The sequence below is a fragment of the Rhodanobacter sp. Root561 genome (assembly GCF_001427365.1).
Taxonomy (GTDB): domain Bacteria; phylum Pseudomonadota; class Gammaproteobacteria; order Xanthomonadales; family Rhodanobacteraceae; genus Rhodanobacter.
Genome location: NZ_LMGH01000001.1, coordinates 1,252,530 through 1,366,743 on the forward strand (window position 1 = coordinate 1,252,530; position 114,214 = coordinate 1,366,743).

102 protein-coding genes and 3 tRNA genes (2 of these 105 only partly in view) are annotated in these 114,214 nt (G+C 66.6%); 59 read left to right on the plus strand and 46 right to left on the minus strand.

Going from position 1 to position 114,214, the window contains the following annotated elements; all coding sequences use genetic code 11:
- On the plus strand, positions 1-462 hold the 3' portion of the coding sequence (locus ASD55_RS05445; RefSeq protein WP_056764205.1) for a c-type cytochrome. 288 nt of this gene lie to the left of the window's left edge; the window shows 462 of its 750 coding nt (coding positions 289-750); the start codon falls outside the window, past its left edge; its stop codon occupies positions 460-462.
- Positions 459-1,748, plus strand: coding sequence for a cytochrome c (locus ASD55_RS05450; RefSeq protein WP_056764207.1), 1,290 nt, complete (start codon positions 459-461; stop codon positions 1,746-1,748). The genes ASD55_RS05445 and ASD55_RS05450 overlap by 4 nt, the downstream gene beginning before the upstream one ends.
- Positions 1,749-1,757: 9 nt before the next feature.
- Here ASD55_RS05450 and ASD55_RS05455 read toward each other — a convergent pair whose 3' ends face one another.
- Together ASD55_RS05455 and ASD55_RS05460 are read right to left on the minus strand one after the other, a co-directional pair.
- The gene (locus ASD55_RS05455; protein WP_056764208.1) at positions 1,758-2,276 is read right to left on the minus strand and encodes a mismatch-specific DNA-glycosylase; all 519 of its coding nucleotides are present in this window, start codon (positions 2,274-2,276) and stop codon (positions 1,758-1,760) included.
- Positions 2,260-2,952 carry an ATP-binding protein gene (locus ASD55_RS05460; RefSeq protein ID WP_007808165.1) on the minus strand — a complete coding sequence of 231 codons (693 nt, stop codon included), beginning with the start codon at positions 2,950-2,952 and terminating at the stop codon, positions 2,260-2,262. Before ASD55_RS05460 ends, ASD55_RS05455 begins: the two co-directional genes overlap by 17 nt.
- Before the next feature lie 131 nt (positions 2,953-3,083).
- Between ASD55_RS05460 and rng the strand changes: the two genes are divergently transcribed.
- Both rng and ASD55_RS05470 read left to right on the plus strand, forming a co-directional pair.
- Positions 3,084-4,556, plus strand: a complete 1,473-nt coding sequence (gene rng, locus ASD55_RS05465; protein ID WP_056714912.1) for a ribonuclease G — start codon at positions 3,084-3,086, stop codon at positions 4,554-4,556.
- A 36-nt stretch (positions 4,557-4,592) separates the two neighbouring features.
- Positions 4,593-8,597: a YhdP family protein gene (locus ASD55_RS05470; RefSeq protein ID WP_056764210.1), complete on the plus strand. Its 4,005-nt coding sequence runs from the start codon at positions 4,593-4,595 to the stop codon at positions 8,595-8,597.
- 15 nt (positions 8,598-8,612) lie between these two features.
- Here ASD55_RS05470 and ASD55_RS05475 read toward each other — a convergent pair whose 3' ends face one another.
- Positions 8,613-9,815 (minus strand): sterol desaturase family protein, encoded by a 1,203-nt coding sequence (locus tag ASD55_RS05475; RefSeq protein WP_157598800.1) that lies wholly within the window; start codon positions 9,813-9,815, stop codon positions 8,613-8,615.
- A gap of 131 nt (positions 9,816-9,946) precedes the next feature.
- Here ASD55_RS05475 and tldD point away from each other — a divergent pair, with 131 nt between their 5' ends.
- The 5 genes from tldD (at position 9,947) to ASD55_RS05500 (ending at position 16,907) form a co-directional block, all read left to right on the plus strand.
- Positions 9,947-11,386 carry a metalloprotease TldD gene (gene tldD / locus ASD55_RS05480; RefSeq protein ID WP_056764212.1) on the plus strand — a complete coding sequence of 480 codons (1,440 nt, stop codon included), beginning with the start codon at positions 9,947-9,949 and terminating at the stop codon, positions 11,384-11,386.
- Positions 11,387-11,823: 437 nt separating this feature from the next.
- Complete coding sequence (locus ASD55_RS05485) at positions 11,824-13,449, plus strand: S53 family peptidase (protein ID WP_162248779.1); 1,626 nt, start codon at positions 11,824-11,826, stop codon at positions 13,447-13,449.
- Positions 13,450-14,315: 866 nt separating this feature from the next.
- Entirely contained in the window at positions 14,316-15,818 is a 1,503-nt protein-coding gene (locus tag ASD55_RS05490; RefSeq protein ID WP_056764214.1) for a hypothetical protein, read from the plus strand.
- Between the two features lie 171 nt (positions 15,819-15,989).
- Complete coding sequence (locus ASD55_RS05495; RefSeq protein ID WP_056764216.1) at positions 15,990-16,475, plus strand: hypothetical protein; 486 nt, start codon at positions 15,990-15,992, stop codon at positions 16,473-16,475.
- Between the two features lie 3 nt (positions 16,476-16,478).
- On the plus strand, positions 16,479-16,907 hold the full coding sequence (locus ASD55_RS05500) for a hypothetical protein (RefSeq protein ID WP_200946057.1): 429 nt from the start codon (positions 16,479-16,481) through the stop codon (positions 16,905-16,907).
- Positions 16,908-17,439: 532 nt separating this feature from the next.
- On the opposite strand, the gene ASD55_RS18305 is transcribed toward ASD55_RS05500, so the two are convergent.
- The 3 genes from ASD55_RS18305 to ASD55_RS05515 are packed head-to-tail and all read right to left on the minus strand — an operon-like array spanning position 17,440 to position 18,789.
- On the minus strand, positions 17,440-17,925 hold the full coding sequence (locus tag ASD55_RS18305; protein ID WP_157598802.1) for a hypothetical protein: 486 nt from the start codon (positions 17,923-17,925) through the stop codon (positions 17,440-17,442).
- Entirely contained in the window at positions 17,922-18,485 is a 564-nt protein-coding gene (gene yjgA / locus ASD55_RS05510) for a ribosome biogenesis factor YjgA (protein WP_056764222.1), read from the minus strand. The genes ASD55_RS18305 and yjgA overlap by 4 nt, the downstream gene beginning before the upstream one ends.
- A 58-nt stretch (positions 18,486-18,543) precedes the next feature.
- Positions 18,544-18,789, minus strand: a complete 246-nt coding sequence (locus tag ASD55_RS05515) for a DUF1653 domain-containing protein (RefSeq protein ID WP_056764223.1) — start codon at positions 18,787-18,789, stop codon at positions 18,544-18,546.
- Positions 18,790-18,893: 104 nt separating this feature from the next.
- Between ASD55_RS05515 and pmbA the strand changes: the two genes are divergently transcribed.
- Positions 18,894-20,267, plus strand: coding sequence for a metalloprotease PmbA (gene pmbA / locus ASD55_RS05520; protein ID WP_056714017.1), 1,374 nt, complete (start codon positions 18,894-18,896; stop codon positions 20,265-20,267).
- A gap of 277 nt (positions 20,268-20,544) precedes the next feature.
- A complete protein-coding gene (locus ASD55_RS05525) occupies positions 20,545-20,946 on the plus strand; it encodes a DUF4870 domain-containing protein (RefSeq protein ID WP_056713999.1) in 402 nt (133 codons plus the stop codon).
- Positions 20,947-21,001: 55 nt separating this feature from the next.
- On the opposite strand, the gene gltS is transcribed toward ASD55_RS05525, so the two are convergent.
- The 12 genes from gltS to ASD55_RS05585 form a co-directional block, all read right to left on the minus strand.
- A complete protein-coding gene (gene gltS, locus ASD55_RS05530) occupies positions 21,002-22,222 on the minus strand; it encodes a sodium/glutamate symporter (RefSeq protein WP_056764506.1) in 1,221 nt (406 codons plus the stop codon).
- 28 nt (positions 22,223-22,250) lie between these two features.
- A complete protein-coding gene (gene dgcA, locus ASD55_RS05535; protein WP_056764225.1) occupies positions 22,251-23,237 on the minus strand; it encodes an N-acetyl-D-Glu racemase DgcA in 987 nt (328 codons plus the stop codon).
- Complete coding sequence (gene dgcN / locus ASD55_RS05540) at positions 23,222-24,265, minus strand: N-acetyltransferase DgcN (RefSeq protein ID WP_056764227.1); 1,044 nt, start codon at positions 24,263-24,265, stop codon at positions 23,222-23,224. Before dgcN ends, dgcA begins: the two co-directional genes overlap by 16 nt.
- A gap of 134 nt (positions 24,266-24,399) precedes the next feature.
- Entirely contained in the window at positions 24,400-26,172 is a 1,773-nt protein-coding gene (ggt, locus tag ASD55_RS05545) for a gamma-glutamyltransferase (protein ID WP_056764228.1), read from the minus strand.
- 171 nt (positions 26,173-26,343) lie between these two features.
- Complete coding sequence (locus ASD55_RS05550; protein ID WP_056764507.1) at positions 26,344-28,815, minus strand: TonB-dependent receptor; 2,472 nt, start codon at positions 28,813-28,815, stop codon at positions 26,344-26,346.
- A 359-nt stretch (positions 28,816-29,174) separates the two neighbouring features.
- On the minus strand, positions 29,175-30,077 hold the full coding sequence (locus ASD55_RS05555; RefSeq protein WP_056764230.1) for a LysR substrate-binding domain-containing protein: 903 nt from the start codon (positions 30,075-30,077) through the stop codon (positions 29,175-29,177).
- An 82-nt stretch (positions 30,078-30,159) separates the two neighbouring features.
- Positions 30,160-31,068: a (2E,6E)-farnesyl diphosphate synthase gene (gene ispA, locus ASD55_RS05560; RefSeq protein ID WP_056713987.1), complete on the minus strand. Its 909-nt coding sequence runs from the start codon at positions 31,066-31,068 to the stop codon at positions 30,160-30,162.
- Complete coding sequence (locus ASD55_RS05565; RefSeq protein WP_056764231.1) at positions 31,052-31,309, minus strand: exodeoxyribonuclease VII small subunit; 258 nt, start codon at positions 31,307-31,309, stop codon at positions 31,052-31,054. Before ASD55_RS05565 ends, ispA begins: the two co-directional genes overlap by 17 nt.
- Positions 31,310-31,588: 279 nt before the next feature.
- Positions 31,589-32,890 (minus strand): tRNA lysidine(34) synthetase TilS, encoded by a 1,302-nt coding sequence (tilS, locus tag ASD55_RS05570; protein WP_056764233.1) that lies wholly within the window; start codon positions 32,888-32,890, stop codon positions 31,589-31,591.
- A gap of 10 nt (positions 32,891-32,900) precedes the next feature.
- Positions 32,901-33,638, minus strand: coding sequence for an NYN domain-containing protein (locus ASD55_RS05575; RefSeq protein WP_056764234.1), 738 nt, complete (start codon positions 33,636-33,638; stop codon positions 32,901-32,903).
- A gap of 70 nt (positions 33,639-33,708) precedes the next feature.
- Positions 33,709-34,923, minus strand: a complete 1,215-nt coding sequence (locus ASD55_RS05580) for a hypothetical protein (protein ID WP_056717968.1) — start codon at positions 34,921-34,923, stop codon at positions 33,709-33,711.
- A gap of 110 nt (positions 34,924-35,033) precedes the next feature.
- Entirely contained in the window at positions 35,034-35,990 is a 957-nt protein-coding gene (locus ASD55_RS05585; RefSeq protein ID WP_056764236.1) for an acetyl-CoA carboxylase carboxyltransferase subunit alpha, read from the minus strand.
- A gap of 173 nt (positions 35,991-36,163) precedes the next feature.
- On the opposite strand from ASD55_RS05585, the gene ASD55_RS05590 reads away from it, so the two are divergent.
- Complete coding sequence (locus ASD55_RS05590) at positions 36,164-36,538, plus strand: YajD family HNH nuclease (RefSeq protein ID WP_056717966.1); 375 nt, start codon at positions 36,164-36,166, stop codon at positions 36,536-36,538.
- Between the two features lie 157 nt (positions 36,539-36,695).
- On the opposite strand, the gene dnaE is transcribed toward ASD55_RS05590, so the two are convergent.
- The 17 genes from dnaE to rpsB all read right to left on the minus strand — a co-directional run bounded on the left by dnaE (position 36,696) and on the right by rpsB (position 55,899).
- Entirely contained in the window at positions 36,696-40,235 is a 3,540-nt protein-coding gene (gene dnaE, locus ASD55_RS05595; RefSeq protein WP_056764238.1) for a DNA polymerase III subunit alpha, read from the minus strand.
- A gap of 119 nt (positions 40,236-40,354) precedes the next feature.
- Complete coding sequence (locus tag ASD55_RS05600) at positions 40,355-40,915, minus strand: TlpA disulfide reductase family protein (RefSeq protein ID WP_056764510.1); 561 nt, start codon at positions 40,913-40,915, stop codon at positions 40,355-40,357.
- An 85-nt stretch (positions 40,916-41,000) separates the two neighbouring features.
- Entirely contained in the window at positions 41,001-41,201 is a 201-nt protein-coding gene (locus ASD55_RS05605) for a hypothetical protein (RefSeq protein WP_056717964.1), read from the minus strand.
- Between the two features lie 222 nt (positions 41,202-41,423).
- On the minus strand, positions 41,424-42,044 hold the full coding sequence (gene rnhB / locus ASD55_RS05610) for a ribonuclease HII (protein ID WP_056764240.1): 621 nt from the start codon (positions 42,042-42,044) through the stop codon (positions 41,424-41,426).
- A gap of 49 nt (positions 42,045-42,093) precedes the next feature.
- Positions 42,094-43,317 carry a lipid-A-disaccharide synthase gene (gene lpxB / locus ASD55_RS05615; protein ID WP_056764241.1) on the minus strand — a complete coding sequence of 408 codons (1,224 nt, stop codon included), beginning with the start codon at positions 43,315-43,317 and terminating at the stop codon, positions 42,094-42,096.
- A gap of 57 nt (positions 43,318-43,374) precedes the next feature.
- A complete protein-coding gene (gene lpxA, locus ASD55_RS05620; protein WP_007804451.1) occupies positions 43,375-44,148 on the minus strand; it encodes an acyl-ACP--UDP-N-acetylglucosamine O-acyltransferase in 774 nt (257 codons plus the stop codon).
- Entirely contained in the window at positions 44,145-44,618 is a 474-nt protein-coding gene (fabZ, locus tag ASD55_RS05625; RefSeq protein ID WP_056717961.1) for a 3-hydroxyacyl-ACP dehydratase FabZ, read from the minus strand. The genes lpxA and fabZ overlap by 4 nt, the downstream gene beginning before the upstream one ends.
- A complete protein-coding gene (gene lpxD / locus ASD55_RS05630) occupies positions 44,611-45,639 on the minus strand; it encodes a UDP-3-O-(3-hydroxymyristoyl)glucosamine N-acyltransferase (protein ID WP_056717960.1) in 1,029 nt (342 codons plus the stop codon). The genes fabZ and lpxD overlap by 8 nt, the downstream gene beginning before the upstream one ends.
- 115 nt (positions 45,640-45,754) lie before the next feature.
- Positions 45,755-48,181, minus strand: coding sequence for an outer membrane protein assembly factor BamA (bamA, locus tag ASD55_RS05635; protein ID WP_056764243.1), 2,427 nt, complete (start codon positions 48,179-48,181; stop codon positions 45,755-45,757).
- A gap of 198 nt (positions 48,182-48,379) precedes the next feature.
- A complete protein-coding gene (gene rseP / locus ASD55_RS05640; RefSeq protein WP_056764244.1) occupies positions 48,380-49,726 on the minus strand; it encodes an RIP metalloprotease RseP in 1,347 nt (448 codons plus the stop codon).
- A 36-nt stretch (positions 49,727-49,762) separates the two neighbouring features.
- Positions 49,763-50,938, minus strand: a complete 1,176-nt coding sequence (locus tag ASD55_RS05645; RefSeq protein ID WP_056764246.1) for a 1-deoxy-D-xylulose-5-phosphate reductoisomerase — start codon at positions 50,936-50,938, stop codon at positions 49,763-49,765.
- Position 50,939: 1 nt separating this feature from the next.
- Positions 50,940-51,758, minus strand: a complete 819-nt coding sequence (locus ASD55_RS05650; protein WP_056717956.1) for a phosphatidate cytidylyltransferase — start codon at positions 51,756-51,758, stop codon at positions 50,940-50,942.
- A 9-nt stretch (positions 51,759-51,767) separates the two neighbouring features.
- A complete protein-coding gene (uppS, locus tag ASD55_RS05655; RefSeq protein WP_056717955.1) occupies positions 51,768-52,508 on the minus strand; it encodes a polyprenyl diphosphate synthase in 741 nt (246 codons plus the stop codon).
- 16 nt (positions 52,509-52,524) lie between these two features.
- A complete protein-coding gene (gene frr / locus ASD55_RS05660; protein WP_007804466.1) occupies positions 52,525-53,082 on the minus strand; it encodes a ribosome recycling factor in 558 nt (185 codons plus the stop codon).
- A 72-nt stretch (positions 53,083-53,154) separates the two neighbouring features.
- The gene (gene pyrH / locus ASD55_RS05665) at positions 53,155-53,877 is read right to left on the minus strand and encodes a UMP kinase (protein ID WP_007804467.1); all 723 of its coding nucleotides are present in this window, start codon (positions 53,875-53,877) and stop codon (positions 53,155-53,157) included.
- A gap of 189 nt (positions 53,878-54,066) precedes the next feature.
- Complete coding sequence (gene tsf, locus ASD55_RS05670) at positions 54,067-54,945, minus strand: translation elongation factor Ts (RefSeq protein ID WP_056717954.1); 879 nt, start codon at positions 54,943-54,945, stop codon at positions 54,067-54,069.
- A 102-nt stretch (positions 54,946-55,047) separates the two neighbouring features.
- The gene (gene rpsB / locus ASD55_RS05675) at positions 55,048-55,899 is read right to left on the minus strand and encodes a 30S ribosomal protein S2 (protein WP_056717953.1); all 852 of its coding nucleotides are present in this window, start codon (positions 55,897-55,899) and stop codon (positions 55,048-55,050) included.
- Between the two features lie 315 nt (positions 55,900-56,214).
- Between rpsB and map the strand changes: the two genes are divergently transcribed.
- The 3 genes from map to ASD55_RS05690 all read left to right on the plus strand — a co-directional run bounded on the left by map (position 56,215) and on the right by ASD55_RS05690 (position 60,207).
- Positions 56,215-56,979, plus strand: a complete 765-nt coding sequence (gene map / locus ASD55_RS05680; protein ID WP_056764248.1) for a type I methionyl aminopeptidase — start codon at positions 56,215-56,217, stop codon at positions 56,977-56,979.
- Between the two features lie 84 nt (positions 56,980-57,063).
- Positions 57,064-59,697 carry a [protein-PII] uridylyltransferase gene (gene glnD, locus ASD55_RS05685; RefSeq protein WP_056717951.1) on the plus strand — a complete coding sequence of 878 codons (2,634 nt, stop codon included), beginning with the start codon at positions 57,064-57,066 and terminating at the stop codon, positions 59,695-59,697.
- 60 nt (positions 59,698-59,757) lie between these two features.
- A complete protein-coding gene (locus ASD55_RS05690; RefSeq protein WP_056764249.1) occupies positions 59,758-60,207 on the plus strand; it encodes a CopD family protein in 450 nt (149 codons plus the stop codon).
- 73 nt (positions 60,208-60,280) lie between these two features.
- Here ASD55_RS05690 and ASD55_RS05695 read toward each other — a convergent pair whose 3' ends face one another.
- On the minus strand, positions 60,281-61,297 hold the full coding sequence (locus ASD55_RS05695; protein ID WP_056764251.1) for an NAD-dependent epimerase: 1,017 nt from the start codon (positions 61,295-61,297) through the stop codon (positions 60,281-60,283).
- Between the two features lie 247 nt (positions 61,298-61,544).
- Between ASD55_RS05695 and thrS the strand changes: the two genes are divergently transcribed.
- The 9 genes from thrS to ASD55_RS05740 all read left to right on the plus strand — a co-directional run bounded on the left by thrS (position 61,545) and on the right by ASD55_RS05740 (position 69,464).
- Positions 61,545-63,446, plus strand: a complete 1,902-nt coding sequence (gene thrS / locus ASD55_RS05700; RefSeq protein ID WP_056764254.1) for a threonine--tRNA ligase — start codon at positions 61,545-61,547, stop codon at positions 63,444-63,446.
- A gap of 55 nt (positions 63,447-63,501) precedes the next feature.
- Entirely contained in the window at positions 63,502-64,026 is a 525-nt protein-coding gene (gene infC / locus ASD55_RS05705; protein ID WP_304437728.1) for a translation initiation factor IF-3, read from the plus strand.
- Between the two features lie 297 nt (positions 64,027-64,323).
- The gene (gene rpmI, locus ASD55_RS05710; protein ID WP_007512063.1) at positions 64,324-64,521 is read left to right on the plus strand and encodes a 50S ribosomal protein L35; all 198 of its coding nucleotides are present in this window, start codon (positions 64,324-64,326) and stop codon (positions 64,519-64,521) included.
- Between the two features lie 11 nt (positions 64,522-64,532).
- On the plus strand, positions 64,533-64,892 hold the full coding sequence (gene rplT, locus ASD55_RS05715; RefSeq protein WP_007804486.1) for a 50S ribosomal protein L20: 360 nt from the start codon (positions 64,533-64,535) through the stop codon (positions 64,890-64,892).
- Positions 64,893-65,174: 282 nt separating this feature from the next.
- On the plus strand, positions 65,175-66,170 hold the full coding sequence (gene pheS / locus ASD55_RS05720) for a phenylalanine--tRNA ligase subunit alpha (RefSeq protein WP_056764256.1): 996 nt from the start codon (positions 65,175-65,177) through the stop codon (positions 66,168-66,170).
- Between the two features lie 96 nt (positions 66,171-66,266).
- The gene (gene pheT, locus ASD55_RS05725; RefSeq protein ID WP_056764258.1) at positions 66,267-68,696 is read left to right on the plus strand and encodes a phenylalanine--tRNA ligase subunit beta; all 2,430 of its coding nucleotides are present in this window, start codon (positions 66,267-66,269) and stop codon (positions 68,694-68,696) included.
- Between the two features lies 1 nt (position 68,697).
- A complete protein-coding gene (gene ihfA / locus ASD55_RS05730; RefSeq protein ID WP_007804491.1) occupies positions 68,698-68,997 on the plus strand; it encodes an integration host factor subunit alpha in 300 nt (99 codons plus the stop codon).
- Positions 68,978-69,334 carry a MerR family transcriptional regulator gene (locus ASD55_RS05735; RefSeq protein ID WP_007804493.1) on the plus strand — a complete coding sequence of 119 codons (357 nt, stop codon included), beginning with the start codon at positions 68,978-68,980 and terminating at the stop codon, positions 69,332-69,334. Before ihfA ends, ASD55_RS05735 begins: the two co-directional genes overlap by 20 nt.
- Positions 69,335-69,387: 53 nt before the next feature.
- A tRNA-Pro gene (locus ASD55_RS05740) sits at positions 69,388-69,464 on the plus strand.
- A gap of 123 nt (positions 69,465-69,587) precedes the next feature.
- Here the strand turns inward: ASD55_RS05740 and serA are convergent.
- On the minus strand, positions 69,588-70,820 hold the full coding sequence (serA, locus tag ASD55_RS05745; RefSeq protein ID WP_056717938.1) for a phosphoglycerate dehydrogenase: 1,233 nt from the start codon (positions 70,818-70,820) through the stop codon (positions 69,588-69,590).
- Positions 70,821-70,939: 119 nt separating this feature from the next.
- Between serA and ASD55_RS05750 the strand changes: the two genes are divergently transcribed.
- On the plus strand, positions 70,940-72,334 hold the full coding sequence (locus tag ASD55_RS05750; RefSeq protein ID WP_056764259.1) for an FAD-binding oxidoreductase: 1,395 nt from the start codon (positions 70,940-70,942) through the stop codon (positions 72,332-72,334).
- Between the two features lie 88 nt (positions 72,335-72,422).
- On the plus strand, positions 72,423-73,391 hold the full coding sequence (gene pip, locus ASD55_RS05755) for a prolyl aminopeptidase (protein ID WP_056764261.1): 969 nt from the start codon (positions 72,423-72,425) through the stop codon (positions 73,389-73,391).
- Between the two features lie 126 nt (positions 73,392-73,517).
- On the opposite strand, the gene upp is transcribed toward pip, so the two are convergent.
- From upp to ASD55_RS05770, 3 genes are all read right to left on the minus strand, one after another.
- Entirely contained in the window at positions 73,518-74,162 is a 645-nt protein-coding gene (gene upp, locus ASD55_RS05760; protein ID WP_056764263.1) for a uracil phosphoribosyltransferase, read from the minus strand.
- Positions 74,163-74,265: 103 nt separating this feature from the next.
- Positions 74,266-74,625 carry a PsiF family protein gene (locus tag ASD55_RS05765; protein ID WP_056717934.1) on the minus strand — a complete coding sequence of 120 codons (360 nt, stop codon included), beginning with the start codon at positions 74,623-74,625 and terminating at the stop codon, positions 74,266-74,268.
- Positions 74,626-74,848: 223 nt separating this feature from the next.
- A complete protein-coding gene (locus ASD55_RS05770) occupies positions 74,849-76,345 on the minus strand; it encodes an aminotransferase class III-fold pyridoxal phosphate-dependent enzyme (protein WP_056764512.1) in 1,497 nt (498 codons plus the stop codon).
- Positions 76,346-76,628: 283 nt separating this feature from the next.
- Between ASD55_RS05770 and ASD55_RS05775 the strand changes: the two genes are divergently transcribed.
- From ASD55_RS05775 to secF, 13 genes are all read left to right on the plus strand, one after another.
- Complete coding sequence (locus ASD55_RS05775) at positions 76,629-77,558, plus strand: ABC transporter ATP-binding protein (protein WP_056764513.1); 930 nt, start codon at positions 76,629-76,631, stop codon at positions 77,556-77,558.
- Positions 77,559-77,571: 13 nt separating this feature from the next.
- Positions 77,572-78,351, plus strand: a complete 780-nt coding sequence (locus tag ASD55_RS05780) for an ABC transporter permease (protein ID WP_056764516.1) — start codon at positions 77,572-77,574, stop codon at positions 78,349-78,351.
- Positions 78,352-78,395: 44 nt separating this feature from the next.
- Positions 78,396-79,613 (plus strand): sensor histidine kinase, encoded by a 1,218-nt coding sequence (locus tag ASD55_RS05785; RefSeq protein ID WP_056764265.1) that lies wholly within the window; start codon positions 78,396-78,398, stop codon positions 79,611-79,613.
- Positions 79,614-79,658: 45 nt separating this feature from the next.
- Complete coding sequence (locus tag ASD55_RS05790; RefSeq protein WP_056764267.1) at positions 79,659-80,261, plus strand: response regulator transcription factor; 603 nt, start codon at positions 79,659-79,661, stop codon at positions 80,259-80,261.
- Between the two features lie 631 nt (positions 80,262-80,892).
- Positions 80,893-80,962 (plus strand) — tRNA-OTHER (locus tag ASD55_RS05795).
- Positions 80,963-81,032: transfer RNA gene (locus tag ASD55_RS05800), tRNA-Met, on the plus strand.
- Between the two features lie 414 nt (positions 81,033-81,446).
- The gene (locus tag ASD55_RS05805; protein WP_056764270.1) at positions 81,447-82,571 is read left to right on the plus strand and encodes a slipin family protein; all 1,125 of its coding nucleotides are present in this window, start codon (positions 81,447-81,449) and stop codon (positions 82,569-82,571) included.
- 138 nt (positions 82,572-82,709) lie between these two features.
- The gene (locus ASD55_RS05810) at positions 82,710-83,933 is read left to right on the plus strand and encodes an RtcB family protein (RefSeq protein WP_200946087.1); all 1,224 of its coding nucleotides are present in this window, start codon (positions 82,710-82,712) and stop codon (positions 83,931-83,933) included.
- A gap of 63 nt (positions 83,934-83,996) precedes the next feature.
- Entirely contained in the window at positions 83,997-85,061 is a 1,065-nt protein-coding gene (queA, locus tag ASD55_RS05815) for a tRNA preQ1(34) S-adenosylmethionine ribosyltransferase-isomerase QueA (protein WP_235577723.1), read from the plus strand.
- Between the two features lie 18 nt (positions 85,062-85,079).
- Positions 85,080-86,234 carry a tRNA guanosine(34) transglycosylase Tgt gene (gene tgt / locus ASD55_RS05820; protein ID WP_056764276.1) on the plus strand — a complete coding sequence of 385 codons (1,155 nt, stop codon included), beginning with the start codon at positions 85,080-85,082 and terminating at the stop codon, positions 86,232-86,234.
- Positions 86,235-86,364: 130 nt separating this feature from the next.
- A complete protein-coding gene (gene yajC / locus ASD55_RS05825) occupies positions 86,365-86,697 on the plus strand; it encodes a preprotein translocase subunit YajC (protein WP_007804525.1) in 333 nt (110 codons plus the stop codon).
- A gap of 108 nt (positions 86,698-86,805) precedes the next feature.
- The gene (gene secD / locus ASD55_RS05830) at positions 86,806-88,689 is read left to right on the plus strand and encodes a protein translocase subunit SecD (RefSeq protein ID WP_056764278.1); all 1,884 of its coding nucleotides are present in this window, start codon (positions 86,806-86,808) and stop codon (positions 88,687-88,689) included.
- Positions 88,690-88,698: 9 nt separating this feature from the next.
- A complete protein-coding gene (gene secF, locus ASD55_RS05835) occupies positions 88,699-89,661 on the plus strand; it encodes a protein translocase subunit SecF (RefSeq protein ID WP_056717925.1) in 963 nt (320 codons plus the stop codon).
- Between the two features lie 191 nt (positions 89,662-89,852).
- Here secF and murU read toward each other — a convergent pair whose 3' ends face one another.
- Together murU and ASD55_RS05845 are read right to left on the minus strand one after the other, a co-directional pair.
- Entirely contained in the window at positions 89,853-90,557 is a 705-nt protein-coding gene (gene murU / locus ASD55_RS05840) for an N-acetylmuramate alpha-1-phosphate uridylyltransferase MurU (RefSeq protein ID WP_056764280.1), read from the minus strand.
- A complete protein-coding gene (locus ASD55_RS05845; protein ID WP_056764282.1) occupies positions 90,554-91,567 on the minus strand; it encodes a phosphotransferase in 1,014 nt (337 codons plus the stop codon). Before ASD55_RS05845 ends, murU begins: the two co-directional genes overlap by 4 nt.
- A 134-nt stretch (positions 91,568-91,701) precedes the next feature.
- On the opposite strand from ASD55_RS05845, the gene ASD55_RS05850 reads away from it, so the two are divergent.
- The 16 genes from ASD55_RS05850 to ASD55_RS05925 all read left to right on the plus strand — a co-directional run bounded on the left by ASD55_RS05850 (position 91,702) and on the right by ASD55_RS05925 (position 108,255).
- Positions 91,702-92,190, plus strand: a complete 489-nt coding sequence (locus tag ASD55_RS05850) for an SUF system Fe-S cluster assembly regulator (RefSeq protein ID WP_007804535.1) — start codon at positions 91,702-91,704, stop codon at positions 92,188-92,190.
- An 8-nt stretch (positions 92,191-92,198) separates the two neighbouring features.
- Complete coding sequence (gene sufB, locus ASD55_RS05855) at positions 92,199-93,665, plus strand: Fe-S cluster assembly protein SufB (RefSeq protein ID WP_200946058.1); 1,467 nt, start codon at positions 92,199-92,201, stop codon at positions 93,663-93,665.
- Positions 93,666-93,789: 124 nt separating this feature from the next.
- Positions 93,790-94,542, plus strand: coding sequence for a Fe-S cluster assembly ATPase SufC (gene sufC / locus ASD55_RS05860; RefSeq protein WP_056764284.1), 753 nt, complete (start codon positions 93,790-93,792; stop codon positions 94,540-94,542).
- Positions 94,539-95,858, plus strand: coding sequence for a Fe-S cluster assembly protein SufD (gene sufD / locus ASD55_RS05865; protein ID WP_056764285.1), 1,320 nt, complete (start codon positions 94,539-94,541; stop codon positions 95,856-95,858). Before sufC ends, sufD begins: the two co-directional genes overlap by 4 nt.
- Before the next feature lie 123 nt (positions 95,859-95,981).
- Positions 95,982-97,226, plus strand: coding sequence for a cysteine desulfurase (locus ASD55_RS05870; protein WP_056764287.1), 1,245 nt, complete (start codon positions 95,982-95,984; stop codon positions 97,224-97,226).
- A gap of 87 nt (positions 97,227-97,313) precedes the next feature.
- The gene (locus ASD55_RS05875; RefSeq protein WP_056764289.1) at positions 97,314-98,228 is read left to right on the plus strand and encodes an acyltransferase; all 915 of its coding nucleotides are present in this window, start codon (positions 97,314-97,316) and stop codon (positions 98,226-98,228) included.
- A 1-nt stretch (position 98,229) separates the two neighbouring features.
- Positions 98,230-99,165: a 2-dehydropantoate 2-reductase gene (gene panE, locus ASD55_RS05880; RefSeq protein ID WP_056764291.1), complete on the plus strand. Its 936-nt coding sequence runs from the start codon at positions 98,230-98,232 to the stop codon at positions 99,163-99,165.
- Between the two features lie 57 nt (positions 99,166-99,222).
- A complete protein-coding gene (locus ASD55_RS05885) occupies positions 99,223-99,771 on the plus strand; it encodes a GNAT family N-acetyltransferase (RefSeq protein ID WP_056764293.1) in 549 nt (182 codons plus the stop codon).
- Positions 99,768-100,082 (plus strand): non-heme iron oxygenase ferredoxin subunit, encoded by a 315-nt coding sequence (locus ASD55_RS05890; protein ID WP_007804550.1) that lies wholly within the window; start codon positions 99,768-99,770, stop codon positions 100,080-100,082. Before ASD55_RS05885 ends, ASD55_RS05890 begins: the two co-directional genes overlap by 4 nt.
- 170 nt (positions 100,083-100,252) lie before the next feature.
- Positions 100,253-100,894 carry a PepSY-associated TM helix domain-containing protein gene (locus ASD55_RS05895; RefSeq protein ID WP_056764295.1) on the plus strand — a complete coding sequence of 214 codons (642 nt, stop codon included), beginning with the start codon at positions 100,253-100,255 and terminating at the stop codon, positions 100,892-100,894.
- A 14-nt stretch (positions 100,895-100,908) separates the two neighbouring features.
- Positions 100,909-101,424, plus strand: a complete 516-nt coding sequence (locus ASD55_RS05900) for a DUF2271 domain-containing protein (protein WP_056764297.1) — start codon at positions 100,909-100,911, stop codon at positions 101,422-101,424.
- Positions 101,425-101,453: 29 nt separating this feature from the next.
- Positions 101,454-102,266, plus strand: a complete 813-nt coding sequence (locus ASD55_RS05905; protein ID WP_056717971.1) for a DUF4198 domain-containing protein — start codon at positions 101,454-101,456, stop codon at positions 102,264-102,266.
- Between the two features lie 5 nt (positions 102,267-102,271).
- Positions 102,272-103,297: an FAD:protein FMN transferase gene (locus ASD55_RS05910; protein WP_056764299.1), complete on the plus strand. Its 1,026-nt coding sequence runs from the start codon at positions 102,272-102,274 to the stop codon at positions 103,295-103,297.
- The gene (locus ASD55_RS05915; protein ID WP_056764301.1) at positions 103,294-104,985 is read left to right on the plus strand and encodes a sulfite reductase flavoprotein subunit alpha; all 1,692 of its coding nucleotides are present in this window, start codon (positions 103,294-103,296) and stop codon (positions 104,983-104,985) included. The genes ASD55_RS05910 and ASD55_RS05915 overlap by 4 nt, the downstream gene beginning before the upstream one ends.
- Positions 104,986-105,169: 184 nt before the next feature.
- Entirely contained in the window at positions 105,170-107,338 is a 2,169-nt protein-coding gene (locus ASD55_RS05920) for a M1 family metallopeptidase (protein WP_082542648.1), read from the plus strand.
- Positions 107,338-108,255, plus strand: a complete 918-nt coding sequence (locus ASD55_RS05925) for a hypothetical protein (protein WP_056764305.1) — start codon at positions 107,338-107,340, stop codon at positions 108,253-108,255. Before ASD55_RS05920 ends, ASD55_RS05925 begins: the two co-directional genes overlap by 1 nt.
- Before the next feature lie 84 nt (positions 108,256-108,339).
- On the opposite strand, the gene ASD55_RS05930 is transcribed toward ASD55_RS05925, so the two are convergent.
- From ASD55_RS05930 to ASD55_RS05940, 3 genes are all read right to left on the minus strand, one after another.
- Positions 108,340-108,879, minus strand: a complete 540-nt coding sequence (locus ASD55_RS05930; protein WP_056764307.1) for a GNAT family N-acetyltransferase — start codon at positions 108,877-108,879, stop codon at positions 108,340-108,342.
- 5 nt (positions 108,880-108,884) lie between these two features.
- Positions 108,885-109,358: an SET domain-containing protein gene (locus ASD55_RS05935; RefSeq protein WP_056717908.1), complete on the minus strand. Its 474-nt coding sequence runs from the start codon at positions 109,356-109,358 to the stop codon at positions 108,885-108,887.
- A 93-nt stretch (positions 109,359-109,451) separates the two neighbouring features.
- On the minus strand, positions 109,452-109,802 hold the full coding sequence (locus ASD55_RS05940; RefSeq protein WP_056764309.1) for a helix-hairpin-helix domain-containing protein: 351 nt from the start codon (positions 109,800-109,802) through the stop codon (positions 109,452-109,454).
- Between the two features lie 206 nt (positions 109,803-110,008).
- On the opposite strand from ASD55_RS05940, the gene ASD55_RS05945 reads away from it, so the two are divergent.
- The 4 genes from ASD55_RS05945 to ASD55_RS05960 all read left to right on the plus strand — a co-directional run bounded on the left by ASD55_RS05945 (position 110,009) and on the right by ASD55_RS05960 (position 113,934).
- Positions 110,009-111,424 (plus strand): M20 family metallopeptidase, encoded by a 1,416-nt coding sequence (locus ASD55_RS05945; protein WP_056764311.1) that lies wholly within the window; start codon positions 110,009-110,011, stop codon positions 111,422-111,424.
- A gap of 113 nt (positions 111,425-111,537) precedes the next feature.
- The gene (locus ASD55_RS05950; RefSeq protein ID WP_056764312.1) at positions 111,538-112,266 is read left to right on the plus strand and encodes a YggS family pyridoxal phosphate-dependent enzyme; all 729 of its coding nucleotides are present in this window, start codon (positions 111,538-111,540) and stop codon (positions 112,264-112,266) included.
- Positions 112,267-112,456: 190 nt separating this feature from the next.
- On the plus strand, positions 112,457-113,182 hold the full coding sequence (locus ASD55_RS05955) for a C40 family peptidase (protein WP_056764314.1): 726 nt from the start codon (positions 112,457-112,459) through the stop codon (positions 113,180-113,182).
- 137 nt (positions 113,183-113,319) lie between these two features.
- The gene (locus tag ASD55_RS05960) at positions 113,320-113,934 is read left to right on the plus strand and encodes a rhomboid family intramembrane serine protease (protein ID WP_056764316.1); all 615 of its coding nucleotides are present in this window, start codon (positions 113,320-113,322) and stop codon (positions 113,932-113,934) included.
- A gap of 40 nt (positions 113,935-113,974) precedes the next feature.
- Here ASD55_RS05960 and rapA read toward each other — a convergent pair whose 3' ends face one another.
- On the minus strand, positions 113,975-114,214 hold the 3' end of the coding sequence (gene rapA / locus ASD55_RS05965; protein ID WP_056764318.1) for an RNA polymerase-associated protein RapA. It continues 2,601 nt past the right edge of the window; 240 of the gene's 2,841 nt are visible here — the last part of the coding sequence; the start codon falls outside the window, past its right edge; the stop codon is at positions 113,975-113,977.

The window sequence follows — 114,214 nt, forward strand, 5'->3', positions numbered from 1 at the left end:
GTGCGCCAGTTGCCACCGGCGTACATCCGCGAGATTGCCGAGTACTTCGCGGCGCAGCAGGTGCCGTACAGCCGCTCGCCGCTGCCGCCGGTGTCGGCGGCGGCGCTGCAGCGTGGCGAGGAACTGATCGGCAAGGGCGACCCGGCCCGCAAGATTCCCGCGTGCAGCAGTTGCCACGGCAGCCAGCTGACCGGCGTGGAGCCGTCCACGCCCGGACTGGTCGGCTTGCCGTATGACTACCTCAGCGCGCAACTGGGCTCGTGGCGCACGCATACCCGCTCCACCGTGGCGCCGGACTGCATGGCCACGGTGGCGAGCCGGCTCAGCGCCGCGGACATCACCGCGGTGGCCGCCGCGCTGGCCAGTCGCGAGCTGCCCGCCGACACCCATGCGCAGCCGGCCGGTTCGGTGACCCCGCCGCTGGCGTGCGGGGTGCTCGGCGCCACCGGGGACGACTCATGAAAGCGCTGCGTTGGCTGCTGCTGGCGGTCGTGCTGCTGATCGTGGCGCTGCTGGCCTGGTGGTGGTTCGGTGGCGGCCATGCGCCCACGCCGCGCTCGGCCAGCAAGGTTTCCGCGGCCACGCTGGCGGACCCGCAGTTGCTCGCGCAAGGCCGGTACCTGACCATCGTCGGCGATTGCGCCGGCTGCCACACCGCCCAGGGCGGCGCGCCGCTGGCCGGCGGTCGGGTGATCGTCACGCCCTTTGGCGACATCCCGGCGCCGAACATCACGCCCGATCGCGAGACCGGCCTGGGCGAGTGGAGCTTCGAGGACTTCTGGCAGGCGCTGCACGCCGGCAAGGGTCGTCATGGCGAGCTGCTGTATCCGGCCTTCCCCTACACCTCGTATACCCATGTGAGTCGCGACGACGCGCTGGCGATGTTTGCCTGGTTGCAGTCGCTACCGCCGGTGCACCAGGCCGACGGCAAGCCGTCGCTGGCCTTCCCGTACAGCGTGCGCAACAGCCTGAAGGCCTGGCGAGCGCTGTACTTCCGCGAAGGCGGCTTCACGCCCGACCCGGCGCGATCGGCCGAGTGGAATCGTGGCGCCTACCTGGTGCAGGGACTGGGCCATTGCAACGAATGCCATGCGGCCCGCGACTCGCTGGGCGGCACGCCGGCGGACGTGCACCTCACCGGCGGCCAGATCCCGGTGCAGAACTGGTACGCGCCGGATCTGAGCACCCGCCGCCACGGTGGCCTGGAAGGCTGGAGCGCACAGGACATCGTCGACCTCCTGAAGACCGGGCAGTCGGCGAAAGGCGCAGCCTTCGGGCCGATGGCCGCGGTGGTTTCCGGCAGCACCCAGCACATGAGCGATGCCGACCTGCACGCGATCGCCAGCTACCTGCAATCGCTGCCACCCCGCGCCGCGGCCGCCGAACAACCCGTGCTGTTCGATGCCAAGGCGCTGACCGAGCAGGGCGAGAAGGTCTACACGCAGCATTGCGCGGAATGCCACGGCAAGCGCGGCGAAGGTGTGGCCGGCATCTATCCGCCGCTGGACGGCAACTCCTCGGTGACCGAGCCCAGCGGCATCAACGCCACGCGGATGGTCCTGCTCGGCGGCTTTGCCCCGGCCACCACGGCGAACCCGCGGCCGTACTCGATGCCGCCGTTCGCGCAGCAACTGAGTGACCAGGAAGTGGCCGCCGTGGTGACCTACCTGCGCCGCAGCTGGAGCAACCAGGCCTCGATCGTGCGCGCCGAGCAGGTGCGGGCTTCGCGGCACACGCCCGTCGATTGACCGGCCGGCTCAACCGCCGGCGCGAGCCGCGCGGTAGTGCGCGGCCAAGGCCCGCCACGGCACGATGTCCCAGTGCCCGCGCGCCTGGCCGGACGGAGAGGGCAGCACGAACAGCCGGGTCTGACCCAAGGTTTCCTCCTGCAGGCCGTAGCTCACCGCGTGGCCGAGCGCGGCGCGTGCCGCGTTCTTGCTGGTGAAGGCGAGCAGGCGCGGCGCATGGCGTTCGATCCTGGCGCGCAACGCCGGCACGTCGAAGGCATCGCGTGGCAGGTCGGCGTCGTTGCCGCTGTGGCGCTTGGCCAGGTCGGTGAGGCCGATGCCGTAGCTCGTCAGCAGGGGGAATTCGGCCGGTGCCAGCAGGCGGGGCGTCAGCCCGGCCTCGAACAGGGCGCGCCAGAACAGGTTGCCGGGGTGGGCGTAGTAAGCCCGTTCGGCGGCCGAGCGCCGGCCGGCCGCGGTGCCGCAGAACACCAGCGCCAGGCCCGGTTGGAGCAGGTCGGGCAGGATGGGATCAGTCCGTCGCGGCATGGTCGTCGAGCAGGAAGTCGGTGAACTGGAAGCGTTCGTCGCGCAGCACCGACTCGCCGCGGCGCAGCTTCAGCGGCTGGCGGAACAGCGGGCCGGCGTAACTGAGCGTGTGGAATTCGCCGCGCTCGCCGCAGGGATCGACCCCGGCCGGCAGCGCGTCGAGCAGGGCCGCGTCGTAGTCGCGGCCGCAGAAGGCGGCGTCCAGTTGCCGGGTGTCCACGCAGCACAGCACGGCGCGATGGCCCTCGCTGACGAAGCGCCGCGACAGGGCCGCAGTGTCCTCGCCCCACAGCGGGAACACGGCGCGCCAGTTCTCGCGGCCCAGCTGGCGCACGCGGTAGTCGCGCACGTCCTCCAGGAACAGGTCGCCGAAGGCGCAGTGGCGGATGCCCGGCCAGCGCATGCGCGCCTCGACCAGCGCCTGCGCATGGGCCTGCTCGTAGGCCTCGTTGCTGCCGGGCCAGTCCAGCATCACCTCGAGCACCGGCAACCCCAGCGCATCGGCCTGCGCCAGCAGCACCTCGCGCGGGGTGCCGTGCATGGCCACCCGCTGGTAGTTGCGGTTGAGCGTGGTCAGCAGCCCGACCAGCTGCCATTGCGGGTCCGCCCGCAACCGCTGCAGCGCCAGCAGGCAGTCCTTGCCGCCGCTCCAAGCCAGCAGAATGGGTGTCGTCATGCGTTCAGCTCCGGGGAACGGGCGGGTGTCCATTTTGCGTCATCCGCGCCGGCAGGGCGGATTCCATGGCGTGGTTCATCGACAGCCCGCGGCCGCACCGCTATAAAGATGCTCTGTCCGGGGAGTATGCAGTGAGCGAAGAAATCCTGATCAACGTGACCCCGCGCGAGACGCGGGTCGGGGTGGTCGAGAACGGCATGTTGCAGGAAGTGCACGTCGAACGGGCATCGAAGCGGGGCTATGTCGGCAACATCTACAAGGGCCGCGTGCAGCGGGTGATGCCGGGCATGCAGGCGGTGTTCGTTGAGATCGGATTGGAGCGCGCGGCGTTCCTGCACGCCTCGGACATCGTGCGGCCCGCCGCGGCCGACGGCAGCGAAGGCAATGGCCACGGCCATGTCCCCTCGATCAGCGAACTGGTGCACGAAGGCCAGGAGATCGTGGTGCAGGTGGTCAAGGACCCGATCAGCAGCAAGGGCGCCCGGCTGTCGACCCACCTGTCGATCCCCTCGCGCTACCTGGTGCTGCTGCCGTATGCGCGCACCCTGGGCATCTCCGCCCGGATCGAGGACGAGGCCGAACGCCAGCGCCTGCGCGACGTGCTCAATCCGCTGATCGGCGAAAACCCGCTGGGCTACATCGTGCGCACCAATGCCGAAGGGCAGAGCGCCGAATCGCTGGCCTTCGACGTGACCTACCTGGGCAAGGTCTGGCGCGTGGTGCAGGAGAACATCGCCAAGGCGAAGTTGTGCGAACGCGTCTACGAAGAACTGTCGCTGCCGCTGCGCAGCCTGCGCGACATGCTCAACGACGACATCGAGAAGGTGCGGGTGGATTCGCGCCTCACCTTCGACAACGTGGTGAAGTTCGTGCACAAGTTCATGCCCAGCCTGGACGACCGCATCGAGCACTACGACGGCGAGCGGCCGATCTTCGACCTGTACGGCGTCGAGGACGAGATGCAGCGCGCGCTGAAGAAGGAAGTGCCGCTGAAATCCGGTGGCCACCTGATCGTCGACCAGACCGAGGCGATGACCACGATCGACGTCAACACCGGCGCCTATCTCGGCTCCCGCAATCTCGAGGAAACCGTCTACCGCACCAACCTGGAAGCGGCGCAGGCCGCCTCGCGGCAACTGCGCCTGCGCAACCTGGGCGGCATCATCATCATCGACTTCATCGACATGGTCGACGAGGAGCACAAGCGCCAGGTGCTGCGCATGCTGGGCAAGGGGCTGGCGCGCGACCACGCCAAGACCACGGTGTATCCGATGTCGGCGCTGGGCCTGGTCGAGATGACCCGCAAGCGCACCACCGAAAGCCTGGCGCGCCAGCTGTGCGAACCCTGCCCGGCCTGCAACGGCCGCGGCCTGCTGAAAACCGCCGAGACGGTGACCTACGAGATTTTCCGCGAGATCACCCGCGCGGTGCGCCAGTTCAACGCGCAGCAACTGCTGGTGATGGCCAGCCCCGCGGTGGTCAACCGGATCCTCGAGGAGGAGTCCAGCGCGGTGGCCGAACTGGAAGAGTTCATCTCCAAAAGCATACGCTTCCAGGCCGAAGAGCATTACTCGCAGGAACAGTTTGATGTCGTCTTGCTGTAAATCCGGCGGCTGCACCTCCGGCCTGGATCGCCGCGCGTGAACGTGTCGTGGCAGCGGCGGCTGCATCGCTGCGCCCGCGCGTCGGGCTGGGTGGCCGGGATCGCGCTGATCCTGCTTGCCGTGGTGGCGGCGCTGGCGCAGCTGTTGCTGCCGCTGCTGGCGCGGCATCCGGAATGGGTGGCGGCGCAGCTCGGTACCCGACTGCAGCGACCCGTGAGTTTCGATTCGATGGAAGGTCGCTGGACGCCGTCGGGCCCCGAGTTCGTGATGCACGGGGTGAAGATCGGCGCGGCGGCGGGCCAGGCCGGTGCCGTGCTGCAGTTGCCCGAGTCCGAGCTGAAATTCGATTTCGGCGGCTGGCTGTTGCCGTCGCGGCACCTGATCAACCTGCACGTGCGCGGCCTGCAGCTGGACCTGCTGCGCCAGGCCGATGGCTGGCATGTCAACGGCATCGGCGTGGCCGGCGGCGACCAGCGCCAGCCGCTGTCGCTGGGCCGGATGTCGGCCGACCTGTGGCTGGAGGACCTGCGCGTGTCGGTCACCGACGCGGTGCTGGACAAGCACTACACGCTACTGTCCAGGCAGCTGCGGCTGAGTCACCAGGGCCACCAGCTGCGTTTTGGCGGCGTGCTGCGACGCGAGGGCGTCAACGCCGCCGTGCGCAGCGCCGGTCGCTTCCGCGAGGATGGCAGCGCCGGCCAGGTCTGGGTCAGCGTCGACGGCGCCGAACTGAAGCCCCTGCTGGACGGCATCGACATGGGCGGCTACGCGGTGCAGCAGGGCCACGGCAAGCTGAGCGCCTGGATGGACTGGCGGCAGGGCCAACTGACCCGCAGCCTGGTCCGCTTCGACCTGGACACGCTGGCCGTCAGCGCGCCCGGCGGCGGCCAGGCCAGCGTCAGCGCCCTGCACGGGCTGGCCGGCGTGAACCAGACCGCTGATGGCTACGAACTGCGCTGGGCCGGCGACGACGGCAGCGCGCTGGCGATGAGCCTGCACCAGCCGGGCAGCGCCGGGCTTGCGGTGAACGCGGTCGCGCGCAAGTTGCAGCTGGCGCCGCTGCTGCCCTGGCTGGCACTGAAGCCCGGGCTGGCGCCGGCGCTGTCGCAGTGGCTGGGCAAGGGCCGGCCGCATGGCGTGGTGGACCGGCTGCGCCTGCAGTGGAGTCGCCGCGCCGGCCTGCGCGCGCTCGATCTCGTCTTTGCCGAGGTGGGCATCGAGGCGGTCGGCAAGCTGCCGGGAATCAGCCGTCTGGACGGCCAATTGCGGGGCGACGCCGAAGCGTTGTCGCTGACCCTGCCGAGCCAGCCCACCACGCTGAATTTGCCGCAAGCCTTCCACCAGCCGTTTGCGCTGTCCTCGCTGGGCGGCACGCTGGCGTTCTGGTCGCAGGATGGCCAGTCGCACATCGGCGTCGACGCGCTGGACTTCGCCGGTGCCGGTTACGCCGGGCAGGCCCGGGGCGAGCTGGTGTTGCCGGCCGGGGGCGGTGCACCGTTCCTGGATCTCTACGCCAGCCTGGACCACGCCGACGTGACCGCCGCCCGCCAGTTCTGGCCGCTGTCGATGTCGCCCGGCACCGTCGAGTGGCTCGATCGCGGCCTGCTGTCGGGCCGACTGGACGAGGCGCAGGTGCTGGTGCGCGGCGACCTGCACGACTGGCCGTTCCGCCACAACGAAGGGCGCTTCGAGGCGCGCGCGATGATCAGCGACCTGACCCTCGACTACGGCAAGGACTGGCCGCATGCCGAAGGCATCGACGCGGTGGCCAGCTTCATCAACGGCGGCATGCTGGTCGAGGCCAGTGGCGGCCATGCGCTGGGCGTCAAGACCGAGCGCGCGGTGGCGCTGATCCCGGATTTCGGCGACCCGCTGCTCGACCTCAACGTGCAAGGCAGTGGCAGCGGCGCCAGCCTGATGGAGTTCGTGCGCAAGAGCCCGATCGGCAGCCGCGAAGCCGACACGCTGGCCAAGCTGAAGCTGGGCGGCAGCGGCAGCTTCGGCTTCCACCTGGTGCTGCCACTGAAAAAGGACGAGGGCGCCACGCCGCAACTGGACGGGCTGGCCCGGCTGAAGGACGCCGACCTCAGCGCGCCGGAGTGGAACCTCCAGCTGGACATGCTCAACGGCCCGCTGAAGTTCGACCTGCACGGCATGCAGGCCGGTCCGCTGGACGCCGGCTTCCGCGGCCAGCCATCGAAACTGCAGCTGGCCATCGCCGGCGCCAACAGCGATCCGGCCACGGTGCTGTCGGCGCAGTTGCAGGGCAACTACCGCGTCGACGAGCTGGTGGCGGACTACCCGACGCTGGACTGGCTCGGCAAGTTGTCCGACGGCCGCAGCGCGTTCGACATCGGCTTCAGCATCGCCCATGTCGCCGGCAGCGACGCGTTGAGCCAGACCCTCAGCGTCGATTCGCCGCTGCAGGGCATCGCGCTGAACCTGCCCGCGCCGCTGCACAAGCCCGCCACGGACGACCTGCCGCTGCACCTGACGCTGAACCTGCCGATCGCTGGCAGCGAGCTGCGCTTCGGCCTGGGCGACACCTTGCGCGGTTACCTGCGACTGGCCGACGGCGACCAGCATCCGCTGGCCGGCACCCTGGCGCTGGGCACGCAGATGCCGACCATGTTGCCCGATCGCGACCTGCGCATTCGCGGCCATGCCAGCCAGCTCGACGTCACCGGCTGGGTGCAGCACGTGGCGGCGGGCAGTGGCGGTGGCGGCCCGGGGCTGGAAAGCCTCGACATCAGCACCGACCAGGCCGAGTGGTTCGACAGCCGGCTGGGCCCGCTGAAGCTGCAGGCCAAGCCGCAACCCGACCTGCTCAGCGTGGACGTGGACGGCCCGGCGATGGTCGGCAACTACAGCGTGCCCACGCGCGAACTGGACAAGCGCGGCGTCACCGCGCGACTGGCCCGCATGTACTGGCCCAAGAGCGCCACGCCGGAGACCACCGCCGGCAAGCACAAGGCCGCCGGCAAGAGGGTGGCGGCCACTCCGGCCGCGGCGCCCGCCGCGTCCGTCGTGCCGCCGCCCGACCCGGCCAATACCGGGGTCAATCCCGCCGCGCTGCCGCCGTTCCATGTCTGGGTGGGCGACCTGCGCCTGGGCGACGCGAAGCTCGGCGAGGCGCGGCTGGAATCCTGGCCGACCGCCGACGGCATGCACATCGAGCAGCTGCGTGCGCTGTCCAGCCGGGTGCAGATCAACGGCAGCGGCGACTGGAACGGCAACGCCAGCTCCAGCCACACCCACATGCGGATCAACTTCGCCGCCGAGGACCTGGGCGACATGCTGGGCGCGCTGGGTTTCGACGGACTGGTCAATGGCGGCAAGACCCGCGACCAGCTCGACGCGAGCTGGCCGGGTTCGCCCAGCGGGCTGTCGCTGGCCACCATGGACGGCACGCTCAGCATCCAGGTCAACGACGGCCGCATTCCCGAAGCCGCCTCGCCCGGCGTGGGTCGGTTGCTGGGACTGGTTTCGCTGGCCGAACTGCCGCGCCGGCTCACCCTGGATTTCGGCGACGTGTTCGGCAAGGGGCTGGCGTTCGACTCGATCAGCGGCGACTTCAGGCTCGCCGACGGCAACGCGACCACCGACAACCTGCGCATCGAGGGGCCGGCCGCGAACATCAGCGTGACCGGTCGCACCGGCCTGCGCAGCAAGGATTACGACCAGCAGATGCTGGTGGTGCCGCATGTCGGCAACAGCCTGCCGCTGGTCGGCGCGGTGGTGGGTGGCCCGATCGGCGCGGCCGCGGGCTTTGCCGTGCAGGGCCTGCTGGGCAAGGGCCTGAACCAGGCCGCCAGCGCCCGCTACAAGATCACCGGCAGCTGGGACGAGCCGGTGATCACCCTGGTCGAGAAGCACGGCGCCGCGGCGCCACCGCCCGCACCCTTGCTCAACGCGCCGGCCGGTCAGCCGGCAGCAGCGGGCAGCGCAATCACGCCGCCGACCACGCCGCAGATCCTGCTGCCGCCCGCGGCCGCTGGCAACGTCGCGGCGCCGGCGGCTTCTTCATCCGTGCAGCACTGAAGCGGCGGGCGGGTTTCAGGCCGCCGGATTGTCGTCGGCTTGCTTGCCCCGGAACGGAAACAGCTGCTGCTTCACGAAGCCGTCCGGCATGTAGTCGCCGACCACGCCGTAGCGCTCGGGAAACTTGTTCTTCGACTTCACCGCGGTGCCGAACAGGTAGTCCAGGAACGCGTAATGCGCCGCGTAGTTCTTGTCGATCGCCTCGTCGTCCGAGGCGTGGTGCCAGTGGTGGAAATCCGGCGTCACCAGCAGGTACTTCAGCGGGCCCCACGGCAGGTGCACGTTGGCGTGGTTGAACACTGCCTGGAAACCCACGATCAGGATGTAGCCGTTCATCGCCGCCTCGGAAAAACCGAGGATGTACAGCGGCGCCAGCACGCAGACGCGAGTGAAGATCAGCTCCAGCATGTGCTGGCGCGAGCCGGCCAGCCAGTCCATCGTCTTCACGCTGTGGTGCACCGCGTGGAAGCGCCACAGGAACGGCACCTCGTGATACGCACGATGCGTCCAGTACTGCGCCAGGTCGGCCACCAGCACGCACAACAGCAACTGCGGCAGGAACGGGATGTCGCGCACGGTCTGCTGGAAGTGACTGCTGACCAGCCAGCCGAACAGGTGGTGCAGCAGGAAGTTCACCGTCAGCAGCGCCAGCCCCACGATGAAATGATTGACCGCGAAATGCTTCAGGTCGGTCTGCCATTCCTTGCGGAAAATCGCCTGGCCCTTGTACAGCGGGAACAGCTTCTCGATCACCACGAAGATCAGCGTCGAGCCCAGCAAATCCAGGATGAACCAGTCCAGCCCGATGTACGGCGTGTGGTCGGGGAACTCGCCCACCGACACCCGCGAACCGCCCAGCGCCACCGCCGCGATCACCAGCACGAAAGCCATGATGTTGAGGTTGCGCTGGCGGCCCAGAATCACGTTGCCCAGCGACATCCCGCCGGCCACCAGCAGCCCCACCAGCAGCACCTGGCGCAGCACGTCCACCGAATACTTGTGGCGCAGGTCCGGCGTGGTCAGGTACTGCGGAAAATGGAACGCCACCACCGCCAGCAGGCACAGGAAGCCCAGCGACAAGGCGATCACGCCGCTGATCTTGCCCAGCCCCGGTTTCAGCTCGCCGTCGCGATGCAGCAGTTCGCGGGTCTCGGCCACCGGTTGCACGGCCCGTTCGATGGCCTCGCGGGCCGCCTCACGCTTGGAATGTTCGCTCACGGGTGATCCTTCACTGATGGGCCGACTGGCGTTGCCGCATGGTAGTGGAAGACGGCGGCGCAGGCTTTAAAGCGCGGCGCCACAGCCCCATGTGGGATAGTTCCGGAATTACCGCAGACCGACCGCATCCCATGGATTCATTGATCGCCCTCGCCGAAAGCAAGTTGTTGTCCCCCGGCGGCATCGCCACCGGCGACCTCGACCGCGTGTTCGCCCAGCTGATGGGCCCGTCCATCGACGCGGCCGACCTGTACTTCCAGCATTCGCGCAGCGAGTCGTGGACGCTGGAAGAGGGCATCGTCAAGGACGGTAGCCACTCGATCGAGCAGGGCGTGGGCGTGCGCGCAATGTCCGGCGAAAAGACCGGCTTCGCCTATTCCGACGAGATCGTGCTGCCGCAGTTGCTGGAAGCCTCGAAAGCCGCCCGCGCGATCGCCCACGACGGCAACGGCGCCGGCAAGCCACTGGCCTTGCACAACGCGCGCGCGCTGTATCCGGCGATCGACCCGGTCGAGAGCCTGCCCAATCCCGACAAGATTGCCCTGCTGCGCGAAGTCGACGCGTATGCGCGTTCGCGCGATCCGCGCATCAAGCAGGTCATCGTCAGCCTCGCTGCCACCATGGACACCATCCTGATCGCCGCCTCCGACGGCACCCTGGCGGCCGACGTGCGCCCGCTGGTGCGCATCAACGTGCAGGTCATCGCCGAAGCGAACGGCCGGCGCGAGCAGGGCTATTCCGGCGGCGGCGGTCGCTACGGCTACCGCGAACTGATCGAGAACGGCCGCGCGCTGGCCTTCGCCGACGAAGCGGTGCGCCAGGCGCTGGTCAACCTCGATTCCGTCGACGCCCCCGCCGGCCAGATGACCGTGGTGCTCGGCCCCGGCTGGCCCGGCGTGCTGCTGCACGAGGCGATCGGCCACGGCCTGGAAGGCGACTTCAACCGCAAGGGCAGCTCCGCGTTCTCCGGCCGCATCGGCCAGCGCGTGGCGGCGAAAGGCGTCACCATCGTCGACGACGGCACCCTGGCCGGTCGCCGCGGCTCGCTGAGCATCGACGACGAAGGCACGCCGACCGAATGCACCACCCTGATCGAGGATGGCATTCTAAAAGGCTATATGCAGGACAAGCTCAACGCGCGCCTGATGGGCATGGCGCCCACCGGCAACGGCCGCCGCGAATCGTTCACCGCGCTGCCGATGCCGCGCATGACCAACACCTACATGCTGGCCGGCTCGCACGACCCGCAGGAAATCATCCGCTCGGTGAAGAAGGGCCTGTACGCGCCGAACTTCGGCGGCGGCCAGGTCGACATCACCAACGGCAAGTTCACCTTCTCCGCCTCCGAGGCGTACCTGATCGAGGATGGCAGGATCACTCGTCCGGTGAAGGGCGCGACGTTGATCGGTTCCGGGCCGGACGTGCTCAATCAGGTGTCGATGATTGGCAATGATCTGGCATTGGACGAAGGCGTGGGCGTGTGCGGCAAGGATGGGCAGAGCGTGCCCGTGGGCGTGGGGCAGCCGACGCTGAAGATTGATTCGATGACGGTGGGTGGCACCGCGTCCTGAGCTGCGCCGCCGTACCCGTACGCGCCCCCAACACAGCCATCACAGCCGGCAGAAAAATCCATTCGCCCCGGGCGAAGCCGCGCTGCTTGCTGCGACACGGCTGTGCGCGGCACCCCCGGCTGCATTCGCGAAGAGTCTCCGACAGGCCTGGAACATCGTCCGCGGGCGGGTACGGCACGCGTGCGGCAAGTCGGGTCTGGAAGCCATCGTGGATGGGTTGTCATTATCTTGCGGTTTCGTAATCTCTTGCGAATCAAAGAGTTGTTTTCATTTTTTTGACGCACGCAAGGATCATTCGGCGCCGTGGCGTGTTAGCGTCCAAGGCAGACGGGGTCGGAAGTTGTCCGGGGGGATCAGGGCCGCGTCATGGGATTCCGGTCCGTCAGCGACCGGAATTTTTCTGTTCGCACCATCAATCTCGGGGATGAACCATGCAGATGAAGAAGACTTCGCTGTGTTTGGCGATGGGGGCAATTTGGGCACTGGCGTCCACGGTCGCTACGGCGGCCGGCGTCGACTCGACGTGGAAGACGACGGCCACACACGCGCACGTGTCGGCTGCGTCGGTGAACACCAGCAACCTGGTGGCGTTCGACATGCCGCTGCACGTGCAGGTGGCGCTGAAGATCCAGAACAAGGGCGCGCTCGACGATTTCATCGTCGCCGCACACAACCCGGCCAGCCCGCTGTTCCGCGCCAGGCTGCAGGCGGACGATGTGGCCGCGAATTTCCTGCCGAGCCAGGCGCAGGCGCAGGCCGTAGCCGATTACCTGAGCCGGGCCGGCTTCACCAACGTCAGCATCTCCGCCAACCGTTTGCTGGTTTCCGCTGACGGCACTGCCGGCAGCGCGCGGGCCGCGTTCGGCACACGCTTCGTCAAGGCCACTGACGAGCACGGTCGCGCCGCGTACGCCAACATCGACGACGCCAGGGTGCCGGCGGCGCTGGCCGATTCCGTGCTGTCGGTGAGCGGCCTGCAGACGGTGACGCACCCGCACACCATGATCGTCAAGGCTTCGACGCAGGGGCGTGTGGAGAAGGGCAAGCCGGGCGGTGGCGGCGGCGCGACCCTGGTCGGCCACAACCCGACCACCTTCCCGACCATCTACAACGTAGGTGGCACGCCGGCCGCTTCCACGATCACGGTGGGCATCATCAGCGCCGGCAACATGACCCAGTCGCTGAAGGATCTCAACCAGTTCACCAGCACCAACGGCCTGCCGGCAGCGAACACGCAGGTGGTGACGGTGACCACGCCGGGCACCGACACCAGCGGCACACCCGAGTGGGATCTGGACAGCCAGGATATCGTCGCGATGTCCGGCGGGGTCAGCAAGCTGATCTTCTACGCGGCCAACTCGCTTTCCAACAGCGATCTCACCGCGGCGTTCAACAAGGCGGTCAGTGACAACCAGGCGCAGGTCGTCAACGTGTCGCTGGGCGAATGCGAAACCAGCGCCTACCAGGATGGCTCGATGGCGGCGGACGACCAGATCCTCGCGCTGGGTGTGGCGCAGGGCCAGACGTTCTCCATTTCGACCGGCGATTCCGGCTCGAACGAATGCACCAAAGCACCCAACGGCACCACGCCCAGCTACCCGGCCAGTTCGCCGTACGTGGTGGCGGTGAGCGGTACCTCGCTGAGCACCGGCACGTCGAACAGCTGGGTGAGCGAAACGCTGTGGAGCAAGGCTGGCGGCAGCCCGAGCACGGTGGAGCCCAAGCCGAGCTGGCAGACCCAGGGCGGCGGCACCACCCGCGACGTGGCGGACGTGGCCTTCGACGCCGACCCGAACTCGGGCGCGATCATCATCGTCAACGGCAGCAATGCGCAGTACGGCGGCACCAGCCTGGCGGCACCGCTGTTTGCCGCCACCTGGGCGCGCATGCTTGCGGCGCATCCGACGCTGGGCTTCGCCGGGCCGCATCTGTACAGCGTGTCCACCGCCAGCTATCACGACGTCACCTCCGGCAGCAACGGCGGTGAGACGGCGATGGTCGGCTGGGATTACGCCAGCGGCTTCGGCAGCGGCATCGTGAGTGCGTTGAACGCGGGACTGTAAGTACCGTGATGTAACTGCGAGGGCGTCCGCCGGGAGGCGGGCGCCCTCGTTGCGTTTGAACGCTGCTGGATTCAGGGCGAACAGCTTTCGTCCCCCTTCGGAGCGCGAGTCACTTTCTCTTTGCGTGCTCACGCACACGCAGGATGCACGTGCGAACAGCGAAGCCGGCCCGAAGGGCGGATGGCAGGATGCCCGGAGTAAAGGGAGGCCAGCCCAGCCCGGGTCGTCATTCCGGCGACGGCCACCGAACCCATCACTCGTCATTCCGGCGAAGGCCGGAAGAGCTTTAAAACAGCGAAGCTGGTCATCGCACTTGCTGTTGCGCTTGATATTTTTTGCCTGCCCCTGTGCATCAGAGCAAAAGCTTTCGTCTGCCTGTGGCAGCCGAGCCACCTTTCTCTGAGTGGCCAGAGAAACGTGGCCCAAAGAGAGGCCACCCCGCTTCCGCGCCTTGCGGACATCCTGTCCGCAAGGTTCGCGAGTCGGGGCCGGGCTTTTCGACAGCACATCCCTGTGCTGGCGAAAAGGCATCGGCGTCCATGCCGATGCCCGCTACGCGGCCTGTCGACCCCGACTCGCCGCTACAGAGGGGCCCGGGTAGAGCAGCGGGCCATCCTGGCCCGCACTCGGTACGCAACCGCACTGCGGTTGCGAGAGCCAAAGGCTCTGGGTATTGGGCGGATATTTCTTATTGGCGCGTGTCGGCTATCGGCCAAAAGCGGACACTGGGCACCGTATCTGCGTTAAAGCGGCGCGGCATGCATTGCAGAATGTAGCGAAACGCAATTTAGGTAGAATCTGAAGATGTTGCTGGCTGTAACTGCACGCGGAACCGGCATATTTTGATGTCAAACGGAGAGGACAAAATGCCATCGGTTTCCGGGAAGCGTGTTGACAGGCGGAAGCGACTGCTTTTCTGGTTGCCTTTCGCGGCCTTCATGCTGGTAGCTCTGCAGTTCTTCGCCATTGCTCCAGCCAGCTCGTTTTTTGGAGGATTTTTTTATCTTCTGTTCGGCTGGTGGGTTCTTCCGACGGCTGTCAACGTTCTCCTCGCTACCTGGGTCGCACTGATTTTTCGCATCCACTGGGCGCTGCGGATTCTTCTTGGCGTGTCCGTCTCTTTCCTGCTCGGCGTCAACACCGCGCTGCCAAATCTTCTTCACTTGAATGACCTTCCGCCTCCGGGCGCAGTGGTCATTCGGCCGCTTCCAGTTACCCACTCGCTTGCTGTTGATACCCGTATGGTCGTTGTGGATTCGGATATTCCACACGACCTACTGCTGGTGCCGCCCGGCATTGATTTGGGCGGCGACGAAGGATGCGGGTGCATGTATTGGAAGGCCAGCGCAACGACGTATCCTTATCGAATTCAGGGGCTCATCGATAAACGTGGCCTTTCAGTTGTACCGCGTCAGTACCAGTTCTCCGACCAGCTGCCGGATGTGGCGCCATACAACAAGATCGTGCATTTCATCGTCCGCTTCTCACCCTCCCGGGCAGGGCGAGATGACCTTGTGGATATGGTGTTCGACGTCTATCAGGGCCATGACAAGGTAGCCACGTATCGGCAGCGTCAGCTGCCTGTCGAGGAAAGAGGGGCGATAGGCAGTCGCCAGGATCTGCTCAACGAGCACTTTGCCGCCAATGTCTGGAGCACCCTGATGCATCAGGGCTTCTGGACAACGCTCCTGCATGATCGTTTGCAACGTGATGATTACGTCGCGCCGTTCGAATCCTTTCTGCAGCAAGCATTGCCTCCTGCGACGCAGGGTGCTTCACCTGCAGGCGAGGTCACGGCGAAAATGCCTGCTGCAGTCTTGCCGATGAAGATCGACCAGCCGCCACCAGACCCTCATGCCACGGTCAGAACGCTCAAGATCACCACGGAGAAGGACTCGGCAGTGGATTGGGTCACCGTGTCCGCCATTCCAGAAGCTACGGAACCAGCGTGCTCCTCCCGGGCGCGTGTGGCAGCGGATGCCGACGGCACGACCGATACAGCGCTGAAGGAGCAGCATCTGGCTGCCGACAGGGAGAGTGATGGGAGTTTCGAGGCGCGCATCGCCACGGATGCGGATTTCAAGCGGATAAAGGGCTGTCAGTACCGCCTGCGCGTGACGGTCAAGTTCTATAGCAAGGGCGCCGGCGTAGGTGACGCCGAGGTCGATCAGGATCTTTTTCGTGGTAGCGGGGTTTTCGAAGGCACCTGTATCTCAGCGCGAGTGGGCTACCCCAACGTAAAATTTCCTATGCTTGCTACCTGCTCGCCCAAAAGGAGTAACCCGGCCGATGAGCTGAAAACTCAGCGGGTAATCAGGTCGTTCGCGGCGAATCATGTGTTCAACATGCGAGTCGAATTAGAACCATGAAGAGTCGTGTTGGATCGAATGTCTGCTTTGGGTCGAAAGCAGACGATCAAAACCAGTTCCTTCTGAGCCATCCATCCCCTACACCACGCCGCGCCCCAAGCCCGCGGCACCTGATTGCTACGCTCCCCGCGCCGCCAGACCGGCGGCTTGCGATCTACAAGGAGTGTTTGCATGTCCAACGACAATCGTATTTCGGCGGTGCTTTCGGATGAGGACGTGGCGGCGGTGCAGGGTGCACTGGCCACGATCCGCGGGGCGTTGCCGTTTCTGGCCACGCTGTCGGCGCAGGAGCGGAAGGAGTTGCCGCGGTTGGGGGCGAAGTCGGTGGGTTTCGACGAGAAGTGCGTGACCTACATGGCGAACCGGGCGCAGTTCGTGCCGGGCTTTGTCGACCTGGCCGAAGTGCAGAAGGATCGCAGCCTGCGCACGCAGTTGCTGCGGTTTGCGGCGGAGCTGCAGACGCTGGCTGCCAGCGTGGACGACACGGTGCAGCTGGTGTCCAGCGAGGTGTGGATGGCCGACCTGGCGTATTACCAGAGCGTGCGCGAGGCAGCCCATCGTGGCCGTGATGGTGCGCAGGATGTGTATGACGACCTGCGTCAGCGCTTCCCCGGCCCGCGTGGCACCCGCGCCGCGCCGGAGCCCGCCGCAGCCTGATTCATGACCCCCGGCGACGTGGTCGCCGACCGCGCTGCCGGGGCTTTGCCGGTCCATCGGGACGTGCGGAACGTCGACGCCGAGGTTCCGCACGTCCCCGTCGAGGTTTCGAACCTCCCCGCCGGGGTTCCACAGGTCCTCGCCGACCTTCCGAACCTCCCTGCCGAGGTTCCAGACCTCCTCGTCGAGACTCTGGGCATCCCCGTTGAGGTTCAGGACGTCCCCGCCGAGATTGGCCACGTCCCCGTTGCGGTTCCAAACCTCCCCGGCCACCCGGGAAACGTCCCCGTCGACCAACGAAACCTTGCCGTCGATGTTCACCACGCCCTCAAACAGGACAGCGCCCCCTGTGCACGGCGCCTGCCGTACGCAGATGCCGAGCTTCGCTCGGCTCGGCTCCGCTCCGCCTCGGCTTTGCTTCGGCTCTTCTGAAGAGTGCGAGCCAGGAAGGCCCGCTGCTCTACCCGGGGCCCCTCTGCAGCGGCGGGCGGGTGGAGGGTCAGCCCGCAGGGTGCCTGACATGGATGTCAGGCAGTTTGGCGTCAGGGCAGGATGCCCTGTCGACAAACCCCGTAACCCGCACGCGAACCTCGCAGGCAGGATGCCTGCGAGGCGCGGAAGCGGGGTGGCCTCTCTTTACTCCGGGCATCCTGCCCTCCGCCCTTCGGGCCGGCTTCGCCGTTCGCGCCGCTCCTGCGGCGCAGTGGGCCACGTTTCTCTGGCCACACAGAGAAAGGTGGCTCGGCTGCCGTAGGCAGACGAAAGCTTTTGCTCTGATGCACAGGGACAGGCAAAGCGTCAGGCGCAACAGCAAGTGCGATGACCAGCTTCGCTGTTTTAAATCTCTTCTGGCCTTCGCCCGAGCATGGGTTGGGTGGCCTTCGCCGTGGGCCACGTTCTCAGGCTACACAGGGCCCTGACTCAATATGCCGCGGTCACGGCCGCGCGGTCGCGCGCGCATCGGCTAACGCTGCGACTTGGCCGGACGCCGCGTGACTTCGAACTGGATGAAGTCTTCTTTCTGGAAGTCGGGTTGCTGCAGATAGCTGAAGACGATCTTCGTGTCGGGTGCGGCTTCGGGGCTGTCGATGACCATGGTGCCGGACCAGCGCTCGATGTCGCTTCCACTGGTGGAACCGACGATCTTCTGTTGCTGCAGGCAACTGCTGGCGTCGTTGATGTTGATTGCCATGAATTCCCGGGAGGTATTGGCAAGCAGCCAGCCACAGAAGGCGTGATCCGCCTCGTCGTCGGTGTCATGGTGGCAATCCATCTGGAAGTCGAGCGGGAACGCTCCCTTCGTGCTCAGTCTTATCGTATGCGTCGAACCAATAGGTAACGATGCGGCGTACGTGTAGAGGTGCTTGCAGATGTCCTGCTCAGCGGCAGGCGGTACGGTTGCGCACGCTGCGCAGAGCAGGCAGAGCCCCACTGCGCAGAGTATTTTCACGCAGCGGTGTCGTCGGATGTATCTGTCTGCGCCAGATCCTTCAACAGCTGAAAGATCTCCCGGTACGCCTTCGGCGGCTTGTTCGGCGTGTCCTTCTCCACCCGCGCCTGGCGCACCAGCGACCGCAGATGCTGGCGATCCACCTGCGGATGCTCGGCGATCAATTCGGACAATGCGGTTTCATCCTCGGCGATCAGTCGATCGCGCATGGACTCCAGCCGATGCATCGCCGCGGTTTCCTGGCGCTGCTTCTCGCGGTTCTCGCCGAGTTCGGCGCGCACCGCGGCGAAGTCGTCTTCGTCGAAGCGGCGCATCACCTTGGCCAGGAAGGCGAGCTGGCGCTTCTTCGCGCCGTGCGAGCTGATGCGGCGGGTCACGTCGATTTCGTGGCGCACGTCGTCGGGCAGGGGCAGCTTGGCCAGGCGGCTCGGTTGCAGATCGACCAGTTGCTGGGCCAGCGCCAGCACCGCCAGCGCATCGCGGCGCTGCTGCGTGCGGCTGGGGCCGTAGTCCGCTTCTTCTTCGAGTTCGTACTGGTTGCGGCTGCGGCTCGGGCTCACGGGTTTCAATTCCGGTTGTGATGCGTGTGTTGTGGTGCGTGCGGTGGTGGAACGAGGATCAGCTGCTGTGCGTGTCGCCGTCGCTGGCGGCCTCGGCCTGCTCCAGCGCGAAGCGGGGCAGTGGCTCGCCGTCCAGTTCGACGGTTTCGCAGAACATCGTTGCCGGACGCACCCACAGGCCGAAGTCGCCGTAGAGCGCCTGGTAGACCACCAGCGGCTCCATCGTTTCGCTGTGCTGCGCGGTGCCCAGCACGCGGTAGCGCTGACCCTTGTAGTGACGATAAATGCCGGCGGCAGGTTGCATGGACGTGCTCCGCAGCTCTTTCAATCCGCGCTCGCGCCCCCAATTCGGGAGCCGGCGGTCGCGAACCGCTTATTCTACCCGCCTAATCCCCAGGAATGCCCAACGTGAGCGAAGTTGCCCTCAGCCAGACGCCGGATCGCAGTGAACAGGACATGGAGCGACTGGCCGACCTTGCCGCTGACGTGATCCGCCGCGCGCGCGCCGCGGGCGCCAGTCAGGCCGAAGTGGCGGCCAGCATCAGCAGCGGGCTCAACGTGAATGTGCGGCTGGGCGAGGTGGAGACGGTCGAGCACACCCGCGACCGCGGCTTCGGGCTGACCGTGTATTTCGGCCAGCGCAAAGGTTCGGCCAGCACCGCCGACCTCAACCCCGATTCGATCCAGGCCACGCTCGACCAGGCCTGCGCGATCGCCCGCTACACCGAGGAAGATCCCGCCGCGGGGCTGGCCGATGCGGCGCGCATGGCCACCTCATTCCCCGACTTGGACCTGTGGCATCCGTGGAGCATCGACACCGCGCAGGCGATCGAGCTGGGCATCGCGATTGAGGATGCCGGCCGCGCCCACGCGGGCATCAGCAATTCCGACGGCGCCAGCGTGCAGGCCGGCGAGGGCTTGTCGGTGTATGCGAATTCGCACGGCTTCGTGGGGCGCGAGCGCGGCACCCGGCATTCGCTGTCGCTGGCGTTGATCGCCGGTGACGACGACGGCATGCAGCGCGATTACTGGTACGACAGCGTGCGCGCCGCCGGTGATTTCATGAGTGCGCAGGCGCTGGGCGACAAGGCGGCCGAGCGCACCCTGGCGCGGCTGGGCGCGCGCAGCCTGTCGACGCGGCAATGCCCGGTGCTGTTCGTGCCGGAGCTGGCGCGCGGACTGATCGGCCACCTGCTGAGTGCGGTCAGCGGCGGCGCGCTGTATCGGCAGGCCAGTTTCCTGCTCGACCATGTCGGCAAGCCGGTGATGCCGGCGTGGCTCGACATCAACGAGCGGCCGCATCTTGCACGCGGCCAGGGTTCCGCCAACTTCGACGCCGAGGGCGTGGCCACCGTCGACAGTGCGCTGGTGGAAAAGGGTGTGCTGGCGCGCTACATGCTGAGCAGCTATTCGGCGCGCAAGCTGGGCCTGTCGTCGACCGGCAACGCCGGCGGCATCCACAACCTGGTGGTGGACGCGGGCGCGGCCGACGGCGAGCGATCCGATTTCGACGGCATGCTGGCGCGACTGGGCACCGGCCTGCTGCTGACCGAGGTGATGGGGCAGGGCGTGTCCACCGTCACCGGTGACTATTCGCGGGGCGCCTCGGGCTTCTGGGTCGAGAACGGCGTGATCGCCTACCCGGTGGAGGGCATCACGATTGCCGCCAACCTGCGCGACATGTTCAACGGCATCGTGGCCGTGGGCAGCGACGTCGACATCCGCTCGCACCTGCTCACCGGCTCGATCCTGCTCGACCGCATGACCGTCGCCGGCGAGTAGGCATTGACTCCCTCCCCTGCGTGCAGGGGAGGGTTGGGGTGGGGTCGCTCGTGATCTCGGCTTCGTCGCCAGCCTGCGCAACCCCCTCCCAACCTCCCCCTGCATGCAGGGGGAGGAGCGAGGCCGCTTGTCTCCCTCCCCTGCATGCAGGGGAGGGCTGGGGTGGGGTCGCTCTGCCTGTCTTTCGCAGATTCCTGCGGCAAAGCAGCTCCAGCCTTGCTAGCATCGGCGCAACCGGCAAGCGGCCGGCGAACTTTTGACGTAGAAGGAGATGCGCATGAGCGTTCCACCCGAGTCCGTGATTCCGCCCCCGCCGAGCGAACCGCCGATGGCCGGCGCCCCTTCCGCCGACGAGCGCCAGTGGGCGATGTTCGCGCACCTGTCCGCGCTGATCGGCCTGATCATTCCGTTCGGCAGCATCATCGGGCCGCTGGTGATCTGGCTGATCAAGAAGGACACCATGCCGTTCGTCAACGATCAGGGCAAGGAAGCGCTGAACTTCAACATCACCGTGGCGATCGCCGCCATCGTGGGCTGGATCCTGTGCTTCATCCTGATCGGCTTCCTGGTGCTGGCCGTGGTGTTCGTGGCCTGGCTGGTGCTGGCGATCATCGGCACGATCAAGGCCAACGAAGGCACGGCGTACCGTTATCCGTTCACGTTGCGACTGGTGAATTGAGCCTGCTTCAGGCATGAAAAAAGGGCGGCGCAAGCCGCCCTTTTTTTGTGGCCGGTCATTTCCACCAGTTGATGAAGCCGGTGATGATGATGGCGTTGGTGAAGTCGATCAGGAACGCGCCCACGATCGGCGCCACCAGGAAGGCGCGCGTCGCCGGGCCGTAGCGCTCGGTCAGCGAACTCATCACCGCCATCGCGTTGGCGGTGGTGCCCAGCATGAAGCCGATGAAGCCGCTGGCCATCACCGCGGCGTCGTAGTCGCGGCCCATCAGCTTGAGCAGGGGCCAGCAGCAGAACGCCACCACGATGGCCGATTGCACGCCAAGATTGACCAGCAGCGGCATGGCCAGCCCGCTGAGCTCCCACAGGTGCAGATCCATCAAGGCCACCACCAGGAACAGCGACAGGCAGATGTTGCCGATGATGTCGATGCCGCGCATCGACAGGCCGAACCAGCCGAAGCGGTCGTCGACGTTGCGGATCACGGCGCCCACCAGCATCGCACCGATGTAGCTGGGCAGGGTCAGGCCGAGCGTGCCCAGGCCGTTGCTGATCCACGCACCGAGGCCCATCGCCAGCAGGATCCACACGAAACTCTTGAGCCCCGCATAGGCCTGCTCGTCGAAATTGCTGGCTTTGGCGGCGGGCTCGCCGGCGACCTGCAGCGAGATCGCCGGCGCGCCGTCGGTGAGCGCGTGCGATTGCGGCGAGCGCAGCTTGAGCCGCTCGATCAGCATCGTCGCCACCGGCGCGCCGATCACCGAACCCAGCACGATGCCGGCCATCGCGTTGGCCAGCGCCACGCTGGCCGCGCCGTGCACGCCGGCCTCGGTGAACAGCGGCGCGAAGGCCATGCCGGTGGCCGGTCCGCCGGTCAGCGTCGCCGAGCCGGTGATCACGCCGAACAGCGGCGGCAACCCGAACGCTTTCGACAGCACGACACCGACCAGGTTCTGCACCACGGCGAGCCCGCTGGCCAGGCCCAGGAACAGCACGATCTGGCGCCCGCCGACCTTGAGCAGGGAGGTGCTGGCGTTGAAGCCGACGCCGGTGAAGAAGGCGATCATCAGCGGCTGTTTGAGCGTGGTGTCGAAGCGTATCGGGGTGTAATTCCACTGGCGGCATAGCAGCAGCGCCAGCGCCACCAGCAGGCCGCCGATCACCGGCGCGGGAATGCTGAAGCGCGACAGCAGCGGCAGCTGCCGGCGGATCGCGTAGCCGGCGAGCAGGAACAGCCCGCCGCAGGCCACGGTCTGGATCGAGTCGAGTATCAGCATGCCGCAGGCCATTGCACGGATGGCATCGTCAACCACCCCAGAACGCGGGCGACGGCGGCCGCAGCAAGCCATCGTGCAGGCTCACGCCATCGACATAGTCGTCCTGCAGCCAGAGCGGGCCATCCAGGTCGATGAACTCCGCCTCGCGGGCGATTTCCAGTGCCGGGGTGATGCCCAGCGACGAACACACCATGCAACCCACCATGATCTTGAATCCGTCGGCACGCGCGGCGCGCAGCAGTCGCCAAGCCTCGGTGAGTCCGCCGGTCTTGTCCAGCTTGATGTTGACCGCCTGGTAGCGGCCGCGCAGTCGCGGCAGGTCGGCGGTGACGTGGCAGGCTTCGTCGGCGCAGATCGGGATGCGGCTGTGGAAACCGAGCAGGGGCTCGTCGGCGTCGGCGGGCAGCGGCTGTTCCAGCAGTTCCACGCCGGCGCGTTCCAGCAGCGGTTGCAGGTCGCGCAGGATGTCGATGGTCCAGCTCTCGTTGGGATCGACGATGAGGTGCGCGTGGGGTGCGGCCCGCCGCACGGCCTCGATCCGCGCAGCCGGGTCGTCGGCGTCCACCTTGATCTTGATCAGCCCGGCATGGTCGATGCGCGCGGCCGCCTCGCCCATGCGCGCGGGCGTGTCGATGCTGAGGGTGATCGCGCTGCGCAGGGTGGCGCGTGGCGGTCGTCCCAGCTGCACCCACACCGGCACCGAGCTCAGTTGCGAATCGAGGTCCCACATCGCCGCGTCCAGCGCGTTGCGCGCCGCGCCGGGCGGCAACCGCAGTTGCAGTTCGTCGCGGCCCATGCCGGCGGCCAGCGCGGCCCGCAGCGATTCGATCTCGTCGAGCACCGAGGCCATCGATTCGCCGTAGCGCGCATACGGCACCGATTCGCCGCGTCCGGTCCGTCCCGCCTGATGCAGCTCCACCGTGACCACGTCGGCGGCGTATTTCACGCCGCGCGCGATGCGGAAGGGCGCCACCAGCGGGAAGCTGCGCTCGCTGATGGTCAGTTCGCGAAGCATGCGAGCAGTTGGTCCACGATCGCTTCGACACCCATGGTCACCGGGTCCTGGCAAGGCAGCTGGAGCAGGTCACTGATGCGCTTGCAGGCGTCGGCGGCTTCGCCCGCCGCCATGCCGGACGTATTCAGTGCGACGCCCACCGGCTTCACCGCCGGATTGGTGAGGCGCGCGGCGACCAGGTTCGCCTCCAGGCACGGCTTCAGCTCGGGCAGCGGGTAGTCGGGCAGGCCGCGCATGTGGCGGCGGGTGGGTTCGTGGCACAGCACCAGGGCGTCGGGCTGCGAGCCGTGCAGCAGGCCCAGCGACACGCCCGCGTAGGAGGGATGGAACAGCGAGCCCTGGCCTTCGATGAGGTCCCAGCCGCCATCGTGGCGCGCCGGCGAGATCCACTCCGCGCCACCGGAGATGAAGTCCGCGACCACCGCATCGATCGGCACGCCGGCGCCGGCGACGAAGATCCCGGTCTGGCCGGTGGCGCGGAAGTCCGCCGCCAGGCCGCGCTGGCGCATCGCGCGCTCCAGCGCCAGCGTGGTGTACATCTTGCCCACCGAGCAGTCCGTGCCCACGGTGAGCAGGCGTCGGCCCGCCCGCGGCCGGCCGTTGCCGACCGGGATGCCCGGCGCGGGATCGCGGGCGTCGAACAGCACTCGCCCGTTGCGCTGCGCCGCGGCCACGATGTCGGGGTTCTCGCGCAGCTTGTGGTGCAGGCCGGCGACCACGTTGAGGCCGGTGTCGAGCGCCTCGATGGCGGCGGCCACGATCTCCGGCGCCATCGTGCCGCCCGCGTTCGCGGTGCCGATCAGCATGGTGTTCGCGCCGAGGTCCTTCGCCTCGGCCATGCTCATGTCGGGCAGGCCCAGCGTGGGCTTGCAGTCGGGATGGCGCAGCTGGCCCACGCACCATTCCGGGCGCCAGTAGGCCACGCCTCTGGCCGTCTTGATGGCCAGATCATCGGCCGCGTTGCCCAGGTACAGCAGGTACGGCGGACGCCATTGGGCGGAAGGCTTCGCATCGCCTTGGGTGGACATGAAAGAGGACTCCAGGTGGCGGCGGCGCCGTCGATCAGGGGGAAGTGGAAGATGCGGAAGATCGGGCACGTGAACCCTGGCTGGGCAACCGCCAGCAGCTCGCGGCGTTGCAACCGGCCTTGCGGCCGGCTGCCTCAATGGGCGGTTTCGACCTTGCCCAGGCCGTTGGGATTGCGCGGGTCGCTGGCGGCGGTCTTGGTGTTGCTGGTCTTGTCCCACACCACCACGTTCATGTTGCCCCAGGTTTCGGTGTCGTTGATCTCGTAGCCCATCGCCTTCAGCTTGGCCAGCACGTCGGCGGGGATGTCGCTGCCCTTTTCGATGTCGATGCGGTCGGGCAGGAACTGGTGGTGGATGCGTTTCTGCGCGGTGATCTGGCCCGCGTCCTTGCCGTCGACGAAGGCGAGGATCGCCTCGAACACCTGGGTGATGATGGTGGAGCCGCCGGGCGAGCCGATCACCGCGAGGCGATCCTTGCCGACCACGATGCTGGGCGACATCGACGACAGCATGCGCTTGCCACCGACCGGTGCATTGGCGCTGCCGCCGATCAGGCCGAACGCGTTGGGCTGGCCCGAGACCAGGGCGAAGTCGTCCATCTCGTTGTTGAGCAGGATGCCGGTCTTGCCCGCCACGAAGCTGGAGCCGAGGGTGGTATTCACCGTGGCGGTCATCGAGACCATGTTGCCGTCCTTGTCGATGATCGAGTAGTGCGTGGTGTGCATGCCGGGGCTCTTCGCCTGCACCGACGGCAGCCAGGCGGACTTGGTCGCCTGTTCGGGCAGGATGCTCTGGCGCAGGCCGTCGGCGTAGTAAGGCGACAGCAACATGTCCAGCGGCATCTTCACGAAGTCCGGATCGCCCAGATATTCGTTGTGGTCGCGGAACGCGCGGCGCATCGCCTCGACCAGGTAATGGATGCGGTGGGCTTCATCCATGCTCTTCAGGTCGAGCGGGGCGAGGATGTTGAGCATCTCGGCGATCGCCACGCCGCCGGAGGAGGGCGGCGGCGCGGTGACCACCTTGTAGCCGGCGTACTGCAGCTCGATCGGCTGGCGTTCCTTCGCGCGATAGTTCGCCAGATCGGTGAGCGTCCAGGTGCCGCCGGCGGCGCGCACCGACTTCACCAGTTCCTTCGCCACCGCGCCCTTGTAGAAACCGTCCGCGCCGTTGGCGGCCAGCGCCTTCAGCGTGCGTGCCTGGTTTGGATCGCGGAACAGATCCGCTTCGCCGGGCGCCTTGCCGCCCGGCATGAACTTGCCCGACGAGGCCGGGTAGCGGCGCAGCACCTCGGCCTTGTGGCCGATCGAACGGACCAGCGCGCCGCTGGGATGGAAGCCCTGCTCGGCGATCCGGATGGCCGGACTCAGCGACACCGACAGCGGCAGCTTGCCGTACTTGCCCGACATGTAGGCAACGCCGGCGGGGAAACCGGGGATGCCGGCGGCCAGGGGGCCATTCAGCGAGGTGTCGCGGTTCGGCGTGCCATCCGCCTTCAGATAATCCTTCTCGCTGACCGCCTGCGGCGCCATCTCGCGCGCGTCGATGAAGGTGTCCTTGCCGGTGGCCGCGTCGTGGATCACGGCGAGGAAGCCGCCGCCCATGCCGGACGCTTCGGGCTGCACCACCGACAGCGTGGTGCCCACCGCGATCGCCGCGTCCACCGCGTTGCCGCCGCGCGCCAGCACTTCGAAGCCGGCCTCGGTGGCCAGTGCATTGGCGCTGGCGATGGCGGCGGTCTTCGACGCCGTGGTCGTCGATGTCGCGGCTTCCTGCGCGTGAGCCAGGGCGCCCAGCGCCGGCAGCAGCGCCAGCGCCAGCAGGGTGTGGCGCCAGCGCGCCCGACTGCGCGCCGTGGTGCGGCCGGCGATGCCCGCATCGCTGCGCAGCGTGTGTTGTTCGGTCATTCGTTCACTCTCCACGATGGGGTTCGAGCATAGTCACAGGCGGTTGCACGCCACCAATGAAAAGACGCTTGCCTTGCATAACTGACGGTTGTGGCATGCCGGCGACGGCGGCTTGCATGGAGCGTCGGCGAAGGTCCCGGCGTGCACCGGAACCTTCGCCGCACGGTCTGCCTACCAGTGGTACTGCACCTTGCCGTACACGTACGCACCCTGGAAACCGAATGGCGAGCTGGACGAATACGGGAAGGCGCCGTTCTGGTCGTCGTCCTGCGGTGCCTTCTTCGGATAGGTGTCGAGCACGTTGTCGCCGCCCACGGTGAACGTCCAGCGGTCATGGTTGTAGCTGACCGCCAGGTCGAGCAGCCACTTGTGCGGATAGACGGTGTCGTCGAGGTAGCTGGTCGAGCCGTACGAGGTGATCCGGCCGTAGCGGGTCAGCGTGCCGTTGAAGGCCCAGTTGCCGAGGCTGTAGGTCTCGTTGAGGATCAGCTTGCTGCGTGGCGCGGTGTCGGCCAGCAGGCCCTTGATCGCGCTGCGGTTGAGGCGCTTGAAGATCACGCCCAGCGAGTCGAGCACGGGCGGGTTCGGCTTGACGTCGGTGACCTTGTTCTTGTGGTAGCCGTAGCTGAGCGTCGACATCAGGTTGCCGTTGTCGCCGAAGTCGCTGCGGTAGCTGGTCACCACGTCGGCGCCCTGGGTACGCACGGTGCCCGCGTTGGTGAAGTAGGACAGGCCGCTGTACTGCAGATTGGTGATGCCGTTGGCAGCCAGGTAGTTGATGACCGCCGGCGTCGATAGCGAGATCGAACTCGACAGGGCGATGCGGTTGGTGACCGTGATCTGGTAGGCATCGAACGACATGTTCAGTGCGTTGGTGGGATTCCACACCACGCCCGCGGTGAAGTTGCGCGACTTCTCCGCCTTCAGCGGCTCGCTGCCCAGCAGCTTTGCCAGCGGGTTGTCCACCGGCACCAGGCCGCGCAGGTAGATGCCCGCCGGCAGGCCCAGCGAGTTGCCGGCGCCGTAGGCGGCCGAGGTGGTTTCCGAATAGTGCTGCTGGCCCAGTCCCGGTGCGCGGAAGCCGGTGGACGCACTGCCACGCAAGGCGAACGAGTCGGTGAAGTCGAAGCGGCCGGACAACGCCGCCGAGGTGGTGGTGCCGAAGTCCGAATAGTCCTCGTGGCGCAGGGCGGCGGAGAAACCGAAGCGGTCGGTGAGGTTGCCCTCCAGCTGCAGGTACTCGGCAACGTCGTGGCGATCCACCGAGATCGCGTCCTGCGGACCCCAGCCGGCAAAGCCCTGGGCGCCGCCGCGCACGCCCGACGTGCCCACGTAGTACGAGCCGAAGTCGCCGGCCTCCACGTCATAGCTCTGCCGCAGGTATTGCGTGCCGAAGGACAGGGTCAGCGGATTGGGCAGCCAGCCGAACGCGACCTCTTTGGAGATATCGATGTCGAAGGTCTGCTGCTTGGCGGTCAGGATGCCGTCGTGGAAGCTGGTCGGACTGCTGCCGAAATCATTGAGCATCGCGTAGTTGGTGGAGTTGCGCGTGCTGTAGGAGACGCGGTTGCCGCCGTAGTTGCCGCTGACGTCCCAACGCCAGCCGTTCCAGGTGCCGCGCAATCCGGCCACCAGCGAGGTGTCGGCCGAGTCGCCGTGCTCGCGCGGCAGGAAGCCGTCGGGGTAGACCAGGCCGATCAGCGGATTGTTCGGATAAGCCGTGTTGCTGCCGTAACGGTAGAAGCCGCGCGGCTCGCCCACCCGGCGGCCGTAGTGGCCGAACGCGTAGAACTGCACGCCGGGCGTGATGTCGTACTGCGTGTTGAGGAACAGGTTCTTGTTCTTGAACGACACGGTGCCGTAGTGGAACTTCACGCCGAGCTGGGCCAGGCCCGGACGACGGTCGACGCCGGCGCGGTTGCTGGGGCTCTGGTTGCTGTTTTCGGCGGTGATGCGCAGCCAGCCGCTGTCGCCGCCCAGCGGAATGCCGAAGTTCGCCGCACCCTGCCACTGGCGACCGTCGCCAGCGGAGAACTGGCCGCCGCTGAGCTGCACGTCGCCGCCCTTGGCGCCCTTCTTCAGGATGATGTTGACCACGCCGGAAAGCGCGTCGGAACCGTACTGGGCGGAGGCGCCGTCACGCAGCACTTCGATGTGATCGATGGCCGACAGCGGGATCGTGTTGAGGTCGATGCCCTGCGAGCCCTGGCCGATCTGGCCCAGACTCAGCACCAGCGCGCCGGGATGCCAGCGCTTGCCGTCCACCAGCACCAGCACCTGGTCCGGCGACAGGCCGCGCAGCTCGAACGGACGCTGGAACGCGAACGTGTCGGACGCGGGCGCGAACGGGAAATTCAGCGAGGGGATGGCGCGCTCGAGTGCCTGGGTCAGGTCGATCGTGCCGGTCTGTTTCAGCACGTCGGCGGAGATCACGTCGATCGGCGTCAGTGACGAGCTTTCCGTGCGGTTGCCGGCTCGCGTGCCGGTGACCACCACCGGCCCCAGGTTCTTCGCCTTGGCCGGCGTGGCGGCGGGTGCCCCGGTTTGCGGATTGGCCTCCTGTGCCGTGGCGGTGTTGGCGAGTACCAGCAGGATCGCGGCAGACAGCAAGGTCGGAACGAACCGACCGGAACGCTTGTTCATGAACATTCTCCCCGGATGTTTTGCAACAGGATGCTGTCGGCCGAGGCGGTGACACCGCCCGGTCGGCTGGCGACGACTTCGAAGCGAATCGTTGACGTACTGCATCGGGAATCGAGGCGGCCCCTTCCGCCCCGCGTGTCCTGCCGCCGGCTTGGGTACGGACCGCGTCGGCGTGTCGCCACCGCGCGGACTGACCCTGCATCTGATCGAGGCGTGCTCCGGTCGGACATCCACTCTCCCCCTCACGACACGGATCGAGGATAGTCACAGCCCCGCGCCAGCCTCCAATGAAAAGACCGGCACCAGGCATAACCAAAGGTTGTGGATGTGGCTGGCGCCGGAGCGCCCCGCCGAGGCTCTCAGGCTGGGTCCAGCATCCGCTGGGCCAGCTGGCGGACGAGGCCGAGAAAGCGCTTCTGCAGCGGGTTCAGCGGACTGTCCAGCCGATAGAGCGCGTAGAGCACTACGTCCAGCTGCAGTTTCAGCGGACGCGTCTGCACGGTTTTCCCGCCACCCCACGACGCGGTGAACGGATCGACCAGGGCCAGGCCCTCGCCTTGCGCGACGAGGGAATACGCCAGCTGGTAGGTCTGCACCCAGACCGCGGTGCGCGGTGCCGGCACCACTTGGCTCAGGTGGCCTTGCAGCATGCGGCCCAATGCATCGTGCACCGCGATGCCGACCATCGGCTGGTCGGCCAGCGCGGTGACCGGCAGCGGCTGCGCCAGTTCCTCCGGCGACCACCAGCCGGGCGGGGCGATGACCATGATGTGCCCGCGGCACAGCGGCTCCTGGTGCAGGCCCTGGTGGCCGGCGTTCTGCAGGGTGAGTCCGATGTCCGCTTCGTGGAGCATCAGCGATTCGCACATCTCCGCCGAGTGCTGGGTAAACAGTTCGGCGGTGGTGTTGGGAAAAGACTTGCGCAGCAGGGTGGTCGCATCGGGTACCAGCGCATGCGCCAGGGTCGGCGTGCAGGTCACCCGCAGCGGCGAGCTCTCAGGGTCGCCGATGTTCGCCGTGAGACGTTGCAGGTCGTGCAGATCCTGGATGATCTTGTCGACGCGATGGCGCAGCAGCAGCGCTTCCTGGGTCGGCTGCAGGCGTCCGCGCACCCGGCTGAACAGGGCGAAGCCCAGTTGCTGCTCGGCATGCTGCAGCGCCTTGCTGGCGGCAGGCTGCGAGATGTTCAGCAGGTCCGCCGCCCCGGTCAGGCTGCCGGTGGTCAGCACCGCATGGAACACTTCGATGTGGCGCAGACGCATCGGTTGACGACCCCTTGCCGCGATGGCGACAGTGTCCGAGTGCAGCACAGGAAGCGTTGTGCAGCAAGCCGCCGCGAACGGCTCAGCGAACCCGCAGCGCCGAATACAGGGCCAGCTCGCGCAACAACTCGCCGCGCGTGCCCAGCGGCACGATCGCGGCCAGCGCCTGCTCGGTCAGTTCGGACAGCCGGGCGCGCGAGGCTTCCAGGCCGATGATCGAGGGGAAGGTGGGCTTGTCGGCGGCGGCATCCTTGCCGGCGGTCTTGCCGATCACCGCCGATTCGCCTTCCACGTCGAGGATGTCGTCGCGCACCTGGAATGCCAGGCCGACCGCGTGGGCGTAGCGGTCCAGCGACTGCAAAACACTGTCGTCGGCGCCGGCGGCCAGCGCGCCCAGTTGCACCGAGGCGCGGATCAGCGCGCCGGTCTTGCAGGCGTGCATGTGTTCCAGTTCGTCCAGGCTCAGCCGCCGGCCGACCGCGGCGAGGTCGAGCGCCTGGCCACCGGCCATGCCTTCGGCGCCGCAGGCGCGGCCCAGTGCACGCAGCATGGCGATGCCGGTGGCGGGATCGACCTGGCGCGAGGCGTCGTCGGCGAGGATCTCGAACGCCAGCGCCTGCAGCGCGTCGCCGGCGAGGATCGCCATCGCCTCGCCGAACACGATGTGGCAGGTCGGGCGACCGCGGCGCAGGGCGTCGTCGTCCATCGCAGGCAGGTCGTCGTGCACCAGCGAATAGGCGTGGATCAGCTCCACCGCGCAGGCCGGCGCATCCAGCGCGGCACTGTCATGGCCGAGCGCCTGCGCGGCGGCGTAGACCAGCAACGGACGCAGCCGCTTGCCGCCACTCAGCACGGCATAACGCATCGCGCTGTGCAGTTCGGCGGGGGAGTGTCCGGCCGGCGGCAGATGACGATCGAGCGCCTGTTCGGCGCGCTGGATCAGGGACTGCAGGGCGGGGCCGAGCTCGGCGTGATCAGAGTTCGGGTTCAAACGGCTGGGCGCTGTCGGGGGCATCGGGATCAAGCAGCAGGCGCACGCGCAATTCGGCTTGTTCCAGCGACTGCTGGCAATGGCGGAACAGACCGATGCCGCGCTCGAACGAGGCCAGCGAATCGTCCAGGCTCATGTCGTCACCCTCCATCTTCGCAACCAGTTGCTCCAGCTCGTCGAGCGAGTGTTCGAAGTCGGCGACGGGCGGGGTCTTGCTGGTTGCGGGAACGGTCTTGGCCATGGCCCGCAACGCTAACGCAGCAGGCCCCTAGAATCAATGCAGAAAGACAACCCGATCCACCACGCTACGTCGACGCACGAAGCCCGACTCCCGCTCGGCACCATCGCCTCTTCTCCCGCTCGCGGGAGAGGATTGAGGTGAGGGAACCCCAATCTACCCAATCCACCACCGAAACTCGACCCACCGAGCCAAGCCGAAGCACGAAGCCCCGACTCCCGCTCGGCACGTCAGCCTCCTCTCCCGCTTGCGGGAGAGGATTGAGGTGAGGGCCGCCCCACCTCACCGCCCCACCCGCCAACGCGGCCACGCCCCCACCCCCCGAAACAACTCCCCCCCACGCCCGCTAACCCAGCGATCCGCCACCGCCACCAGCTCATCGCCCGCATGGATCAACGGACAACACGCTCTCCGCCATGGCGGCATCCGCGCCTGCTGGAACAGGTCGCGCAATTCCCGGGTGTGCGCGTCGCCCTCGGGCTTGATGCGTTCCCCGCCGCGACGCAGCCGCACGCGCAAGGGCTGCGCGAGGCGGGCGGCAGGATCATCCAGGGCCAGTTCGCCGCCGCCGGGAAGCAGCAGCGGTTCGCCATGCCAGTCGGCCTGCCATTCGTCATCGATGTCGATGGTGGTCGGCAGCGCCCACAGCCGGCCCTTCCAGATATGCAGCTCGGTGTCGTCCCAGCGAATGCAGGGCAGCCTGCCGGCACGTGCCGCGCATTGACGCTCGATCTGCTGGCGTTGCGCCGCGGTGGGCGCGCTGCGACCAAGCGCATGCAGCCAGTGATCGAGCAAGGGTTCGCGCAGCGCCGGCGCCAGCGCCAGCCAGCCAGGGGCGTCCAAACTGCCGCTGGATGCGTCGTGCAGTTCGTCGAACGCGGCCAGCCATTGCGTGCGCAGCGTGTCCGCCGCCGCGCGACTCAATGCCGCGCTGTGCAGGATCGAATCCGGCGCCTGCGGCCAGAAGCGCAGCAGGCGCGGCAGGATCTCGTGGCGCAGGCGATTGCGGGCCAAGTGGATGTCGGCATTCGATGGATCGTCGATGCAGGCCAGCCCCTGCGCCGCCACGTAGTCGTGCAGCTGCTGGCGGGGAAGTTCGAGCAGCGGGCGCCACAACTGGCCACGACCGAACCGGCGCAAGGCACGCATGCCGCCCAGTCCCTCGGGCCCGGCGCCGCGCAGCAGTTTCAGCAAGACCGTTTCGACCTGATCGTCGCGGTGATGGGCGAACAGCAGCAGCTCGCCTTCGCGCAACCGGGCGGCCAGCGCGGCGTGGCGCGCTTCGCGTGCAGCCGCTTCCAGGCCGCTGCCGCTGCCACGCTGCACCTGCACCGGCAACACCTCGCAGGGGATGTCGAGCGCGGCACAGAACGCCCGGCAATGTTCCGCCCAGAGCCGGCTGTCCCCGTGCAGGCCGTGATCGACATGCAATGCCCGCAGCCCGCGAAGGCGCGCCGGCGCCAACTGCGCCAGCGCATGCAGCAAGGCGCTGGAATCGGGCCCGCCACTGAAGGCCACGCACAGGGGCGCGGGCGGCAAGGTCTCGAGCGCGCGGTGCAGGTGCCGGTGCAGCGTGTCGCTCACTTCGGGCCGCTCATTTTTTCGCGGCGCGCTGGCGCACGTAGATGTGCTTGCCGTTGCCGATGTGGCGTTCCTCGGTATCGAACAGGCCGATGCCCTTGATCAGTCCACTGAGCTTGGCATAGCCGTAGTTGCGCGAATCGAAGTCGGGCGACTGCTTGTTGATGATGCTGCCGATCGGGCCCAATCCCGCCCAGCCGGTGTCGTCCGAGGCCGCCTCGATCGCGCCGCGCAGCAGGTTCATCAGGTGGGTGTCGCCACGCAGTTCCTTGGCCGAGCGCTGCTTCGGCGCTGCCTCGGCTTCGGCGGTCGCCGTGGTGCCGGCCAGCACTTCGGTGTAGATGAACTTGTCGCAGGCGGTGCGGAACGGTTCGGGTGTCTTGCGCTCGCCGAAGCCGTACACGGTCAGCCCCGATTCGCGGATGCGCGAGGCCAGCCGGGTGAAATCGCTGTCGCTGGAGACGATGCAGAAGCCGTCGAAACGCCCGGCGTAGAGCAGGTCCATCGCATCGATGATCATCGCCGAGTCGGTGGCGTTCTTGCCGACGGTGTAGCGGAACTGCTGGATCGGCTGGATCGAGTGGCGCAGCAGCACTTCCTTCCAGCCGTTCAAGTCCGGCTTGGTCCAGTCGCCGTAGATGCGCTTGACGTGGGCGGTGCCGTATTTCGCGATTTCCGCCAGCAACCCTTCGACGATCGCCGGGCGGGCGTTGTCGGCGTCGATCAGTACGGCGAGCTTGTCGTGGGCCATGGTTCTCTCCCGCAGGGGTTGGGCACGATGATGGTAGCGCGCGCCGAGCACGTCGTGCTTCGCGGGTTCCCTAATGGAGCACGCCGGCCTCGTGCAGGGATTGCTTCAGCGTCTTCATGTCATGCCATCCGCTGAACTTCTTCACCAGGCGGCCGTGGCGGAAAACGTAGAACGTGGGCATTGCCCAACTGTCCAGCATCGACCATTCGCTGTCCTGCCAGGCGAGGTGGATCGGCTGGCCGGGAAACTCCCGGTTCCACTCACTGACTGAACTGAAGTACTCGTTCTGGCTGGCGAGCCAGATGGCATCACGGGTGAAGATGGGGCGCAATTGCGCATCCGCCTCGATGGCACGCGCCGCATCCTTCGAGAAGTGGCACGAGGCAACCACCACGATGCGCAGCGGCGCGGTCAGGTCGAAAGGCTGGCGCGACATCGTGTTGTTCTGCGCGTCCACGGTCAGTGCCGTAGGCTGTCCCGGCGGCAATGAGCCTGGCATGTGGAACGCAGGCACGTTGTCGGCATCCATGTGGGGGTGGCTTCTTGCCAGCCTGCTGGCGGCATCGAAATCGCGGCTGGCGACCAGCGCCCGATGCAGGCCTGCAAAATCCCTGTCGCCCACCATGTTGCGTCGCTGCATCTCGGTCAGATCCATTCGCAACTGGGCGATGTGCGCTGAGCTGGGTACGTAGAACACGGCTTCTTCAGCGGCGCGCCTGAGCAGCCTCAGATCGGCGTAGCTCGTCGAACGCAGGCGTTCCGGCGTCTGATGACTGCCGAATAGTCGGTCGTAGTGGTTGCCGGCGAGGGCGAAGCGCCGGGTGTCGGGCAGGGAAGATTCGGCTTTTTGCAGGACGAGTTCGTCATAGCGTTCTTCCACGTCGCTTTCCGTGCAGGTGTCGACGGTGCATCCCCTGGCGGCGGCATCCTGCTCGCGCTCGCGTTTGCGGGTGGCCTGCTCGGCTGGTGTGAGCCCCTCGCTGGCGTATTGTTCAGCACCGAACAGCGCCAGCAGGCGCACGATCTGCGGATGCGTCAGTTCGTTGGCAAGATCCTCCAGCGGGATGCTGCGCAATCCGTGTTGGCCAAAGTCGAGTTGTCCGAGAAACCGTTTCCGCCCACCGGGCGACAAGTCATCCAGTGGCGAGGTGCCCGGTGGGGTGTCGTGCAGATAGCGGGCAAGTGCCGCTTTCGAGCTGATCGGCGTTTGCGCGACTGGTGCCGAGGCGATGACGAAGGCCGGGAAAAGCCAAATGGCCAGGACGGCAAGCTGCTGACGGCTCATGGACAATCCTTGTGTTGTCGGTCGCACAGACCGACCGAACCTGACACGGGACATCATCCGACACCGGTATCCGATCTGACTCGATCGGTCACGTCGGTGTCGACGCGGGCTTATCCCTGGTACGCGCCGTAGCTGCGCAGGCGCTGGTAGCGCTGTTCGAGCAGGTCGGGCACGGGCATCGCCTGGAGTTCGTCGAGCTGCTTCAACAGCACGGCTTTCAGGCGGATCGCCATCGAGCGCGGATTGCGATGGGCGCCGCCCAGCGGCTCGCGCACGACCTTGTCGACCAGGCCCAGTTCGAACAGGCGCGGGGCGGTCATGCCCAGGGCTTCGGCGGCGTCCTTCACCTTGTCGGCGCTCTTCCACAGGATCGAGGCGCAGCCTTCGGGCGAGATCACCGAATAGGTCGAGTACTGCAGCATGTTGGTGCGGTCGCCCACGCCGATCGCCAGCGCGCCGCCGGAGCCGCCTTCGCCGATCACGGTGCAGATGATCGGCACCTTGAGTTCGGCCATTTCCAGCAGGTTGCGGGCGATCGCCTCGCTCTGGCCGCGCTCCTCGGCACCGACGCCGGGATAGGCTCCGGGGGTGTCGATCAGGGTCAGCAGCGGCAGGCTGAAACGCTCGGCCATCTTCATCAGGCGCAACGCCTTGCGATAGCCTTCCGGGCGCGGCATGCCGAAATTGCGGCGCACCTTGTCCTTGGTGTTGCGGCCCTTCTGGTGGCCGATGATCACCATCGGCCGACCGTTGACGCGGCCCAGGCCGCCGACGATGGCGGCGTCCTCGGCGTACATGCGGTCGCCGGCCAGTTCGTGGAATTCCTCGCAGATCACGCCGATGTAGTCGAGCGTGTACGGACGCGCCGGGTGGCGCGACAGCTGGGTGGTCTGCCACGAGTTGAGGTTGCGGAAGATCTCGGCGGTCTTGATCTTCAGCTTTTCGCGCAGGCGGCCGACCTCGTCCTCGATATTGAACGCCTGGCCGTCGCTGGCGTGGCGAAGCTCTTCGATCTTCGCGTCCAGTTCGGCAATGGGTTGTTCGAAATCGAGGAAGTTTGGGTTCATTCGCTGCAATTCACGGTACTGAAGCGCTGCAGTATAGCGTCCCGCAACAAAACGCGAGAACGCCGCCGTATGGCTGTGACGGGGTCGACACCCGGTCTGCCACCGGCGGCGCGATTGCGCTATCGTCCGCCCCATCACGCCTGTCCCATCACGTCCGCAGTTGGATCATCTGCATGTCAAGCAAGCCCATCGACAACGCGAAACTCGACCGCATCGTGGCCGAGGCCCGGCGCGCCGCCGAGCAGCGCGAGCTGGGTTATCGCGAGCGTGCCCTGAAGATGTACCCCTGGGTGTGCGGTCGCTGCGCCCGCGAGTTCACCCGCACGAACCTGTCCGAGCTGACCGTGCACCACCGCAACCACGATCACGACTTCAACCCGCCCGACGGCAGCAATTGGGAGCTGCTGTGCGTGTATTGCCACGACAACGAGCACTCGCGGCACATCGACCACGTGCGCGGCGGGGTGATGGCGGTGGAGGAAGCGCCGCCGGCGACGGGCAATCCGTTCGCCGACCTCAAGGCGATGATGGAGCGGGGCAGGAAGTAACACTGCGGTTCCTCCCCCTGCGCAGCAGGGGGAAGGTCGGGAGGGGACAAGGCTCTTTATCTTGAACTCTTGATCTTGAACTCTGGATCAAGAGCGACCCCACCCCAGCCCTCCCCTGCGGAGCAGGGGAGGGCTGGGGAGGGAGCAAGGCGGAGGGTCAATCCTGCTGCTTGACGATGCGCAGGCGGGCGGCTTGCACGCCGGGCAGGGCGCGGACGGCGCGCAGCAGGTCGGGGATGGCGTCGACCCGCCAGGCCTCGCCCAGTTCCAGGTCGGCCTGGGCGTTGCGGTTGCGGTAGCCATGCAGGGTGACGCTGGCGCGACCGCCGCGGTAGCCGGCCAGGGTGCGCTGCAACTGGGCGGCAAAGTCGGGGCCGATGCCGTTCAATTTCAGCTGCAGCACGCGTGCGTGCTTGCGACAGGCGTCTTCCAGTGACAACGCGCTGCGTGCGCGCAACTGGAAACCGCCGCCGGAGAAGTCGTCGATGCGCAGGCCGCCATCGACCACCAGCATCTGGTCGCGGGTGAGCAGCGGCGCCATCTGCTGGTACAGCTCGCCGAAGAAGCTCACCTCGATGATGCCGGTGCCGTCTTCCAGCCGCACGAAGGCATCGCTGTCGCCGCGCTTGCGCACGGCGGTGACCATGCCGGCGACGGTCCATGGCGTGTCGGGGCCACGGCGGAAACGGTTGTTGTCGCCGTCGTCGTTCTTGCGCGGCTTGGGCGGCTGGTAGCGATCGACGATCTCGCCCAGCGGGCAGGTCGACAATTGCGCCAGTTCGTCCTTCCACGGGTCGGTGGGATGGCCGGAAAGGTAATGGCCCAGCGTGTCGCGTTCGCCCTGCAGCTTCTGTTCCAGCGGCCATTCGGGCACGGTCGGCAGATCAATTTTCACTACCGGCGTGGTGTTGCCCATCGCCGCGCCGAACATGTCGTTCTGGCCCGACTGCTTGTCGCGCAGGTGCTGTTCGGCGGCCTTGATCGCGTCAGGCAGTTGCAGCATCAGGCTGGCGCGATTGGCCGCCAGCGCATCCAGCGCGCCGGCCATGATCAGGGCTTCGAGCACGCGCCGGTTGAGTTTGTTGGGATCGACGCGACGACAGAAATCGGCGAGGTCCGTATAAGCGCCGTGGGCGCGTTCGGCCACGATTGCTTCGCACGCACCCTGGCCGACGCCCTTGATCGCGCCGAGGCCGTACTGGATCACCTTCGGTTCGATCGCCACGAACATGTACTCGGACGCGTTGACGTCCGGTGGCTGCACGGTGATGCCGATCGCGCGCGCTTCGTTGAGGAAGGTTACCGCCTTGTCGGTGTTGTCCATGTCCGCGGAGATCGTGGCGGCCATGAACTCGGCGGGGTAGTGCGCCTTCAGCCACGCGGTCTGGTACGAAACCAGCGCGTAGGCGGCGGCATGCGACTTGTTGAAGCCGTAGCCGGCGAATTTCTCCATCAGGTCGAAGATGGAATCGGCCTTCTCGCCGGTGAGGCCGTCCTTCGCCGCGCCCTCGCGGAACTTGGCGCGCTCCTTGGCCATCTCCTCCAGTTTCTTCTTGCCCATCGCGCGGCGCAGCAGGTCGGCGCCGCCGAGCGAGTAGCCGCCCACGATCTGCGCCATCTGCATCACCTGCTCCTGGTAGACCATGATGCCGTAGGTCTCTTTCAGGATCGGCTCGACGCGCGGGTCGGGATATTCCACGTCCTCGCGGCCGTGTTTGCGCGCCACGAAGCTGGGGATCAGGTCCATCGGGCCGGGGCGGTACAACGCCACCAGCGCGATGATGTCCTCGAAGCGGTCGGGCTTGGCGTCCTTCAGCATGCGCTGCATGCCGGAGGATTCGAGCTGGAACACGGCGACCGTCTGCGCCTTCTTCAGCAGCTCGTACGGCGCCGGGTCGTCCAGCGGCAGCGCCGAGATGTCCAGCGGCGCTTCATCGGCTTTCGCGCGGCGCGCGTTGATCGCCTTCACCGCCCAGTCGATGATGGTCAGCGTGCGCAGGCCGAGGAAGTCGAACTTCACCAGGCCGACCGCTTCGACGTCGTCCTTGTCGTACTGGGTCACCACGCCGCCGCCGCCGGCTTCGCAGTACAGCGGCGCGAAGTCGGTCAGCGGGGTCGGCGCGATCACCACGCCGCCAGCGTGCTTGCCCGCGTTGCGGGTGAGGTTTTCCAGGCTCAGCGCCAGGTCGATCAGTGCACGGGCGTCCTCGTCCTGCTCATAGGTTTCGCAGAACTCCTTGACGACGCGGTCGGTCTCCTTCTTCGATTTCTCGGAGCGGCCGAGCGCGTCGGAAAGTGTCAGGTCGAGCGGTCGCGGCGGCACCATCTTGGCCAGCCGGTCGACCTGGCCGTACGGCATGCTGAGCACGCGGCCGGAATCGCGCAGCACGGCCTTGGCCGCCATCGAGCCGTAGGTGATGATCTGGCTGACGCGGTCGCGACCGTACTTGCGCGCCACGTAGTCGATCACCTCGTCGCGGCGATCCATGCAGAAGTCGATGTCGAAGTCGGGCATCGACACGCGTTCGGGGTTGAGGAAGCGCTCGAACAGCAGGTTGAACTGCAGCGGGTCGAGGTCGGTGATCTTCAGCGCCCAGGCCACCAGCGAGCCGGCGCCCGAACCGCGCCCGGGGCCGACCGGGATGCCGTTCTGTTTGCCCCAGTTGATGAAGTCCGCCACGATCAGGAAGTAGCCGGGAAAGCCCATCTTGACGATGACGTCCAGCTCGCGTTCCAGTCGGGCGTTGTAGTCGTCCAGCGTGTGGTCGGCTGCCAGCGGCGCGTTTTCCAGGCGCTCGCGCAAGCCTTGCCGCGACAGCTCGCGGATATGGCTGTCGAGGTCGTGGCCTTCGGGCACCGGGAAGTCGGGCAGGTAGTACGTGCCGAACTTCAGTTCCAGCGTGCAGCGCTTGGCCAGTTCGACGGTGTTTTCCAGCGCCTCGGGAAGATCCGCGAACAGCGCGGCCATCTCGGCGGGCGTCTTCAGGTATTGCTGGTCGCTGTATTCGCGGGGGCGCTTGGGATCGGCCAGCACGCGGCCCTGGTTGATGCATACGCGCGCTTCGTGCGCGGCGAAGTCATCCTGCTTGAGGAAGCGCACGTCGTTGCTGGCCAGCACCGGCAGCGCCAGTTCGCCGGCCAGTGCCAGCGCGGCGGTGTTCCAGTTTTCCTCGCCGTCGCGGCCGCAGCGGGTCAGCTCCAGGTACAGCCGGTCGGGAAACAGCCGGGCCAGCGGACGCAACCTGGCCTGCGCCGCGTCGATGCCCTGGCCGATGGCGAGGCGGGCGGTTTCGCTGTCGCGTCCGAGCAGGGCGATCAGGCCCTCGGTGGCGCCGGCGGTGAGCCACGACACGTCGACCAGGGCGCGCCCGCCGTGCTGACCTTCCTGCCATGCGCGCGAGACCAGTCGCGACAGGTTGAGATAACCGTCGCGGTTCTGGCACAGCAGGGTGAGTCGCCACGGACGCGGGTCGTCGCTGGAGGAAATCCACAGGTCGCAACCGCCGATCGGCTTGATGCCGGCGGTGCTGCAGGCCTTGTAGAACTTCACCAGCGCGAACATGTTGCTGTCGTCGGTCAGTGCCACCGCCGGGATGCCGTCGCGCACGCAGGCGGCGACCAGCGCCTTGATGCGGATGGTCGAGTCGACCAGCGAATATTCGCTGTGCAGGTGCAGGTGGGTGTAGCTGACGGTCATGCCGGTTTACGCGCTGAATTCATGCAGGCTACCCGGCGGCCGGGGCAGCGGCAAGATTGACTTCCGCGCGGTTTGCGCGAAGCGCGCTGGCGTCCCGATCGGCTCAAGGCCCGATCAACTCAAGGCCTGGTGACGGCCGCCGTCGCGGCAGGCTGTTCGAGCAGCAGGGCGTTGATCTCGCCGACCAGTGTGTCCAGCATGTCGGCACCGTAGCCGACATGGACGTGGGCGATGCTGCCGTCGCGACGCAGCATCACCATCACCGGAATGCCGCTGACGCCGTAGGGCTTGCCGATCGCGCCGTCACGGTCCCAGGTGACCAGCAGTTCGGGCAGGCTCCTGCGCAGTACGCGCGAGGTTCGCACGAAGGTGTCGCGATCTTCCCGATGATTGACCGCCACCACCTGCAGCGGCAGGCCGCGCCGGGTCGCCAGCAACTGCAGCTTCGCCAGCACGGGAATCTCTTCCATGCAGTAGCCGCACCAGGTGGCCCAGAAACTGATCACCACGACCTTACCGTGCAGCGAGGAGACGGTCACCTCCTGGCCTCGCTGCGTGGTACCCAGCGTATCCGGCGGCGTGTCGCCCGGCTGGAGTCCCGGCCTGTCGCCGGCCACGGCGTTGCAGCAAAGCAGCAGGCCAAGCAACAGGCCAGGCAGCACGATCGCGTTTCTGCGCATCTCTTCCATTCCCCCGGGGCACGCGCCAGCGTAGCAACATGCCGCGGAGCGAGGAAGTCGGGCCACGTGGCCTGATCGTGCCGGCTCAGCGGACGAAGAAGCGCTCGTCCTCGCCGGCGGTGCTCATGTAATGATCGAGCGCCTGTACCCGCAGCGGTTGCAGGTTGTAGTCGGCGTGCGACAGCGGGGTTTCGTCGGTGCGATCGGTCGTGTCGAGAACCGGTTCCCATGCGGACGCCGCGGTCGATGGCGACGGGGTGGTGGGGTGGCTTTGCGGATGCATCATGGCGTGACTCCTGCGTTCCCTGGGAACGCGTGCGAGTTCGCTGGCGAGCGGGCCGGCAGGTCAGTACGGGCCGGTGCAACGGGCGCATCCGTGCTGTGCGGGTTTCCTTGAAGGTAATGATGCGCGCGCGCGGGGGAAAGTTGCATAGACCGATGGCCTATGCGGATCAATCTCATCGGGATGCGCGATCGTGGCTGGAACGGGAACAAGCGCTCCCGGCGGTCAGAACAGCCTTGCCTGATCCAGCAGCAGTCGCACCGGGGCGAAGCTGCGGCGGTGCTGGGCACAGGGGCCGAGCATCTGCAGCGCAGCCAGGTGCGCCGGGGTGGGATAACCCTTGTGCGCGGCGAAGCCGTAGCCGGGATGGAGGTTTTCCATGGCCACCATCAGGCGGTCACGGCTGACCTTGGCCAGGATCGAGGCGGCGCTGATGGCCGGTTCCAGCGCATCGCCGCCGACGATCGCCCGGCCGGGGCAGGGCAGGTCCTTCGGCAACTGGTTGCCGTCGACCAGGGCTTCGTGCGCACCCGGTGCGAGGCCGGCAACCGCACGACTCATGCCGGTCATGGTGGCCTGGAAGATGTTCAGGCGGTCGATCTCGTCCGGTTCGATCAGCACCACGCACCAGGCCAGCGCGCGCTCGATGATCAGGGGGTAAAGCGCCTCGCGTTTCGCCTCGCTGAGCTTCTTCGAATCGTCCAGACCGGGGATCGGGCGGGACGGGTCGAGGATCACCGCGGCGACGGCCAGCGGGCCGGCCAGCGGGCCACGTCCCGCTTCGTCCACGCCGGCCACGAACAGGCTCGCTCCAATCGATTCCCGCGCTTCCTGCGCTTGCCTCATCCCCCCCGAGGGGAAGGATTGAGGTGGGGAGCAGGTACTCGCGGAACGCTCAGCCATGGCCGGGATTCCGTGCATCGATCAGCTCGGCGATGGCCGTCGCGGCGCGATCGCCGGCCTGATCGTCCAGCCCGCCGCGCAGCGCCTGGTGCAATTGCTCGAAGGCGGCGACCACCGCGCCACGCCGCTCGCTGTCCTTGAACAGCGCCAGGGTGGCGGCAGCGAGGTTCTCCGCGGTGCAGTCGTCCTGCATCAGTTCCGGCACCAGCAGGCCGCCACCGATATCGATGCCGCTGGCGCGTGCCAGGATGTTCGGCAGCGAATAGATGTCGGTCTTCAGCATCTTCAGCGCGCGGGCAATGCGATAGCTCATCGGGGCCACGCGATAGCCCACCACCATCGGCCGCTTGGCCAGCATCGCCTCCAGCGTGGCGGTGCCCGACGCCAGCAGCACCACGTCGGCGGCCAGCATCGCCTCGTGCGCATGGCCGTCGAGCAGCAGCGGGCGGGATTCGCCCTGGGGGACGTGGGCGAGCAGCGTGTCGAGCTTCGCGCGGACCCGGGCATTGGCCGCGGGAATGACCACGCGCAGGCCCGGGACGGCCGCGGCGACGCGACTGGCGGCTTCGATGAACGGCTGGCCCAGCCGGCTCAATTCGGAAAGCCGGCTGCCGGGCAGCACGGCGAGCACCGGCGCCTGTTGCGGCAACTGCAGCACGTCGCGCGCGCCCACGCGGTCAGACACCAGGGCGAAACGATCGGCCAGCGGATGCCCGACGAAGCGCGCATCGATGCCGTGCTTCGCATAGATCGCCGGTTCCATCGGGAACAGGCAGAGCACCCGATGGGCGCTGCGGCCGATCTTCTCGGCGCGTTTCTCGCGCCACGCCCATACCGACGGGCTGACGTAGTGCACGGTCAGCAGGCCGGCCTGTTTCAGGCGCTGCTCCACACCGAGGTTGAAATCCGGCGCGTCGATGCCGACCACGACGTCGGGTTTCAGCTCGAGCAGGCGCGCGACCAGCGCCTTGCGCAGGCGCAGCAGCCGGGGCAGGTGGAGGATGACTTCACTGAAACCGAACAGCGACAACTCGTGGATGTCGTACCAGGACTCGAAGTCTTCGCGCTGCATGCGCGCGCCACCGATGCCCACGAAACGCGCCTGCGGATAGCGTCGGCGCAAGGCGGCGATCAGGTCGGCGCCGAGCTGGTCACCGGAGTCTTCGCCGGCAATGATGGCGATCAGGGGATGGCGATCAGTCTCGGTCACTGACATGACTCCGTCCTGGCAAGAGCGCGAGTATTTGATTTGCTGATATGTGCTGCGCACATATCAGCGGGCGAGCGCGCGCTCGCTGTGGTCGAGGAACTCCAGCATGGCGCGCACGTCGTCGCTTTCGCGCGCCTGTTCGGCCAGCTTTTCGCGGGCTTCGGGCAGCGACAGGCCGGCCATGTACAGGGTGCGATAGGCACGCTTGATCGCGGCGATCCGCGGCGCGTCGAAACCACGGCGCTTCAGGCCTTCGCTGTTGATGCCCCGCGGGCGCCCGTGCTGTTCGTTGGCCATCATCACGAACGGCGGCACGTCGTGGCCGACCAGGCAGCCCATGCCGATGAACGCGTGCGCGCCGACCTTGCAGAACTGGTGCACGCCTGAGTAGCCGGACAGGATCGTCCAGTCGCCGATGCTGACGTGCCCGGCCAGCGCCGAGTAGTTGGAGAACACCACGTTGTTGCCGATCTGGCAGTCGTGCGCGATGTGCACGTACGCCAGCACCCAGTTGTCGTTGCCGAGCCGGGTGATCGCGCCACCGTCACCGGTGCCGCGGTTGATCGTGGTGAATTCGCGAATAAGGTTGCGGTCGCCAATCACCAGTTCGGTGCGTTCGCCCTGCCACTTCTTGTCCTGCGGATCGCCACCCAGCGAGGCGAACTGGTTGATCCGGTTGTCGCGGCCGATCCGGGTCGGTCCCTCGATCACCACATGCGGCCCGATCACGGTGCCTTCGCCGATCTCCACCTCGGCACCGATCACGCTGTACGCGCCGATGCTGACGTTGGCGCCGATGATGGCGGAGGGGTCGATCAGTGCGGTGGGATGGATCATTTGCCCGACCTCGCGGCGCACATCAATTCGCAACTGGCCACTTCCTTGCCATCGACCAGGGAGCGGGCCTCGAAGATGCCCATGCCGCGCATCAGCCGCTTCAGGCTGACTTCCATGCGCAACTGGTCGCCGGGAACCACCGGGGCGCTGAAGCGCGCGTTGTCGACCTTGACCAGGTAGAACAGCGGGCTGACCTTGTCGCCCTTCATGTGGCGGCTGACCTGGGTCAGCAGGCCGGCGGCCTGCGCCATCGCCTCGATGATCAGTACGCCGGGCATTACCGGGTGTCCGGGGAAATGGCCCTGGAAGAACGGCTCGTTGATGGTCACGTTCTTGATCGCGACCACGCTGACCTCGGGCACGATCTCGATCACGCGGTCCACCAGCAGGAACGGGTAGCGGTGGGGGAGCAATTCCCGGATCTGCTCCACATCGATCGGCAGGGTCATGAAGTCGCTGTTTTCACTCATTGTCGCTGTCCTTCTCCAGCGTCGACAGTCGACGCGCGTACTCGTCCAGATGTTTGAAGCGCGCCGCATTCTTTCGCCACTGGCGGTTGTCCTGCAGGGGCACGCCCGATGAATATTCGCCAGGTTCGCGGATCGAATGCGTGACCAGGCTCTTGGCGGTAATGGTAACCCGGTCGGCCAGTTCCAGATGGCCAAGCACGCCGGCGTTGCCGCCGATCATGCAGTAACGGCCGATCCTCGCGCTGCCGGCTACTGCGGCGCAGCCGGCCATCGCGGTGTGCGCGCCTACGTGCACGTTGTGGGCGATCTGGATCTGGTTGTCCAGCCGCACGTCCTCTTCCAGCACGGTGTCGTCCAGTGCGCCGCGGTCGATCGTGGTGTTGGCGCCGATCTCGCAATCGTCGCCGATGCGCACGCCGCCGAGCTGGGGCAGCTTGATCCAGTGGTCCCGGTCGAAGGCCAGGCCGAAGCCGTCCGAGCCGATCACCGCACCGGGGTGCACCAGCACGCGCTGGCCCAGCGTGACCCGGGTCACCAGGGTGACCCGGGCGATCAGTCGTGAATGCGCGCCGACCGTGCAGTCCTCGCCGACGATGCAGTGTGGGCCGAGCACTACTCCCTCCGCGATCACCGCACGCTCGCCGACAACGCAGCCCGGCCCGACGCTGGCGCCGGGATCGACCTGCGCGCTGTCGGCCACCACGGCGCTGGGGTGGATGCCCGCTGCGGCGGCAGGCATCCGTTCGAACAGGGCGGCAAGTTTCGCGTAGGCCACATAGGGATCGGAGGCGACCAGCGCCGCCGTCGGGCACGCGGCCAGGTCCGCTTCGCGCAACACCACCACGCCGGCGCGGGTGGCTGCCAGCTGGCCGCTGTACTTGCTGTTGGACAGGAAGCTGAGCTGGCTGGGACCGGCGCCCGCCAGAGTGCCGACGCCGTCGATCACCCGCGCGCCATCGCCGCTTGCGACCAGGCCGAACCGCTCGGCCAGCCCGGCGACCGTGTAATGGATTGTGCTCATGCTTGCTCCGGAACCTGCCGGCCATTGTAGAGGGTGGCGGCGCGGCGTGCAGTCGACCCTTCCGGCAAAAGAAAGCGCGGCCGGGCCGCGCTTTCCGATCCACTTCCGGATGGAATCAGAACTGGCTGCCGAAGGTGAACTGGATGCGTTCCTCGTAATGGCGATCGGCGTCCTTGGAGCGGAACGGCACGGCCAGGCTGATGATCAGCGGACCGATCGGCGCCTGCCACTGCAGCGAGATGCCGGTCGATGCGCGCAGTTCGGAGGCATCGAAGCTCTTGTAGTCCTTGTACACGTTGCCGACGTCCATGAACCAGGACACGCGGGCGGTGTTGACGTCCTTCAGGAAAGGCAGCGGCAGGAAGACCTGGGCCGTGCCCAGGACCTTGAACGCGCCGCCGATCGGCTGGGAGTAGTAGGCACCGTTGTTGCACATGCCCTTGGCGTCGGGCGAGCTGCCGTCGATGCACACGCGCGGGCCCAGGGTGTTGTCCTGGAAACCGCGCACATCGCGCACGCCACCGGCGTAGTAGTTCTGCCAGAACGGGAGGTCCTGGCGCATGTCGGTGATGATGTGGCCCTGGTTGACATTGTCGGCCTTGCTGGCCGCGGCCAATGCATCGTAGGCATCGTCGCTGATGCCGTTCTTGCCATAGGTCTTGCCGTAGCCGACCTGGCCATCCAGATACAGCACGAAGCCCTTGCCGATCGGCCAGTAGTGGTTGAGTTCGGTGTTGAGCTTCCAGTACTGCACGGTCGAGCCGGGCAGGGCGACGTCGGTCGAGGCCGAGATCAGGCCACCGCGGGTCGGCGCCCAGTAGCCATTGCGGGTGTCGTGGTTCCAGCCCAGCGTGCCGGTCCAGGTGTGGATCGTCTTGTTGCCGATCTCGTTCTGGTAGTCGATCAGCACCAGCGGGCTGTAGCCCGGGTACAGGTTGACCTTGTTGCTGCTGATGCCCAGGCCCACGCGCAAGCCGTCGGTTTCGCTGATCGGAATGCCGAGATAGGAGGAGAAACTTGTCGTGCTTGTCGCGTAGTTGGCGAAGTCGGTGTTGCCGTAGTCGGTCTTCGAGTACGAGGCGCTGTAGCCGATGCCGATGCCGCTGTCGGTCAGGTAGGGGTTGTAGTAATTCAATCCCAGGCGCGTGTAGTACGTGCTGCGCTCGCCGCTGATCGAGAAGCTGTCGCCGGTGCCGAACAGGTTGTTCTGCGACACCGAGGCATTCAGGATGATGCCGGAGTACTGCGAGTAGCCGATGCCGAACTGCATGCTGCCGGCCGACTGCTCCTCCACCTTGACGGTGACGTCCACCTTGTCCTGGGTGCCCGGGACGCGCGCTTTGTCGATGTCGACTGTCTTGAAGTAGCCGAGCCGCTGCAGACGAACCTTGGAACGGTCGATGGCGGCCTGCGAATACCAGGAACCCTCCAGCTGGCGCAGCTCGCGGCGCAGCACGCCGTCCTCGGTGCGCGTATTGCCCTGGAAGATCACCCGGCGCACGTAGACGCGCTGGCCGGGCTCGACGTACATGGTCAGGTCGACCGTGCGCTTTTCCTTGTCCAGCTTGGGAATCGGCGTGACCTTGGCATAGGCATAGCCGATGTTGGCCAGTACCGCCTTGATCGCCTTGCTGCTGGCTTCGATCGCGGCACGATTGAAGGTGGCGCCCGCCTTGGTGAAGACGAGTGAACGCATGGTCTTTTCAGGCAGGATCAGGTCGCCCAGCAGCTTCACGTCGCTGACCGTATAGACCTCGCCTTCCTTGATGCTGGCGTCGATGTACATCGACCGCTTGTCCGGTGCGATCGCTACCTGGGTGGAGTCGATACCGAAGTCGGCGTAGCCGCGGTCCATGTAGTAGGACTGCAGCTTCTCGAGATCCCCGGACAGCTTTTCGCGCGAATACTGGTCATCCTTCGAATACCAGGACATCCAGCTGCTGGTGTCCGATTCGAAACCTTCGCGGATGTCCTTGTCGCTGAACGCGTGGTTGCCGAGGATGTTCAGTTCCTTGATCTTGGCGGCCTTGCCTTCGCGGATCTCGATCTCGATGGCGACGCGGTTGCGATCCAGCCGGGTCACGTGCGGGTCGACCGAAACATTGTACTTGCCGCGGTTGTAGTACTGCCGGATCAGTTCCTGCTGCACGTTGTCCAGCGCCAGCCGGTCGAAGGTCTCGCCCTCGGTGAGGCCGATCTCCTTCAGGCCCTTCTTGAGGTCGTCGGTCTTGATGTCCTTGTTGCCGCGCAGGGTCAGCTTGGCAATCGAGGGGCGCTCGACCACCTTGATCACCAGGATGCTGCCTTCGCGATCCATCTCGACATCGCTGAAGAACTTGGTCTGGTACAGCGCGCGGATGGCGCGCTGCGCCCCGTCGTTGGTCAGCTGGTCGCCCTTGTTGATCGGCAGATAGTTGTAGACGGTACCGGCGGAAATCCGGCTGAGGCCGTCAATGCGGATGTCCGACACCACGAAGGGATCGAACGCGAACGCATTGGCGGAGAGGGAGGCAAGCAGGATCAGCGCGGCGATACGCTTCATCGTCGATTCCGTTGGGTTATTTCGATGAAGCGGCCAGCGCGGCCGCCCCGATCAAGAGCATGGGGCAGGGACGAACCCCTTCCCGAAAAAGAAACGCGCCCTGCCGAGACAGGGAGCGACCTGAAACACCGCTGCAGCTTGCCGCGGCTGGCGCAGTCAGGCCTGTCATCGTGATCCCGTTGTCGCCGTGCGTTGGCATCACGACGGCAGCATGCGATGGATGTCGTTGTAGAAAGCCAGCCCCATCAGGGTGAACAGCAAGGCGATGCCGATGTACTGGCCGACTACCATCGTCTGTTCGCTGACCGGACTGCCTTTGACCAACTCCACAAGATAATACAGCAGGTGCCCGCCATCCAGGACCGGGATCGGCAGCAGGTTGAGGATTGCCAGGCTCAGCGAGATGAGTGCCAGGAAATTCAGGAACCACGGCAGCCCCATGCTGGCGGACTGGTTGGCCACCGAGGCGATGCCGATCACGCCGGACAGGTTGTTGGTCGAAGCCTGGCCGCTGATCATCTTGCCGATCAGGTTGAAGGTCTGCGCGGTATTGCGCCAGGTGGCGTCGAGCGAGGCGGAAAACGCCCTGATCGGCCCGTAACGCAAGGTCACCTGTTCGGGACCGGGGCCGTTGACGCCGATGATCCAGCTGACCGGCTGGCCTTCGATGGATTCGTGCCGCGCGTCGACCGCCAGCACCAGTGGCTTGCCGCCCCGTTCGATCGCCAGTTTCAGGTGCGGCGATTTTGCGGCCTCGAGTGGCACCAGTTTCTGGAACGCGGCGTAGTCGGTCACCGGCTGGCCGTTGATCGAGACGATCCGGTCGCCGCCCTGCATGCCGCCAAGTGCCGCCGGCATGCCGGGCAGCACGCTGGCGGCGATCGCCGGGGACGAGGCCAGCTTCAGCCCCAGTTGATCCAGATAGCTGGCCACGCCTTCGCCGGCGGGCAGTTCGTCCAGCGGCAACACCAGTTCGCGCTGGCGACCATCGGTGCCCCGAACGGTCAGCGGCAGCGGCGAACGCCCGAGCAGGGCATTGACCACGCCGTCCATCGCATCGGTATAGGTGCCTACCTCTTCGCCATCGACGCGGAGGATGCGGTCACCAGGCTGGATGCCGGCCTTGGCGGCGATGCTCTGCGGCGTGGCGGTGACCAGCGGGGCGGCATCGGGCCGACCCAGCATGAACATCAGCCAGAACGCCGCGACGGTGAAAATCAGGTTGAAGCCCGGGCCGGCGGCGACGATGGCGATGCGCTTCCATACCGACTTGCCGGTGAATTCCTGTGACTGCAGGGCAGGGTCGACCTCACCCTCGCGGGCATCCAGCATCTTGACGTAACCGCCCAGTGGAATCGCGGCGATCTGGTATTCGGTGCCGTCGCGGCCGATGCGTTTCCAGATCGCGTTGCCAAAGCCGACCGAGAAGCGCAGCACCTTGACCCCACAGCGGCGCGCGACCCAGTAATGGCCAAACTCATGGAAGGTCACCAGCACACCGAGCGTGACCAGCAACCAGAACACCGAGCCGAAGAAGGAAGTCATCAAATACCGGGGCAGAAAGTCATCGGAGCAAGAATATCAGCAAGCATTGCGCAGGACGCGCCGGGCGGCCTCCCGCGCCATGCGGTCGCGTTCACAAAGCGTTCCAACATCGACCACGGCTTGCGCCGGCAGTTCCGCAAGTACCGACTCGACCACGTCGGCGATCGACAGGAAGGGCAGTGCGCCGCCGAGGAAGGCTTCCACGGCGATCTCGTTGGCCGCGTTCAGCACGGCGGGGGCATCGCCGCCGGCACGCAAGGCCTGGAAAGCCAGCGCCAGGCAGCGGAAGGTGACCAGGTCCGGCGGCTCGAACTGCAGCGGGGCGCACCGGGCCAGGTCCAGCGAAGGCACGCCGGATTCGATCCGTTCCGGCCAGGCCAGGGCATGGGCGATCGCGGTGCGCATGTCCGGATTGCCCAGCTGGGCCAGCACCGAGCCGTCGACGTACTCGACCATCGAGTGGATCAGGCTCTGCGGGTGCACCACCACGTCGATGACCTCGGCCGGCGCGGCGAACAGGTGGTGGGCCTCGATGACTTCCAGGCCCTTGTTCATCAGGGTGGCCGAGTCGACCGAGATCTTGCGGCCCATCACCCAGTTCGGGTGCTTGCAGGCCTGGTCGGGCGTGATGCCGGCCAGTTCGGCCCGCGTGCGGCCGCGGAACGGGCCACCCGAGGCAGTCAGGACCAGCCGGCGCACGCCGCTTCGAGCCAGCTCGGGCCGGCCGCCGGGCAGGCACTGGAAGATCGCGTTGTGTTCGGAATCGACGGGAATCAGCGCGCCCTTGCCGGTGGCGACGGCCTCCAGCAGCAGCGGGCCGGCCATCACGATGGATTCCTTGTTGGCCAGCAGCAGGCGCTTGCCCGTGCGCGCGGCGGCCAGCGTGGACTCCAGTCCCGCGGCGCCCACGATGGCGGCCACCACGGTGTCGCACAGCTGGCCGGAAGCGGCCGTGGTCAGCGCGGCATGGCCGCTGGCCACCTCGCAACGCACCCCCGCGGCGCTCAGGCGACGGGCCAGTTCGCCTTCCAGCGCAGGATCGGCGATCACCGCCAGTTCGGGCCGGTGTTTCACGCACAAGCCGACCAGGGCCTCGACCTGGCGGTGCGCCGTCAGCACCGTGGCACGAAAGCGCCCGGGGTGACGCGCGATCACGTCGAGCGTGCTGCCGCCGATCGAGCCGGTGGCGCCGAGTACGGCAATGTCCTGCATGTCAGATGTCCAGCAACAGCAGGCCGGCGGCGAACACCGGCAGCGCGGCGAATACGCTGTCCAGTCGATCCATCAGGCCGCCGTGGCCGGGAAAGATGCTGCCCGAATCCTTTACCTGGGCGTGCCGCTTCATCAGGCTTTCCAGCAGGTCGCCCACGATCGATATCGCCACCGTGGCAGCGGCCAGCACCGCCAGCGCAAGCAGCGAGCTCCCGCGCACGCCGAGCAGCCAGCCACCCACATCGGCGACCAGCACGCCGGCGACCATCGCGCCGTATGCACCGGCCCAGGTCTTGCCCGGACTGATCTGCGGCGCCAGCTTGCGCTTGCCGAAGGTGCGGCCGCTGAAATACGCGCCGATGTCCGAGGCCCACACGATCACCAGGGCCAGCAGGGTCCACCAGTGACCGTGCGGCAGGCGGCCGTGGATGCTGGTGAGTGCGACCCAGGTGGGGAAGATCACGAAGACGCCGGCGATCAGCTTCAAGGTCAGGTTCTCGCGCGTGGGCGCGGCGCCGAAGGCGAAATGGCGCAGCCACAGGCAGGCCACCACCCACCAGGCCACGCCGACGGCGAGCAGCCACGGTGTCCATGCGCTGCCCCGGGCAAGCCAGAGCAGGATGAAGACGCCGGCAGCCGCGAGCAGCAGCACGATGCGCGCCGAACGGTTCTTCAGTCCGCTCAGCTGGGCCCATTCCCACCAGGCGGCGAGGAAGGCCAGCGCGACGATCGCACCGAAGATGCCGGTGGACGGCAGCAGGATGATCAGGATCGCCAGCGGCGCGAGCACCAGGGCGGTGAGAATGCGCTGAAGCAGCATGGGAATCCTCTAGGAAACTGGGGTGACCTGCTCGCCGGTACGGCCAAAACGGCGCTCCCGGCGGGCATAGTCTTCGATGGCCCGGCGCAGGCAAGCCTGGTCGAAATCGGGCCACAAGGTATCGGTAAAGTACAGCTCGGCGTACGCGACCTGCCACAACAGGAAATTGCTGATGCGGCATTCGCCGCCGGTGCGGATGAACAGGTCCAGCGGCGGCAGTTCGGCCAGGCTCATCCACTGGCCAAGTCGGGCCTCATCGATGTCGTCCGCGCGCAATTCGCCGCGAGCCACCGCGGCTGCGGCCTGGCGGCTGGCCTGCACGATGTCCCAGCGGCCGCCGTAGCTCACCGCGATGTTCACCTGCAGCCGGTCGTTGCCGGCGGTGCGCGCCATCGCCGCCTGCATCCGCTCGCGCAGGTTCGCCTCGAAGGCGTCGAGATTGCCGATGAAGCGCAGCCGCACGCCGTGGCCGTGCAGTTCGTCCACTTCCTTGTCCAGCGCCCGCACGAACAGCCCCATCAGCGCGCCCACTTCTTCCTGTGGGCGTTGCCAGTTTTCGCTGGAGAACGCGAACAGGGTCAACGCCTGCACGCCTTCGCGCAGGCAGGCCTCGATCACTTCGCGCACGGCCTTGCGGCCGGCATTGTGGCCGAAGCTGCGGGGGCGATGCCGTGCTTTCGCCCAGCGCCCGTTGCCATCCATCACGATGGCGATGTGGCGCGGCACCTGGGCGACGTCGGCGCCGGGCATGATGGGGCGATGACGCTCAGAGCGCCATCAGCTCCTCTTCCTTGGCCTTGACCACGACATCGACGTCCTTCACCGCGCGATCGGTGAGCTTCTGGATCTCGTCGTCGACACGGCGGTCTTCGTCCTCGGTGATCAGCTTTTCCTTGAGCAGGTCCTTGACCTGCTGCAGGGCGTCGCGACGGACGTTGCGGATCGCGATCTTGGCGTTCTCGCCCTCGTGGCCGACCAGCTTGGCCAGCTCGCGGCGGCGCTCCTCGGTCAGTGCGGGCATGTTGAGGCGGATCACGGTGCCGGCGGTGGTCGGCGTGATGCCCAGGTCCGAAGCCATCAGGGCCTTCTCGATCGGCGCCACCATGTTCTTTTCCCATGGCGTGATCAGGATGGTGCGCGCATCGGACAGCGAGACCGAGGCGACCTGCGCCAGCGGCATGTCCGAGCCGTAGTAGGACACCTTGATGCCGTCCACCAGCGAGGTGCTGGCGCGGCCGGTGCGGATGCGGGTGAGGTCGTGCCTGAGCGAGTCGATGCTCTTGCCCATGCGGGTCTGCGCATCGTTCTTGATGTCATTGAGCATGTCGTGCTTCCCGGTGAATCGTGCAACGCGTGATTATAGCAGTGGCCGCCGTGGCGGCTTGTTGCGGCGCGGTCAGCCGCCGTCGACCAGGGTGCCGATCGACTCGCCGCGCATGATCCGCATCAGGTTGCCGGCCACGGTCATGTCGTAGATGCGCAGCGGCATCTGCTGGTCGCGGCACAGGGCGATCGCGGCGGTGTCCATCACCGCCAGCTTGCGCTCGATCACGTCGTCGTAGCCGAGCCGGTCATAACGGGTCGCGTCGGCATGCTTGGCCGGGTCGGCGGTGTACACGCCATCGACCTTGGTCGCCTTCAGCAGCAGGTCCGCGCCGATCTCCACCGCGCGCAAGGCTGCCGCGGAATCGGTGGTGAAGAACGGATTGCCGGTGCCGGCGGCGAACAGCACGATGCGGCCTTTCTCGATGTGGCGAATGGCGCGGCGGCGGATGTAATCCTCGGCCACGTCGTGGATCTGGATCGCGCTGGTGACTCGTGCGTAGCCACCGCGCTTCTCGATCGCGTCCTGCATCGCCAGCGCGTTCATCACGGTGGCCAGCATGCCCATGTGGTCGCCGGTGACCCGGTCCATGCCGGCGGCGGCGAGGCCGGCGCCGCGGAAGATGTTGCCGCCGCCGATCACGATGCCGATCTGCACGCCGGTCTTCTGCACCTCGATGATTTCATCGGCCAGCCGACCGATCACCTTGGGATCGATGCCGTAGTCGGCATCGCCCATCAGGGCTTCACCGGAGAGCTTGAGCAGGATGCGGCGGTACTTGGGCTGGTCGCTCATGGGGGCTCCGGATTGTGTGGGGTAAACCGGCTTATTGTAGTGGCAGCCGCCCATGGTCGGGGCGTTTGCCGTGGCCATCTGCGAAATTTTCCGTGAATCGGGAAGCGGGGCCCTGGTTTCAGGCGCCAGGGAATGGAAAAGGCCGCGATTGCTCGCGGCCTTTTCGTTGTGCAACGACTTGCCGGGGGTTCAGCCCTGCATCGCCTTTGCCACTTCGGCCAGGTAGTCTTCCTGCACCTTCTCGATGCCTTCGCCAACCGCCAGGCGAGCCACCGAGATGACGTCGGCGCCTTCCTTCTTCAGCGCGTCGGCCACGGTGACGTTGGTGTCCAGCACGTAAGGCTGGCCCAGCAGGGTCACTTCGGAGACGATCTTCTGCACCTTGCCGGAGATGATCTTCTCGAGGATGTCGGCCGGCTTGGCCTTTTCCTTGTCGGACATCAGGCTCAGCGCGATCTCCTTTTCCTTGGCCAGGAATTCGGCCGGGACGTCCTCGGCGCGGATGTGCGCCGGGTTCATCGCTGCCACGTGCATGGCGATGCCCTTGGCCAGCTCTTCGGAGCCACCCTTGAGCGCCACCAGCACGCCGATGCGGCCGCCGTGGGTGTAGCTGCCGATCACGCCGTCATTCTTGACGACTGCCATGCGGCGCACGTCGATCTTTTCGCCGATGGTGGCGATCAGGCTCTTGGCGGCTTCCTCGACATTGCTGGCGCCCGGGTAGGCGGCTGCCTTCAGTGCGTCGATGTCGGCAGCACCGGAGTTCAGCGCGACGTCGGCGACGGTGTCGCTGAACTTCAGGAAGCTCGCGTCCTTGCCCACGAAATCGGTTTCGCAGTTGATCTCGACCAGCACGGCCTTGCCGGCGCTCTGGGCAGCCACGATGCGACCTTCGGCAGCGATGCGGCTGGCCTTCTTGTCAGCCTTGGCCAGGCCGGACTTGCGCAGCCATTCCATCGCGGTTTCGATGTCGGCGTTGTTCTCGACCAGGGCCTTCTTGCATTCCATCATGCCGGCGCCGGACCGCTCGCGCAGCTCCTTGACCAGTTGTGCGGAAATATTGCTCATCGTCAATCCTCTAATGCTTGGATGGCGCGGTGGCGAACGGGCGCCACCGCGCGGTGATCTCGGGCAGGGCCTGACGGCGGCCGTTGACCGCCGTCGGCGCGCTTACCTGGCGTCGTTGCGCGAACCACGACCGCCGTCACGGCCGCCTTCGCGGCGCGGGGCGGACTTGCGCGGGGCAGCCTCGCGGCGCGGACGATCGACCTTGGCGACCGGGTTGCCTTCCTCGTCCAGCTCGACGAAGTCGTTGCCGTCGCCCTGGGCGGCGGCCGGCGCGGCGGCCTTGCCTTCCAGGATCGAGTCGGCAGCGGCGCGGGCGTACAGCTGGATCGCGCGGATCGCGTCGTCGTTGCCCGGGATGGCGTAGTCGACCAGTTCCGGGTTGTAGTTGGTGTCGACCACGGCGATCACCGGGATGCCCAGCTTCTTGGCTTCCTGCACGGCGATGTCTTCGTGGCCGATGTCGATCACGAACAGCGCGTCGGGCAGGCGGTTCATGTCCTTGATGCCGCCCAGCGAGGCCTGCAGCTTGTCGCGCTCACGGCGACGGGCCAGCACTTCGTGCTTGACCAGCTTGTCGAACGAACCGTCGGTCTCGGCCGCTTCCAGTTCCTTCAGGCGCGAAACGGACTGCTTCACGGTGCGGAAGTTTGTCAGCATGCCGCCGAGCCAGCGCGAGGTGACGAACGGCATGCCGGCGCGTGCGGCCTCTTCGGCCAACGGCTCGCGGGCCGAACGCTTGGTGCCGACGAACAGGATGGTGCCGCGCTTCTGCGCCAGGCCCGACAGGAAATTCATCGCGTCGGTGAACAGCGGCAGGGTCTTTTCGAGATTGATGATGTGGATCTTGCCGCGGGCGCCGAAGATGTACGGGGCCATCTTGGGGTTCCAGTAACGGGTCTGGTGACCGAAATGGACGCCGGCTTCCAGCATCTGACGCATGGTGACTTGTGCCATGGGGTGTAGCTCCGATTGTCGGTTCCCTCGAGAAGGAACCTGGGGGTTGGGACCTCCACGCATCCCCGGCTTCGACCGCGACTTGCCCGATTTTGTGGGTGGGCGAGGCGCGGCACCCCGAAGGCGGTGCCGATGCGTGTGTGGCGTTGGTTTGGGTGTTGTACCGCGGAGGGTTACAATTCCCGTTCGCTTTGCGTTGGCTGCTCCAGATATCGAGCTGCAGGCCCTGCAAAACTCCGAAATTGTAGCCGGTACGCCGGCGGTGCGGCAAGTCGCTGGATTTGTTTGGCTTTTGCCGCCACATGAGTGGAACCGATGGCCATTACCCTGAAATCCCCCGAAGACCTCGAAGGCATGCGCGTTGCCGGCCGGCTGGCTGCCGAAGTGCTGGCCATGCTCAAGGATCACGTCAAGCCCGGCGTCACCACCGAGGAGCTCGACCGGCTCGCCTACGAGCACATCGTCAACGTGCAGAAGGCGATCCCCGCCAACGTCGGCTACCACGGATTTCCCAAGACCCTGTGCACCTCGGTCAACCATGTGATCTGCCATGGCATCCCGAACGAGGGCAAGGTGCTCAAGGACGGCGACATCGTCAACCTCGACGTCACCGTGATCAAGGACGGCTGGCACGGCGACACCAGCCGCATGTATGTCGCCGGCACGCCGTCGGTGCTGGCCAAGCGGTTGATGGACACCACCTTCGAGGCGATGATGCGCGGCATCCAGGCCGTGCGCCCCGGCGCGACGCTGGGCGACGTCGGTCATGCGATCCAGCAGCACGCCGAGGCGGCCGGCTTCTCGGTGGTGCGCGAGTATTGCGGTCACGGCATCGGCAAGGTCTATCACGACGAGCCGCAGGTTTTGCACTACGGCAAGCCCGGCACCGGGATCGAGCTGAAGAAGGGCATGACTTTCACCGTCGAGCCGATGGTCAACGCCGGCAAGCCGCAGACGCGGCAATTGCCGGACGGCTGGACCGTGGTGACCCGCGATCACTCGCTGTCGGCACAGTGGGAACACACCATCGCGGTGACCGACGACGGCTTCGAGATCCTCACCGCCTGGCCGGATGCCTGAGAAGCCGGGACGCGGGATACGGAGCGGGCTGTCGCGGCATGGCAGACTGCCCCTCTCACTTCTTGCCATTTGCTTCCGGCTCCAATGAATCCAACGCTTCCCCCCTTGCCGCGCCTGCCCGTGGCCGTGCCGCGCTCCGGCGTTTCGGCCGAGGCGCGGCGGGCGTTGCGGCAACTGCTGGGCGACGTCGACCGGGCGCTGGCCACGGCGTTTCGCGACGGCGCCGATGCCAGTGCGCTGGCGCGCCGTCGCGGCGAATCGGTGGCGCGGGTCGTGGCGCATGTGTGGATGGCCTGCCTGGGTGAGGTCGGCGGCACCGCGTTGTTCGCGGTCGGCGGCTTCGGCCGCGGCCTGTTGTTTCCCTGCTCCGACGTGGATCTGCTGGCCCTGACCGGGGCGTCCGAGCCGGCGCGCCTGCGTGCACTCGAACAGTGCTTCGCCACCTTGTGGGACATCGGCCTCAAGGTCGGCCATGCGGTGCGTGATCCGGCCCAGTGCCGCGCACTCGCCGCCCGGGACGCCAGCGTGTTCACCAGCCTGCTGGATGCGCGTCGGCTGGCGGGCGATCCGGAAATGGAAGGTGTGCTGCGCGCGATCGTCGACGATCCGGCGCTGTGGCCGCCACGCGAGTACCTGGCCGCGCGGCTGGCCGAACGCAATGCGCGCCACGCCCGTTACGACGACACCGCCTACAACCTCGAGCCGAATCTGAAGGACGGCCCGGGCGGCCTGCGCACGCTCGACTCGCTGCGCTGGATGGGCCTGCGGCTGGCGCACGCCAACGATCTTGCCGACATGGTCACCGAAGGCCTGCTCGACCCGGCGGAACAGTCGGTGCTGGAGGAGTCCGAGGCGACCCTGCGCCGCTATCGCTATGCGCTGCATCTGGAGGCCGGACGCGCCGAGGAGCGGCTGCTGTTCGACTACCAGCGGGCACTGGCCGAGCGCCTGGGCTTCGAGGACGAGCACGCCAAGAACCTGGGCGTCGAGCAATTCATGCAGGGCTACTACCGCGCCGCCAGCCAGGTGGAGCGGCTGGGCGTGCAGGTGGCCGAACGGTTCGAGGAAATGCTGGAATCGCCCGGCGAGGCCTTGCCGGTGGGGGAGGCGTTCGTGCGCTACGGATCGCGCCTGGCGGCGATCGACCCGCAGTTGTTCATGCGCCGTCCGGCCGCGCTGGTGGAGATCTTCATCGCCCGGCTGGACCAGCCGGGCGTGGTCGGCTTCACCGCCGACTCCATGCGCCGCATCCACCAGGCCACCGCCGTGCATGGCGATGCACTGGCCGATGATCGCGAGGTGCTGGCCGCCTTCCTGCGACTGCTGCGTCGCGGTGCGCCGGCGGTGGAGGCGTTGTGGCGGATGAACCGGCACGGCCTGCTGGCGGCGATCCTGCCCGCGTTCGGCAAGGTGTTCGGGCGCATGCAGTACGACCTGTTCCATGTCTACACGGTCGACGAACACACCTTGCGCGTGCTGCGCAACCTGGCTCGGTTCGCCGACCCCGCGGCGCAACGCGAGTTCGCGCTGGGCTGCGAGATATGGGCCAGCCTGCCCACGCCCGAGGTGCTGCTGCTGGCCGGCCTGTTCCACGACATCGCGAAGGGGCGCGGTGGCGATCACTCGCTGCTGGGCGAGGAGGATGCGCGGACTTTCTGCAGCCGCCTCGGGCTGCCGCCCGCCGATGTGGAGCGCGTCGCCTGGCTGGTGCGCCACCATCTGCTGATGAGCACCACGGCGCAGCGTCAGGACATCACCGACCCGGACGTGGTGCACCGTTTCGCCGAGGTGGTCGACAACCGCGAGCAACTGGGGCAGCTCTACCTGCTCACCGTGGCGGACATCATCGGCACCAGCCCGCGCCTGTGGAACGGCTGGAAGGATCGCCTGCTGGCCGATCTCTACACCGGTACCCGCTATGCGCTGCGCAGCGATGTCGAGCTGCCGCGCGACATCGGCCAGCGCGTGCGCGACTGTTCCGAATACGCACTGGCGCTGCTGCTGGACCAGGGGTTTGCCGAGGCCGACGTGATCCGCGTGTGGGCCGACTTCCCCCAACTCAGTTTCCTGCGCCATCGGCCCGAGCAGATCGCGTGGCAGACCGCGGCCATCCTGCAGGCCGATGGAGCGGTGCCGCTGGTGGCGGTGCATCCGCTGTCGGTGCGCGGCAGCACCGAACTGTTCGTCTGCACGCCCGACCGGGATGGCCTGTTCGCCACGGTGACCGCCGTGCTGGATCGCCTGCGTTTCTCGGTGATGGAGGCGCGCATCCTCAGCTCGTCGACCGGCATGGCGCTGGACACCTTCCTGCTGCTCGATGCGGACAGCCAGCAGCCGGTCAGCGCGGCACGTGCCCAGGAATTGCAGCAGCGGCTGCAACGCGCACTGGCGCAGTCGGCGGGCGTGCAACCGAGCAAGCGCGGCATGTCGCGCCATCAGAAACATTTCCAGATGACCCCGCGGATCAGCTTCCACGCCGCCGGCGACCGGACCCAGCTGGCGCTGGTCGGCACCGATCGGCCAGGCCTGCTGGCCGCGGTGGCCCAGGTGATGTCGAGCACCGGGGTGCGCGTGCACGATGCCCGCATCGCCACGTTCGGCGAACGCGTCGAGGACTTCTTCCAGCTCACCGACCGGCATGACGCACCGCTCGATGCAGGCATCCAGCAGCGGCTGCTGCAGGCCCTGCTGGAGCGCATGGGTCCCGCATCGGCCTGAGCGGCGGCGCCGCGTTATCATCCCCTTCGCTGCATGCCGCAGCGGCCATCCGTTTCCGTCATGACCTATCTGTTGATCAAGTCGCTGCACCTGTTGTTCGTGATGGCCTGGATGGCCACGGTGTTCTATCTGCCACGGATCCTGGTGAACCTGGCCGAAAGCGCTGGCGAACCCGTGGTGCAGGCGCGATTGCAGCTGATGGGGCGGCGCCTTTACAAATTCGGCCACAACATGTTCGGCCTCGCCTTCGTGTTCGGCCTGACCCTGTGGCAGGGCTGGCGGGTGTTTCCGCAGAGCTTGCCGAACGTCGCCTCGGGCATGCACTGGATCGACGCCAAGCTGACCCTGGTGGCGCTGCTGCTGGCGTATTTCATCTGGGCTGGCCGCATGCTCAAGAACAACGCGAAGGGCGCGGCGCTGCCGTCATCGAAGGTCCTGCGCTGGCTCAATGAACTGCCGGTGCTGCTGCTGCTGGGCGTGATCTGGCTGGTGCTCGCCAAGCCGTTCTGAGCAGGAGTGAGTGGAGAGGAGTGAGAAGTGAGAGTTGCTTCGATCCGGTTCTTCTCTCACTCATCACTCCTCTTCACTCGCTCCTCGCGCCCTGGTATTCCCGATACCACTCGACGAACTTCGCCACGCCATCCTCGATCGAGGTGCTCGGCGCATAGCCCACGTCGCGGCGCAGCGCCGACACGTCGGCCCAGGTGTCGGGCACGTCGCCGGGCTGCATCGGCAGCAGGCGTTTTTCCACGCTGCGCCCCAGGTTCTGTTCCAGCAGTTCGATGAAGCGCAGCAGCTGCACCGGCTGGTCGTTGCCGATGTTGTAAACGCGATAGGGCGCGTTCGACGTGCCCGGATTCGGCAGTTCGGCGTCGTAGGCGGGGTCGGGCGTGGCCGGCTGATCCAGCGTGCGGATCACGCCTTCGACGATGTCGTCGACATAGGTGAAGTCGCGGCTGTGGTGGCCATGGTTGAACACGTCGATCGGCTCGCCGCGGCTGATCCGGTCGGCGAACAGGATTGGCGACATGTCCGGCCGGCCCCACGGGCCATACACGGTGAAGAAGCGCAGGCCGGTGGTCGGGATGCCGTATAGATGGCTATACGTGTGCGCCATCAGCTCGTTCGCCTTCTTGCTGGCGGCATACAGGCTGACCGGGTGGTCGACCGCATCCTCCACCGCGAACGGCAGTTTGCGATTGGCGCCGTAGACCGAACTGGAGGAGGCGTAGACCAGGTGCTCGACGCCGCCGTGGCGGCAGCCTTCGAGAATGTTGACGAAGCCGGCCAGGTTGCTCTGCACGTACGCGCGCGGGTTGCTGATCGAATAGCGCACACCGGCCTGGGCGGCCAGGTTCACCACGCGCTGCGGCTTGAAGTCGGCAAACGCCTGATCCACCGCCTCGGCATCGGCCAGGTCGGCGCGCTGGTGGCTGTAGTTGGGATGGTCGATGAAACGGGCCAGGCGCGCTTCCTTCAGCGCCGGGTCGTAGTAACTGTTGTGGTTGTCGAAGCCGCGGACCACGTCGCCGCGTGCCAGCAGGCGCTGGGCCAGGGCGGCGCCAATGAAGCCGGCGGTGCCGGTAACCAGGATGCGCATGGAAAGTCCTCGCAGGATCGGGCTGCATTCTATCGCGCACCTCGTGCATACCGCCCTGAAAGCGGAGGATTGACAGCCGATTTGGGCTAAACTAGCGTTTCTGCAATCCACAAGATCAAGGTGGCCCGCGTCACGCCGGCCGAGTGTGCGACATGGCAACTACCCGCTGCTCCTGCTGACCCCACCACGCCTTGTGCTTTTTGAAGAAGGGCGGATGCCCTTTTTTGCTTTTCAGAGAACGCTTCCCATGATCGAGATCACGCTACCCGACGGCAGCAAGCGGCCGTTCGACCATCCCGTCACCGTGCAGGACGTGGCCGCCTCGATTGGCGCCGGCCTGGCCAAGGCGACCCTGGCCGGCAAGGTCGACGGCAAGCTGGTCGATGCCAGCTTCCCGATCGAACACGACGCCAGCCTGCAGATCGTCACCGAGAAAAGTCCGGAGGCGCTGGAGATCCTGCGCCATTCCACCGCGCACCTGATGGGTCAGGCGGTACAGCGGCTGTTCCCGGGCGCGCAGGTCACCATCGGCCCGGTGATCGACAACGGCTTCTATTACGACTTCGCCTACGAGCGGCCGTTCACCCCGGACGACCTGCCGAAGATCGAGGCGGAGATGCACAAGATCGTCGACGAGCAGCTGCCGGTGACGCGCAGCGTGAAGTCGCGCGACGAGGCGGTGGCGTTCTTCCGCGGCCTGGGCGAGAACTACAAGGCCGAGATCATCGAAGGCATTCCGGCCGACCAGGACCTGTCGCTGTATTCGCAGGGCGAGTTCACCGACCTGTGCCGCGGTCCGCACGTGCCGAACACCGGCAAGCTGCACTCGTTCAAGCTGATGAAGGTGGCCGGCGCGTACTGGCGTGGCGATTCCAACAACGCGATGCTCAGCCGCATCTACGGCACCGCGTGGCTCAACGACAAGGACCTGAAGGCGTACCTGTTCCAGCTGGAAGAAGCCGAGAAGCGCGACCACCGCAAGATCGGCAAGCAGCTGGACCTGTTCCACCAGCAGGAAGAAAGCCCCGGCATGGTGTTCTGGCACCCGAACGGCTGGGCGATCTGGCAGCAGGTCGAGCAGTACATGCGCGGCGTGTACAAGAAGAGCGACTACCAGGAAGTGCGTTGCCCGATGGTGCTGGACGTGTCGCTGTGGAAGCGCTCGGGCCACTGGGACAACTACGCCGAGAACATGTTCTTCACCGAGTCGGAGAAGCACACCTTCGCGCTGAAGCCGATGAACTGCCCCGGCCACGTGCAGGTGTTCAACACCGGCCTGCACAGCTACCGCGAGCTGCCGATCCGTTACGGCGAATTCGGCGGCTGCCATCGCAACGAGCCGTCCGGCGCGCTGCACGGCATCATGCGCGTGCGCGCGTTCACCCAGGACGACGGCCACATTTTCTGCACGCCCGAGCAGGTCGAGGCGGAGGTCACCGCGTTCCATCTGCAGGCGATGAAGGTGTATGCCGACTTCGGCTTCACCGACCTGGCGATCAAGCTGGCGCTGCGCCCCGAAAAGCGCATCGGCTCGGACGAATTCTGGGATCGCACCGAGGAAATGCTGCGCAATGCGCTGCGTGCCGCCGGCGTGGCGTGGGAGGAACTGCCGGGCGAGGGTGCGTTCTACGCGCCCAAGATCGAGTACCACCTGAAGGACTCGATCGGTCGCGCCTGGCAGGTCGGCACCATGCAGGTCGACTTCATGATGCCCGAGCGGCTGGACGCCGAATACGTCGACGAACACTCGCAGAAGCAGCATCCGGTGATGCTGCACCGGGCCATCGTGGGCTCGATGGAGCGTTTCATCGGCATCCTGATCGAGCACCATGCCGGCCTGCTGCCGGCCTGGCTGGCCCCGGTGCAGGCGGTGGCGTTCAATATCACCGACGCCCAGGCCGATTATGTCCGCGAAGTGACGCAAACCCTTGTCGACAAAGGTTTCCGGGTACAATCGGATTTGCGCAACGAGAAAGTCGGCTATAAAATCCGCGAACATACGATGCAGAAAGTGCCGTACCTGCTCGTGGTCGGTGACCGCGAGAAAGAGACGGGGACGGTTTCTGTGCGTACCCGTTCCGGTGAAGACCTGGGCAGCATGAGGCTGGCCGATTTCATCGAGCGACTGGAGACCGAAACCCGGCGCTGAGCGAAAACGCTCAGCCTGGCGGTCAGTGACATTACTTCTTCTGGAGGATCGTGGTATCGCAACCACCGACAACAAGGGCAATCGTCGTAACCTGGAAATCCGTGTGCCGCGGGTGCGTGTCATTGGCGCCGATGCGGAACAGCTCGGCATCCTGACCCGTGACGAGGCGCTGGCACTGGCGCAGGAAGCCGGCATGGATCTGGTCGAGATCCAGCCCAACGGCGACCCGCCGGTCTGCCGCATCATGGATTACGGCAAGTTCAAGTTCGAAGCCCAGAAGAAGGCGCAAGCCGCCAAGAAGAAGCAGAAGCAGGTTGAGATCAAGGAAGTGAAGTTCCGTCCGGTCACGGACGTGGGCGACTACCAGATCAAGCTGCGCAACATGCTCCGCTTCCTCGAAGAGGGCGACAAGGTCAAGGTCACCATCCGCTTCCGCGGTCGCGAGATGTCGCACCAGGATCTGGGCCAGAACCTGGCCAAGAAGATCCAGGAAGACATCGGCGAGAACGGCCAGGTCGAGTCCTTCCCGCGTCTGGAAGGCCGCCAGATGGTCATGATGATCGGGCCCAAGAAGAAATAGGCTGCTTGCCTTTGTGGGAGTTCGCTGACGGGCGATGCTCTCCCGGAGCAGGGGCTTTGGGGGCGGGGCAAGCCCCGCACCCTCACATCAATCCTCTCCCTGCAGGGAGAGGAGGCAATCGTCAGCACTTCGTGCTGGTATTTGGCTTTTTGAACCCGTATGATCACGGGTTCGACCCGCCTGGATGGGTCGTGCACCGATCATGGCAGGACGGAAAGCGTGGCTCTCGGGGTCACCGCCAGATCAGTCAGAAACCGGGACGTCCACATCGGAGTCGTCCCACTCAAGGAGCATTCCATGCCCAAGATCAAGACCAACCGGGCGGCTGCGAAGCGTTTTCGCAAGACCGCATCGGGCAAGATCAAGTGCGGTCACGCGTTCAAGTCGCACATCCTGACCAAGAAGTCGACCAAGCAGAAGCGTGGTCTCCGTGCACCGAACCACCTGAAGGCGTGTGATGCGCCCGGCGTGGCTCGCATGCTGCCCTACTTGTAAGGAGATAGACCATGGCTCGTGTAAAGCGTGGCGTCACCGCCCGTCGTCGTCACAAGAAAATCATCGGCCGCGCGAAGGGTTACTACAATGCCCGTCGCAAGGTCTTCCGCGTAGCCAACCAGGCCGTCATCAAGGCTGGTCAGTACGCGTACATCGGCCGCAAGCAGCGCAAGCGCCAGTTCCGTGCCCTGTGGATCGTGCGTATCAACGCCGCCGCTCGCATGTTCGGCCTGTCCTACAGCCGCCTCATCAATGGCCTCTCCAAGGCCGGCATCACGGTGGACCGCAAGGTTCTCGCCGATATCGCCGTGCACGACATCAAGGCTTTTGGTGTGATCGCCGAGAAAGCAAAGGCCAGTCTGGCTGCTTGATCGTCGGGCGCTCCTGCGTCAGCACGATATGATGTAAAGCAAGCGGGGAGGAGGCCACAGCCTTCTCCCCGCTTTCGTTTGGATAAAGGCTTTTTGCGATTGCCTCCTCTCCCTTCTGGCGACCAACGGGAGTCCCCTTGCGGGTGAGAGGATTGAGGTGAGGGTACGGGACTTGCCCGGACTTCAACCGGAGCCTGCTTCGGTCAGGCAACAACGCAAGAGTGGCCCCTCAACCCACCCTCTCCCCGAAAGGGAGAGGGAAGTAGCGAGAAGTGCATCACTATGGACGATCTGGACACCCGCGCGGCGCAGGCACTGGCCGATATCGACAAGGCCGACACGCTGGACGCGCTCGAGGCGCTGCGCGTGGGCCTGCTGGGCAAGAGCGGCATCGTCACCGCTGCGCTGAAGACGCTCGGTGCACTGGCGCCGGACGAGCGCAAGGCGCGCGGCGCCGAGGTGAACCGGGTCAAGGAGCAGCTGGCCGATGCGCTGGCCGCGCGCAAGCAGGTGCTGGAACAGGCCGAGCTCGATCGTCGCCTCGCCTCCGAGAAGCTCGACATCAGCCTGCCCGGGCGCGACGGCGAACGCGGCGGCATCCATCCGATCACCCGCGCGCTGGAACGCATCAGCGCGATCTTCGCGCGACTGGGCTACCAGCGTGCCGACGGTCCGGAGATCGAGGACGACTGGCACAACTTCGAGGCGCTGAACTTCCCGCCGCACCATCCGGCGCGCGCCATGCACGACACCTTCTATTTCGGCGACGGCCGCCTGCTGCGCACGCACACCTCGCCGGTGCAGATCCGTTCGATGGCCGGTCGCCAGCCGCCGATCCGGATCATCGCGCCGGGCAAGGTCTATCGCAGCGATTCGGACCAGACCCATTCGCCGATGTTCCATCAGATCGAGGGGCTGCTGATCGACGAAACCTCCAGCTTCGCCGACCTCAAGGGCACGCTGGCCGAATTCATCCGTGCATTCTTCGAGCGCGATTTCGAGATGCGCTTCCGTCCCAGCTACTTCCCGTTCACCGAGCCGTCGGCCGAGGTGGACATCCGCTGGGACGCCGAGGATGGCTCGACGCGCTGGCTGGAAGTGCTGGGCTGCGGCATGGTCCACCCGAACGTGCTGAAGAACTGCGGCATCGATCCGGAGCGCTATACCGGCTTCGCCTTCGGCCTCGGCGTGGAGCGTTTCGCGATGCTGCGCTACGGCGTCTCCGACCTGCGCGCATTCTTCGAGAACGATCTGCGGTTCCTCAGGCAGTTTGCCTGAGAAGTGAATCGGGAATAGGGAATAGGGAATAGTAAAGGCAGCGGCCTGCGATCTTCCGATTCCCCATTCCCTACTCCCCATTCCCGGACTTCAAACATGAAATTCTCCGAAAACTGGCTGCGCGAACTGGTGGATGTGCAGGCTGACCGTGCCGAACTGGCCCATGCACTGACCATGGCCGGTCTGGAAGTGGAAGAGCTCACCCCGCTGGGCGACGACCTCGCGGGCGTGGTGGTGGCCGAAATCATCGCGGCGGAAAAGCATCCCGAAGCGGATCGGCTGCAGGTCTGCAAGGTGGACGCGGGGCAGGGCGAACCGCTGCAGATCGTCTGCGGTGCGCCGAATGCGCGGGTGGGCATCAAGGTGCCGCTGGCGATGGCCGGTGCGAAGCTGCCCGGCGACATTTCCATCAAGGCGGCCAAACTGCGTGGCGTCGAATCGTCCGGCATGCTGTGCTCGGCTAAGGAGCTGGGCATCGACGCCGATGCGTCGGGCTTGCTGGAACTGCCGCTGGACGCACCGGTCGGCCAGCCATTGGCGGGTTACCTGGGATTGCCTGACGCCAGCTTCGAGCTGAAGCTCACCCCGAACCGTCCGGACTGCCTCGGCCTGGTTGGTCTGGCCCATGACGTGGCCGCTCTTTTCGGGAGCGCCGTGAAGGTGCCGGCTCAGCTCAGCGTGCCGGTCACCAGCGCCGCGCGCCGCGGCATCCGCCTGGAAGCCGGCAAGGATGCGCCGCGTTACCTCGGTCGCATCATCGAAGGCATCGACCCGGCCGCGCGCACGCCGCTGTGGCTGGCCGAGCGCCTGCGCCGTGCCGGCCTGCGTCCGATCAGCGCGGTGGTCGACGTCACCAACTACGTGATGCTGGAGCTGGGCCAGCCGATGCACGCGTTCGACAACGACACGCTCGAAGGCGACATCGTGGTGCGTCATGCCCGCGCAGGCGAGACGCTGAAAATCCTCGACGGCAGCGAGGCGAAACTCGATCCGGGTTTCGTGCTGATCGCCGACGAGGCGAAGGGTCTGGCGGTGGCTGGCGTGATGGGCGGCCACGACTCGCGTGTCACCGACGCGACCGGTAACATCTTCCTGGAATCCGCGCACTTCGCGCCGGCCGCCATCATGGGCCGCGCGCGCAAGCTGGGCCTGCACACGGATGCCTCGCATCGCTTCGAGCGCGGCGTCGACCCGGAGTTGCCGCGGCGAGCGCTGGAACGCGCCAGCGAACTGCTGCTGGCGATCGCCGGCGGCAAGGCCGGGCCGGTGCTGGTGGCGGAGAACCTGGCCGACCTGCCGACGCCGGCGGCAGTGACCTTGCGCCGCGCGCGCCTGCAACGCGTGCTCGGTGTCGGGGTGGCCGATGCCGAGGTTGCGCGCATCTTCACCGCCCTGGGCATGCAGGTAGTGGCGGTTGCCGAAGGCTGGCAGGTCACCGCACCGAGCAGCCGCTTCGACATCGAGCGCGAGGAGGATCTGATCGAGGAGGTCGCCCGCATCTTCGGCTACGACAACATCCCCACGGCCACGCCGGCCGGCGCGCTGACCCTGGCGGTCGAGCCGGAGGCGCGGATCAACGAGCTGGCCTTGCGCGAGCAACTGGCCGCGCGTGGCTATCACGAAGCGGTCAACCTGTCCTTCGTGGCGGCCGAGCTGCTGGCAAGCTGGGGTTTCCGCGAGAACCTGGTGCCGCTGGCCAACCCGCTGTCCGCCGACCTGGCGGTGATGCGGCCCTCGCTGCTGCCCGGACTGATCGAGGCCTTGCGCCACAACCGCGCACGCCAGCAGGAGCGGGTGCGACTGTTCGAGGTGGCGCGGGTGTTTGAGTCGTGCGAGTCCCTTCGCAAAGAACCGGCCATCCCTGGCCGGACTCCTGAACAAGGCGATCCCCCGCGGGAAACGCCAAGCCTCGCGATCGTGGCCTGCGGCAGCGCCCGTGCCGAGCAGTGGGGCGAGCCGTCGCGCGTACTGGATTTCCACGACCTCAAGGGCGACCTGGACGCCCTGATCGCCTGGGGCGGCGAGCCGCAGCGCTGGTCGGTGCATGCCGACGGCCTGCCGGGCTGGCTGCATCCCGGGCGGGGCGCCCGGGTGGCCCGCGATGGCGAGACGGTGGGATATCTCGGCGCGTTGCACCCGCAACTGGCCAAGATGCTGGATCTGGGCGCCGACGTGCACGTGCTGGAACTGGCGCTCGAGCCCGTGCTGCAACGCCGCGTGCCGCAGGCGCGTGCGGTGCCACGCTTCCCGCTGGTGCGTCGCGACATTGCGATCGACGTGCCGGAAACGGCGGCCTGGTCACAGATCGGGCAGGTGGTTCGCAGCACGCTGGGCGAGCGGCTGAAGGAACTGCGGCTGTTTGACCGCTACAGCGGCAAAGGGGTCGAAGCAGGCCGAAAAAGTCTCGCTATGGGCTTGATTTTGCAGGACGCTTCACGCACCCTTACTGACGACGACGCGGACCGTTGCGTACGAGAAGCGATAGCTGCGTTGGAGCAAACATGCAAGGCGAAGTTGCGAGGATGAGATGGCGCTGACCAAGGCGGAAATGGCCGAGCGGCTATTCCTCGATGTGGGCCTCAACAAACGTGAGGCGAAGGAATTCGTGGACGCCTACTTCGAGGTCGTTCGCGGAGCGCTGGAAAACGGCGAGCAGGTGAAGTTGTCCGGTTTCGGCAATTTCGATCTGCGCCTGAAGAACCAGCGGCCAGGGCGCAATCCCAAGACCGGCGAGGAGATTCCGATCTCTGCCCGCCGCGTGGTGACGTTCCGACCGGGACAGAAACTCAAGGTAAGAGTCGAGGGCTATGCTGGATCAAGGGAATAACACCGAACTGCCTGCCATCCCGGCCAAGCGCTACTTCACCATCGGTGAAGTCGGCGAGTTGTGCGGTGTGAAGCCCCACGTCCTGCGCTACTGGGAGCAGGAGTTTCCGGCCCTCAACCCGGTCAAGCGCCGCGGCAATCGTCGCTACTACCAGCGTCACGACGTGCTGATGATCCGCCAGATCCGCTCGCTGCTGTACGACGAGGGTTTCACCATCACCGGCGCGCGCGCGCGGCTGGAAGGCCCGCAGGCCCGGATGGAGGCGAGCATGTCGCACCAGATCGTGCGTCAGGTGCGGATGGAACTGGAAGAAGTTCTGACCCTGCTGCGTCGCTGAAGGCTTCCGGACATGCCGTGCAAGCTGCTAGACTTGCCAGCTTGCCGTTTCGTCGGGGCGTAGCGCAGCCTGGTAGCGCATCTGCCTGGGGGGCAGAGGGTCGTCGGTTCGAATCCGGCCGCCCCGACCAATTGGCAAGAAATTAAAAAAGCGCCCTTGGGCGCTTTTTTGTTGGGAACGGGGAACGGGGAACGGCAGAGCATCGCCGCTTCGCATCTGTTCCCCATTCCCTGTTCCCCGTTCCCCGCCTCACTCAATACAGCACCCGGCTGCGCAACGTGCCCGGAATCGCGGCCAATTGCGACTTCAGCTCGTTGGCTTGCGCCTCGTCGGCGCTGACGTCGATCACCACGTAGCCCACTTCGCTGTCGGTCTGCAGGAACTGGGCGTCGATGTTGATGTTGCCGGCCGAGAACAGTTCGTTGATCCGCGACAGCGTGCCCGGCACGTTGCGGTGGATGTGCAGCAGGCGGCGGCTGTGCGGGTGCTCGGGCAGGGTGACTTCGGGGAAGTTCACCGCCGACAGGGTCGAGCCGTTGTCGCTGTAGCGGACCAGCTTGCTGGCCACCTCGATGCCGATGTTGTCCTGCGCTTCCAGCGTGCTGCCGCCGATGTGCGGGGTCAGGATGACGTTGTCCATGCCCAGCAGTGGCGACACGAACGGGTCGTCGTTGCCCTTCGGTTCGGCCGGGAACACGTCCACCGCGGCGCCGGCCAGGTGGCCGTCGCGCAGCGCCGCGGCCAGCGCGTCGATATCCACCACGCTGCCCCGCGATGCGTTGATCAGCATTGCGCCCGCGCGCATCTTCGCCAATTGTTCCTGGCGGATCATCAGCTGCGTGGCCGGGGTTTCCGGCACGTGCAGGGTGACCACGTCGGAACGCTCGAGCAGTTCGTCCAGGCTGGATACCGCGCGGGCGTTGCCCAGCGACAGCTTGGTCTCGATGTCGTGGAAGATCACCCGCATGCCCAGGCTTTCGGCCAGCACGCCGACCTGGGTGCCGATGTGGCCGTAACCGACGATGCCGAGCACCTTGTCGCGCGTCTCGTAGCTGCCGCTGGCCGACTTGGCCCAGCCGCCGCGATGGCACTGCGCGTTCTTCTGCGGAATGCCGCGCAGCAACATGATGGCTTCGGCGATCACCAGTTCGGCCACGCTGCGGGTATTGGAGTAGGGCGCATTGAACACCGGCACGCCGGCCCTGCGCGCGGCGCCCAGGTCCACCTGGTTGGTGCCGATGCAGAAGCAGCCCACGGCGATCAGTCGCTTGGCGTGGCCCAGCATCTCGTCGGTCAGCTGGGTGCGCGAACGGATGCCGACGATGTGCGCGTCGCTGATGCATCGCCTCAGCTCGTCTTCCGGCAGCGACTTCGCATGCAGTTCGACCTGGCTGTAGCCGGCCCGATGAAACACGTCGACCGCACTGGCGCTGACCCCTTCCAGCAGCAATACCTTGATGTCCTGGCGGGGGTAGGAAGTCTGCATGGGTCGTTCCCTGTGAGTGAGAGGCGGGTCAGGCCAGAGTAGGCGAGGATTTGCGGCGCTGCAACACTGGACTCGCCATCGTGCGGCTGGCAGTCTGTGCGGACACTTGGAGCCGAAGCATGTCCGATCCCCGTCTTGCCGACCTGTCATGTCGTCTGCCCGAGCTGCGCCTGCTCACGGCCGCGGGCGACCTCGAACACTACGGACGCGACTGGACCCGGCGCTGGACTCCCGCCCCCCTGGCGATCGCCCTGCCGGCCACGGTGGACGAGGTGCAGGTGATCGTGCGCTGGGCGAACGAGCATGCCGTGGCGGTGGTGCCTTCCGGCGGGCGCACCGGTCTTTCCGGTGGCGCGGTGGCGGCGAACGGGGAGCTGGTGCTGAGCCTGGAACGGATGAACCGGGTGCTGGATTTCAACGCGGTCGATCGCACGCTGACCGTGCAGGGGGGCATGATCCTGCAGCAGGTGCAGGAGGCGGCGCGGGGGCAAGGCCTGTTGTATCCGGTCGATTTCGCCGCCCGCGGCTCGTGTTCGATCGGCGGCAACATCGCCACCAACGCCGGTGGTATCCGGGTGATCCGGCATGGCAACACCCGCGAGTGGATCGCCGGGTTGAAGGTGGTGACCGGCGGCGGCGACCTGCTCGAACTCAACCGCGGCCTGGTCAAGAATTCCAGCGGCTACGATTTTCGCCAGCTGTTGATCGGTTCGGAAGGCACCCTGGGCATCGTGGTGGAGGCGACGCTGAAGCTGACCGATCCGCCGCCGCCGTCACAGGTGATGCTGCTGGCGCTGCCAGACATGGATGCACTGATGGAAGTGTTCGCGCTGTTCCGCGCGCAGCTGTCCCTGCAGGCGTTCGAGTTCTTCACCGACCAGGCGCTGCAGCACGTGCTGGCGCATGGCGCGCAGCGGGCGATCGATGGCGACCACCCGTATTACGTGGTCACCGAGTTTGATGCCGCCGACGAAACGCAGCGCGAAGCGGCGCTGGCCGTGTTCGGGCAGGCGCTGGAGCAGGGCTGGGTCAGCGATGGCGTGATCGCCCAGAGCGAGGCCCAGGCGGCGGCGCTGTGGCGCCTGCGCGAGGGGATTACCGAAAGCCTGGCGCCGCGACGGCCGTACAAGAACGACGTGTCGGTGCGGATCAGCGCGGTACCGGGTTTCCTGTGCGAGATGCAGGCCTTGCTGGCGAACGAATACCCGGGCATCGAAGTGATCTGGTTCGGCCACATCGGTGACGGCAACCTGCACATCAACGTGCTGCGGCCACACGACCTGGACGAGCCGGCCTTTCTTGCCCGCTGCGAGAAAGTCACCCGGCTGCTGGCGAACACCCTGCATTGCCACGGCGGCAGCATCTCGGCCGAACACGGCATCGGCCTGGTCAAGCGGGCCTACCTGGAAAGCACCCGGAGTGCGGCGGAAATCGCCCTGATGCGTGGCGTGCGCAAGGTGTTCGACCCGCGGGGCATCCTCAATCCCGGCAAGCTGTTCACCGAGAGCTCGTGAGTTTTCAGGCTCCCGCAGGCACCGGTTCAAGGCTCAAACTGCGCCCATGCTAATCTCGAGGGCTGTTTGTTGATCACGAGGAGCCCTCATGCCGTCGCCGCTGTTGCGTTCGTTGTATCCCGAAATCGAGCCGTTCGACAGCGGCATGCTGCGGGTGTCGCCGCTGCACACCTTGTACTACGAGCAGAGCGGCAACCCGAACGGCAAGCCGGTGGTGTTCCTGCACGGCGGCCCGGGCGGCGGCACGAATCCGAAATGCAGGCGCTTCTTCGATCCGGCGATCTACCGCATCGTGCTGTTCGACCAGCGCGGCTGCGGCAAGTCCACGCCGCATGCCGAGCTCACCGACAACACTACCTGGGACCTGGTCGCCGATATCGAGCGCGTGCGCGAGCACCTGGGCATCGGCCGCTGGCAGGTGTTCGGCGGATCGTGGGGTTCGACCCTGGCGCTGGCCTACGCGCAGACGCATCCGGACAAGGTCACCGAACTGGTGCTGCGCGGCATCTTCATGCTGCGCCGTGCCGAGCTGGAATGGTTCTACCAGAAGGGCTGTGACGCGCTGTACCCGGACGCGTGGGAAACCTATCTCGCCGCGATACCCGAAGTCGAACGCGGCGACCTGATGAGCGCCTACCATCGCCGCCTGACCAGCGAGGACGCGAAAATCCGTACGGACGCGGCGCGTGCGTGGTCGGTATGGGAGGGCGCCACCAGCTTCCTGTGGCAGGACAAGTCGCACATCGAATCCAGTGCCGAGGACGAGTTCGCACTGGCGTTCGCCCGCATCGAATGCCATTACTTCGTCAATGGCGGCTTCTTCGAGCACGACGACCAGCTGCTGCGCAACGTCGACCGCGTCCGCAACATCCCGGCGGTGATCGTGCAGGGGCGTTACGACGTGGTCTGTCCGCTGCGCAGCGCTTGGGACCTGCACCGCGCCTGGCCGGAGGCCGAGCTGCACATCGTGCAGGACGCCGGCCACTCCGCCTTCGAGCCGGGCATCCTGCACGAACTGGTGGAGGCGACCGACCGCTTCGGCAGTCGGGCGGCATAGGCGCTCATCATGCCCTCTCTCCGTCGGGGAGAGGCAGGGTGAGGGGTTGGGTTGGCGAAAAGTTGATCGAAGTTCTCTTGGCAACCCAAAGCCGGCGGGCGGTGCCCGCCCCACCGGGCGGCCGGGTCAGTCGTTCGCTGGCAGCTGCTTGGTGCCGAAGATCTTGTCCCCGGCGTCGCCGAGGCCGGGCAGGATGTAGCCGTTCTCGTTGAGGCGCTGGTCGATCGAGGCGGTGTAGATCTCGATGTCGGGGTGGGCCGCGGTGATGCGGTCCAGGCCTTCCGGCGCGGCGACCAGGAACAGCCCCTTGATGCGCTTGCAGCCGGCAGCTTTCAGCATGTCGACGGTGGCGACCAGGGTGCCGGCGGTGGCCAGCATCGGGTCGACGATCAGCGCGATGCGCTCGTCCATGCGGCCGGTGAGTTTCTCGTAATAGGTGACCGGCTTCAGTGTCTGTTCGTCGCGTTGCAGGCCGACCACGCTGACCTTGGCCGCGGGGATCAGGTCGAGCACGCCCGGCAGCATGCCCAGGCCGGCGCGCAGGATCGGCACGATGGTGATCTTCCGGCCCTTGATCCGGTGAACCTTGATCGGCCCGGCCCAGCCCTCGATCTCTTCCTCGACGGTTTCCAGGTCCTTGGTGGCCTCATAGGTCAGCAAGGCGGCGACTTCGGAGGCCAGCTCGCGGAATTCCTTGGTGCTGATGCCGGCGCGGCGCATCAGGCCCAGCTTGTGCTGGATCAGCGGGTGGCGGACTTCGACGATCTTCATGGGCAAAGGCTTCAATGGCAGGCGCGTGGCGCAACAACCAGTGAGCTTAACGAAGCGCCGCTGCCCACGCACGCATGCTGCGTGGACAGCGGCGGGGCAGGCGTCAATGCGTGGAAGGGGCGGCGTCGCTCTTCAGGCAGCTGCTCATGAAGGTCTTGCGCTCGGCACCTTTGAGCGCCTTGGTCTTGGCGTCGGCGTTGCAGGTCTTCATCTTTTCCTGCTGGGCGGCCCTGGCCGACGGTGCTGCCGCCGCGCTGTGACCTTTCAGGCAGGAGCTCATGAATGCCTTGCGGTCGTCGCCCTTCTTGCCGGTGGCCTGCTTGTTGCAGTCCGCCATGCGCTGCTGTTGCGCGGTGCGCGGCTTGGCCGGCGCGGCGGTGGCCGCTTGCGGCGTGGCGGCGAAGGTCGCGCCGGCGAAGGCGAAGGCAGCACTGATTGCGAGCAGACGTAGTGACATCGACATCGTTGAGTCCTCCCTGGGTAACCGGCGGCTGCCGGCTCGGGCAGTCTAGGCAGGGAATCTCCTTCGCGTCTGCAGGCAAGATCTTGCGTGCATGAAGTATTCAGCTGAAGCGCCTTGTCGTGCCTGGCCGGCACCGGCGTGGGCGGATGGCTGCACCAGTCCGCAAAAAGACGAGGCCGCGCCGGACAAGCCGGCGCGGCCTCGAAGTCCACGGAAAGTACGCTCAGGCGGCTTCGGCCTTGGCCTTGCGCGGTCCTTCCAGCAGTGCCTTGCGCACGTGGGACACGATCAGGTCGATCTCCGCGCTGGTCACCTTGAAGTGCGGGGTGAAGCGCAGCGAGTTGGTGCCGCCGTGGATCACGCCGACGCCGTGCTCGCGCATGTATTCCTCGGTCGAGTCGGCGCCGTAGCACTTGTACTCGGGCGCCAGCTCGCAGGAGAACAGCAGGCCGGTGCCCTGCACCTTGGTGATCAGGCCGCCCAGCTCGTTCTTCAGCGCGTTGAGCTTGTCGACGAATTCCTTGCCGCGCTCGCGGATGTTGCTGCGCACCTCGTCGCTGAGCTCGCCCAGGGTAGCCAGCGCCACGTCCAGCGCGCGCGGGTTGGCGGTCATGGTGTTGCCGTAGATGCCCTTGCGGTACAGCGCGGCGGTGTGTTCGGTGACGGCCAGCACCGACAGCGGATACTGCCCGGCGTTGAGCGCCTTGGAGAAGGTTTCCATGTCCGGCGGCGGCAGGCCCTCGAAGCCGGGGTAGTCGACGAAGGACAGCACGCCGTGTGCGCGCAGGCCGGCCTGGATCGAGTCGATCAGCAGCAGGCTGCCGTGGGCGGAGGTGAGCTCACGCGCCGCCTTGTAGAACTCGGCGGTCACCGCGCGGCCGGGGTCGCCTTCGCCCATCACCGGCTCCAGGAACATCGCCTCGATGAACCAGCCGTGCTTGTCCGCGTCGGCGAAGGCAGCTTCAAGCTGGGCCACGTCGTACGGCGCCACCGTGATCACGCTGTCCTCGTGGCGGTAGCTGGCCAGGTTCTGCTGGTAGGCCTTGCGGCTGGAATCGGAGTACAGCGCCGGCTTTTCGGTGCGGCCGTGGAAGGCGCCCTTCACCGCCAGTCGCTTGATCGTGCGGCCGGCATAACGACCGCCTTCGTCGGTCATCGCCTTGGCGTTGACGTCCGCGATGCGGCAGGCCAGGGTGACCGACTCGGAACCGGAGTTGAGGCACATGTAGCTCGTGTACGGGCTGCCGCCGCGGCTGCGGCCGAGTTCCTTGTCCAGCGCCCTGGTGAACTGCAACTGCGCCACGCTGGGCGACATCACGTTGGCCATCACCTGCGGGCGGCCCAGCGCGGCGAGGATCGCCGCGTCGTTGTGGCCGAAACCGAGCATGCCGTAGCCGCCGTTGTCGTGCACCACGGCACCCTTCAGGGTGACGATCCACGGGCCGCGCGCCGCGGCCGGCAGGTACGGGTTGATCGCGTCATCGGGATAGAAGTTGACGAAGCCCGCCTGCGCCTGGGCCAGCTGTTCGGCTTCGTCGAGCTTGAGGAAATCCGCCAGGTCGGCACGCAATTCATGATGGCGGGCGACCGCTTCGGCAATCGCCTGGGCCAGCAGCGGATCGTTCGCCGCCATGCGTTCGATGCTGGCGTCGTCCAGGCCGGTGGTACGCGGCTTGCCGCCGAAATCGCGCAGTTCGCGCAGCTGGTTGATCACACCCATGATGAATCCTCCGTAGCTCCGCCAGGCGGCACGCATGGCCGGATGGCAGATTGGTGAATGCGTGGCGAAAAACGCGAGCGTCTGCGTTTTTCCAATGACTTCAGTCGTTTGAGATCGCCGCACGGGGGCTTTCAGGGCGGCCTTATCCCTCACAGGATACCTTGGCCGGTCAGCCGCCGTAACCCCCGGGGCCGGGTGACGGCTGTCATCCCGGATGGCTGACGAGGGCGACTGCCGCCAGCCGGCGGCGGCGCGCAGCATGCACGACACTGGAGGATTTCCCATGCCGCATGCCGAAAAACCGATCGCCCGCCTCGCCGGCGCCGTCAAACGTTATGGCTCGCTCACCGCGCTGGACGGCGCCGAGCTGCAGGTCCACCCGGGCGAGCTGCTGGCTCTGCTTGGCCCCAATGGCGCCGGCAAGACCACCGCCATCGCCTTGCTGCTGGGCCTGATCCGCGCCGACGCCGGCAGCGTGCAACTGTTCGGCGGGGACCCGCAGGCGATCGAGCCGCGCCGCCGCATCGGCGTGATGCTGCAGCACGCCGAGCTGCCGCCGACGCTGCGCGTGGGCGAGCTGCTGCGACTTACCGCCAGCTACTACCCGAACCCCCGTTCGCTGCAGGAATCGGCTGCGCTGGCAGGCATCGGCGACCTGCTCAAGCGTCCTTACGCGAAACTTTCCGGCGGCCAGCAGCGGCGCGTGCAGTTCGCGCTGGCGCTGTGCGGCCGGCCCGAGCTGCTGTTCCTGGACGAGCCCACCGTGGGCATGGACATCGATGCGCGGCAGAAGCTGTGGGCGGCGATCCGCCAGCTGATCGATGAAGGCTGCGCGGTGCTGCTGACCACGCATTACCTGGAGGAAGCCGAGGCGCTGGCCGACCGGGTCTGCGTGATGTCACACGGCAAGGTCATCCACGAGGGCACGGTGGAAACGCTGCGCGCCCGGGTGGCGCAGAAGCGCATCCGTTGCCGCACCACGCTGCCGGCCGAGCTGATCCGCGACTGGCCCGGGATCGGCGAGGTCCGCCAGGAAAATGGACGCACCTACATCGTCACCGCCGAAGCGGAGCCGCTGGTGCGGCGCCTGCTGGAAGCCGATCCGCAGCTGGACGAGCTGGAAGTGCAGCGCGCCGGCCTGGCCGAGGCGTTCACCGAACTGACCCGCGATGCCGACGAGGCATCGACCAATCCGCAGCGCGAGGCCGCCTGAGATGGACATCGTGATGACTGACGCACCTGTTTCGTTTCCCCCGACCATGTCGCGACGCCGCGTGTTCGGCGCCTATCTGGAGGAGGCCCGCAGCGAATGCCTGCGCTACATGCGCAACCCGAGCTTCATGCTGCCGATCATGCTGTTCCCGGCGATGTTCTACCTGCTGTTCGGCGTGCTGATGGCGAGGTCCAATGGTGCCGATGCGGCTCGCTATCTGCTGGCCAGCTATGGCGTGTTCGGCGTGATGAGCCCGGGCCTTTTCGGCTTCGGCGTGTCGCTGGCACTGGAACGCGACACCGGCCTGCTGACCTTCAAGCGTGCGCTGCCGATGCCGCCCGGTGCCTACCTGATCGGCAAGATGATCATGGCGATGGCCGCCGCCGCCGGAGTGATCGTGTTGTTGCTGACGATGGCCCTCACCCTGGGTCATGTGACGCTGGCCGCGTCGCAGGCCGCCGCCCTGCTGCTGGTCGGCGTGCTCGGCGTGTTGCCGTTCTGTGCGCTGGGCATGTTCGTGGGCACGTTGTTCAAGGGGCAGGGCGCGCCGGGCGTGCTGCAGCTGATCTACCTGCCGATGTCGTTCATGTCCGGCCTGTGGTTCCCGCTGCCGATGCTGCCGAAGTTCCTGCAGCAGATCGCGCCGATCTGGCCGAGCTATCACCTGGACAGGCTGGCGCTGGCGGCGGTCGGCATGAACACGCAGCCACTGCTGGGTCACGCGTTGGTGCTGCTGGCTTTCGCCGCCGGCTTCCTGCTGCTGGCCGCGCGGCGCCTGCGCTGGCACGGTTGAAGTAGCATGCGATGCAGTCCGCAACCTCAGCGAAACGACACGCCATGACCCCCGCCTTCATCGCCCGATGGTTCGTCCCGGCCCCGGATTCCGCCGTGGCCGACGACCTGCGCCGCGGCAAGTCGCCTTGGGCCGACAGCGTGCATCTGTTGTGGTCGCTGTGGATCTTCATCACGCCGCTGTTCGACCATGGTCTGCGTGGTTACACGATGACCTGGCTGCTGTTCACGCTGGCCTCGTATCCGCTGTTCCTGCTGCTGTTTGCCAGGGTGCAGCTGGCTTCGCGGCGAACCGCTCATTTCTATGCATGGGGCATGGCGTTGCTGTGTTTTGGCCTGATGCGCTGGTACCCCAGCGGTCTGAGCTATTTCGTGTACGCCTGCGTGATGCTCAGCCATTGCGAAAGGCGAACGTTCCGCAGCTACGTCCTTCAGGTATTGGCGCTCAATGCCCTTTATCTGGCGATGGCATGGTGGATCGGCTACCCGACCACCTTGCTGGTGATCATGCCAGTCACCGTATTCGTGATCTGCACCATCGTCACCGTCGAGCAGCTCCACAAGGAAAAGGATGCCGCGCTCAGTCTTTCCCATGACGAGGTGCGCCGGCTTGCGGCCACCGCGGAGCGCGAGCGGATCGGTCGCGACCTGCACGACCTGCTGGGTCACACGCTGTCGTTGATCACGCTGAAGCTGGAGTTGTCGCGCAAGCTGTTCGACCGCGACGTCGAGGCAGCGAAGCGTGAAGTGGAAGAGGCCGAAAAAGTTGCGCGGCATGCATTGGCCGAAGTGCGCAGCGCCGTCACCGGCATCCGCGCCACCGACCTGGCGGCGGAACTCGCCTCGGCGCGACTGCTGCTGGAATCGTCGCGCGTGCACCTGGAATACAACGCCCCGTCGATCGACATGCCGGCCGAGATCGAGCGCGGCCTTTCGCTGGTGCTGCGCGAGGCGGTGACCAATATTGCCCGGCATGCGGCAGCCAGCTGCGTGCAGATCGAGCTGCGCCGCGAACACGCGGCCGTCTGCATGCAGGTCAGCGACAACGGTCGCGGTGGCATCGCCGCCGATGGCAACGGCATCAGCGGCATGCGCGAGCGCGTGCGCGCCCTGGGTGGAACCCTGGAGGTGCAATCGCCGCTCGGCGGCGGCACGCAGTTGCGGGTGATCGTGCCGGTGCCCGTGCTGCGCCTGGTCGAGCCGACGCGCGCGACACCGGCAGCCACGCCGGCGCAGACCAGCTCCGGTTATCCTGCGGCCTGATCGGCCACCGCGCCGGTTTTCCCTTTCGTACAGACAGGCAAACCCATGATTCGTGTGTTGCTGGCCGAAGACCAGGCGATGGTGCGCGGCGCGCTTTCGGCCCTGCTCAAGCTGGAGTCGGATATCGACGTGCTCGGTTCGGCGGCGGACGGCGAGGCGGCGTGGCGCGACATCCAGAAGCACAAGCCCGACGTGCTGGTCACCGACATCGAGATGCCCGGGCTGACCGGGCTGGAGCTGGCCCAGCGCATCCAGCGGCAGGAGTTGCCGATCAAGGTGGTGATCGTCACCACCTTCGCCCGCCCTGGTTTCCTGCGCCGCGCGCTGGACGCCGGCGTATCCGGTTATCTGCTGAAGGATGCGCCGGCCGAGAACCTGGCCGAGGCACTGCGCACCGTGCATCGCGGCGGTCGCGCCATCGACCCGCAACTGGCGCTGGAGGCGTGGTCGGAAGCCGATCCGCTGAACGATCGCGAGCGCCAGGTATTGCGCCTGGCCGGTGAAGGGCAATCGGCCGGCGACATCGCCGCGCAATTGAATCTGTCGCATGGCACCGTGCGCAATTATCTTTCCGAGGCGATCGGCAAACTCGGTGTGGCCAATCGCATCGAGGCTTATCGACTGGCACGGCAGAAAGGCTGGTTATAGGAATTATTCGGGTATTCGACAAAATCGCTTGCACTCCAAAAATAATCCGCGTATTGTTCGCGTCCTTCGCCATCCGGCGATAATCCGATGAAGAAACTTTCCATGTCATTCCGCCTCGTTCCCACAAACAAGCCAGGCATGTCGCGCGACTATCGCGACGCAGGCCTGTTTGCGCGCGATGAAAGGCACGACCTGGCAACCGCTTTCCGATAATCGACTGATCCCTGCGCGGAGATCGGTCACCCCGATCTCCCGAGGCAACGCGAACGCCCTCGGGTCGCCATACCCGGGGGCGTTTTGTTTTGGCGTTCGCCGGGGATGCGCATGCATCGAACCACCTTGCAGGAATTCGCTACGCCCTGAAGCATCCGGCTCGTTCAGCCGAGGCAGGGGCACGGCTGCAGACCGGCGCATGTGCGCTGCGTCCCGATGCTTCGGCGCGGGCTGTGTGCGGATCGGATTCCACACGAACAGGGTCTTCATCGACCCGTACGAATGCCCGGTTGGCGACAGCCGGGCATACGGAACATCAGCCACAAGGGCTTTCAGCGGCGCGGGTTCCCAAGACCCGCCCGGTGCGCGCGGCTCTGCCGGCAGCGTATGCCGGGGCCTGCGGGGAGATGTTCCGCGATGACGTTGGCTCAGCGGTAGAGCGGCAGCGAAAGCTGCAGGTCGCCGGTTCGAATCCGGCACGTCAGCCACTGGATAGCTCAGATGGGTAGAGCATCGGTCTCATAAACCGAGTGTCGCGGGTTCGACTCCCGCTCCAAAACCATGACCTGTCACGTCATGACACCAGGAACGAAAGTTCCGACCAGGAAACGCCTCGTGTGGAACGCGGCACGCCCGTCAGGGATGAGGGCGGATCGAATGACGCAGCGAGGATCGAGCCGGGCCGGCCCCCTGAAGGCGGACGGTCGGTCGTCGAACGACATCGCGGCAAGGCATCGCCGTGACCAGCCGATGACCGACTCTCCTCCGAAGCGTGCGGGCTTCGCGGGATCAATAGTCAAGAGGCGTTTCCGCCTTTTTCAATAAAGCTTGCGGTTATTCAAGATAATCGCGTGTTTATCCCGGAAGGGAGGGGTGATTGCACCCCGAAGTAAATCACGGCCCGTATCGATCCGGCGGCCCTGATTCATTCAATACGGATCGAAACAAGGAATATCGACAAGGAGTATCGCCATGTTCTGGCTCAAGCAAATCGTGATCGGCGACGGCGAGCGCGGTCTGCTGTATCGCAACCGTCGTTTCGAGCGCGTGCTGTCGCCGGGCGTCCATCGCCTGTTCGACCCGCGCAAGCGCATCGCCGTGACAGTGCACAACCTCACCCGCCCGGAATACGCCGGCAGCGATGCCGAGGTGTTGATGGCGCAGATGGACGGCCCGCTGGCCGAGTGCTTCCTGGTGGCCGACATCGGCACCGACCAGGTCGGTCTGGTGCTGAAGAACGGCAAGCTGGAAGACGTGCTGGCGCCGGGTACGCGCAAGCTGTACTGGAAGGGCATCGTGCCGGTCGAGGTGCAGGCGGTCTCGCTGGTGGAAACGCTGGAGATCGATGCACACGTGGCCAGTCGTCTGCGTCAGCTGGGCGTGCTCGGCAAGGTGGCGGTGACGGTGGACGTGCCGGTGGAATCGACGGGCCTGCTGTTCGTCGACAACAAGCTGGTGCGCACGCTGGCGCCGGGTGCCTGGGCGTTCTGGAATTTCCGGAAGAACGTGGCGGCGGAGGTGATCGAGCTGCGCGTGCAGTCGCTGGAAGTGTCGGGCCAGGAACTGCTGACCCGCGACAAGGTGAGCCTGCGGGTGAACCTGGCCGCCAGCCTGCGCGTGACCGATCCGGTCGCCGCGCGCACGAAGGTGGCCAAGTACGGCGACTACCTCTATCGCGAGCTGCAGTACGGCCTGCGCAAGGCGGTGTCCGGCAAGACGCTGGACGAGCTGCTGGGCGACAAGGCCTCGCTGGATGCGGACATCTTCGCCTACGTACGCGGCCGTGTCGTCGAGCTGGGCATCGAGGTGCTCGGCGTGGGCGTCAAGGACGTGATCCTGCCGGGCGAGATGAAGGACATCCTCAACAGCGTGGTGCAGGCGGAGAAAGCGGCCCAGGCCAACGTGATCCGCCGGCGCGAGGAAGCGAACGCCACCCGTTCGCTGCTCAACACCGCGCGGCTGATCGAGGAAAGTCCGGTGCTGATGCGTCTGAAGGAGCTGGAGGCCTTGGAAAAGGTCACCGAGAAGATCGACAAGCTGACCGTGTTCGGCGGCCTGGACGGCGTGCTGAACCAGCTGGTGAGTTTGAAGGCATAAATTCGTGCGAAGCATCCCGCTCTTTCGCTCGTCATCCCGGCGCAGGCCGGGATCCTGCGACTCAAGGCACTGGATTCCAGCTTGCGCTGGAATGACGGTGAGGGGCGGCGATGCTTTCGCACCATTCAAAGGCAAGAAATCATGAGCAACCAACAGTACGAACTGCTGCACGCCGAAGGCAGCGCCACGCCGATCAAGGGCTGGGTGCACGGCGTGCCGCTGGAAGATTCGGCGAAGCAGCAGCTGCGCAACATCGCCACGCTGCCGTTCGTCGGTCCGTGGGTCGCGGTGATGCCGGACGTGCATCTGGGCAAGGGCGCCACGGTGGGTTCGGTGGTGCCGACCCGGGGCGCGATCATCCCGGCCGCGGTCGGCGTTGACATCGGCTGCGGCATGGCCGCGGTGCGGACCACGCTGCGTGCCAGCGACCTGCCGGACAACCTGGCCCAGCTGCGCTCCAGCATCGAGCGCGGCGTGCCGGTCGGCAACGGCCGTGGCGGCGAGCATGGCAAGCCGTCGGACAGCATCCACACGATGCTGGTCGAATCCCGGCTGGCCGAGCGGCTGGAGGCGATCAAGGCGAAGCACCGCAAGATCCGCACCGACAAGGTCGACCGGCAACTAGGCACGCTTGGCGGCGGCAACCACTTCATCGAGGTCTGCCTGGACGAATCGGGCGCGGTGTGGGTGATGCTGCACTCCGGTTCGCGCGGCACCGGCAACCTGATCGGCAGCTACTTCATCCAGCGGGCGCGCGAGGAGCTGGCGCAGCGCGTGCTGGGCTTCGACCTGCCGGACAAGGATCTCGCGTTCTTCATGGAAGGCGAGCCGCTGTTCGACGACTACGTCGAAGCAGTGTCCTGGGCGCAGGATTACGCCCGGGCCAACCGCGAGGCGATGATGGCGCGGGTGCTGGCCGAGATGCGCCACCGGCTGCCGAAGTTCCAGCTGGAACAGATGGCGGTGAACTGCCACCACAACTACGTGCAGAAGGAGACGCACGGTGGCGAGGAACTGCTGGTGACCCGCAAGGGCGCGGTGAGCGCCCGCGCCGGCGAGCTCGGCATCATCCCGGGCAGCATGGGCACGTGCAGCTACATCGTGCGCGGCAAGGGCGACCCGGACAGCTTCCACAGCTGCAGCCACGGCGCGGGCCGGGTGATGAGCCGTACCGTGGCGCGCCAGCAGATCACCCTGGCCCAGCATCGGGAAGCCACCGCCCACGTCGAATGCCGCAAGGACGCGGCAGTGATCGACGAGTCGCCGGCGGCGTACAAGTCGATCGACGCGGTGATGGCCGCGCAGACCGACCTGGTCGAGGTGGTGCACACGCTGCGCCAGGTGCTGTGCGTGAAGGGATGAGCGCTGCCCCGCGAGGGGCGGCGTTTTTTTGCGCGCGTGCCCCGGTGCGCCTGCTGCGGGATAATGTCCCGTTTCCCGATGCCGGCCACACCTGCCTTGAAGAAGTCCGATTTCGATTTTGAACTGCCACCTGAGCTGATCGCCCAAGCCCCGCTGCCCGAACGCTCGGCCAGCCGGATGCTGCTGCTCGACGTGGTGGCGCAGTCGCGGGAAGACCGCATGTTCCGCGAACTGCCGGACTTCCTGCGGCCGGGCGACCTGCTGGTGTTCAACGACACCCGCGTGATTCCGGCGCGGCTGTACGGGCGCAAGGACACCGGCGGCGCGGTGGAGATCATGCTGGAACGCGTCACCGGCGCGCACGAGGCCATCGCCCAGCTCGGCGTCAGCAAGAAGCCGAAGGAGGGCGGCCGGATCGAGCTGGCCGACGGCAGTCACGCGGTGGTGCTGGGTCGCGAGGAGGGCTTCTTCCGGCTGCGTTTCGAGGCACCGGAACCGCTGGAAAAATTGCTGCTGAAACTGGGCGAGATGCCGCTGCCCCCGTACATCGAGCGCCACGCGGACGCCAGCGACATGGAGCGCTACCAGACCGTGTTCGCCCGCGAACCCGGCGCGGTGGCGGCGCCGACCGCGGGCCTGCACTTCGACGAGGCGACCCTGGCCCGGCTGCGCGAGCGGGGCGTCGAGTTCGGTTACGTCACCCTGCACGTGGGCGCGGGCACGTTCCAGCCGGTGCGTGCGGATGATCTGAAAGACCATCACATGCATACCGAGTGGCTCAACGTCGGGGCGCACCTGATCGGCCAGATCCGCCGCACCCGCGCGAACGGCGGGCGGGTGATCGCGGTGGGCACCACCGTGGTGCGCGCGCTGGAAAGCGCCAGCAAGGACGGCGAACTGCATCCGTTCGCCGGCGAGACGCAGATCTTCATCTTCCCCGGCTACCGCTTCAGCAGCATCGACGGCCTGCTCACCAACTTCCACCTGCCGCAGTCGACCCTGCTGATGCTGGTCTCGGCGCTGGCCGGGCGCGAGTACATGCTCGACGCGTATCGCCACGCGGTGGAGCAGCGGTACCGGTTCTTCTCGTATGGCGATTCGATGCTGATCCTGCCGAAGGGCGTCTAAACCCGCGATAATGGCCGGATGACTTCCCCCCAGTTCAACGTTCACGCCACCGACGGCGCCGCCCGCCGCGGCCGCCTGACTTTCGCCCGTGGCACGATCGAGACACCGGCCTTCATGCCGGTGGGCACCTATGGTTCGGTCAAGGCGATGACCCCGCGCGACGTCACCGAGACCGGCGCCGAGATCATCCTGGGCAACACGTTCCACCTGTTCCTGCGGCCGGGGCTGGAGATCGTCGAGAAGTTCGGCGGGCTGCACCGCTTCATCGGTTGGGACAAGCCGATCCTCACCGACTCCGGCGGCTTCCAGGTGTTCTCGCTGGCGCACAAGCGCAAGATCACCGAGGAGGGCGTGACGTTCGCCTCGCCGGTCGACGGTTCGAAGGTGTTCCTGTCGCCGGAAGTGTCGATGCAGATCCAGAAGACCCTGGATTCGGACATCGCGATGATCTTCGACGAGTGCACGCCGTATCCGGCCACCGAGAAGGTGGCGTCCGACTCGATGGAACTCTCGCTGCGCTGGGCCGCGCGTTCGCGCCGCGCCTTCGACGACCTGAAGAACCCCAACTCGCTGTTCGGCATCGTGCAGGGCAGCGTTTACGAGAACCTGCGCCAGCGTTCGGCCGCGGGCCTGATCGACATCGGCTTCGATGGCTACGCGGTCGGCGGCCTGGCGGTGGGCGAGCCGGAGGCCGAACGCAACCACGCGCTGGACTTCACCGTGCCGCTGCTGCCGGTGGACAAGCCGCGCTACCTGATGGGCGTGGGTCGGCCGGAGGACATCGTCGAGGCGGTGCGCCGCGGCATCGACATGTTCGATTGCGTGATGCCCACGCGCAACGCCCGCAACGGCTTCCTGTTCACCGCCGAGGGCACGCTGCGTATCCGCAACGCCAAGTACGCCACCGACACGGCGGTGATCGAGGAAGGCTGCGACTGCTACAGCTGCAGCAACGGCTTCAGCCGCGCCTACCTGCGCCATCTTGACCGCTGCAACGAGATCCTCGGCAGCCAGCTGGCCACCATGCACAACCTGCGCTATTACCAGCGGCTGATGGCCGGGCTGCGCGAGGCGATCGCCGGACAGGCTTTGCAAGCGTTCGTGGCGGAGTTCTACGCCCGTCGCCGGGTAGCCGGGACGGGGTCAGAGTCACTTTTCGCAGGCGAAAAGTGACCCTGACCCCTTGAAGGACCCCTCGCGGCCGCTGCCGTGCACGCTCCGGGGGTGCATGGCATAATCGGGAATCTTTTCCCAGGCGTTCTGTCGAAAACCTCGACAACGCCCAGACTTGCGAGACAAACCCATGAGTTTTCCGATCTCCCCCGTGCTGGCCCAGGCCGCGGCTCCGCAGCCCGCCGGCGGCGGCATGTCCATGATCATCATGATGGTGGTGCTGTTCGGCCTGATGTATTTCATGATGATCCGTCCGCAGGCGAAGCGGCAGAAGGAGCATCGTGCGCTGATCGCCGGCCTGGCCAAGGGCGACGAAGTGGTCACCAACGGCGGCATCGCCGGACGGGTGGACGAAGTGGGCGAGACCTTCATCACCGTCGAGATCGCCAGCAACGTCAAGGTGAAGGTGCAGAAGGGCGCGGTGCAGCAGGTGTTGCCCAAGGGCTCGCTGAAATCCGTCTGAAGAAGTACCGGACGCCGCCAGGGGGCCTGGGCGGCGACTTGCAACGTGGCCATTCCCGATTGTTGCTACCGCCGCGGCCTGGTGCCGCGGCTTTGATGGATGCAAGGCATGAGTGATTTTCCTCGCTGGAAGTACGCGCTGGTCGCGCTGGTGATGTTGTGCGGCGTGATCTACGCGCTGCCGAACGCCTTCCCGCCGGTGCCGGCGGTACAGGTCACCGCGAACCGCGATGCGCCGCCGATCAACACCGCCTTCCAGCAGAAGGTGGAAGCCGGGCTGAGGGCGAAGAAGATCGCCGTGAACGAGGTCTTCGTGGAAGGCGACCACCTGCTGGTGACGTTCGCCAACTCCGACGTGCAGAAGACCGGCTCCGACGAGATCAAGGCGCTGGTGGGCGACGGCTACACGGTCGCGTTCAAGCTGCAGTCCAACGTGCCGCACTGGCTGGGCGTGATCGGTGCCCGCTCGATGCCGCTGGGCCTGGACTTGCAGGGTGGCGTGCACTTCCTGATGCAGGTCGACCAGAAGGACGTCATCGAGAAGCAGGAAAACAGCTACGCCGATGACGTGCGCAGCCTGTTGCGCCAGAAGAACATCCGCTACGAGTCGGTCACCCGCAGCGCGGTCAATGGCCAGGGCATCTCGGTGATCCTGCGCTCGGCCGACGACCGCAAGACCGCGTCCGACGCGATCGCCAACGAATACACCGACCTCAACGTGTCCGACGGCGCCAGCACCGGCGACCGCTTCATGCTGAAGGTGACGGTCAAGCCGGAAAAGCTGCGCGAACTGGCCCGCGGTGCGATCACCCAGAACCTGGGCACGCTGCGCAACCGCATCAACGCGCTGGGCGTGTCCGAGCCGCTGATCCAGCAGCAGGGCGACAGCCGCATCGTGGTCGAGCTGGCCGGCGTGCAGGACCCGACCGAAGCGAAGAAACTGATCGGCGCGGTGGCCACCCTGCAGTACCGCCCCGGCATCGGCCAGCCCGGCGACGCGCGTGCGGTGGAAGCGGCGCGCACCGGCAACATCCCGCCGGATGCCAACCTGTATTACATGCGCGGCGACAACCGGCCGGTGCTCGTCAGCAAGCAGATCATCGTGACCGGCAACCAGCTGATCGACGCCTCTTCCGGCATCGACCAGAACAGCGGCACGCCGAAGGTCGACGTGACCCTGAACGCCGCCGGCGCCCGCAAGATGGGCGACTTCACCAACGCCAATGTCGGCAAGCCGATGGCAGTGGTGTACGTGGAGCAGGTCTACGAGACCAAGGTCGTCGACGGCAAGGAAGTGCGCGTGCCCAAGATCACCGAGACGGTGATCAACGACGCGACCATCCAGGGCGCCTTCAGCAAGCAGTTCCAGACCAGCGGCCTGGGCAGTCCGAAAGAGGCATCCGACCTGGCCCTGCTGCTCAAGGGCGGCGCGCTGGCCGCACCGATGGACATCGTCGAGGAGGGCGTCATCGGCGCCAGCCTCGGCCAGGACAACATCGACAAGGGCTTCAAGGCGGTGCTGCTGGGCCTGGCGCTGGTGCTGCTGGCCGCGGCGATCTACTACAAGCTGTTCGGCCTGGTGGCAGACATCGCGTTGTTCTTCAACCTGGTGATCCTGGTGGCGGTGATGTCGCTGATCGGCGTCACCCTGACCATGCCCGGCGTGGCCGGCATCGTGCTGACCCTGGGCATGGCGATCGATGCGAACGTGCTGATCTGCGAACGCGTGCGTGAGGAACTGCGCAACGGCTCCAGTCCGCACGCCTCGATCCGCGCCGGTTACGAGAAGGCCTGGTCGACCATTCTGGATGCGAATGTCACCCACCTGATCGCGGCGCTGGCACTGACCACGATGGGTACCGGTGCGATCAAGGGCTTCGGCGTGACCCTGCTGATCGGCATCCTGACTTCGCTGTTCACCTCGGTGACGTTGACGCACGCGTTCACCGCGGCGATCCACGGCCATCGCAAGCTCAAGACGCTGTCGGTCTAAGGAATCCCCATGGAAATTTTCAATCACGACAGCAATATCCACTTCCTGGGGATGCGCAAGTACACCGTGGCCATCGCCATCTTCCTGATGGTGGCCTCGATTGGCCTGATCGCGTTCAAGGGTCTCAACTACGGCCTGGACTTCACCGGCGGCGTGTCGATGGTCGTCGACTACGAAAAGTCGGTGGAAATCGCCGATGTGCGTGGCGCGCTGGAGAAGGGCGGCATCCACAATGCGATGGTGCAGAGCCTGGGCGGTACCCGTGAGGTATCGATCCGTCTGCAGCCCAAGGATGATCCGGGCGCCGTCGATGCCGCCGGCAAGTTCAACCTCGACAAGATCGCCGCCGACGTGGTCAAGGTGCTGCACGTGGCCCGCCCGGACGCGAAGCTGAAGAGCCGCGACTACGTCAGCGCCCAGGTCGGCCAGGAATTGCGCAGCGACGGTACGGTGGCCGCCGTGTTCGTGATCCTCGGCATCATGGCCTACCTGTGGATCCGCTTCGAGCGTCGCTTCGCGATTGCGGCGGTGGCCACCGAAGTCCATGACACCCTGGTCACCCTGGGCATCCTGGCGCTGGTCCAGCGCGAGTTCGACATGACCGTGCTGGCCTCGGTGCTGGCGGTGATCGGTTACTCGATCAACGACAAGGTGGTGGTGTTCGACCGCATCCGCGAACTGTTCCGCCTGGCGCGCAAGGCCGAGCCGGAGGAAATCCTCAACCGCTCGATCAACAACACGCTGTCGCGCACCATCATCACCTCGCTGTTCACCGGCATCACCATGGGTGCGCTGTACTTCTTCGGTGGCACCGCGGTGCATGGCTTCGCCGTCACCATGCTGATCGGCATCGTGGTCGGCACGCTGTCCTCGATCTTCGTCGCCAGTCCGATCCTGCTGTGGCTGGGCGTGTCGAAGAAGGACCTGATGCCGGTGACCAAGGAAAATCCGGAGCTGGCGCGGCGCCCCTGAACCAACCATCGCTCGCGTTGCGAGCGATTCCAAATGGTCTTCCCCTGCATGCAGGGGAAGATGCCCGCAGGGCAGATGGGGTAGCTCCCAGTCGAAGCGAGAATCCGCTTTCTTCACGTGCCCGCAGGGTAGCCGAACGAAAACGGCCCGGTGCAATCCGGGCCGTTTTTTTGCATGAGACGCGCCTCACCTTACCCCCGTAACCCGTCCTCCAGCTCCGCCAGCCGCTCCGGCGTACCCACATCGGTCCACGCGCCCCGATGGTGCGTACCGGCGATCTGCCCCCGCGCCATCGCCGCCTCCAGCAACGGCCGCAGCTTGAACCGTGGCGGCTTCGCGTCGGCACCCGCTGCGGCACCGACCGCCCCGGCCCAGTCGTCCAGCAACTCGCGGCGGAACACGCCGATGCCGCTGTAGGTCAGCCGGGGTTCGCCGTCGCCGTGGACCTGTCCCGTCGCGTCCAGCCGGAAATCGCCGCCGGGATGATGCGCGGGATTGTCCGTCAACAGCAGATGCACAAGGCCGCGAGGCTCGGCGGGCAGCCGGCCGAAGTCGGCGTCGCACCATACGTCGCCGCTCACCACCAGGAACGGCTCGTTGCCCAGCAGCGGCAGCGCGTTCAGCATGCCGCCACCGGTTTCCAGCGGTATCGGCCCTTCGTAGGCGTAGCGGATGCGCAGGCCCCAGCGCGAGCCGTCGCCCAGTGCCTCGGGAAACTGTTCGGCGAGATGCGAGGTGTTGATCACCACGTAGTTCACGCCGGCGGCGGCAAGCTTCTCCAGATGCCACGCGATCAGCGGCTTGCCGCCGACACGGAGCAGCGGCTTGGGCGTGTGATCGGTCAACGGGCGCATGCGCTCGCCGAGGCCGGCGGCAAAGATCAGCGCGTGCCTCATGCCGCTGCCGCCTGGCGCAGGTCGCATGCGCCGACCTGGCGTTGCAGGAAGGCCACGAAGTCGGCCAGCTCGGGGTAACGCGCCGCCACCTCGATCACGTAGTCGTACACGCGGGGCAGGTCGTCGAGATAGCCGGACTTGCCGTCGCGGTAGTACAGCCGGCAGAAGATGCCCAGCACCTTGATGTGCCGCTGCAGGCCGATCAGGTCGAACCAGCGCAGGAAGCGTTCGCGACTGACCGCCGGTTCGATCAGGCCGGCGCCGAGCAGACGCAGGCGATGGCCTTCGGCCCAGGCCTCGACCCGCGCGCGGTCCCACACGATGTAGCAGTCGCGCAGCAGCGAGGCGAGGTCGTAGGTGATCGGCCCGTGCAGCGCGCCCTGGAAGTCGATGATGCCCGGGTTGTCGTGCGCGGTGATCAGCAGGTTGCGGCTGTGGTAGTCGCGATGTACGAAGCAGCGCGGCTGCTCCAGTGCGCTTTTCAGCAGCACGGTGAAGGCCGATTCCAGCACGTCCCATTCCTCGCATTCGGGAGTGCAGCCGAGGTGCCGGCGCAGGAACCACTCCGGCATGATCTCCAGTTCGCGTTGCAGGAAGGCATGGTCGTACGCAGGCAGGCCGTTCGTGTCCGCCTCGCGCTGCATGCGCAGCAAAGCTTCCAGCGCGTCGCCGTACAGCGCGTCCACTGTGTCGTTGTTCAATGCGGGCAGGTAGAGCCGCGAGCCGAGATCCTCGATCAGCAGCAGGCCCTGTTCGAGATCGTGCGCCCGCACCTGTGGCACGTGCAGCCCGGCGGCGGACAGGCGCGCGCCGATTTCCAGCCACGGGCGCGGGTCCTCCTGCGCCGGCGGCGAATCCATCACGATCCAGCTCTGGCCGGCATGCTGCGTGCGCCAGTAGCTGCGGAAGCTGGCGTCGGCCGAGGCGGGTTCGAGGGTCAGCGAGGCATCGTCGAGGACGCTTCGGGTCCAGGCAAGGCGGGTGGTGGCGCGGTCGGCGATCGGGGTCATGGCAACGCTGGGCTACAAGAGAATTCCAGCTTAGCGAGCCGCTGCCGTCGTGACGAGACGGCGGGGCTTTATTGACCTCGATGGCTCTAATCAGTACCATTTCAGTCCTGATTCAAACCCGTTCCGAGCGCCCCATGCTCCGCGTCAGCCGACTGACCGATTACGCCACCGTGGTGATGACCTGCATCGCTGCGCACCCGACCGAGGTGCTTAGCGCGGTGCAGATCGCCGACGAGACGCGGCTGGAGCTGCCCACCGTGAGCAAGTTGCTGAAGGCGCTGGGCCACGCCGCCCTGGTCGAGTCGTTCCGCGGCGTCAATGGCGGCTACCGGCTGGCGCGCGCGGCTGCCGACATTTCGCTGGTCGAGATCGTCGAGGCGATCGAAGGCCCGATCGGCATGACCGAATGCAGCATGGCCGAAGGCCAGTGCGATCGCGAGGCGCAGTGCGGCGTGCGCGGCAGCTGGCAACTGGTCAACAACGTGCTGGACAACGCGCTGCGCGCGGTCAGCCTGGCCGACATGCTGAAGCCGCAACCGCCGCGGCCGTCGCGACGGATCGCCGCCGTGGCCATCAGCGACATCGCGATGCCGGCCAAATCCCGCCGGGTCACCACCGAATGAACGAGATCATGAACGAGCAGAGCAGCACCGCCACCGCGTTGCGCGACAACGCCGCCGTTGCCGAGGCACTGGGCCGCAGCTACAGCGCCGGCTTCGTCACCCAGATCGAGATGACCGGCCTGCCGCCCGGCCTGGACGAGGACACCGTGCGCGCGATCTCGGCGGTCAAGGGCGAACCGGAGTGGATGACGAACTGGCGGCTGGACGCTTTTCGCCATTGGCTGACCATGCCCAAGCCCGACTGGGCCAAGCTCAACATCGATCCGATCGACTACCAGGCGATCAGCTACTACGCCGCGCCCAAGAAGCAGCCCAAGTCGCTGGACGAAGTCGATCCGGCCCTGCTGGAAACCTACGAGAAACTGGGCATTCCCCTGCACGAGCGCGCCGCGCTGGCCGGCGTGGCGGTGGATGCGGTGTTCGACTCGGTCTCGGTCGGCACCACCTTCCGCAAGCAGCTGGCCGACGCCGGCGTGCTGTTCTGCTCGATGAGCGAGGCGATCCGCGAGTATCCCGGGATCGTGCAGAAATACCTGGGCAGCGTGGTGCCCACCGGCGACAACTTCTTCGCGGCGCTGAACTCGGCGGTGTTCTCCGACGGCAGCTTCGTGTTCATTCCGAAAGGCGTGCGCTGCCCGATGGAACTGAGCACGTATTTCCGCATCAACGCGCAGAACACCGGCCAGTTCGAGCGCACCCTGATCGTGGCCGAGGAGGGCGCCCACGTGTCCTACCTCGAAGGCTGCACCGCACCGAAGCGCGACGAGAACCAGCTGCACGCGGCGGTGGTCGAGCTGGTGGCGCTGGAGAAGGCGCAGATCAAGTATTCCACCGTGCAGAACTGGTACCCCGGCGACGAAAACGGCGTGGGCGGCATCTACAACTTCGTGACCAAGCGCGGCGACTGCCGCGGCGACGATTCGAAGATCAGCTGGACCCAGGTCGAAACCGGTTCGGCGATCACCTGGAAATACCCGTCCGTCGTGCTGCGCGGTGATCGTTCGGTGGGCGAGTTCTACTCCGTCGCGCTGACCCATCACTTCCAGCAGGCCGACACCGGCACCAAGATGATCCACCTCGGCAAGCACACCAAGTCGAAGATCGTCTCCAAGGGCATCAGCGCCGGCAGGAGTTCCAACAGCTACCGCGGCCTGGTGAAGATGGAGAAGGGCGCCGAGGGCGCGCGCAACTACACCCAGTGCGACAGCCTGCTGATCGGCAAGCAGTGCGGCGCCCACACCTTCCCGTACATGGAAGTGAAGAATCCCAGCGCCATCGTCGAGCACGAGGCGACCACCTCGAAGATCTCCGACGAGCAGATGTTCTACTGCCGCAGCCGCGGCATCGCCGAGGAAGACGCCGTGTCGATGATCGTCGACGGCTTCTGCAAGCAGGTCTTCCGTGAACTGCCGATGGAGTTCGCGGTGGAGGCGAAGAAGCTGCTTGAGGTGTCGCTGGAAGGTGCGGTGGGTTAGAGCAGGGAATCGGGAGTAGGGAATAGTAAAAGCCCCGTTCCCGCTCCCTTCCAGACTGCCGCGTCGCCTGCTTTTTTCTATTCCCCATTCCCCATTCCCCATTCCCCATTCCCGGCTCAAAACCATGTTGAAAATCGAAAACCTGCACGCCCGCGTCGAGGGCAAGGAAATCCTCAAGGGGCTCAGCCTCACCGTGAACGCGGGCGAGGTGCACGCGATCATGGGGCCGAACGGCGCGGGCAAGTCCACCCTGGGCAATGTGCTGTCCGGCCGCGACGGCTACGAGGTGACGGCGGGCACGGTGAGCTACAACGGCATCGACCTGCTGGCGCTGGAACCGGAAGCGCGGGCGGCGGCCGGCGTGTTCCTGGCGTTCCAGTACCCGGTGGAGATTCCCGGCGTCAACAACACCTATTTCCTGCGCGCGGCACTCAATGCGCAGCGCAAGCAGCGCGGCGAGAAGGAACTCGATTCGATGGCCTTCCTCAAGCTGGTGCGCGAGAAGCTGAAGGTGATGCAGATCTCCGACGAGCTGCTGCACCGTGCCGTCAACGAAGGTTTTTCCGGCGGCGAGAAGAAGCGCAACGAGATCTTCCAGATGGCCGTGCTGGAGCCGCAGCTGGCGATTCTCGACGAGACCGACTCGGGCCTGGACATCGACGCGCTGAAGCAGGTGGCGCAGGGCGTCAACACGCTGCGCTCGCCCGAGCGCGCGTTCCTGATGATCACCCACTACCAGCGCCTGCTCGACTACGTGGTGCCGGATTTCGTGCACGTGCTGGCCGACGGCCGCATCGTCGAGAGCGGTGACAAGTCGCTGGCCCTGCGGCTGGAAGAACAGGGCTATGCCGGCGTGAGGCACGGAGCGGTGGCATGACCCAGCCGGCCACCTTGCCCCTGGTCGAGTCGCTGCTCGACGCGCCGCTGCCGGCCAGCGGCATTGCCTGGCTGGATGCCGCGCGGCAGGAAAGTCGCGACGCGTTCGCCAGCACCGGCCTGCCCGATACCCGGGTCGAGGCGTGGAAGTACACCGCCTTGCGCGGCCTGGCCCAGCGCCGCTTCGCCCACGGCGACGCGGCCGCGTCCGGCCGCGCCGTCGATCCTTCGCTGCTGGCCCTGCCCGGCGTCGAGGGCGCGCGACTGGTCTTCGTCAACGGCGTGTTCCGGGCCGACCTGTCGATGCTGGACGCGCTGCCCGACGGACTCACCCTGCAGCCGCTGTCGCGCGTGTTGAAGGACGACGCCGAGCCGTTGCGCTTCGGCTGGTCGCGATCCGCTACCCGTGCCGAGGCGCACGGTGCCGCCGATGCCTTTGCGCGGATCAACGCCGCCAGCGCCGCCGACGGCATGGTGCTGCGCGTGGCCGCCCGCGCCACGATCGCGGCGCCGGTGCAGCTGGTCTTCGTCGGTGCGGACGGCGAGGGGGAACTGGCCTGGCATGCGCGCAACCTGATCGAGCTGGGCGAGGGCGCGTCGCTCACCCTGATCGAGCAGCACCTTGGCGACGGCGGTCAGGCACAACTGGCCACCTTCGTCAGCGACATCCATGTGGGCGCGGGCGCAAAGCTGCATCACGTCATGCTGCAGAACGCGGCGTCGGCGGCGAACCTGATCCGGCACAGCCATCTGCGCCTGCAGGCCCGCAGTGAAGCGATCCTGCACGTGGTCGAGCTGGGCGGCGCCCTGGTGCGCCACAACCTGCAGGTCGAACTGCTGGGCGACGAGGCGAAGCTGCACACGCGCGGCGTGTTCATGCCGCACGGTCGCCAGCACATCGACACCCAGCTGGCGATCCGCCACCAGGCGCTGAACACCGCTTCCAGCTCGAACTGGCGCGGCGTGGCCAACGATCGTGCCCGTGGCGTGTTCCGCGGCGCCATCGTGGTGGCGCCCGGTGCCGACGGCAGCGACGCCAGCCTCAGCAATAAGAACCTGCTGCTGTCGGCGGGTGCCGAGATCGACACCAAGCCCGAGCTGGAGATCTACGCCGACGAAGTGCAGGCCGCCCACGGCGCCACGGTCGGCCAGCTCGACGAGCGTTCGCTGTTCTACCTGCGCTCGCGCGGCATCCCGCTGGCTGAGGCGCGCGCGCTGCTGACCGCCGCGTTCTGCCGTGCCATGCTGGATGACCTGCCGAACCCCGGGTTGCGCGAACATCTGGCCAGCCTGCTGATCGCGCAATTGCCGGAATGATGTTTATCTCCTCCCCCTGCCTGCAGGGGGAGGCTGGGAGGGGGTAGTGCTCTCGCGGCAAAGAGCGACCCCACCCCAACCCTCCCCTGCAGGCAGGGGAGGGAGCCAACCGGATTCCCTTGAATGAACACCACAGCCAGGCCCGCCACCGTCTTCGACATCCAGCGCATCCGCGCGGACTTCCCGCTGCTGTCGCGCACGGTGCATGGCAAGCCGCTGGTGTATTTCGACAACGCGAACACCAGCCAGAAACCGTTGCCGGTGATCGAGGCGATGAACGAGCACTACCGCGAGCACAACGCCAACGTGTCGCGCGCGGTGCACCAGTTGGGCGAGGAAGCCACCGCGGCGTACGAAGGAGCGCGCGACAAGCTGGCGCGCTTCATCAACGCGCCGTCGCGCAACGAGCTGGTTCTTACCTCCGGCACCACCCAGGCCACCAACCTGGTGGCCTACAGTTATGCCCTGCCGCGGCTGCAGCCGGGCGACGCGATCCTCACCACGGTGATGGAGCACCACGCCAATATCGTGCCGTGGCAGCTGGTCGCCCAGCGCAGCGGCGCCACGGTGAAGGCTGCGCCGATCGACCAGCGCGGCGAGCTGATCCTCGAGCAGTACATCGCGATGCTGACGCCGGAAGTGAAGCTGGCCTGCGTCACCCAGGTTTCCAACGTGCTGGGCACGGTCAACCCGGTGCGCGAGATCGCCCGCGAGTGCAGGAAGCGGGGCATCGCGCTGCTGGTGGACGGTTCGCAGGCGGTACCGCACCGGCCGGTCGACGTGCAGGCGCTGGGTTGCGACTTCTATGCGTTGACCGGGCACAAGATGCTCGGCCCCACCGGCACCGGCGCGCTGTGGGCCAGGCGCGAGCATCTCGATGCGATGCCGCCGTTCTTCGGTGGCGGCGAGATGATCCGCGAGGTGCGTTTCGACGGCACCAGCTTCGCCGAGGCGCCGCACAAGTTCGAGGCGGGCACGCCGAACATCGCCGGCTTCGTGGGCCTGTCCGCCGCGATCGACTACTACCAGTCGGTGGGCTTCGAAGCGATCCATGCGTGGGAACAGCAGTTGCTGGCCTACGCCACCGAACGCCTGCGCGAGATTCCCGGCCTGCGCATCATCGGCGAGGCGGCCGAGAAGGAGCCGGTGATCTCGTTCCTGATCGACGGCACCCAGGCGACCGACCTGGCCACCTTGCTGGACCTGCAGGGGGTGGCGGTGCGTTCCGGGCATCACTGCGCGCATCCGCTGATGCAGTTCTTCGGCGTGCCTTCCACCTTGCGTGCCTCGCTGGCGTTCTACAACACGCGCGAGGAAGTCGATGCCTTCATCGTGGCCCTGCTCAAGGTGCGCAAGCTGCTGATGTGAAGCGGCCGGCTTTTCATGGCCGCAAGCATGGCTCTTCCGGCCCGCGCAAGGCATCATGGTCGGCAGCTTTCCCTGTGTAGTCCACCCATGCTTGCCTTCCTGCCTTCCGTGCTGCGCATCCCGCTGGCGATGCTGCTGCTCCTGCTGAATATCCTGTTGCACGTGCTGCCGCTGTTCGCCCTTGCGCTGCTCAAGGTGGTCATTCCGCTTGGCTTCGTGCGCCGCCCGCTTTCGCGCGCGCTGGTGCTGATCGCGGAAAGCTGGATCGGCGTCAACAACGTCCTGTTCGGCGTGTTCACCCGCATCCGCTGGCAGGTCGAGGGGCTGGAAGGACTGCACCGCGACCGGAGCTACCTGGTGCTGAGCAACCACCAGAGCTGGGTCGACATCCCGGTGTTGCAGAAGGTGTTCAATCGGCGCATTCCGTTCATGCGCTTCTTCCTGAAGCAGGAACTGATCTGGGTGCCGCTGTTGGGCCAGGCGTGGTGGGCGCTGGATTTCCCTTTCATGAAACGCTACTCGCGGCAGACCCTGCTGCGTCATCCCGAATTGCAGGGCAAGGATCGCGAGGCGACCCGCAAGGCCTGCGAGAAATTCCGGCACATGCCGGTGTCGGTGATGAATTTTGCCGAGGGCACGCGCTTCACGCCGGCCAAGCACGACGCGCAGTCGTCGCCGTATCGATACCTGCTGCGGCCCAAGGCCGGCGGCGTGGCCTTCGTGCTCGACGCGATGGGCGAGGCCCTGCAAGCGATCGTCGACGTCACCATCGTCTATCCGGAAGGCCCGTGCACGATGATGGACCTGATCGCCGGGCGCGTGCACGACATTCGCGTGCATGTGCGCGAGCGTGCGATCGATGCCGGCCTGCTCGGCAGCTACGACGAGGACGCGGCCTTCCGTGGCCGGGTCAAGGCGTGGATGAATGACCTGTGGAGCGACAAGGACGCCCAGGCCGCTCGCATGCAATCGGCCGCCGCCGGCACGACCAAGGGAGACTGACATGCGCATCCTGATCGTGGGTGCCGGCGCCACCGGCGGCTACTTCGGCGGACGCCTGCTGCAGCACGGACGCGACGTGACCTTCCTGGTGCGCGAAGCCCGCGCGCGGCAGCTGGCGCAGCACGGCCTGGTGATCCGCAGCGCCACCGGCGACGCCGAGCTGACGGCGCCGCCCACGCTGACCACCGGCGAGCTGCGCGATCCGTTCGACCTGATCGTGCTCGGCTGCAAGGCGTACGGGCTGGAACAGGCGATGACCGACATCGCCCCGGCGGTCGGGCCGCGGACGGCGATCCTGCCGCTGCTCAACGGCATGCGCCAACTGGACCTGCTGGATGCGAAATTCGGCGCCGAGCACGTGCTGGGCGGCCAGTGCGTGATCTCCGCCACGCTCGATGCGCACGGCGCGGTGCAGCACCTCAACACGCTGCACGGGCTCACCTTCGGCGAGCGCGACGGCAGCGCCTCGCCGCGAATGCAGGCCATCACTGCGGCCTTCGCCGACGCGGGCTTCGACTCGCGCCCCAGCAGCAACGTGGTGCAGGAGATGTGGGACAAGTGGATCTTTCTTGCCACGCTGGCCGGCATCACCTGCCTGCTGCGCGGCGCGGTCGGCGAGATCGTCGCCGCTCCCGGCGGTCGCGCGGCGACGCTGGCCCTGCTGGAGGAATGCCGCGCGGTGGCGGAGCGGGCAGGGTACGCGCCCGGCGAGCGCGTGCTGGAACGGGCCTGCGGCATCCTCACCGATCCGGCGTCGACGCTGGCCGCCTCGATGTTGCGCGATCTGCAGCACGGCCATCCGATCGAGGCCGACCACGTGATCGGCGACATGCTGGCACGTGCCGAGCGCGCTGGCGGCGAGACTTCGTTGCTGGCCGTCGCCTACGCGCATATGAAGGTCTACGAAGCGGGGCGCAAGCCGGACGCGTCTGCCTGAGCGGCAGGCTGTTGCAGATCATGGTGGAGGCGCCGGGCCACGCACTATGATTCGCGCATGACCGAACAGACGCTTCCCGTTTTCCGCCAGGCATCGAGTGCCGATGTCGACACCATCGTGGCCCTGGTCGAATCAGCCTATCGCGGCGAGTCCGGCCTGCGCGGCTGGACCACCGAATCGCACCTGCTCGACGGCCGGCGCACCGATGCGGCCGACGTCGGCGCGCTGATCGGACGCCCCGACAGCCGCATCCTGCTCGCCGAATGCGATGGCCGGATCAAGGCCAGCTGCCACATCGAGCGCCAGGGCGACGCCGGCTATTTCGGCATGTTCGCGGTCGACCCGAGCGGGCAGGGCAGCGGTCTGGGCAAGCAGGTGCTGGCGGAGGCCGAGCGGATCGCGCGCGAGGAGTGGCACTGCCGTGCGATGCGCATGACGGTGATCGTGCAGCGCGAGGAACTGATCGCCTGGTACGGCCGTCGCGGTTACCGCCGCACCGGCGAATACCAGCCGTTCCCCTATGGCGACGAGCGTTTCGGCATTCCCCGTCGCGACGACTTGCGCTTCGAAGTGCTGCGCAAGGACTTCGACGAGGTGGCGGCATGAACGGCTGGGTGAAAGTCGGCACCCGCAGCGACTTCCTGCCGGGCGAATACAAGGTGGTGTGGGACGGCGACACGCCGATCGCGGTGTACAACATCGACGGCGCGCTGTACGCGGTCGAGGACACCTGCACCCACGACGGCGGCGACCTGGCCGGTGGCGAAGTGTTCGGCTTCGAAGTGGAATGTCCGCGCCACGGCGCCCGCTTCGACCTGCGCACCGGCGCCGTGACCAAGCCGCCGGCCTACGAGCCGATCGCCAGCTTCCCGGTGCGCGAGGAAGACGGTGCGATCTGGACCCGCGACGACCGCTGACGAGCCGCGACAGGCGGAAAAACGCACGCTAGTTGTTGAGATTGATTCTTGTTTACTGTCTAATGGCAGCATCCGCGCGGCCGGCTCGCCGCCGCCGCGCATCGCATGAAATGGCCCTTGCCTGTCGCCGCACCCGCGCGGCGTGGCAGGGGTGCGAGCCACGGACACCGATGGGACAGTCGCCAGCACAACTCGAATCCGCCACACCGCAACGCCGCGCGTTCTGGATGCGGCAACTGCACCAGTGGCACTGGATCAGTTCGGCGCTGTGCCTGATCGGCCTGCTGCTGTTCGCACTGACCGGGATCACGCTGAACCATGCGCGGCAGATCGAGGCCACGCCGCAGGTGACTCATCGCAACCTCGTGTTGCCCACGGAGCTGCGTGTTGCGGTCGGCGGCGATGACGCGCGCAAGGCCGCGCTGCCGACGGCGGTGGGTGCGTGGCTCGACGATCAGTTGCAGGCGCACGTGGCCGGCCGCGTGGCCGAGTGGTCGGCGGACGAGGTCTACCTGTCGCTGCCGCGCCCCGGCGGCGACGGCTGGCTCAGCATCGACCGCGCCAGCGGCGCCGTCGAATACGAGCTGACCCGGCGCGGCGCGATCGCCTATCTCAACGACCTGCACAAGGGTCGCAACGCGGGCGCGGCATGGAGCTGGTTCCTCGACGTGTTCGCGTTGGCCTGCCTGGTGTTCGCGATCACCGGCTTGTTCCTGCTGAAACTCCACGCCGCGCGGCGCACCTTCACCTGGCCGCTGGTGAGCCTGGGCCTGGTGCTGCCGGTGGTGCTGGCGCTGCTCTTCATCCATTGAACGGAATTCCCGCGATGCGTCGACTGCTGCTTTCCTGTTTCGCCCTGGCCCTGGCCACCCCGCTGGCCGCGGCCGAGCTGAACCTCACCGTGCAGATTCCCGAGCAGAAGGTGGCCGAATACCACCGGCCGTACACCGCGATCTGGATCGAGCGCGCCGACCGCAGCGTGGCTGCCCAGCTGGCCGTTTGGTACGCACAGAAGGACAGCAAGGAGGGTGCCGGCAACAAGTGGCTGCCCGACCTGCGCCAGTGGTGGCGCCGCGGGGGTCGCGAGCTGGCGTTGCCCGTGGATGGCGTCTCCGGCGCCACCCGGCCCGCCGGGCAGTACCAGTTGAACTTCGTCGACGGCCAGGCGCCGCTGGGCACGCTGGCCGCGGACGATTACGTGCTGGTCGTGGAGGCCGCCCGCGAAGTCGGCGGGCGCGAAGTGGTGCGTGTGCCGTTCACCTGGCCGGGTGCCACCACGCAGCACCTGACCGCGCGGGGCAGCAGCGAACTCGGCGCGGTCAGCCTCGACATCAACCCGTGAATCCTGTTACCGAATTGCCCGGAGTGAACATGCACAAGCGCACCCTGAAATGGATCGTCCTGGCCGCGGCAATCGCCGCACCGCTGGCGGCGCAGGCGCACAAGATGTGGCTGCTGCCGTCGGCCACCAATGTCGCCGGCGCCGATCCGTGGGTCACCGTGGATGCGGCGATCTCGAACGACCTGTTCCATCCCGACCATCACGCGGCGTCGCTGGAGCAGCTGGTGATCACCGCACCGGACGGCCAGACGGCCAAACCGGCGAATGAGGCCGTCGGCAAATATCGCAGCGTGTTCGACCTGCAACTGAACCAGCAGGGTACCTACAAGCTGGCGCTGGTCAGCAGCGGCCTGTCTGCCAGCTACGAGCTGGACGGCCAGAAAAAGCGCTGGCGGGGCAAGGCCGACGAACTGCGCTCGGCCATCCCCAGCGCGGCGAAGAACGTGCAGGTGACAGCGTCCAGCAACCGGGTGGAAACCTTCATCAGCAACGGCAAGCCGAACGAAACCGCGCTGAAACCCACCGGGCAGGGCCTGGAACTGGTGCCGGTCACCCGCGTCACCGACCTGGTCGCCGGCGAACCGGCCACATTCCAGTTGCTGCTGGACGGCAAGCCGGCCGGCGACCTCCGGGTCAGCGCGATCGCCGGCGCCACCCGCTACCGCAACGCACAGGACGAGATCACCGCGCAGACCGGCAGGGACGGCAAGTTCCAGCTGACCTGGCCGCATGCGGGGATGTACTGGATCAACGCCGCGACGCAGGACGGCAACAGCGGCAGCAAGCTCGCCAGCAAGCGCCGCCTGTCGTATACGGCGACGCTCGAAGTGCTGCCCGAGTAAGCAGGATGCCGTTGCTGCGCCTGGCCGTCTGTTTGATCTTCATGACTGTCGCTGCGCCGGTGGCGGCGGCGCAGTTGCAGCGTCTGGACGGCCAGACCATGGGCACCACCTGGTCGGTCCAGCTGGTGCTGCCGTCCGCGCAATCGGCGGAACAGGTGCGGCGGGGCATCCAGGCCGAACTGGATCGCGTGGACGGCCAGATGAGCACGTACCGGCCGCAGTCGGAGCTGTCGCGTTTCAATCGTGCGCCGGCCGGCAGCTGGCAGGTCCTGCCGCCGGAGTTCTTCGAGGTCTTGCAGCATGCGTTGCAGCTGGCGAAGGATAGCGACGGCGCGTACGACCCGACCGTGGGACCGCTGGTGAATCTGTGGGGCTTCGGCCCCGACCAGCGGCCGCGGCAACCGCCGACGGTAGCGGCGATCGAGCAGGCGAAGGCGCGGGTCGGCTGGTGGAAGCTGAAGCTCGATCCGGTCGCTCATCGTGCATGGCAACCGGGCGGGGTCTGCGTGGACCTGTCCGCGGTGGCCAAGGGTTACGGCGTCGACCAGGTCGGCCGCTACCTGCAGCGGATCGGTGCGACGACGTGGCTGGTCGAGGTCGGTGGCGAACTGAAGGCGCACGGTCGCAAGCCGGATGGCATGCCATGGCGGGTCGGCATCGAGCGGCCCGGTGCGGCAGCCGGCGCGGTGAACGCCGCCGACGAACTGGTACGCACGATCGAACTGGACGAGCGCGCGATCGCCACCTCGGGCGACTATCGCCACGTGTTCGAGGACAACGGACGGTTCTATTCGCACCACATCGATCCGCGCAACGGCTGGCCGGTGCCCCACCAAGTGGCCTCGGTCAGCGTGCTGGCCGACGACGCCATGCAGGCTGATCCGCTGGGCACCACGCTCAGCGTGCTCGGCGCCGAGCGCGGCATGGCCTACGCGCGCCGACACGGTCTGGCCGTGCTGATGATCGTGCGCACCGCGCAGGGTTTCGAGCAGCGGATGTCGCCGGCGTTCGCGGCGGAACTGCGCCGATGAAACCGGTCGACGCGATCACGGCACGGCGCACGCTGCTCGGCAACGCGATCCTGCTGGGCGGCTTCGGCCTGCTCTCGGCGCTGTTGCTGTTGCTGCATGTGGAGGGACTGCACTGGCGCGACCCGGGCGGCGAGCGCTGGCTCGATGCCGCGCTGGTGCTGCTGGCATGGCTGGGCCTGCTCGGCTGGCTGCGTCATCGGCAAGCGGTGGCGCCGCGCAAACCCACGAAGATGCTGGACATGACGGCCGGCCGACCAACGGCGGTGGCGGATCGCGCCGCCGTCACCCCGCAGGCGGCGGCGGACACCACGGTGCGCGTGATCTACGCCAGCCAGACCGGCTTCGCCGAACAACTGGCGCAGCAGACCCTGCAAAGCCTGCAGGCGGCCGGCATGGCGGTGCGCCTGGACGGCATCGACGGGGTCACCGTCGACGACCTGCGCCGCGCCAGCCGCGTGCTGTTCGTAGTCAGCACCACCGGCGATGGCGAACCGCCCGACATGGCGCTGGCGTTCAATCGGCAGGCCATGTCGCAAGCGCAGGCGCTGGCCGGCCTGCGCTATGGCCTGCTGGCGCTGGGTGACAGTGACTACGAGGATTTCTGCGGCTTCGGTCGGCAGCTGCAGCGCTGGTTGCAGGCCAGCGGCGCACAGGCCTTGTTCGATCCGGTCGAAGTGGACAGCGAGGACGAGGGCAGCCTGCGCCACTGGCAGCATCACTTGGCGACGCTGTCCGGCGTCAACGATCTGCCCGACTGGCAGGCGCCGAAGTACCAGCGCTGGCGACTGGTCGAGCGCCGCCTGCTGAATCCCGGCAGCGTGGGCGATCCCTGTTTCCACCTGGCATTGCAGCCGCTGCAGGGCAGTGCCAGCTGGCAGGCCGGTGACCTGGTCGAAATCGGCCCCTGCCATCCGGCCGAACGGGTGGCGGCATGGTTGTCGGCGCAGTCGCTGGATGGCCGCGTGCCGGTGTCGTACCGCAAGCAGCGGCAGCCGCTGGCCGAACTGCTGGCGCGTTGCCGCCTGCCCGAAGCGGATGCGGTCGACGGGCTGGATGAAGAGGCGGTAGCGGCATTGCTGCAGTGGCTGCCGCATCGCGAGTATTCGATCGCCTCGCTGCCGGACGATGGCGCGATCCACCTGCTGGTGCGCCAGATGCGCGGCCGCGGCGGTTATCTCGGACTCGGTTCGGGCTGGCTGACCGGGCATGCGCCGATCGGCGCCGAGATCGCCTTGCGCGTGCGCGGCAACAGCAACTTCCATGCACCGCGCGATGGGCGGCCGATGATCCTGATCGGCAACGGCACCGGGCTGGCGGCACTGCGCGCCTTGCTGAAGGCGCGCATCGGTGCCGGGCACCAGCGCAACTGGCTGCTGTTCGGCGAACGGCAGCAGGCGCACGATTTTCTCCATCGCGACGACATCGAATGCTGGCTCGCGGCGGGCTGGATCGAGCGCGCCGATTTCGCCTGGTCGCGCGACCAGGCCGAGCGCATCCACGTGCAGCAGCGACTGCGCGAGGCGGCCGATGACTTGCTGGCATGGGTCGAGGCGGGTGCGGCGATCTACGTCTGCGGCAGCCTCGACGGTCTCGCGCCCGGGGTCGACGCGGTGTTGAACGAGGTGCTGGGAGCGACGCGGGTCGAGCAGTTGCGCCAGCACGGCCGTTACCGGCGCGACGTCTACTGACGCGCCGGCATCCCACCACCGGCAGGAACTTTCGCTCGCCACGCATGACCTATGGCCTATGCCCCGTTTCCCTGACGGGCGCAATCTGTGGGGATTGTCCAGGGGAGTGACAAACATGCGGCGAATTGCACGCAAGTGGGGGTATTTGTGTGCCGTGACCTTGTCGGTCGCGGCATGTCCGGTCATGGCGCAGACGCCTGCGTCCGCCAGCACGACGGCCGGCCAGGTGATGGCTCCGGCCAGTGCCGGTGCGGTCGCCGCCGACATTCCGTTCGTCTCGGCAGATGCGGCGAATTTCCAGGTGCCCAGCGCACCCGACGCGTGGGGTGGCCCGCGTGGCGAGCATCCGGCCACGCTGTCCGACCAGGTGGTGAGCTACACCATCCAGGCCACGCTGGACCCGGCCACGCACACGGTCGACGCGAAGCAGACGATGACCTGGCGCAACCGCAGCAACCAGCCGGTCAGCAAGATCTACCTGCACCTGTACCTCAACGCGTTCGAAGGCCCGGGCAGCACGTTCTTCACCGAGCGGCGCCTGTTCTCCGGCAGCGGCCACTCGCGCGGCAACGCCGACCTGAAGAAGGGCGAGTGGGGCTACATCGAGTTGAACAAGGTGCAGCAGGGTGGCCAGAACGTGAGCTGGCGTTTCGTGCAGCCCGACGGCGGCCCGAAGACCGACAAGACCGTGGTCGAGCTCGACCTGCCGCAGGCGGTGCCGGCGCAGGGCACGCTGAGCCTGGACATCGACTTCCACGACCAGCTGCCGCGCGTGGTCGAGCGCACCGGCTGGTTCGGTGACTTCCATCTGGTCGGCCAGTGGTTCCCGAAGATCGCGGTGCTGGAATTGCCCGGCGAGCGCGGTGCCACGGCGCCGCGCTGGAACGCGCACGAGTTCCACTTCCACAGCGAGTTCTATGCCGACTACGGCAACTACGACGTCAAGCTGACCGTGCCGAAGGGTTACACCGTGGGCTCGGTAGGCGAGGAGCAGGGCGCGCCGGTCGAGAGCGGCGACAAGGTCACCCACCACTTCGTGCAGACCGATGTGGAGGACTTCGCCTGGGTCGCCGCGCCGGGCTACAAGGTGCAGCGCACCAGCTGGACCGGGCCGGGCAGCCCCAAGGTCGACGTGCAGGTGATCTATCCGCCCGAGTACGAGGCGAGCGCGCAGCCGGTGCTGAAGGCCACCACCGATTCGCTGACCTATTTCTCCGACACGCTGGGCCCGTATCCGTACAGGACGATCACCGCCGTGGTGCCTCCGTACAACGCGGGCGAGGCTGGCGGCATGGAATACCCGACCTTCTTCACCGCCGAGGGCTACGACAAGGTCACGCCCGACACGCTGAGCCAGTACGCGATCGATTTCGTCACCATCCACGAGTTCGGCCATGGCTATTTCATGGGCCTGCTCGGTTCGAACGAATTCGAGGAGCCGATGCTCGACGAGGGCATGAACCAGTACTGGGACGATCGCATGTTGGTCGATCGCAAGCAGGACATCTGGGCCACCACGTCGTTCTTGAGCAAGCTGGGTTTTGCACCGCGGCTGACCCCGTTCGAAGCCGAGCGGCTGTCTGGTGTCGTCGGCATCGGCGTGCCGGCCGATTCGCTCGACTCCAACTCGTGGGACCGCATGTCCAGCAGCAGCTACGGGTCGGTGTATTCGCGTACCGCGGCGACCATGCGCACGCTGGAGAACCTGCTCGGTCACGAGGTGATGGGCAAGGCGATGAAGCTGTACTACGAGCGCTGGAAGTTCCGCCATCCCGACGCCGCCGACCTGCGCGATGCACTGGCCGAGGGTTCGGGCCAGCCGGAGCTGGTGCATGCGATCTTCGCCTCACAGGTCTACGGCACCGACAAGGTCGACGCCAGCGTGATCTCGATCGACAACGAGGAACAGGTGCCGCGCACCGGTACCGTGATTCGCGACGGCAAGCGCGTCACCCTGACCGCGAAGGGCGTCGACAAGCAGATCGACGACGCCCGCGCGGCCTGGGACAAGGCGCACAAGGACGCCAGGCATGGCGGTCCATATCCGTGGCTGTCGACGATCACGGTGCGCCGCACCGGTGCGGCGGTGCCGCGCACGGTGCTGGTGAAGTTCGCCGACGACAGCAGCGAGACGGTGAAGTGGGACGACGCCAGTCGCTGGAAGCGGATCAGCTTCACCAAGCCGGTCAAGGCGGTGTCGGCCACGGTGGACCCCGACCGGAAGATCGTGCTGGATGCCAATTCGCTCAATGACAGTCGGACGATCAAGGCCGATGGCGCAGCCTCGCGCCGCTGGAGTGCGGATGTCGCCTCCTTCTTTCAGACTTTCTACGCCTTGATGGGGACGCTGTGATGAAGACCGGACGCATTTCACGCCGCGTGGATTCGGCCGCCCTGATGCGCGCGCCGTTCGCCGCCATGCAGTGGCGGTTGCTGCTGCTGTGGGTATTGCTGCTGCTGTTGCCGACGGCGGTGGTCAGCCTGCCGATCTGGCGCGCGCTGAGCAGCGTGCTGGATCATTCGATCCATGCGCAGGAGTGGGCGACACGCTTCAACGGCAGCATGTTCAGTGACGTCATGACGGCACTGAACATGTCCAACTGGTTCGGCGGCATCGCCTTGCTGGGCATGTTGCTGACCGCCCTGCTGTCGCCATTCCTCACCGGCATGGTGGTGGGCACCGGCCGCGCGGGTCGCACGCTGGGCTTCAGTCATTTGCTCCAGTGCGGCATCGTCGAATACGGTCGCATGTTCCGCCTGATGCTGTGGTCGATCCTGCCCTACGTGGTGATGGGCGCCCTGATCGGCGTGGCGATGCACATGGCCGACGACGTGGGTGACAAGGCCGTCCTGCAGTCGCAGGCCGACCGGGCCTCGCACCTGGCGCTGTTCGTCGCCGGCGTGCTGTTCGTGCTGGCCCAGTCGATTGTCGAGTCCAGCCGCGCCGCGTTCATCGCGGATAGCGGGCTGCGTTCGGCCACCCGCGCCCTGGGCCGCGGCTTCATGCAGTTGCTGCGTCGTCCGCTCAGCACCTTGCTCAGCTATCTGCTGATCAGCGTGGTCGGCTACGCGATCGCCATGGCGATCGGCATCGGGCGGGTGAACACGCCTGCGGTGGGCGTGGCCGGACTGGTCATGGCCGTGCTGTTGGCCCAGTTGGTGGTGCTGGTGATCGGCTGGATGCGGGTGGCGCGCCTGTTCGCGCTGGCCGAGGTGGCCCGCTCGCTGGTCTCGTCGCGCTCCGCCAGCGGGTTGCCGCCAGCGCTTTGATGACGGGGCGGAGGGCGGTCACGCCCTCCGCCATTTGTTGGCGCTGGTTTTCCGGCGCGCCAGCGGAGAGCCGGGTCGTGGAGCTCAGCCGTAGGCGCGGTGCGGCTCGCGATGCGGCGGGTAGTAGGCAAACACGTGGCTGTGACTGCCGTAGAAGTCCATGTCTTCGATGTGCTCGCCGCCCAGCCTTTCGGCGACCCGGTCCGAAGCTTCGTTGCCGATGCGCACCAGGCTGATCACCCGCTGCGCGTGCAGCTGGTTCCAGGCGAACTCCAGCACCGCCGTTCCCGCCTCGGTGGCGTAGCCGTGGTGGCGGTGTTCGGGCTTGAGCATCCAGCCCATTTCCAGGTCGGGCCAGCCATCGGGATACATCAGGCCGGCGCGACCGATGAACTCGCCGGTGGCTTTCAGTTCCAGCGCCCACATGCCGCAGCCGCGCAGTTGCCAGTGGCCCAGCAGCATGGCCAGCGAGCGCCAGGCATTGGTGCGGTCCAGTGGCTGGCCGTCGCCGATCCAGCGGGTGCTGGCAGGGTCGGCCAGCATCGAGGCGTAGTCGTCGAAATGACGTTCGGTCAGCGCAGTCAGGCGCAAACGCGCCGTTTCAATGGTTGGGATATCAAACATCACGATCAGCGGTGGGCGGCAACCAGCAGTTCGGCCAGTGCATGAGTGCTGCTGGCGAGGCTTTCTTGCCAGGACAATCCGGTGATTGTCTCACCTGTGACCGAATCGACAAAATCCTCGGCCTGGCCCGGCGGCAGCAGGTGCCGGTAATCCACCGTGATCTCGGTCCCCGGCGGGAGCTCGGCCAGGGCAAACACGAAGCCCAGGTGCCACAGCCCGTTGGGTGCGAAGCTGTGGTTGATGTAGCACTCGTCGGGCCAGTCCGGCGACAGCGTGTAGCGATCCTCGAACCAGCGGGCGCTGGCGTGGAACTGCGCGCGCAGCTCCGCCGAGGCCATGATGTCGGCGTAGCGGAAGGTCTGCGTGATGGCGTCCGGTGCGGTGATGATGCTGCCCGCAGCCACCGTTTCGTCGAGGAACAGCCCGTTGCCGGCGCCGTGGATGGCCGAAGCGGCAATGTGATAGCGCGGCAGGATCATGACCGGGATGGCGGTGAGCTGGGCGCGCGAGTGTAACGCAAGCGGCGCGGCCCGCCATGGACCGCGCCGCCACTGCCGGCCTGCCGGGGCTGCTTATTTCTCGCTCGCGGCCTTCCTGCTCTTGTGGGCGGGTTTGGCGGGAGCGTCGGCCTGGGCGACCGCCTCGGGCGTGTCCCCCGCCTCCAGCTGGATCGCGCTGCGATTGCGCTCGATCGTGGCCTTGCCGATGCCCTTGACGTGCTTGAGGTCGTCGGCCTTCTTGAACGGGCCGTGCGCCTCGCGCCAGGCCACGATGGCCTCGGCCTTGGCCTGGCCGATGCCGTCCAGCGACTTGGCGATGGTGGCCGCATCCGCCTGGTTGATGTTGACCGGGGTGGCCGCCAGCAGCAGGCCGGGCAGGGCGAGGGTCAGCGCGAGCGCAACAGCGACGAGTTTGTTGAACATGGGCTTTCTCCTTGGGCGGTGGTCACGGCATCCGTGTGCCGTCGGCGCACTATCCCGCCGCCGCCCGGCCCCGCGCAGTCGGAAGTGCGACAGGCCGTGCGTGCGTGATCGTCGTGCGCCCGTGTGGGGCGCAGCCCGCCGGTTGTCGGTGCGACGGAAGCGCGCTGGTACAATGGCCCACTTGTCTGCCTGCTGGAGTGATACCGATGGATACTGCCCGCCTCTCGCGTTTTGTCAGTGGCCTCTGGGACGACGAGATCGTGCCGCAGCTGGTGGAATACATCCGCATTCCCAACAAGTCGCCGATGTTCGACAAGGACTGGGTGGCGCACGGCTACATGGACGCGGCGGTGAAGCTGATGGAAACCTGGGCGCGCTCCAAGTTGGGCCAGCTGCCGGGTGCCACGCTGGAAGTGGTGCGGCTGGAAGGGCGCACGCCGCTGATCTACATCGAAGTGCCGGGCACCGGCGACGACACCGTAATGTTGTACGGCCACCTGGACAAGCAGCCGGAAATGACCGGCTGGGCCGAGGGCCTCGGCCCGTGGACGCCGGTGATCAAGGGCGACAAGCTGTATGGCCGCGGTGGCGCCGACGACGGCTACGCGATCTTCGGTTCGCTGGCCGCCTTGCTGGCGCTGCACGAGCAGGGCATCCCCCACGCGCGCTGCGTGGTGATGATCGAGGCCTGCGAGGAATCGGGCAGCTACGACCTGCCGTTCTACGTCGACCACCTGGCCGAGCGCATCGGCAGCCCGTCGCTGGTGGTCTGCCTGGATTCGGGCTGCGGCAACTACGATCAGTTGTGGCTGACCACCTCGCTGCGCGGCATGACCGGCGGCAACCTCAGCGTGCAGGTGCTGGAAGAAGGCGTGCACTCGGGTGACGCCTCCGGCGTGGTGCCGTCCAGCTTCCGCATCCTGCGCGAGTTGCTGTCGCGGCTGGAGGATCCGGCCACCGGCACGATCAAGCCGAAGGAGCTGTACGTCGACATCCCGCAGCAGCGCATCGACCAGGCCAAGCTGTCGGCCGAGGTGCTGGGCGACGACATCTACGACAAGTTCCCCTGGGTCGAGGGCATGCAGCCGGTCACCAAGGACCTGGCCGAGCTGGTGCTCAACCGCACCTGGCGTCCGCAGCTGGCGGTGACCGGCATCGGCGGCATCCCGCCGCTGGAAAGCGCCGGCAACGTGCTGCGTCCGTTCACCTCGGTGAAACTGAGCCTGCGCGTGCCGCCCACGCTGAGCGGCGCCAAGGCCGGCGAGTTCGTCAAGCAGCTGCTGGAGAAGGACCCGCCGTACGGCGCCAAGGTCACGTTCACTCTGGAAAAGGACGGCTCGGGCTGGAACGCGCCGGCGCTGTCGCCGTGGCTGGAACAGGCGGTCAGCGACGCCTCGCAGAACCACTTCGGCGCACCGGCCACCTACATGGGCGAGGGTGGCAGCATCCCGTTCATGGGCATGCTGGGCGAAAAATTCCCCCAGGCACAGTTCCTGATCACCGGCGTGCTGGGGCCGCATTCCAACGCCCACGGCCCGAACGAGTTCCTGCACATCCCCACCGGCAAGAAGGTCAGCATGGTGGTGGCCGAGGTGGTGGCGAAGCACTTCGCGCAAGGCTGAGAGCGAGGAGTGAGAGGAGAGGGGTGAGGAGTGGGAGAAGGCCGCGTCACGCCTCGCTCCTCTCTCACTCCTTGCTCCTCATTTCTCACTCCTTATCCCGCGGAGTCCGCAAGATGCCTACCCCCTCCCACCTCGCCGCCAACTGGTCCGACATCCGCCGCCGGGTGGATGAGGCCTGCCGTGCCGCCGGGCGCGACCCGGCCGAGGTCGACGTCCTCCCGGTCAGCAAGACCTTTGGGCCGGAGCTGATCCGGGCCGGCGTGGCGTTGGGCATGCACCGCTTCGGCGAGAACAAGGTGCAGGAGATCCGCGACAAGTCGCCGCTGCTGGCCGACTGCGGCATCGACTGGGTGATGATCGGCCACCTGCAGACCAACAAGGCGAAAGACGTGGCGCGGCTGGCCAGCGAAGTGCAGTCGCTGGACCGGCTGGAACTGGCCGAGGCGCTGGATCGGCGGCTGCAGCACGAGGGTCGCGGCATCGACGTGCTGGTGCAGGTGAAGACCTCCGTCGAGCCCAGCAAATACGGTCTCCCGCCTGAACAGCTGGCCGACTTCCTGAACGCCTTGCGCGGCTACGACAGCTTGCGCGTTCGTGGCCTGATGACCCTGGCCATCCACTCCGTCGAAGCTGACGAGGTACGGACCTGCTTCCGGCTGCTGCGCGAGCTGCGCGACCGGTCCATGCTGCAAGGTCATGATATTCCACGGTTATCCATGGGGATGAGCGGTGATTTCGGACTCGCCATCGCCGAGGGGGCGACTGAGGTGCGGATCGGCACGGCGATCTTCGGCCAGCGCTCCTACCCGGACTCGCACTACTGGCCCGAAGCCGGCGCCTGAACCATTATTTCAATAGAAATCATTGGCTTGTATAAAGTGTGTGCGCTATCCCGATTTTTCGGAACGGCAGAGTTCAGTTAACCTCAATCCAACATCTGCACGCCATCTTCTTGTTAAGTTCACTCCATCGTCACGTCGTCGGCACCTGCTGCGCGGCCAATCCTGTGAACAACAAGGGATTTTTCCCAGCATGTCCTTCAAGCACCTGACTGCCGCCACCGCGCTCCTTTCCGTGCTGCTGGTTTCCGCTCCGCTTCAAGCGAAGTCCCTTGCTCCCCTCGCCGCCGTTGCCGGCCAGACCGCCACGGCGGCTCCCGCCGTGCTCGATGATGCCGCGATCGCGCGCGTCAGCGCACCGCTGCTGGGGCAGTTGCCGGTATTCAATCCGACGGCCGGGCTGGCCCAGGCCGTGGTTCCCGACGCCGGCGCCATGATCGTCGAGAAGGCCCCCGTTGCCGCCGACACCAGCGAGCAGAGCGCCGCCGCTGCCAAGGTCAGCGCCAACATCACCGACCTGCGCAAGTCGTTGCTGGTCGTGGCGATGGGCTTGCGCGACACCCGTTACGTCCGCGGCGGTCGCGACCCGTCCACCGGCTTCGACTGCAGCGGTTTCGTGCGTTATGTGTTCGCCCATGCGGTGGGCATGCAGCTGCCGCGCAACTCGGCCTCGCAGTTCCTGGCCGGCCTCAAGGTCAAGCGGGCCGACATGCAGCCGGGCGACCTGGTGTTTTTCCGTACGCATGGCAAGCGCGCCATTTCGCACGTGGGCATCTACATCTCGAACGGTCGCTTCATCCATTCGCCGGCCACCGGCAAGTCGGTGGAGATCTCCAGCCTGAAGGAAGGCTACTGGGCCAAGCGCTTCGCCGGCGCCAAGCGCCCGGAAGCGATGGCGCAGGTGGCCGACAAGGGCTGAGCGCGGCCGCACACGTTTTCCGTGGAGCCGCCGCGAGGCGGCTTTTTTCTGCCCGCCGTGGCTGAACGAAAGCGGCGCGGCGCGGTCATCAAGCGAAGCCACCCACGCCTTGCCAAGGCACTCTCCGGAACCTGTTGATGCCTTTTGACCTGCCGCCCGTGACCCGCAACCTGCTGATCGCCAACGTCGCGGTGTTCCTGCTGCAGAAGGTGATGGGGCAGGCGTTGCTGATGAACTTCGCGCTGTGGCCGCTGGGTTCGGGCCTGTTCGGGGTGTGGCAGATCGTCACCAGCGCGTTCATGCATGGCAGCCTCGCCCACATCGCGTTCAACATGATCGCGCTGTACATGTTCGGCGGCACCATCGAGCGCACCTTCGGCGTACGCAATTTCACCATCTACTACTTCGTCTGCGCGATCTCCGCCTCGCTGTTGCAGCTGGCCGTGCTGTGGTTCTTTCCGGGCCAGGTCGGCCCCACGCTGGGCGCGTCGGGCGCGATCTTCGGCCTGCTGCTGGCGTTCGGCATGCTGTATCCGCAGGAGAAGGTGATGCTGATCTTCCTGCCGATCCCGATGCCGGCGTGGCTGTTCGTGAGCCTGTACGCCGCCGCGGAGCTGACCATGGGCGTGACCGGCATCGAGCCGGGCGTCGCCCACTTCGCCCACCTCGGCGGCATGCTGGGCGGCATCGTGCTGATCCAGTACTGGCGCGGGCGGCTGCCGTGGAAGTCGCGGCGACGCCTGCTGCGCTGAGCGCTGAAGCAGCCCTGCGAGGTTCGGGCAGGGGCCGGCGTCAGCGCAGGGCGAGGAAGTCCGCGCTGACCACGAAGCGTACGGCGTCCAGGCGCAGCCGCGACTGCGGCAGGGCGCCCAGCAGTTCGGAACGTTCGGCGACGACCGCGGCGATTTCCGCCTCGCTGACCGATGGATTGACCGCACGCAGCGCCAGCAGCCGCGACAGCTCGGCATCCAGCGTCGTGGTGGCCAGGTCGGTGGCTTCCTCGATCCGCGTCTTCGCCTGCACGCCGGCCAG

Coding starts and splice junctions, on each gene's coding strand:
- ASD55_RS05500 (WP_200946057.1), top strand. CDS start 16,479: ATGACCCCCGGCGACGTGGTCGCCGACCGCGCTGCCGGGGCTTTGCCG.
- rplT (WP_007804486.1), top strand. CDS start 64,533: ATGGCTCGTGTAAAGCGTGGCGTCACCGCCCGTCGTCGTCACAAGAAA.
- ASD55_RS05940 (WP_056764309.1), bottom strand. CDS start 109,802: ATGTTCAACAAACTCGTCGCTGTTGCGCTCGCGCTGACCCTCGCCCTG.
- ASD55_RS05785 (WP_056764265.1), top strand. CDS start 78,396: ATGACCCCCGCCTTCATCGCCCGATGGTTCGTCCCGGCCCCGGATTCC.
- ASD55_RS05600 (WP_056764510.1), bottom strand. CDS start 40,915: ATGCGCAGAAACGCGATCGTGCTGCCTGGCCTGTTGCTTGGCCTGCTG.
- tgt (WP_056764276.1), top strand. CDS start 85,080: ATGACTTCCCCCCAGTTCAACGTTCACGCCACCGACGGCGCCGCCCGC.
- yajC (WP_007804525.1), top strand. CDS start 86,365: ATGAGTTTTCCGATCTCCCCCGTGCTGGCCCAGGCCGCGGCTCCGCAG.
- ASD55_RS05910 (WP_056764299.1), top strand. CDS start 102,272: ATGCCGTTGCTGCGCCTGGCCGTCTGTTTGATCTTCATGACTGTCGCT.
- ASD55_RS05590 (WP_056717966.1), top strand. CDS start 36,164: ATGTCAAGCAAGCCCATCGACAACGCGAAACTCGACCGCATCGTGGCC.
- ASD55_RS05775 (WP_056764513.1), top strand. CDS start 76,629: ATGCCGCATGCCGAAAAACCGATCGCCCGCCTCGCCGGCGCCGTCAAA.
- ASD55_RS05605 (WP_056717964.1), bottom strand. CDS start 41,201: ATGATGCATCCGCAAAGCCACCCCACCACCCCGTCGCCATCGACCGCG.
- rnhB (WP_056764240.1), bottom strand. CDS start 42,044: ATGAGGCAAGCGCAGGAAGCGCGGGAATCGATTGGAGCGAGCCTGTTC.
- lpxA (WP_007804451.1), bottom strand. CDS start 44,148: ATGATCCATCCCACCGCACTGATCGACCCCTCCGCCATCATCGGCGCC.
- ASD55_RS05555 (WP_056764230.1), bottom strand. CDS start 30,077: ATGCGTCTGCGCCACATCGAAGTGTTCCATGCGGTGCTGACCACCGGC.
- ASD55_RS05695 (WP_056764251.1), bottom strand. CDS start 61,297: ATGCGCATCCTGGTTACCGGCACCGCCGGCTTCATTGGCGCCGCCCTG.
- ASD55_RS05870 (WP_056764287.1), top strand. CDS start 95,982: ATGAACACCACAGCCAGGCCCGCCACCGTCTTCGACATCCAGCGCATC.
- serA (WP_056717938.1), bottom strand. CDS start 70,820: ATGCAGACTTCCTACCCCCGCCAGGACATCAAGGTATTGCTGCTGGAA.
- ASD55_RS05585 (WP_056764236.1), bottom strand. CDS start 35,990: ATGAACCCAAACTTCCTCGATTTCGAACAACCCATTGCCGAACTGGAC.
- ASD55_RS05490 (WP_056764214.1), top strand. CDS start 14,316: ATGCCATCGGTTTCCGGGAAGCGTGTTGACAGGCGGAAGCGACTGCTT.
- ggt (WP_056764228.1), bottom strand. CDS start 26,172: ATGACCGAACAACACACGCTGCGCAGCGATGCGGGCATCGCCGGCCGC.
- sufB (WP_200946058.1), top strand. CDS start 92,199: ATGAACGAGCAGAGCAGCACCGCCACCGCGTTGCGCGACAACGCCGCC.
- map (WP_056764248.1), top strand. CDS start 56,215: ATGGCCATTACCCTGAAATCCCCCGAAGACCTCGAAGGCATGCGCGTT.
- ASD55_RS05935 (WP_056717908.1), bottom strand. CDS start 109,358: ATGATCCTGCCGCGCTATCACATTGCCGCTTCGGCCATCCACGGCGCC.
- ihfA (WP_007804491.1), top strand. CDS start 68,698: ATGGCGCTGACCAAGGCGGAAATGGCCGAGCGGCTATTCCTCGATGTG.
- fabZ (WP_056717961.1), bottom strand. CDS start 44,618: ATGAGTGAAAACAGCGACTTCATGACCCTGCCGATCGATGTGGAGCAG.
- ASD55_RS05765 (WP_056717934.1), bottom strand. CDS start 74,625: ATGTCGATGTCACTACGTCTGCTCGCAATCAGTGCTGCCTTCGCCTTC.
- uppS (WP_056717955.1), bottom strand. CDS start 52,508: ATGCCCGGCGCCGACGTCGCCCAGGTGCCGCGCCACATCGCCATCGTG.
- ASD55_RS05515 (WP_056764223.1), bottom strand. CDS start 18,789: ATGCAACCTGCCGCCGGCATTTATCGTCACTACAAGGGTCAGCGCTAC.
- ASD55_RS05460 (WP_007808165.1), bottom strand. CDS start 2,952: ATGACGACACCCATTCTGCTGGCTTGGAGCGGCGGCAAGGACTGCCTG.
- rpmI (WP_007512063.1), top strand. CDS start 64,324: ATGCCCAAGATCAAGACCAACCGGGCGGCTGCGAAGCGTTTTCGCAAG.
- tsf (WP_056717954.1), bottom strand. CDS start 54,945: ATGAGCAATATTTCCGCACAACTGGTCAAGGAGCTGCGCGAGCGGTCC.
- pheT (WP_056764258.1), top strand. CDS start 66,267: ATGAAATTCTCCGAAAACTGGCTGCGCGAACTGGTGGATGTGCAGGCT.
- rpsB (WP_056717953.1), bottom strand. CDS start 55,899: ATGGCACAAGTCACCATGCGTCAGATGCTGGAAGCCGGCGTCCATTTC.
- ASD55_RS05525 (WP_056713999.1), top strand. CDS start 20,545: ATGAGCGTTCCACCCGAGTCCGTGATTCCGCCCCCGCCGAGCGAACCG.
- ASD55_RS05735 (WP_007804493.1), top strand. CDS start 68,978: ATGCTGGATCAAGGGAATAACACCGAACTGCCTGCCATCCCGGCCAAG.
- secD (WP_056764278.1), top strand. CDS start 86,806: ATGAGTGATTTTCCTCGCTGGAAGTACGCGCTGGTCGCGCTGGTGATG.
- pheS (WP_056764256.1), top strand. CDS start 65,175: ATGGACGATCTGGACACCCGCGCGGCGCAGGCACTGGCCGATATCGAC.
- ASD55_RS05770 (WP_056764512.1), bottom strand. CDS start 76,345: ATGGGTGTGATCAACCAGCTGCGCGAACTGCGCGATTTCGGCGGCAAG.
- dgcN (WP_056764227.1), bottom strand. CDS start 24,265: ATGTCCACCCAAGGCGATGCGAAGCCTTCCGCCCAATGGCGTCCGCCG.
- ASD55_RS05565 (WP_056764231.1), bottom strand. CDS start 31,309: ATGGCCAAGACCGTTCCCGCAACCAGCAAGACCCCGCCCGTCGCCGAC.
- glnD (WP_056717951.1), top strand. CDS start 57,064: ATGAATCCAACGCTTCCCCCCTTGCCGCGCCTGCCCGTGGCCGTGCCG.
- sufC (WP_056764284.1), top strand. CDS start 93,790: ATGTTGAAAATCGAAAACCTGCACGCCCGCGTCGAGGGCAAGGAAATC.
- ASD55_RS05575 (WP_056764234.1), bottom strand. CDS start 33,638: ATGGCCCACGACAAGCTCGCCGTACTGATCGACGCCGACAACGCCCGC.
- secF (WP_056717925.1), top strand. CDS start 88,699: ATGGAAATTTTCAATCACGACAGCAATATCCACTTCCTGGGGATGCGC.
- ASD55_RS05750 (WP_056764259.1), top strand. CDS start 70,940: ATGTCCGATCCCCGTCTTGCCGACCTGTCATGTCGTCTGCCCGAGCTG.
- ASD55_RS05885 (WP_056764293.1), top strand. CDS start 99,223: ATGACCGAACAGACGCTTCCCGTTTTCCGCCAGGCATCGAGTGCCGAT.
- bamA (WP_056764243.1), bottom strand. CDS start 48,181: ATGAAGCGTATCGCCGCGCTGATCCTGCTTGCCTCCCTCTCCGCCAAT.
- ASD55_RS05650 (WP_056717956.1), bottom strand. CDS start 51,758: ATGCTGCTTCAGCGCATTCTCACCGCCCTGGTGCTCGCGCCGCTGGCG.
- ASD55_RS05900 (WP_056764297.1), top strand. CDS start 100,909: ATGCGTCGACTGCTGCTTTCCTGTTTCGCCCTGGCCCTGGCCACCCCG.
- ASD55_RS05960 (WP_056764316.1), top strand. CDS start 113,320: ATGCCTTTTGACCTGCCGCCCGTGACCCGCAACCTGCTGATCGCCAAC.
- ASD55_RS05645 (WP_056764246.1), bottom strand. CDS start 50,938: ATGCAGGACATTGCCGTACTCGGCGCCACCGGCTCGATCGGCGGCAGC.
- murU (WP_056764280.1), bottom strand. CDS start 90,557: ATGAGGCACGCGCTGATCTTTGCCGCCGGCCTCGGCGAGCGCATGCGC.
- ASD55_RS05780 (WP_056764516.1), top strand. CDS start 77,572: ATGACTGACGCACCTGTTTCGTTTCCCCCGACCATGTCGCGACGCCGC.
- ASD55_RS05895 (WP_056764295.1), top strand. CDS start 100,253: ATGGGACAGTCGCCAGCACAACTCGAATCCGCCACACCGCAACGCCGC.
- sufD (WP_056764285.1), top strand. CDS start 94,539: ATGACCCAGCCGGCCACCTTGCCCCTGGTCGAGTCGCTGCTCGACGCG.
- ASD55_RS05580 (WP_056717968.1), bottom strand. CDS start 34,923: ATGAGCCGTCAGCAGCTTGCCGTCCTGGCCATTTGGCTTTTCCCGGCC.
- ASD55_RS05690 (WP_056764249.1), top strand. CDS start 59,758: ATGACCTATCTGTTGATCAAGTCGCTGCACCTGTTGTTCGTGATGGCC.
- dnaE (WP_056764238.1), bottom strand. CDS start 40,235: ATGACCGTCAGCTACACCCACCTGCACCTGCACAGCGAATATTCGCTG.
- ASD55_RS05930 (WP_056764307.1), bottom strand. CDS start 108,879: ATGTTTGATATCCCAACCATTGAAACGGCGCGTTTGCGCCTGACTGCG.
- queA (WP_235577723.1), top strand. CDS start 83,997: ATGTCCCGTTTCCCGATGCCGGCCACACCTGCCTTGAAGAAGTCCGAT.
- ASD55_RS05845 (WP_056764282.1), bottom strand. CDS start 91,567: ATGACCCCGATCGCCGACCGCGCCACCACCCGCCTTGCCTGGACCCGA.
- ASD55_RS05805 (WP_056764270.1), top strand. CDS start 81,447: ATGTTCTGGCTCAAGCAAATCGTGATCGGCGACGGCGAGCGCGGTCTG.
- pip (WP_056764261.1), top strand. CDS start 72,423: ATGCCGTCGCCGCTGTTGCGTTCGTTGTATCCCGAAATCGAGCCGTTC.
- lpxD (WP_056717960.1), bottom strand. CDS start 45,639: ATGAGCACAATCCATTACACGGTCGCCGGGCTGGCCGAGCGGTTCGGC.
- ASD55_RS05915 (WP_056764301.1), top strand. CDS start 103,294: ATGAAACCGGTCGACGCGATCACGGCACGGCGCACGCTGCTCGGCAAC.
- lpxB (WP_056764241.1), bottom strand. CDS start 43,317: ATGTCAGTGACCGAGACTGATCGCCATCCCCTGATCGCCATCATTGCC.
- ASD55_RS05945 (WP_056764311.1), top strand. CDS start 110,009: ATGGATACTGCCCGCCTCTCGCGTTTTGTCAGTGGCCTCTGGGACGAC.
- panE (WP_056764291.1), top strand. CDS start 98,230: ATGCGCATCCTGATCGTGGGTGCCGGCGCCACCGGCGGCTACTTCGGC.
- ASD55_RS05450 (WP_056764207.1), top strand. CDS start 459: ATGAAAGCGCTGCGTTGGCTGCTGCTGGCGGTCGTGCTGCTGATCGTG.
- gltS (WP_056764506.1), bottom strand. CDS start 22,222: ATGCTGATACTCGACTCGATCCAGACCGTGGCCTGCGGCGGGCTGTTC.
- ASD55_RS05905 (WP_056717971.1), top strand. CDS start 101,454: ATGCACAAGCGCACCCTGAAATGGATCGTCCTGGCCGCGGCAATCGCC.
- ASD55_RS05495 (WP_056764216.1), top strand. CDS start 15,990: ATGTCCAACGACAATCGTATTTCGGCGGTGCTTTCGGATGAGGACGTG.
- ASD55_RS05455 (WP_056764208.1), bottom strand. CDS start 2,276: ATGCCGCGACGGACTGATCCCATCCTGCCCGACCTGCTCCAACCGGGC.
- ASD55_RS05925 (WP_056764305.1), top strand. CDS start 107,338: ATGAAGACCGGACGCATTTCACGCCGCGTGGATTCGGCCGCCCTGATG.
- dgcA (WP_056764225.1), bottom strand. CDS start 23,237: ATGCTTCGCGAACTGACCATCAGCGAGCGCAGCTTCCCGCTGGTGGCG.
- rseP (WP_056764244.1), bottom strand. CDS start 49,726: ATGACTTCCTTCTTCGGCTCGGTGTTCTGGTTGCTGGTCACGCTCGGT.
- ASD55_RS05550 (WP_056764507.1), bottom strand. CDS start 28,815: ATGAACAAGCGTTCCGGTCGGTTCGTTCCGACCTTGCTGTCTGCCGCG.
- ASD55_RS05850 (WP_007804535.1), top strand. CDS start 91,702: ATGCTCCGCGTCAGCCGACTGACCGATTACGCCACCGTGGTGATGACC.
- thrS (WP_056764254.1), top strand. CDS start 61,545: ATGATCGAGATCACGCTACCCGACGGCAGCAAGCGGCCGTTCGACCAT.
- ASD55_RS05950 (WP_056764312.1), top strand. CDS start 111,538: ATGCCTACCCCCTCCCACCTCGCCGCCAACTGGTCCGACATCCGCCGC.
- pyrH (WP_007804467.1), bottom strand. CDS start 53,877: ATGAGCGACCAGCCCAAGTACCGCCGCATCCTGCTCAAGCTCTCCGGT.
- ASD55_RS05890 (WP_007804550.1), top strand. CDS start 99,768: ATGAACGGCTGGGTGAAAGTCGGCACCCGCAGCGACTTCCTGCCGGGC.
- tldD (WP_056764212.1), top strand. CDS start 9,947: ATGGATTCATTGATCGCCCTCGCCGAAAGCAAGTTGTTGTCCCCCGGC.
- ASD55_RS05955 (WP_056764314.1), top strand. CDS start 112,457: ATGTCCTTCAAGCACCTGACTGCCGCCACCGCGCTCCTTTCCGTGCTG.
- ASD55_RS05485 (WP_162248779.1), top strand. CDS start 11,824: ATGAAGAAGACTTCGCTGTGTTTGGCGATGGGGGCAATTTGGGCACTG.
- upp (WP_056764263.1), bottom strand. CDS start 74,162: ATGAAGATCGTCGAAGTCCGCCACCCGCTGATCCAGCACAAGCTGGGC.
- frr (WP_007804466.1), bottom strand. CDS start 53,082: ATGCTCAATGACATCAAGAACGATGCGCAGACCCGCATGGGCAAGAGC.
- ASD55_RS05790 (WP_056764267.1), top strand. CDS start 79,659: ATGATTCGTGTGTTGCTGGCCGAAGACCAGGCGATGGTGCGCGGCGCG.
- ASD55_RS05920 (WP_082542648.1), top strand. CDS start 105,170: ATGGCGCAGACGCCTGCGTCCGCCAGCACGACGGCCGGCCAGGTGATG.
- ASD55_RS05875 (WP_056764289.1), top strand. CDS start 97,314: ATGCTTGCCTTCCTGCCTTCCGTGCTGCGCATCCCGCTGGCGATGCTG.